The organism is Blautia sp. XA-2221, assembly GCF_028767025.1.
Classification (GTDB): domain Bacteria; phylum Bacillota; class Clostridia; order Lachnospirales; family Lachnospiraceae; genus Blautia_A.
The window spans coordinates 1-115,343 of the sequence record NZ_JAJQXX010000004.1 but is presented as its reverse complement, the minus strand read 5'-3'; the positions used below and the strand labels follow the sequence as shown (position 1 = coordinate 115,343).

The following is a 115,343-nucleotide window of genomic DNA, read 5'->3' as shown; positions in this document are numbered from 1 at the left end:
GAAGTAAAAAATGAGTATATTGAGGATGACGGCACAGTATCTGTGGGAAATTATGATATGGTGCCTCTGATTGATGAATTTGTGAAGCAGCATCCTGATTTTTCCTATCATGGACGAAAAGGTATTCTTGCAATGACAGGATACAACGGCGTTCTGGGTTATCGTACGGATATTGCCTATAAGACAAAAGAGAATCTTCAGGATAATCAGAGGGAATTTCTGGAAAAACATCCTGATTTTGACTACGAAGCAGATGTGGCAGCTGCCAAAAAAGTTGCAGACGCCATGAAAACCAATGGCTGGGAGTTTGCAAGCCATACCTGGGGTCACAAAAATGCAACAGATTCTTCTGCCGAGGAACTGAAGGCGGATAATGAGAGATGGGAAGCCTATGTGGCGCCGATCCTTGGAAAAACAGATACCATTATCTTTGCCTTTGGAGCAGATATCGGCGGCTGGGAGGGATATTCCTCCGATAACCCGAAATTTCAGTATTATAAGAGCAGAGGATATAATTATTACTGTAATGTGGATTCCAGTCAGTATTTTGTACAGCTCTCAGACCAGTACCTGCGTCAGGGAAGAAGAAATCTGGATGGATATCGAATGTATTATAATCCGGAAATGCTCAGTGATCTATTTGACGTATCAGAAGTATGGGATTCTTCCAGACCTACCCCCGTACCTGCAATGTGACAGGATAAATGAACATAAGGCATCAGAAAGGAGCAATTTATGAAGAAAAAAACAGTTTTGGCAATGCTGGTAATGTGTATGGTATTCAGCGCGTCTGCCTGCTCAGATAAGAGCGCAGAAAAACCTGCGGCAGAAAAAACAGAAAGCAGCGCAGAGAAGGCGGATAAAGCAGAAGATAAAACTGAAACTGAAAAGGATAAAAAACAGGAGAAAAAAGCAGAGGTCAGACTTGTGTCTGTCAGCGATATTTCCAAATATATTACTGTAGGCGAATATAAAGGGCTGAAGCTGGAGAACATTGTAGAGCCTGTTTCAGATTCTGAGGTAAATACCGAAATTGAATTCCGGCTTCAGGATAAGGCGGAGGAAGTGAAGGATGGAACGGTCCAGTCCGGAGATCAGGTAAGAGTCAGCTTTACAGGAACCATTGACGGCAAAAGCTTTGAGGGTGGCTCTGAGGAGGACTATGATCTTGTTATCGGAGAAGGTGCAGTAGCAGACGGCTTTGATGAGGGGCTCATTGGAATGAAAGCCGGAGAGACAAAAGAACTGAATCTGACTTTTCCGGAAGATTATTATGACAGTGAGCTTGCGGGCAAGGCAGCTGTGTATCAGGTAACTGTTCAGAGTATCCGCAGAACTCCTGAGCTTACAGATGAGTGGGTTGCTGCAAATACAGACAGCAAGACTGTGGATGAATACAGAGCGGCTGTTCAGAAAGAACTTGAGTCCGGTGTGAATGAAGCTGCTGAGAACCAGCTTTATGCAGATGCATGGAATCAGGTATTTGAAAGCTCTGAGATCATAGAATATCCGGAAGAAGATATTGAAACAGCCATAGAAGCTTATAAAGAACTGAATGGCGAGTATATTGAGCAGGCTCAGATGGATATGAGCGAATTTCTGAGATCACAGGGAATCACAGAAGAAGAATATGAGGAAGCTTGCAGACAGTATGCGGAGGTTAAGGTAAAGCAGAACCTGATCGTTCAGTATATTATGGATGAAGAAAATCTGAGCGTAGACGACAAAGAGGCAGAAGAGCTGGATAAGAAGTTGCTTCAGCAGTATGGTGCGACAGATCTCAGTGAAGTGGTGGATCTTTATGGAGAGAGAGAAGTAAATGAGACACGGGCTCTTCTCAGAGTGGAAAAGTTTATTGTGGATCAGGCTCAGGTGGATCAGAAGGTCGGCGGAGGTGACGAGCTGGCAGAAAATGAAGATGCGGTAACAGAAGAAGGCGCCTATGATACTCAGCCGGAAAAGGCTGAAAAAACTGCAAATGAAGATGTTGCAAATGAGGATGCTGCTTTGGAGAAATAATCAGAAGCAATGTTATTCCTCATGTCGGCTGCTGTCTGTGCAGAATTGTAAACAGGGCAAAGATAGCCGGCATGGCAGCAGGGGGTCAGAAAACTGGATAAATTTAGAAAAGTTTTATAAATATATGGAAAATGCACGGGAAGCGCTATTGTATTTCTGCAAAAAATGCAGTATGATAGACGTGACAAACACAGACAGATTAATATAATAGCAGGTGGGAAACAATGGATAAAAGAGTGTTGCAGGAAAGGATGCGCAAAAAGCAGCAGCAGCTTCGACGCCGCAAAATGATGAAGCTTGGCGGCTATATACTGGCAGTGGTACTGGTTGCAGTATTTATCATAAAAGGCGTGATTCTGCCTATTACAAATAAAATCAGCGGCAAGGATGCTGATAAGCCCGTGCGGGTGGAAGCTGATGCCGGCAAAACGGCAGATGCAGAAAAAACAGAACCCAAAAAAGAAGAAGTAAAAACAGATGGAACAGCGGCGATCAGAATGCCTTTGGCAAGTGTTTCTCATATTACCACAGCATCAGACCTGACATCAGGCTGGCATAAGGACGAAAACGGCAAATGGTATCAGAATACAGACGGTACTTATTATGCCGGCGGAATGCAGGAGATTGACGGACAGACATATTCCTTTGATGATAATGGTTACATACAGACAGGCTGGGTAAGCCAGGGATTTGATGATCTGTATTTTAACGAGGATGGTACCTACAATCCGGAGAAACATAAACCGCGTATTGCCCTGACTTTTGATGATGGCCCCGGAGAATACACAGATCAGCTTCTTGACTGTCTGGAGAAGAACAATGCCCATGCAACGTTCTTTATGCTGGGACAGAATGTGGGAAGCTGGGAATCTACAGTGAAGAGGATGACAGACATCGGCTGTGAGCTTGGAAACCACAGCTGGGATCACCCGGAGGCAACTCTTCAGGGTATTTCTGATGAAGCGGTAATAGAGGAATTTCAGAAAACAGACGAGGCTCTGATGAAAGCCTGCGGACAGAAGTCCACAGTAGCCCGCGCTCCTTATGGCGCAGCAGCTCAGAGAGAGTTCGATCTGGTGCAGAAGCCGTTTTTTATGTGGTCTTTGGATACTCTGGACTGGAAGACATTGAATGTAGAATCAACCGTTGACGCAGTTATGAACGGGGATCTGACAGACGGCTCCATTATATTAATGCATGATATCCATGAGCCTTCTGTACAGGCGGCTCTTCAGATCATTCCTCAGCTGGTGGAAAAAGGCTATAAGCTGATGACCGTCAGCGAGCTGGCAGCGGCAAAGGGTGTGAAACTTCAGAATGCGTCCTATGCAGATTTCTGGGACAGCAGTTTGTCAAAGGGTCTGGTAGCAGGCTATGACGGTCCTCTTCTGAGCGCTGAGGCTGCTTCGGGAAGCGAAGGCGGAGAAGGCAGCGTATCTGACGGAAGCAGTGAGGACAGTTACGATGAAGGAAGCGATATGTCAGATGGAAGCAGTGAAGACGGTTCCGGTGAGGAGTATTCAGACGAAAGTGGAGATGCATCCTATGATGATGAGTATTATGGCGACGGCAGCGACGAAGAATACTATTAATCTATTAATATCGAATGATTTATGAGTTGAAAATTTATAAAGATATCATATGGTTTTATATTGCTGTCTGAAAATTGGATTTTTATTGCGTAACAGATATGAATGTCTGTTACGCATTTTTTATGTGAAAACACAAGGTTGTTCGACAGGAATCGTACAGACAGTAATAAGGTTATTGGCAGAATGTCTGAAACAACACAAAATGCAGTTGAAGAGACTGGGAATCTTGGGTATAATATGGATAGAGGAATTGTAGCATTTTGGGAGGGAAGTTTAGTGGGAAAGTGGTATGAAAACGCAGTGTTTTATCATATGTATCCTATCGGAATGACAGGAGCGCCAAGAAGAAATGAGAGTCAGGAAACTGTTCACAGATTTCAGGATCTGATGAAATGGCTTCCTCATATAAAGAGTCTGGGATGTACGGCAATCTATATTGGGCCGTTATTTGAATCCACATCCCACGGATACGACACAAAAGATTACCGTATGGTGGACAGGCGTCTGGGAGATAACCGGGACTTTAAAAACTTTGTGGAGAAAGCCCACGAAATGGATATCCGTGTTGTGGTGGACGGTGTATTCAACCATACAGGAAGAGAATTTTTTGCTTTTCAGGATATTCAGAAAAACAGAGAACAATCTCAGTACTGCAGCTGGTATAAGGGAATTAATTTTGGGTGGAATTCACCTTATAATGACGGATTTGGCTATGAGGCATGGCGAAACTGTTTTGAGCTGGTAAACCTTAATCTTTGGGAGCCGAAGGTACGGGAGTATCTTCTGGATGTAATAGGATTTTGGATTGACGAGTTTGATATTGACGGGATTCGCCTTGACTGCGCGGACTGTCTGGAATTTTCCTTTATGGAAGAAATGAGACGGTTTACTAATGACAAAAAAGCAGACTTCTGGCTGATGGGAGAGGTGATCCACGGAGATTACAGTCGCTATGTGAAGCCGGAAATGCTGGATTCTGTTACAAATTATGAGCTTCACAAGGGACTTTATTCCGGACATAACGACCACAATTATTTTGAGATCGCTCATACGATCCGGAGAGAGTTTGATGAAAACGGAGGAATCTACAAAGGACTTCGGCTTTATTCTTTTGTGGACAATCATGATGTGGACAGGATCGCTTCCAAGCTCAATGTTCCGGAACATATTTTTACTGTATATACACTTTTATTTACACTTCCGGGAATCCCTTCCATTTATTATGGATCTGAGTGGGGGATACAGGGACGTAAAGAAGGGGGAAATGATGATCCTCTTCGTCCGGCAGTTGATATTGAGGAGGCGCTTCAGCATCCGGATAATCCGCAGCTTCTTGAATGGGTGAAACTTCTTGGCAGGATCCACAGCCAGGAGCCGGCTCTTTCAGACGGAAGATATCAGGAACTTCTTCTCACCAACCGACAGTATGCTTTTGCAAGAATACTGGGAGAAGAAGCTATTGTAGTGGCAGTGAATAATGACGACAGGCCTGCAGAGCTATACATCAGGGAACTGCTGGGAGGAAAGTCCTGGGTAAGTCTTGTTGACGGGCAGGAAGGCAGACCTCAGGATGGCAGTTTCAGAGTAACGCTGGAGCCCGGGGAAAGTCAGATTTATAAATTGAAATAGATACAGGGATTAAGGGAGGTATTTCCGGATGGGAGAGAATATGCATTTTTCAGAGTTAGACCAGTATTTATTTGGTCAGGGAACACACTATGATATTTATAAAAAACTTGGTGCGCATCCTACAACTCAGGGAAGAAAAAAGGGAGTTTATTTTGCGGTATGGGCGCCGAATGCGCAGTCGGTTTCCGTAGTTGGAGATTTTAATAATTGGGATACAGAAGCAGATCCGATGGTGAAAGCAGGTCCCATCGGTGTGTTTGAAGTATTTGTGCCGGGGGCAAAAATTGGAGATCTTTATAAGTTTTTTATTGTGGGAATGCATGGCGAGGAGCTTTATAAGGCAGACCCCTATGGCAATGAAGCAGAACTTCGCCCGGGAACTGCGTCCAGGATTGCGGATATTACAGATTATAAATGGAAAGATTCTACATGGATGAAAAAGCGCATAGAATTTGATGAAAACACAGATGCCATGTCTATTTATGAGGTACATCCGGGTTCCTGGAAAAAACATGCAGTGGAAAATGAGGATGAAAACGGATTTTACAACTATCGTGAGTTTGCTCATGAGCTTGCAAAATATGTAAAAGATATGGGCTACACCCATGTAGAGCTGATGGGAATTGCAGAGCATCCATTTGACGGTTCCTGGGGCTATCAGGTAACCGGCTATTATGCGCCTACTTCACGTTATGGAAGCGCTCAGGATTTTAAATATCTGGTAGATTATCTGCACAGAAACAAAATCGGGGTTATTCTGGACTGGGTTCCGGGACATTTTCCGAAAGATGCCCACGGGCTGGCAAATTTTGACGGAACAGCAGTATACGAACATCAGGATCCGCGACAGGGAGAGCATCCTGACTGGGGAACAAAGATCTACAATTATGGACGTCCGGAAGTAAAGAATTTTCTTATAGCTAATGCGCTTTTCTGGATTGAGGAATGTCATGTGGACGGACTTCGAGTGGATGCAGTTGCGTCCATGCTGTATCTTGATTATGGCAAGCAGGACGGACAGTGGGTTGCAAATAAATACGGGGACAATAAAAATCTGGAAGCCATTGAATTTTTCAAACATCTGAATACAGTTGTGCTGGGAAGAAATCACGGCACAGTGATGATCGCAGAGGAATCAACTGCATGGCCGAAAGTAACAGGCAAGGCAGAGGATGACGGACTTGGATTTTCTCTGAAATGGAACATGGGGTGGATGAATGATTTCCTGGAGTACATGAAGACAGATCCGTATTTCCGTAAATTTAACCACAATAAAATGACATTTTCCATGACCTATGCCTACAGTGAAAAATACATTCTGGTTATTTCGCATGATGAGGTGGTTCATCTGAAATGTTCCATGCTGAACAAAATGCCCGGATATCCGGATGATAAGTTTAAGAACCTGAAGGCTGCCTATGCATTTATGTTCTTTCATCCGGGCAAAAAGCTTCTGTTCATGGGACAGGAGTTTGGACAGCTTCGGGAATGGAGTGAGGAAAGAGAGCTTGACTGGTATCTTCTGGGAGAGGAAAACCACAAAGATCTTCAATCCTTTGTAAAAACACTTCTTCATATGTACAAAAAATATCCGGCTCTGTATAAAGCGGATAATGATCCGGAAGGATTTGAGTGGATCAATGCAGATGACGGAGACAGAAGTATTTTCAGCTTTATGCGAAAATCTCCTACAAAGAGAAACAATCTTCTGTTTGTGGTAAACTTTACGCCTGTGGAGAGAAGCGACTACCGGGTAGGTGTGCCGAAGAAAAAACAGTATAAGCTGATCATGGATGAGAACGGACTTCTGGAAAAACCACAGATTTTCAAAGCGGAAGCCAAAGAGTGCGACAACCGGGAATTTTCTTTTGCATATCCCCTTGCGCCTTATGGAGTAGCGGTATTTACATATTGATGAGTATAAAAAAGCCATCACTGAAGAGAACAGGAATATATTCTTATAAATTGCTCTTTAGGGTGTTATAGAGTGATATTTTGGCAGAAAAACCATTGCATTTTATAAAAAGATGCGTTATACTGTACGCGTCTGAAGAAATAGACAATTACTTATGACGAAGAACCGATAATATAAATCCTGAAAGGAGAATAAAAATGAAAGTATCTAATATTAAAGACGTAGACAAATTTTTTGAAGTAGTAGATAGCTGCACTGGCAAAGTTGAGCTTGTAACAGGTGAGGGAGACAGACTGAATCTGAAATCCAAGCTGTCCCAGTATGTATCTCTGGCAAACATTTTCTCCGGCGGAGAGATTCCGGAGCTGGAAATCGTTGCATACGAGAAAGAAGATATCGACAAGCTGTTAAACTTTATGATCAACGGCTGATATTTTTTAGTAAAAAGCGGGGGCATGACAGAGTCATGTCCCCGTTGTGTGCATATATAAGTGGCTGCGACCAGGGGGTGTTTTGCTTCCTGGTCAAATGTACGTTGAAAACAAAGTAGAAAAGAGGCAAAATCATGACAAAAATTGATATTATTTCAGGTTTTCTCGGAGCTGGAAAAACAACTCTTATTAAAAAACTTCTCAAAGAGGCTTTTCAGGACGAGCAGGTAGTTCTGATCGAAAATGAATTTGGCGAGATCGGTATTGACGGCGGATTTCTGAAAGAGGCGGGAATTGAGATCCGTGAAATGAATTCCGGATGTATCTGCTGCTCTCTTGTAGGAGATTTTGGAGCATCTCTGAAAGAAGTGATCGACAAGTATCATCCGGACAGAATCCTTATTGAGCCGTCAGGCGTAGGAAAGCTTTCTGATGTGATCCGCGCTGTGCAGGATGTTCAGGAAGAAACAGGTCTTGTACTGAACAGTTATACAACAGTGGTAGACGCAAAAAAATGCAAAATGTATATGAGAAACTTTGGCGAGTTCTTTAACAATCAGGTAGAGTATGCAGGCGCCATTATTATGAGCAGAACAGATATTGTGGATGAAGAAAAGGCAATGCAGTCTATGGAGCTTCTTCGCAGTCTGAACAAGAAAGCTGCTATCATTACCACACCTGTTGAAAAACTGGACGGAAAGAAGCTTCTTGAAGTAATGGAAAATCCGGTATCTCTGGAAGAGGAGATGATGGAAGAAGAGGTATGCCCGGAGTGCGGACATGTACATGAGCATCATCACGAGCATGAACATCATCACGACCACGATTGCGGCTGCGGCCACGACCACGACGAGCATGAGCACCACCACGACCATGATTGCGGCTGTGGACACGACCACGACGAGCATGAGCATCATCACGACCACGATTGCGGCTGCGACCACGACGAGCATGAGCACCATCACGACCATGATTGCGGCTGTGGACATGACCATCACGAGCATGAGCACCATCACGACTGCGGATGCGGACATGATCATCACGGTCATCACCACCATCATGCAGATGAGGTATTTACAAGCTGGGGACGTGAGACTGTTAAGAAGTATTCCAGAGAGAATCTTGAAAAAATCCTTGCCACTCTTTCTGAATCTGAAGAGTATGGCGTAATCCTTCGAGCAAAAGGAATGCTTCCGGCTGAAGATGGAACCTGGATCTATTTTGATATGGTTCCGGAAGAAACAGAGATCCGTGAAGGCTCACCGGAATATACAGGCCGCCTTTGCGTTATCGGCTCTAAATTAAATGAGGAAAAACTGGCTGAGATCTTTGGATTATAAGACAGATCAGGAGGAATAAATGAACGAGATTACAGTACCGATTTATCTGATCACAGGTTTTCTGGAAAGTGGTAAAACTTCTTTCCTGAATTTCACCCTGCAGCAGGATTATTTTTATACAGAGGGAACAACTCTTCTGATCCTCTGTGAAGAAGGAGAAGAGGAGTACGATAAGGCTGTTCTGGAAATGAGCAATACTGTAGTGGAGATCATTGAAAAAGAGGAAGATCTTACTACAGACCGTCTTGTTGCCATGAACATTCTGTATCAGCCGGAACGGGTTATCATTGAGTATAACGGTATGTGGCTGGTGAGCAATTTTGAGAAAATGCAGAAGCCGGAGGGCTGGGGTGTAGAGCAGCAGATCACCTGTGTAGACGCCAGTACCTTCCAGATGTATATGGCAAACATGAAATCCATTTTTATGGATATGGTAAGAAACAGCGATATGGTTGTGTTTAACCGCTGCAAAAAAGAAGATCCTCTTCCAACTTACAGAAGAGGGATCAAAGTGGCAAACCAGAGAGCTGAGATTATTTTTGAGGATGAAGAAGGCGAGCTGGATGATATTTTCCAGGATGAAATGCCTTTTGATGTCAATGCGCCTGTGATTGATATTTTACCTGAGGATTACGGAATCTGGTTTGTGGACGCTATGGACCATCCGGAAACTTATGTAAATAAAACTGTGAAGTTTAAGGCAAGGGTAATGAAGCCAAGAGGAATGGGAAGCAAATTTTTTGTTCCGGGCCGTACGGCAATGACCTGCTGTGCAGACGATACAACCTTCCTTGGTTACGTGTGCAAAAGTGCATTTGCACCTAAACTTCAGCAGGGACAATGGGTAGAAGTGACTGCAAAGGTAGGAATTGAGAACCGTATGGAATACCAGGGGGAAGGAATTGTGCTTTACGCAGATTTTGTAGAGCCATGTGACCCTCTGGAAGAAGAAATGGTATATTTTAATTAAGGAGAGCGGTATGTATTTAGTAGTTGGTCTGGGAAATCCAGGAAGGCAGTATGAAGCCACCCGGCACAACATGGGCTTTGATGTGATCGACCGTCTGGTGGAGGAACACGGGATTCCCCAGGGCGGCGTTAAATTCAATGCCATGTATGGAAAGGGAATCATCGGTGGAGAACAGGTGCTTTTGATGAAGCCCCTTTCTTATATGAATTTAAGCGGTGGCCCGGTGCGGGACATGATAAATTATTTTAAAATTGATCCGGAAACAGAGATGATCGTGATTTATGATGATATTGATCTGGAACCGGGACAGTTAAGAATCCGCAAGCAGGGAAGCGCAGGCGGACACAACGGGATCAAAGATCTGATCAAACAGCTTGGAACGCAGAAGTTTGTGCGTATCAAGGTGGGAGTAGGAGCCAAACCTCAGGGCTGGGATCTGGCAGATCATGTACTGGGAAGATTTTCCACACAGGAGCGCAAACTTGTGGATGAGGCTCAGGAAAGAGCATGCAAGGCTGTGGAAATGATCCTTTCCAGAGGAACAGATGCAGCAATGAATGAGTTCAACAAAAAGACGGGGGTCGTATGAAAACATTTTTGCAGCCTCTGCAGAATCTTGCAGAGATGGAACAGATACGGGAACAGGCAAAAGATAACCGTGGCGTCCTGGCTGTCAGCGGCTGTATGGAGTCCCAGAAAGCACATATGATATATGGGCTTTCCGGGCTTTTTCCATATCATCTGATTATTTCCGAGGACGAGCGCAGCGCAAAGCAGATTTATGAGGACTATCGTTTTTATGACAAAAATGTTTATTACTATCCGGCCAGAGATCTTCTGTTTTTTCAGGCAGATATCCATGGAAACCTGCTGATACGGCAGAGGATGCAGGTAATCCGTGCTCTTCTTACCTCAGAAGAGATCACAGTGGTTACAAGTGTGGACGGATGTATGGATTTTCTTGCTCCTTTGGAGGAAATCCAGAAACAGCTTCTTTATTTTCGCAATGACAGCCAGCTTGATATTGATAAATTAAAAACAGCACTTGTAAGTATGGGCTATGAGCGTGCAGGCCAGGTGGAGATGCCAGGACAGTTTTCGGTGAGAGGAGGAATTATTGATATTTATTCCCTGACAGAAGAAAATCCCTGGAGAATCGAGCTGTGGGGAGATGAAATTGACTCAATCCGAAGCTTTGATACCCAGAGCCAGAGATCTCTGGAAAATCTGGAAGAGATCACCATTTATCCGGCGGCGGAGCTTCAGGCGGAAAAAAGCGGTCTGACTTTTACAGATTATTTTGACCGGGAAAAAACAATGATATTTCTGGATGAGCCTAACCGCCTTTCCGAAAATGCAAAGGCAGTGGAGGAAGAATTCCGTCAGAGTTGCCATAACCGACAGGAAAAAGGTCAGCAGAATCTTTCCGAAGGCTGGATGTGCTCCTGGGATGAAGTTTGTCATAAGCTGAATAAATGTAACTGTGTTTCTCTTTCTGCGCTGGAGCCCCAAAAAGCGGGATGGAATATTACGGGAAATCACAATCTCACAGTGAAATCCATGAGCTCCTATCAGAGCAGTTTTGAGCTTCTTGTAAAGGATCTTCAGCAGTACAAAAACAAGGGCTATCAGATTGTTCTTATGTCAGGCTCCCGGACAAGAGCAGAGCGTCTGGCAAAGGATCTTCAGGATCAGGGGCTGAATGCCTTTTATGGACAGGACAGTGAACGTATTCTGAATCCCGGAGAGATCATGGTGGTTTACGGTCATGCCAGAAAGGGCTTCGAGTATCCTCTTGTAAAGTTTGCGGTTATTACAGAAACTGATATTTTCGGCAAAGAGCAGAAGCCGCGTAAAAAAAAGAAAAACTATAACGGTCAGAGGATCCAGGACTTTTCTGAGCTGTCCATCGGGGATTTTGTTGTCCATGAAAAGCACGGACTTGGAATTTATAAGGGAATTGAAAAGGTTGAGGTAGACAGGATCGTAAAGGATTATATCAAGATCGAGTACCGTGGAGGAAGCAACCTTTATATTCTTGCCACTCAGCTGGATGCTCTTCAGAAATATTCCGGGGCAGAGGCTGCAAGAACTCCAAGGCTGAACAAGCTGGGAGGCCAGGAGTGGAAAAAGACAAAATCAAAAGTAAAGGGCGCTGTTCAGAACATTGCAAAGGAGCTGGTGGAGCTTTATGCAGTGCGTCAGGAAAAAGAAGGCTATGTGTGCGGTCCGGATACAGTGTGGCAGAGAGAGTTTGAGGAAATGTTCCCCTATGAGGAGACAGAGGATCAGCTTGCTGCCATTGAGGATACAAAAAAAGACATGGAAAGCACCAAGATCATGGACCGCCTTGTGTGCGGCGACGTAGGCTACGGAAAGACGGAGGTTGCTCTCCGCGCCGCCTTTAAGGCTGTTCAGGAAAGCCGCCAGGTAATTTACCTTGTGCCAACCACGATCCTTGCACAGCAGGTTTATAATACCTTTGTCCAGAGAATGAAAGAGTTTCCGGTAAGAGTGGATCTCCTGTGCCGGTTCCGCACTGCAGCCCAGCAGCAAAAAACGATCAGTGATCTGAAAAAAGGCCAGGTTGACATTATTGTGGGAACTCACAGGGTGCTTTCCAAGGATGTGGAATTTAAGAATCTGGGACTTCTGATCATTGATGAGGAACAGCGCTTTGGCGTAGTTCACAAAGAAAAGATCAAGCAGCTGAAAAAAGATATTGATGTTCTGACTCTGACTGCAACGCCTATTCCACGGACACTTCACATGAGCTTGATCGGAATCCGCGATATGAGTGTTCTGGAAGAACCGCCTATGGATCGTGTGCCTATTCAGACTTATGTGATGGAGTATGATGAGGAAACTGTGAGAGAGGCAGTAAACCGTGAGCTTCGCAGGGGCGGCCAGGTATATTATGTATATAACCGTGTGAACGATATCGCAGAGGTTGCCCTGAGACTGTCCAGGCTTCTGCCTGATGCCAGAGTGGATTTTGCTCATGGGCAGATGAGCGAGAGGGAACTGGAAAATGTTATGTGTGCATTTATCAACGGAGACATTGATGTTCTGGTTTCCACAACAATTATTGAAACAGGTCTTGACATATCCAACGTGAATACAATGATTATTCATGATTCAGACAGATATGGACTTTCCCAGCTTTATCAGCTTCGGGGGCGGATTGGAAGATCAAACAGAACCGCCTATGCTTTTCTTATGTACCGGAAAAATACCATGCTGAAGGAAACGGCGGAAAAAAGACTTTCCGCCATCCGGGAATATACAGATCTGGGAAGCGGATTCAAGATTGCCATGCGGGATCTTGAGCTTCGGGGAGCCGGAAACCTTCTGGGAGCAGAGCAGCACGGACATATGAATGCAGTTGGTTATGATCTTTACTGCAAAATGCTCAGCGAGGCTGTCAAGGAGGCAAAGGGTATTCATACAATGGAGGACTTTGAAACTACCATTGACCTGACAATTGACGCTTTTATCCCGGATACCTATATCAGCAACGAATATCAGAAGCTGGATATTTATAAGAGAATTGCAGGTATTGAAAGTCAGCAGGATTATGACGATATGCTGGAAGAGCTTCTGGATCGTTTCGGAGAAATGCCAAAGGCAGTGCTGAACCTTCTTGCCATTGCAAGAATGAAGGCTCTTGCCCACCGTTCCTATGTAACAGAGATCAAGCAGCTTGGAAACGATATGAGGATCACTCTTTATGAAAAAGCGCATATCGATCCTTCAGGAATCCCGGCTCTTATGCAGAAATACAGAAGAGGCCTTCAGTTTAAGGCAGAGCAGGAGCCGAAATTTATATACACACCTCAGGGAAGACCGCTGGAAGCCCTGACAGATTTTCTGACAGAGCTGAACAGTCTGGTGGAGGAGTAGGGAATCTGTGCAAAATGTGTGAAAAATCATGGAATTTTGTGATTCTCCTTGCCCTCAGGACGAAAAAAGATTATACTTGTAGCAATAAAGTCAGGCTACAATGGAGGAAAATATGAAAGAAAGATCAAAAAAAGCAGCTGTTGTTGCGCTTGCAGGCGTAATGACCATGGGAATGCTTTCCGGCTGTGGTGAAAAGAAAGTAGATGGAACTCAGACAGTTGCTACGGTAAACGGAACTGATATCCCAATGGGAGTATTAAGTATTATGGTTCGTCAGAGTCAGGCTCAGGCAGAAGCAATGTATGCAAGCCTTATGGGCGGACAGCCGGGATATGCGATCTGGGAATCAGAGACAGAGGAGGGAGGAACCTACGGAGAACAGGCTGTAGAGGAATCCCTGAAAGACCTGGAGACTCTGTATATTCTGAAAGAAAAGGCAGCAGATTACAAGGTTGAGGTAACTGAGGAAGATCAGAAAGCCATTGCAGAGGCAGCATCAGAATTTATGAAAGCCAACAGTGAAGAAACGATAGAAACTCTTTCTGTGACAGAAGACCAGATTAAAACCTACCTGGAACTGCGCACTTATCAGATGAGAATGCATGATGCCATTATCGCTGAGGTGGATACGGATATTCCGGATGAAGAAGCTCAGCAGTCTTCTTTCAGTTATGTAAGCATTAATACTGCAGATCTGGAAGAAAAAGATGTTGAGGCCAAAAAGAAAGACGCACAGAAAATCCTTGATGAAATGAAAAAAAATCCGGAAGCTGATTTTGCTGAAACAGTAAAATCTGTCAGTGAGGATTACAGCGTTCTTGAAGGAACTTTTGATACAAATGAGAAGAAAGAGGATAAAGAGGGCGAAGCTGAGCCTGCATCCTCCGGTTATCCGGAAGAGGTTATTTCTGTACTGAGAACTCTTAAAGACGGGGAATTGGCGCAGAATGTAATTGAAACAGACACTGCTTTTTATGTTGTAAGACTGGATAAAGTAAATGATGAGGAAGCTACTGAGAATAAGAAAACATCTATCCTCAATGAGAAACAGAACGAGTTTTATGCAGATACAACCGAAAAATGGTTAAAGGAAGCAGAGGTTACTGTGGACAAGAAGGTTCTTAAAACTCTGGAACTGAAAGATAACCATAAATTTGTGATCGGCACAACTGCGGAACCTACAGAAACACCGGAAGCAACAGAAGCAGCTCCGGAAGAAGCTGCCGAGGAAGAGGTTCTTGAACCTGTAGAAGAGCCGGAAGCAACAACAGAGGAACCAACTTCAGCGCCGGAAAATGATACAGAGAAAGCTGAAGAAGAGGGAACAGAAGAGACTGCAGAGACAACAGTTACTCCTGAGCCAACTGAAGAAGCAGAAAAATAAAACGATTTTATAAAGGGGATACCACAACAGCTGCTTGTGATATCCCCTTTTTCATGGGAAAATTAATGAGATTCAGAGTCTTCTTTAAAGGAAACATGGATACCATTGATCTCCACATCACCTTCCATGGGGATCACAAGACATTTTCTGCCGTCAATGATCTTTGTTTCCACAAGTTCTGCACGGTCAGGATCTACATGGATCACCACATCAGGGGTTTTGATCTCCATACGGCGGGTGTTGGTGATATTGGAAGCCATGAGAGAAGTATTTTCTCCGGCAGTGGCCTCATAGCAGGAATCAAAGGTTTCCAGTTTTTCATCCTCCACACCGCACTCCTCAAAAAGACGTTTCACTTCCGGTTTTGTCAGTACAGCCGGTTCCGGAGCGTCTTTTTGGGTTTCCACCCATTCATTTAATTTTTCATGGATGTTCATGACAGTATCATAAGCGCAGTCGTCACCAAGGGTTTCTTCCACAAGGGCATTAAAGGAATCACGCTGACCTCCTGCAGACAAAGGAGTTACGCAGCCAAAAAGCTCGTCTACAAAGGTACTTCTCAGCTGTTCTGCATTTTTTGAATAATAGAGAAGTCCGTGGATATCTGTACTTCTGTCATTAAATACAGGAAACAGAAAGCCCAGATCCGGCATTTCCACGATCCAGTCGCGGATGCGGTCCTCAATATTATTTGTTTCCGCATTGTAGCAAAGACCTGCCTTGGAAAGCTTTACCGGGCAGATGCTGCAGAGGATATGGTCGTAGATCTCGTCGGAGGCGTCAAACATTTCCATACCGTCAGAGGATTTGCCGGGAATATCGTAAACTGCATGGATCAGTATAATGTAGTAGTTTTCGCCATAATCATAGGACTGGATGATCCTGTCATAAAATTCTTCCAGAAGAGCATTATCCTGAAGCTTGCTTCCCCGCAGCTTCAGCAGAAATTCCTGAGTCCCGCCTTCTTTTTCCTGTTCCAGAGGAAATTCCATATTGATAAGATTTTTGCCTATTGTTCCGGAAAGAGTTTTCTTAAAAATTTCAAAATACTTAAAAGCTTCCTCTTCAGAAAGGGACAGAAAAGCTTCTTTCAGCTCTGTTTTTTTGTTTTTTTCACCATCTACATAACAGCCGCAGATACGGGTAATGGAGCAGCGGTCAGGTGTAAACTGTTTTTTTATTTCGGATATTTCTTTTTTGTTCATAGTTTGGGAATCTCCTTTATATGACAGTATTCAGATTACTGTTTATTCCGTTCACAGCAGTTTCCTGGTCAAAATCCTGTGAACACTAATATATTCAGAACCTTATATCAGACCAGATTTTGTGTTTGTTGAACTGATTTACCGTTCTGTATTATAAAACTTTTCAGAAAATGTAAACAGCCGCTACAGAAATAGAAACGGCTGCAAATACAGTATGATTATAAAGAGCAAAACAGATGTGCTCTGTTCTTTCTAATATAACATACGGGTTTTTCTTCTGCAAGCAAATTACCCTGGCATTTAACTTTTGATTCTCTCACAGTATGAGAGGAAAAACGGCTGCTGTCCGTACAGTATTATTTCCACATTTGTCTGACGCATTGATGCCAAAATCCCGGGAACTCTAAAAAATATGTATATTTTTGACAGCAATACTGTTAAAATAAAGATACCGGAAGACATATTTTCGGGTGTTTTGAGGGAGGAAAATGAAATGAAACGTAAGATACTGGCAGCAGTGTTCTGGGCTGTGGCGGCTACATCAGCATTTACAGGAGCAGAGCTGGTTCAGGCAGCAGAGAAAGCGGAAGAAGCCGCTGTGCAAAAACCGGACATGGAGGGCATAGACACAGAAAACACAAAAATAGGGATTTCCATTTATCAGTTTGACGATACGTTTATGACATTGTATCGGACAGAGCTTGTACGCTATCTGACAGAGGAACTGGGCTTTGATGAAAAAAACATACTGGTGGAAGATGGAAAAAACAATCAGGAGAAGCAGACAAATCAGATTGAAGATTTTATTGCAGATCATGTAGATGTGATGATCCTGAATCTGGTTCATGCCTCTGCGGCTCCCATGATAACAGATCTTTGCAGCGAGTCGGGGACTCCTGTTGTTTACATAAACCGTCAGCCGGATCCCATGGAAATGGAAAGATGGGAGATGGAGGGAATACAGGCAGCTTATATTGGCGCAGACGCAAGGCAGTCCGGTATTTTTCAGGGAGAAGAGATTGCGGCTACAGAGAATAAAGGTGATGTGAATGGCGACGGAGAGGTTTCTTATATTATGCTCCAGGGGGAGCCGGAAAATATTGATACCCAGTACAGAACCGCTTATTCTGTAAAAGCTCTTGAAGATGCAGGAGTGAAGACCAGAGAACTTATGGCTCAGAGAGGCGACTGGAGCCAGTCACAGGGACAGAAGATCATGGAGGAGGCTCTGGATGAGTTTGGAGATGAGATAGAAGTGGTGTTCTGTAATAATGACGCCATGGCGCTTGGGGCGTTGGAGGCGATCCGGGAGGCTGACAGAACTGTGGGAGAGGATATTTATCTGACAGGTGTCGATGCTCTGGAAGAAGCAGTCCAGAGTGTTGTGGACGGAGAATTTACAGGCACGGTGTTTAATGATTATTTCAGTCAGTCCCATGGGGCGGCAGAGCTTGCCGTAAAGTTCCTGAAGGGTGAGGAAACAGAGCCTGTTACTCTGGTTGATTACGTAAAAGTGACACAGGATAATGCAGAAGAAATTCTGGAACTTGTTAATTCACAAAAATAATATAATCAGGCGAAAAAGAGGAGAATATGAAAAAAAATGATACTTTATTGAAACCCGTTGAAAAGGATTCGCTTTATCTTAAAATTTCTGACGCTGTTTACAGTTATATAAAAATGAACAATCTGCAGCCGGATGATAAGCTTCCATCTGAAAGAGATATGGCGGCAATGCTTCAGACAAGCCGCAATTCGGTCAGAGAAGGTCTGCGTATTCTGGAGGACAGAGGGCTTATTTATGTAAAAACAGGAAGCGGAGTTTTTGTAAAAGATCCGTATGGAGAACACAGCGCTATTTCTGTGCGTTTAACAGAATGTACAACAGAAGAGCTTCAGGAGCTTCAGACGATCCTGGATCATCAGGCTGTTCTGAATGCCATCAGCAGAGGAACACCAGAGGAAAAACAGAAACTGGTTTCTATTGCATCAGAACTTATGGAAAAGTATTCCTGTAATATTTACAGTCATACGCTGGATTACAGTTTCCATACAGAGCTTTATGAAATGGGAAGAAACAAAGCCGTACATCAGGTGATCCAGGGAATCCGCGACACGCGTTTTGTACAGCGGGAGAATGCGGATGGCGAAAATGACTCTGTGTGGCTTGCAACGATCCCGCAGCATTTTCATCTGGCAGAAGCAATTTTTAATTCTAACTCCGCGGCGGCTCTGGCTGCTATTGATGAGATTCTGGAGCATGGATTTGCTCTTATCAATAATTCCAGATAGAAAGAGCTGCACAGGAGGATGAACAGAAAGTCCGTTAGCTTTGGATGGGCTCATTTGCCGGAACAGAGTTATGATGTTTCTCAAAAATATTTTATTTCAATTTCTGACAAAGAGCAAAAAACATCCGTTTATAAAAACAGACAGGACCGGAGCTGATATCAGTCCGGATTCCTGTCTGTTTGCTTTATAATTCTTTTCCTGTGAGTTTTACATACTCGTCATAGTTATCTCCGCCCTTTTTAATTTTGGCAATACCAAATCCGGTAAAGCCCCAGATAATGGCAAAAATAACGCCTGTGTAGCAAAGACATGCCCATGGAGCATACTGAGCGGTAGGAACTCCCAGAGTGGAAGTCATGTAAACGCCTGCCAGTGACCAGGGAACAAGAGGTTCCACAACTGTGATACTGTCTTCCAGTGTACGGGAAAGGTTTTTTGTTTCAAGACCGCGTTTAATATATTCTGCCTGGAACAGTCCTCCGATCATCAGGAAGGTAACAGATGCCTCTCCGATGACAGTGATGATGATCACACCCAGAAGAGCAGTAACAGTAATCAGCTGTCCGGTACCATGAATGTGCTTCATGATGTGGCTGAGGATCACATCCAGACATCCGGAAACAGTAAGCGCTCCGATAAACCCAAAAGCACAGAATGCCATCAGCGCTGTGTTCATCATGGAAGTCATACCACCTCTCTGGAGCAGGTTGGGAACTTCCTGGACAATTCCTGCGAGATTCAGAGACGGATCTGTAAACATTTCCATTTTAAATCCGCTTACCATACTGGTTGCGCAGGTCTGGAAGGAAAAATCCTGAACAGTCATTGCGATTACTACTGCCACAGCAGAGGAGATCATCATAACAGGAATGGTAGGCTTCTTTAAAAGGGAACCTGCAACAACAATAACAGGCGGTACAAGCAGCAGAAGGCCTACCGGCATACTCAGGTCAAAAAGCTCTGCCAGAGTAGTGATGATAGAGTCAACCTGTGAAATCTCTCCGCTTCCGGCAAAAGAAATTCCGGCAATCACATAAACTACGCAGCTGATGACAAAACCGGGGATTGTTGTGTAAAACATATGCCCGATGTGCTTGTAAAGGTTTGTTCCGCTGGCAATTGCGGACATATTGGTGCTGTCAGAAAGAGGAGACATTTTATCTCCGAAATAAGCTCCTGCAACGATTGCGCCTGCAACCGCCGGAAGAGGAGCGCCCATGCCGGCTGCCACACTCATGAGAGCTGCGCCTACAGTTCCGGCAGCGCCCCAGGAGGTTCCTGTGCTGACAGAAAGAATTACTGTCACAAGGAAAGAGGTTACAATGATAAATTTCGGGTTAATGATCTGAAGTCCGATATAAACAAGGAACGGAATGGTTCCGCTGACGATCCATGCGCCGATCATCAGACCTACAGTGATCAGAATCATGATAGCAGGAAAAGCCTTTGCCAGCTTATCTACGATCTCGTTTTCCACATCCTTCCAGGTGTATCCCAGAAACAGACATAAAACAATGGTAAAAGCTGCACAGATAAGAAGCAGGATCTTAATGTCTATGCTGAAGATGATCAGCCCCAAAAACAATACTGCAAACATGAATACCAGAGGAAGGAGCGCAAGTCCTAGTCCCGGTGTCTTTTTGGTTTTTTTGTTGATATTTTCTTCCATGATTAAGTCCTTTCAATCAGATTTTATCAAGAGCCTGTGAAAGATCTGCAATGAGATTTTCGGCTCCTTCCAGACCGCAGTGAAGTCTGACAATGCTTCTGCTCAGGTTATGGAAAGCCTGTTCTTCTTCACTCCAGTTATAGGTGTAGGCAATGGCAAGACTTTCAAAGCCGCCCCAGGAACAGCCGCGCTCAAAGATCTTCAGGCTGTCCACAAATCTTGCGGTATCTTCTGCAGAGCCGTCGATTTCAATACTCATCAGACCGCATTCCCCTTTTTGCTGCTTACGTGCAAGTTCATACTGAGGATGAGATTTTAATCCTGTGTAATATACATGTTTTACTTTAGGATGATCCTCCAGGAATTCAGCTACCTTCATAGCAGTTTCATAATGTCTTTGCATTCTCACATCCAGTGTACGCAGACCGCGGATGGCAAGCCATGCTTCCATAGGTCCAAGAACACCTCCGAACCAGTCTCTCTGAACCATGATTTTTTTCATGAACTCGTCGTCTTTGGAGATCAGAACACCGCCGATCAGATCGCTGTGACCGCCGATATATTTTGTCATGGTGTGCATAACAATGTCGATCCCCATATCAAGGGGCTTCTGGAATACCGGTGTGGAATAGGTGTTGTCGATATAGGTTTTGATGCCGTGCGCCCGGGCAAGCTTTGCCACACCTTCAAGATCTACAACTGAAAAAATAAGGGTGGACGGGCTTTCCAGAATGATCAGATCTGTTTCCGGACGAATTGCATCTTCAAAATCTTTCAGATCAGTTCCGTCAACATAAGTTACGCTGATCTCCATTTTTTCTTTCAGAAAATCATTCAGAAGATGCTGTACAGGACCATAGCTTGCTTTCATGCAGATCACATGGCTTCCGGTTTTGCATACTGCGAGGATCGCTGCAGCGCAGGCAGCCATTCCAGCAGAAAAAACAACAGCTCTGGTTCCGTGTTCCAGCGCGGCAAGCTTTTTTTCAAGAATAGTGACAGTTGGATTGGACGCTCTTCCGTAGTAATATTCATCTTTAAAGATGTCTACAGAGAAATAGTCATCCACAGAGTCAAATACATGGAGAGAGTTCATAAAGATGGGGGGTGTTACAGACTTCATGTATTTGGAGGGATCTTCTCCCAGATGGGTCATTGCCAGTAAATCCTGGTTGTCTGTCATTGTGCTTCCTCCTTTGGCGTACTGGTTCATTGGTTGAACCGATTTATAAGTGCATTATAGATTTTAAGTGATTTTTTGTCAATATTTGAAAAAATATATTTTAAATTTTTGTAAAAAAGATACAAAAACGAAGGAGAGAATTTGTGCGTTTTTAAGGTGAAAAAATACAGAAAGAGATTTTTCTGTATTCAAAAATCCGTTTATAAAACAGGATTCCCATGGTATAATATTTTTTATAATGGGGAGGAAATCTTATGGAATTATACAATGTTTTGCTTGTGGATGATGAGGCTGATGTTCTTCAGGCAATGAAGAAAAAAATTGACTGGGAAGCCCTGGGGTTTTGTCTGGCAGGAACAGCAGAAAACGGACAGGAAGCCCTGGAAATGGCAGAGCAGCTTCATATAGACGTAGTTATGACAGACATTAAAATGCCTTACATGGACGGGCTGACTCTGTGCAAAAATCTGAAGCAGAGTTACCGGAATATGAAGGTGATCATTTATTCGGGGTTTGATGATTTTGAGTTTGCCAGGGAGGCTGTTCACCTGGAAGCAGAGGAATATCTTCTGAAACCTATCAGTGCAGGAGATATGGAAGCTGCTTTTTCAAAAGTCCGTAAAAAACTGGATCAGGAGTATGATGAGTACAGAAATCTGAACAGGCTGTCAGAGTATTACCGAAAAAGTCTTCCTGCCATGCGGGAGCAGCTTGTAATGGGGATTCTGGAAGGACGGATTGCCGGAGAACGTGCCAGGACGATGATAGAAACTTATGAAATGCATCTGGATGCGCCTTTTTATGCGGTTTCCACACTGTATATGGATGTGAACTCAAGAGAAGAGTCCCCACAGCTGTTTATGTTATCCCTAAAGGATATGGTTCAGGATTATCTTCATGACAGACTCCGTTTTTTCAGCACTGCTTTTCTGGATCAGGTGATTGTTATTTTTATGTTGGGTGATAAAGAGGAAATCGATCAGGTTCTCTATCATCTGGATCAGATCTGTAAAATGGGATTTCGTGTTCTGAAGTCTGCTGTAACAGCCGCTGTGGGACAGGTCTGCGCAGATACCGATGCTCTGCATACTTCCTATGAAGAGGCAGTAAATGCCATGGAATACAGAAGCATTCTGGGAAGCGGTCAGGTGCTTTATATCAATGATATTGAACCCAGTCCTGAAGAAAATATACCTGTTACAGAATATGAGTTTCAGAATCTGGTCCGTGCAGTTAAACTGGGAAACAGAGATGAGACAAATGCGGCTATTACACAGATTATGGACAGTATCCGGAAAGGACCGATTTCGCCGGGACAGTATCAGCTTTTTTTTATGGAGCTTCTGTCTGAACTTATGAAGATCGGACGGGCATATAAGCTTCATCCAAATCAGATTTTTGGCGAACATGCAGGTTCATGGCAGGAACTTTACCGGATGATTACTGTTGAGGAACTGGAAGGATGGCTTCAGGAAGTGTGTACCGGTCTGCGCCATATGCTGCGACATGAAAGGCGGGATTCCGCGGCGCGGCTGACGGAGAGAGCCAGAGCATATATTGAGGAGCATTATAAAGAAAACGACCTTTCAGCAGACAGTCTGTGTCGCTGTCTGAATGTAAGCGCTGCTTATTTTTCCACAATATTTAAAAGAGAAGTGGGCATGAGCTTTGTAGCATATCTGACGAAAATACGTCTGGAGCATGCTCTGGAACTTCTGCGTACAACAGAGGATAAAACATATATTATTGCGTCCAGAGTGGGCTATATGGAGCCTAATTATTTCAGCTATGTATTTAAAAAACAGTATGGGATCTCTCCGTCGAAATACAGGGCAGAGATGTTTGCGAAAGAGAAAAATACAGATTAAGATTAAAAGAGTTATCGGTTTATGAAGTACATAAAAAATAAATGGAATCAGATCACCGACTATATAAAAAGGCGGGATCTGCAGTTTGTGATCTCAGCTTCTTTTACTTTAGTCGCCCTGATCGGAATGGTATTTATCGGCGTTTTTCTCTATCAGAGCTATGGCAGGGCGGCAAAAGAAATGATGCTGAATGATACCCGGCAGCTTGTGAATCAGGTTGAAATCAATCTGAATAATTATCTCCGGAGCATGATGCGTATTTCTGACGCCATGTACTATAATGTGATCAAAAAGGTAGACATGAGCAAAGATGATATTTCTCAGGAGCTTAACCTTCTTTATGAGGTAAACAAAGACAGTCTGGTAAGCGTTGCCTGTTTTTCAGAAAAAGGTGAACTTCTGGGAGCGGCGCCGGTAGGAAATGTAAAAAACAATGTGGACGTCACACAGCAGAGCTGGTTTACCAGCGCTCAGAATAAAATGGAAAATCTCCATTTTTCAGAGCTTCATGTGCAGAATATTTTTGAAAACAGCAACGGACGTTATTACTGGGTAGTGTCTTTAAGCAGGGGAGTTGAACTTACCACAGAGGGAAAAATGTCCGGTGGAATTCTGCTGGTTGATATGAATTTCAGTGGCATACGTCAGCTTTTTACAGAGATTAACAGCCAGGATATGGGATACGTTTATCTTATTAACAGTGACGGTGAGATCATTTATCATCCGAAACAGAACCTTATTTTTTCCAATATGCTGAAAGAAAACAACAAGGCAGCCAGCCACTATGAGGACGGTGTATATGAAGAAAACTTTCAGGGTGAAGACCGGACAGTTGTGGTAAAAACAGTGGGGTATACCGGTTGGAAAATTGTCAGTGTGACACCTGCAGACAGGCTGTTTCAGGATTTTAACAGAACGGAGATCATGACTGTGATCATTATTATTCTGTCAGTATGCCTGATGATATTTGCCAATCAGTTTGTAGCTGTAAGAATCGTGAAACCTCTGAAAAAACTGGAAAATTCGCTGAAAGCCATTGGGGTGGACCAGAAACCTGAAATTTATATCGGAGGTTCTTCGGAAATCCAGCATCTGGGAAATACCATCCGGTCTATGGTAGATCAGCTTCGGAAACTGACGGATGATATTGTAAAAGAGCAGGAAGAAAAGAGAAAAAGTGAGCTGGATGCTCTTCAGTCCCAGATCAATCCTCATTTTCTTTATAATACGCTGGATTCGATTATGTGGATGATAGAAAGTGAACGTTATCAGGACGCTGTATTTATGGTACATGCTCTAGGGAAACTGTTCCGCATCAGTCTTTCCAGAGGAAGAAATATCATTACAGTCGGGGAAGAACTTCAGCATGCAGGAAGTTATCTGGATATACAGAAGTACAGATACAAGAATAAATTTACTTCTTTTTTTGAGGTTGAAGAAGGCATTGAAAAGTACAGAACAATTAAATTGATCATTCAGCCTCTGATCGAAAATGCGATCTATTATGGAATGGAATATATGGATGGCGAGGGAGAAATTTATATCAGAGCTTATACAAAAGATCAGGATCTTTTTATAGAAGTTGAGGATAATGGTCCGGGAATGCCGGAAGAACAGGTTGCCGGACTTCTGACAGAAAAATCGGAAACCCGAAGCAGAGGATCAGGGATCGGGCTGAAAAATGTGCATCAGCGTATTCAGCTTTATTTTGGAGTTGAGTATGGACTGGAGATTGAAAGTGAACCGGATGAAGGAACAACTGTGCGTATCCATCTTCCGAAAACAGAAGAAGCTTCCGGTATGCAAAAGGAGGACAGACAATGAAAAAGAAAAGGTTTCAGTGGAAAAGTCTGGCGATCCTTCTGGTGGCTGTGATCACTCTGGGAGGTTTGTACTACTATGGGGTTTTTGTCCGAAAAAAGGAGATTCCGTCTGTTTATTCCGTGATTCTTTATCAGGAAACAGAAGATGAGTGGGGAACTCTTATTCAGGGAATCATGCAGGCGGAAAAAGATCTGAAGGTAGATGTAAATTATATTTATCTTTCAGAAAATGATACGGCAGAAGATCAGATAAAGGCAGTGAACAAAGAAATCCGTGAGAAAAGCTCCGGTATTTTAATGGCTGCAGTAAACAGCGAGGGGATTCAGAAAGCCATGGAAAAGATGCTGATCTCCGTTCCGATCATTTTTGTGGAAACAGGAGCAGGAGATTCTTATCCTGTGATCCGTTCGGATGATTATGCTATGGGAAAGGCTCTGGGGGAGGCTGTTCTTCAGGATATGGAACAGACAGGAACATCCGGGAAGGTGACAATCATAACAGAAAATATGGAGCGGGACAGTGTAAGCCTGCGCTATAAAGGAATCAAAGATACGCTGGAGCACGCAGACCAGAATGTCCTGATAAGCAGTCTAAGCGGAGATTTCAGTGCCGGGCTTTTTGAGCAGATCCCTTATCTGATAACGCTGGATAAAAGTACAACGGAACGGGCAGCAGCATTGTGGAAAGAGAGTGGTCAGATCAGGAGAAAAAATGGGGATATCTGTAAAATATACGGGGTAGGAAATACAGCTCAGACGGTAAATGCCCTGGATAATGAAGATATTTCCCTGCTGGTTTATCAGAATGAATTTAATATGGGATATCAGGGGCTGACCTGCCTGGTAAAAAATAAGAAAAAAGAATGGATAGAAAAAAATACCAGCATCAGATACAGAACAGTTACAAAGGAATCTCTGTATGAAGATGAAAATGAACGTTTGCTGTTCTCGGATATCTGATCCGGAGGAGGAAGGGAAAGTGAGCAGAAAGAAAAAGACCTGGATCCTGGCAGGAATGTGTTGTATGGCAGTGATTCTAAGCGGATGTTCAGAACAGAAAAAGACTGCAGAAACACAACCCAGGAGCATAAAAATCGGTGTCAGTGTGTACGATCAATATGATACATTTATGTCAGAAATCATTTCCCAGCTTCAGTCCTATGTCAGAGAAAAAGAAAAGGACTGGGGAATTTCCATTACCCTGGATATTCAGAATGCAGATCATAGTCAGTTTACTCAGAACGATCAGATGGAAGCCTTTATTGAAGAAGGATGTGATCTTGCCTGTATTAATCTGGTTGACAGAACGGATGCCTCTATTATTATTGAAAAAGCAAAAAATAATAACGTTCCGGTAATCTTTTTTAACAGAGAACTTGTGGAAGAAGATCTGGAACGCTGGGACAGACTGTATTATGTAGGCGCAGATGCTTTTGAATCCGGACGGCTTCAGGGAGAAATTCTGGTAGAACAATGCGATCAGGATTTTGCATCAATTGACAGAAATGGAGACGGTATTCTTCAGTATATTATGCTGGAAGGAGAGGCGGGACATAATGATTCCATGGTACGCAGTATGTCGGTGATCAATGAGATTACAGAAAGCGGATACACAGTAGAAAAACTTGCAGATGAGATTGCCAACTGGAACAGAGATCAGGCATCGAATAAAATGACACCGTTTCTTAATTCTTATGGAGCTGAAATAGAAGTGATACTTGCCAATAATGACGATATGGCTCTGGGGGCGGCTGATGCTCTCAAAGCCCGTGGAATGGACAGCCAGTCAGATAACTGGCCTGTGATTCTGGGAGTTGACGGAACAGAAGTTGGTATGAAAGCAGTAGAAAAGGGGGAACTTCTTGGTACTGTTCTGAATGATGCAAGAGGACAGGCACGCGGAATGCTGGAACTGGCAGGCTCTGTTATTCTGAAAAGGGATCTCAGTTCTGAGTATGTACTTCAGGATGGAAAATATATTCGCCTTCCCTATCAGAAAGTAACAGCTGAAAATGTAAGTGAGATACAGAGCCGTCAGTCAGAATAAAGTATATAAAAACCGGGGTCTGAAAGACCCCGGAGAATTAAGAGAAGATGAAAGCATCAGTCTTCAATTGAAATATAGCTGGTGTTTTCTATTTTTTTTGGCGCTTTCTTTGGTACAGAAAGTCTCAGGATGCCGTCCTCATATTTTGCATGGATATCTTCCTGGGAAACATCCTCACCTACAAAGAAGCTTCTGGTCATAGTGCCTGCATAACGCTCTCTGCGGATGTAATTTCCCTCTTTATCCTTATGGTCTTTGTCAAGACCTTTGGCAGCTGATAAGGTAAGATAACCGTCTTTAAGCTGAACTTTGATCTCGTCTTTTTTGAAGCCTGGCAGATCAACATCAAGTTCATAGCTGTCGTCTTTTTCACGGATGTCTGTTTTCATCATGTTCTGAGCATGTTTTCCATATAATGGATTTTTCTTTCCCCAGAAGTTATCATTGAATCCAAAATTCATCCAGTCATCATCAAATAAGTTTTCTCCAAAAATACTAGGCATTAACATAAGTCATCTCTCCTTTTTTTATTATCTATGTTAATATGTTTTATTACGGAACCGGGAGGTTTCAGGAAACTGAAGATTTTGTATCTTTTTATTTCCCTTCCTTTGTTCTAGTTGTAATATAACACTTGTTGTTAGCAGAGTCAAGAGGTGAGTGCTAATTATTTTGTGAAAAATATGTGAACAGATGTAAGACGTTGCAATAGTGGCAGTGTTTATGATACTCTATGAAAAACTATCATAGACGCTGAAAGGAGTTTACATTATGCTTCAGGATGATTACATACTCAGACAGATCCGGGAAATGGTGTGTGCAGTGATGAAAATGCTGTTTCAGGTGGATGCACAGGAACTGACACCTGCGGTTATTGAAGATGAGCAAGAGAGGGCGGAACTTGAAGAGCTGATAGCCTTAATAGAAGAGGGAAAAATAGATGAGGCGGAGAATCAGCTTTATGAAATGACCTGTGATGGAGACAGGAGCAGACTGAAAACAGGACTGCTGTTTTATTACAGCCTGAATGGAAAATCTGATGAGTTTCTGGAGGAGCATAATTTCAGCCGGGAGGAAATCATGACAGGAATCCAGGATCTGGCAGACAGATATGGATTAAGCGGGATTGCGGAAGCTTTCCGTACGGAGATTATGTAACAATATCAGTGGCATAAAATGTCGAAAAATGTAAAAAACTTGCGGTGAATAAAGAAGAATAAACGTTGAAATAAAATATGTGAATATGCTATGATATGGAAATGGAATAACCGTGTTACAGGGTGGATGACCTCTATTCTTACATAGAATGGGGGTGGTGCTGATGAAACATTTTGATTTTAAAGACCTTATGGCTTTTGGAATGTTCATTCTTGCATTACTGACATTCGTTTTTACGTTCTGTCGCTAATGATTTAGAGCATAGAAAAACCACCCTCAGAACTTTGGCGAGTTTAGGGTGGCATTTTCTATGTACACTTTTAAACAGGTCAACCCCTTGTGGGCGGTTATTCCTTTAAACATATTATAGAGCAGAAAATGGAATAATGCAAATGATTTTTAGAAGCCTGGAGACAGAGTAGTATCGTAAATAAACAGCACATGGATTGCCATAACCCGTACAAAACGATATAATACAGACTGTAAAAAATAAATCACAGATAAGGAATTTGATATATGCAGTTTTATATGGCACCTATGGAAGGGATCACCGGATATATTTACCGGAAAGCGTATCATAAATGTTTTGGGAATATGGATCGTTATTTTGCTCCGTTTATTATGAGCAGGCGTCTGAATCAGAAGGAGATCAGGGATATTCTTCCGGAAAATAATGAAGGAATGGAGCTGATCCCTCAGATATTGACGAACCGGGCGGAGGATTTTCTTGCGATTGCAAAGGAAATCAGACAGTATGGATATGATAAGGTAAACCTGAATCTGGGTTGTCCCTCTCCTACAGTCACATCAAGAAACAGAGGCTCCGGTTTTCTGGCGCTTCCCAAGGAACTGGACCGTTTCCTGGAAGAGATTTTTGAGTCCTGTCCAATGACTATTTCCATAAAAACAAGAATTGGAGTGGAGGATGAGGAGGAGTGGCCTCAGATACTGAAAATTTTTGAAAAATATCCATTGGAGGAGCTTATTATACATCCCAGACTGAAAACAGATCAGTATAAGAAGAACACGATTCACTGGGATGCTTTTAAAAAGGCGGAGGAAAGCAGCCGTCATTCTCTTTGTTATAATGGAGATATTGCAAGCAAAGAAGATTATGAGAAGGTTGTGCAGAGTTTTTCCGGTACGGAAAAGATTATGATCGGAAGGGGAATTCTGAGAAAACCGTGGCTGGCAGAGGAAATCCGGAACGAGGATCAAAAAGACAGCAGCCAGTATAAAGAGGAGCTTTTTGAATTTCACGAGGAGCTTTTAAAGGGATATATGGATTATATGTCCGGAGACAGAAATACTTTATATAAAATGAAGGAACTATGGGCATATCTTGGAACTTCATTTACAAATCCGGAACGCTATATGAAAAAAATCCGAAAGTCTCAGCATATCAGTGAATACAGGATCTGGGTTGGAAATCTGTTCCGGGAGCAGGATTTGATTTAAAGCGCCTCATTTCTGTCCTGATCATGGGATGGAAATGAGGCGTTTTATAAAAGAATCTATGCCAAGCTGGTGGGCAGATGAATCCCGTTTTGTTACTGCGTTTGCAGCCTTTTTTACGTTTTTACAGTTCTAGGATCACAGCCTGATAATTCTTTAAATGCAGGATGTTTTCGGAGATATCTGCATCAGGATAATTGTTCAGAAGTACTTTTTTGCACTGACCCGGAAGGGGAACATCCTGAGATTCTGTCTGGAAGTTTCCAAGAATGAGCAGCGTTTTTTCACCCTTTCGGAAATATGCCATCAGGTTATGACGGTCTTCCAAATAGGGGATCAGATCGCCGTAGACAATGGTTTCTTTATAGGCCGGATCTTTGCGTAGAGCAGTCAGTTTTTTATAAAAGGACAGCAGAGAATCAGGATCATTCTGCTGTGATCTTACGTTGATCTCGTGGTAATTTGGATTCACGGAAAGCCATGGGGTACCGGAGGTAAAACCGGCATTTTCCGTGCAGTCCCACTGCATTGGCGTACGTGCATTATCCCGGCTGTAAATGGAAATACATTTCAGAGCTTCTTCTTCGGAACAGCCTGCTTTCAGCGCCACATGGTATTCGTCAATGGTGCTGATATCATCAATCTGATCAATAGAGGAAAACTTCATGTTTTCCATTCCGATCTCCTGTCCCTGATAAATAAAAGGCAGTCCTCTCAGCATAAAATACATGACAGCAAGCATTTTTTTGCTGTAAATGCTTACCTCGCCTTCTGGAATATAATGGCTGACACCTCTTGGTTCGTCATGATTTTCAATTATATTTGAGAGGAATCCAATGTCTCCCACACGTTTTTGAGAGTGGAAACAGCAGTGTTTATAATCATCTGGAGTGATTGTTTTACGGTCGTACCAGCCTTTGCTGCTTGCGCCGAAAACAACAGGAGCAAAGTCAAACATACTGGAGAAGTATCCGTTATCTCCAATAAAATCAGGAAGCTCTTCATCTTTTTCATTAAATACTTCACCGACAGAAAAAGCCTCATGAGGTCCAAAAGTGCGATCCCTCATTTCGCCCAGAAATTCTCCTACGCCCTGGGCTTCTGCAAGCATATTGTCAGTTGAGCAAAGCCCGTCTTCACGGTCGGGAGTATAATCTTTGAAAGGAAGTTTTTTCTTGATATTGATAATGGCGTCAATACGGAAACCGCTCAGACCGCGGTCCAGCCACCAGTTGATATTTCTGTAAACTTCTTCCCGCACTTCAGGATTTTCCCAGTTAAGATCCGGCTGTTTTCTGTGGAAAAGATGCAGGTACTGTTTGTCAGGATGTCCGGGAAGTGTCTCCCATACAGAGCCGCCAAAATAGCTGCGCCAGTTACAGGGAAGCTGTCCTTCTTTTCTGTTCTCAATGTAGAAGAAATTGCTGTATTTTCCATCGGGATCTGCACAGGCTTTTTCAAACCATTCATGTTCGTCAGAGCAGTGATTGACAACAAGATCCAGAAGAATATACATATCTCTCTTTCTGGCTTCATTCAGAAGTCTGTCCATATCATCCAGGGTACCGAAAGCAGGGTGGATATTGTAATAATCTGAAATATCATAACCCTGATCTGCCATGGGGGAAGGGTAGCAGGGAGAAATCCATACAATGTCCACTCCAAGATCTTTCAGATAGTCAAGCTTTGATATAATACCCGGAATATCTCCGATCCCATCGCCATTGGAATCAAAAAAGCTTTTGGGGTAAATCTGATAGGCAACTTTATCGTGCCACCATTTACGTTTCATAATCGTCCTCCTCAGTTAATGTAAATTACTTCCTGCCGAAAGCCGTTGGACCGGTATCGGCTTTATTGTAATATGGGATTTATTATAAAGCCTGAAACAGAAAAATTCATTGGTCATTCTGTCAAAATTCTGCGTTATACAGGGCAAAATCCCATCACCGAATGTGATAGAAAATACATTTTGAGCGGGTTGCTGTGAGGGTCTTGAACAGTGATAATAATCTGAAATAATCCGTCGAAACAGAGGGTTTTCTATTGACAAACCGCGATATTTGTCATAAAGTTTTTTATGACAAACAATAAAGATTATGAAATGAAAAGAGGAAGAGCCAGATGACGTTAAAAGATCTGCCGATCGGAAAGACGGCAACAATACGTTCTGTAGGCGGAGAGGGGGCTCTCAGACAGCATTTCCTGGACATGGGACTGATCCCAAAAGGAGATGTAACTATGGTGAAATATGCGCCAATGGGAGATCCCATGGAACTTCGTATCCACAGTTATGAGCTTACACTTCGTCTTGCTGATGCGGATAAAATTGAAATAGAAAACGTAAGAGATGCAGGAACAAAAAAAGAAGTATCAAAGAAAGAGGACAGCCATTCTATTCCACACCCTGGTCTGGGAGAGGGTGGAAAATATCATTTTAAAAAAACAGAAAATCCTCTTCCGGACAGCGAAATACTTACCTTTGCGTTAGCGGGAAATCAGAACTGCGGAAAGACAACACTGTTTAATCAGCTTACCGGATCCAGCCAGCATGTAGGAAATTTCCCGGGTGTGACTGTGGACAGAAAGGATGGATCTATTCGTGGAAAAAACAATACTCTTGTGACAGATCTGCCCGGAATTTATTCCATGTCTCCGTACTCCAGTGAGGAAATTGTAACAAGAAATTTTGTGCTGAATGAGCATCCAAGAGGAATCATCAATATTGTAGACGCTACAAATATTGAACGTAATCTTTACCTTACCATGCAGCTGATGGAGCTGGATATCCCTATGGTCCTTGCCCTGAATATGATGGATGAGGTCAGAGAAAACGGCGGTTCGATTATTATCAACCGGATGGAGGAAATGCTGGGAATCCCTGTAGTTCCTATTTCCGCAGCAAAAAATGAGGGAATAGATGAGCTGGTAGCCCATGCGGTTCATGTGGCAAAATATCAGGAAAAACCGGAAAAAATAGACTTCTGCGATGCGGATGATGACGGTGGAGCTGTCCACAGATGTCTTCATGCGATCATGCATCTGATCGAAGATCATGCTCAGGATGTGGGGATTCCGGTACGTTTTGCGGCAGCCAAGCTTGCTGAGGGAGATCAGCTGATCCTTGAAAAACTGAAGCTTGACCAGAATGAAAAGGAGATGCTGGAACACATTGTAAAGCAGATGGAAAGCGAACGCGGACTTGACCGTGCAGCGGCAATCGCGCATATGCGTTTTGACTTTATTGAAAAAATCTGCGATGAAACAGTGATCAAGCCCAAAGAGAGTAAGGAACATATCAGGAGTACAAAAATAGACAGGATACTTACTGGAAAATACACGGCAATTCCCTGCTTTGTGGGAATCATGGCACTTGTTTTTTACCTGACCTTTGGAGTGATCGGAGCGTTTCTTTCCAGTATTCTTGATTTGGGGATAGAAACTCTCAGTGGAGCGGTCGATCAGCTTATGACAGCGGCTCATGTAAACAGCGTGCTTCATTCTCTTGTGATGGACGGTATTTTTAATGGTGTGGGAAGCGTGCTGAGTTTTCTTCCTGTTATTGTGACTCTGTTCTTTTTCCTGTCTCTTCTGGAGGACAGCGGATATATGGCAAGAGTTGCATTTGTAATGGATAAGCTGTTACGAAAGATCGGACTTTCAGGACGGAGCATTGTGCCTATGCTGATCGGATTTGGCTGCACCGTACCCGGAGTTATGGCAAGCAGAACCCTTCCCTCAGAACGTGACAGAAGAATGACGATTCTTCTTACTCCATTTATGAGCTGTTCTGCAAAGCTTCCCATTTATGCGTTTTTTGCAGCGGCTTTCTTCCCGGAAAACAGTGCATTGGTCATGATTCTTCTGTATTTTGGCGGCATTGTTATGGGTATTCTTATGGCGCTTCTGCTGCGCCGTACCATGTTCAGCGGAGAGGCAGTTCCCTTTGTTATGGAGCTTCCCAACTACCGTATGCCGGGAGTAAAAAACGTAGGACATTTGCTGTGGGATAAGGCAAAAGACTTTTTACAGAGAGCGTTTACAGTTATTTTTATTGCGACTCTTGTAATCTGGTTTTTACAGACCTTTGATATTCATCTGAATGTTGTAACAGATTCAAAAGACAGTATTCTTGCTATGGTGGCAAGTGTTGCGGCTCCGATTTTCCAGCCTATGGGATTTGGAGACTGGAGGATATCTACTGCTCTGATTACCGGATTTATGGCAAAAGAAAGCGTTGTTTCCACACTTTCTGTTCTTTTTGGAAGTACAGAAGCTCTTCTTGCAGCTATTACGCCTCTGGCAGCAGCAAGTCTTCTGGTATTCTGCCTGCTTTATACACCGTGCGTGGCAGCTATAGCAGCCATAAAGCGAGAACTGGGCGGAAAATGGGCAGCAGGTGTTGTGATCGGACAGTGCGCGATCGCATGGATCGCCGCTTTTGGGGTTTATCTGATAGGAGGAATTTTTGTCTGACAGAAATACAGGCAGGATGATCGCCTGAAATAAAAACAGAATAATTGAAATGCATGACGCTGTGGATAAGATATAAATATTCTGCAGCGTCTTTTATTTTTTTCTTGACAATCCTTAGTTACAGGATTATACTTTGATAATCAAAATATTAAATATTCAAAACAAATAACAACCCAAGCGGAATCGGGATCAGATTCCGAAAAAAAGGAGGGCAGGTCATGACAGGTGTGATTTGCGGAACTGGCGCCTGTGTGCCGGAAAAAGTTCTGGATAATCATAAAATCGCAGAGTTTGTGGACACCAGTGATCAGTGGATACGGGAACGGACCGGGGTACTCAGAAGGCACGTTGCAGAAAAAGAAACCGCAGTGTCTATGGGGACGGAAGCAGCCCGTCAGGCAGTCGAAGAATCAGGAATCAGCTCCGGTGAAGTGGATCTGATCATAGCTGCGACTTCTACGCCGGATCAGATTTTTCCATGCACTGCATGTGAGATACAAAAGGAACTGGGACTTTACCAGGCGGCTGGGTTTGATCTGAATGCGGCATGCAGTGGATTTCTCTTTGCATATCAGACTGCGCAGGCTTATATATCGTCAGGAATCTACAAGAATATTCTTGTTGTAGGAAGTGAAAGGCTGTCACGGATCGTTGACTGGACCGACCGGGGAAGCTGTATCCTTTTTGGAGATGGGGCGGGAGCTGTAATGCTGTGCGCCCGGGAAGGAAAAAGTTATGTTTCTTTTGCCCGGTCAGATGGAAAGGGCGGAGAGGCTCTCACCTGTCCGGCAGTGGAAAATGATCTGAATACAGAACCGCAGACGGAAACATCACGGAATATAACATGGAAATCACAGAGGTATCTTTCTATGGATGGCAGAGAAGTATTTCAGTTTGCTGTCAGAAGTGTTCCGGAGGCAATCTGTCAGGTGCTGGAAAAAAATCACCTTAAGACAGAAGACATTGACTGGTTTGTGCTTCATCAGGCAAACCGCCGGATTGTAGAAGCAGCGGCCAGGAGAATGGGAATGGGAATTGAGAGATTTCCCATGAATCTACAGGAATACGGTAATACTTCCTCGGCAAGTATCCCCATACTTCTCCATGAGATGAACCGAAGCGGAAAGCTGAAAAAAGGTCAGAGGATTGTTCTGGCAGGCTTTGGAGCAGGACTTTCCTGGGGTGCGTCTGTATTGGAATGGGGTATTTAAAAATAAATTCAAAAGTCAAAGACATATCAGAAAAGGAGAATATCATGTTACAGAAAATTATCGAGATCACAGCAGAAACACTTGGAGCAGAGGCAGCAGAAATTACAGAAAATACTTCTTTTACAGAGGATCTTCATGCAGACTCTCTTGATCTTTTTGAGCTGGCAATGGCTCTGGAAGAGGAGTTCGGAGTGGAAATTCCAAGCGAGGATCTGGAAAAAATAACAACAGTAGGCGCTGCGGCTGCATATCTGGAGAAATAGGCATGAAAACAGAAATCACAGAATTATTGGGGATTGAATATCCTGTTGTCCAGGGCGGCATGGCATGGGTGGCAGAGGCTAACCTTGCGGCTGCAGTATCTAATGCGGGAGGGCTTGGCCTGATCGCAGCCGCTGCAGCCCCGGCAGAGTGGGTAAGAGAGCAGATCAAAAAGGTAAGAGAAATGACAGACAGGCCTTTTGGCGTGAATATTATGCTTATGAGCCCGGAAGCTGATCAGGTGGCAAAAGTTATTGTGGAAGAAAAAGTTCCCATTGTTACAACAGGTGCAGGAAGTCCGGAAAAATACATGGCAGACTGGAAAGCAGCCGGGGTGAAGGTGATTCCGGTAGTTGCCTCCACTGCTCTTGCCAGACGTATGGAGCGCTGTGGGGCAGACGCAGTTGTGGCAGAGGGAACAGAAGCAGGAGGCCATATTGGAGAGATCACTACAATGACATTGGTACCTCAGGTAGCAGATGCAGTGTCGATTCCGGTGATCGCTGCAGGGGGTATCGCAGATGGAAGAGGAATGGCAGCAGCCTTTATGCTGGGAGCGGAAGGCGTGCAGGTTGGCACTGCTTTTGCGGCTTCCCGGGAATCTGTGATCCACCAGAATTATAAAGACAGTATTTTAAGGGCAAAGGATATTGATACTCGTGTTACAGGACGCACAACAGGTCATCCGATTCGGGTTTTACGCAATGATATGTCCAGAAGATATCTGGATCTGGAGAAAAGTGGAGCCGGTTTTGAGGCTCTTGAGGCTTTGACTCTTGGAGGTTTAAGAAAAGCGGTTCAGGACGGCGATATCAGAAACGGAAGCCTGATGGCAGGACAGAGCGCCGGTCTTGTAAAGGAAAGTCTTTCCTGCAGGGAGATCATCAGCAGAATGGTTTCCGGAGCGCAGGCTTTAATGAGCAGAGAGTCCTGGCAGGAATAAATATAAAAGGCAGCTGCTTATGGCGCTGTTTTTGTGAACAAAGGAAACAATAACGAGATTTTGCAGTGAATATGCTGAACAGAAACACAATATTTAGGAAATGGAGCGTAACAGTATGAGCAGGATTGCATTTCTTTATCCGGGACAGGGAGCCCAGGAAGTGGGAATGGCAGAAGATTTTTATGAAAAAAGTATAGAGGCAAAGGCTGTTTTTGACAGCGCCTCGGATATCCTGGATTTTGATGTCCGGGAAATCTGTTTTCAGGAAAATGAACTTCTGGACAAAACAGAATATACTCAGGCGGCTATGGTTACAGCCTGTCTTGCTATTACCCGTGAAATAGAAAAAAGAGGACTTTATCCGGAAATGACAGCAGGCTTAAGTCTTGGGGAATACTGTGCGCTTGCGGCAGCAGGCAGCATAAGTGATATGGATGCTGTCCGTACTGTCCGCGCCAGAGGGATTTTTATGGAACATGCGGCGCCGGAAGGAACAGGAGCTATGGCTGCTGTTCTCGGAATGGACGGAGAAGCTGTGGAAAGGATCGTTCATGACCTTGAAGGCGTTTTTATTGCAAATTATAACTGCCCCGGACAGATCGTTATCACTGGAGAGAAGGAAGCAGTGAATCAGTCGGCTGCAGTTCTCAAAGAAGCCGGCGCCAGAAGAGTGCTTCCTTTAAAGGTCAGTGGTCCGTTTCATTCTCCAATGATGGAACCGGCAGGAAAGAAGTTGGAAGAGTTTCTGGAAAAGATTCCGGTGAAGGAACCGGTGATTCCTTATGTGACAAATGTAACAGCGAAAGTGGTTGAGAGCGGGGAATCAATTAAAGACCTTCTGGTAAAACAGGTAAGCTCTTCCGTTCGCTGGGAGCAGGGCATAAGGACAATGATCGCACAGGGAATAGATACCTTTGTGGAGATCGGACCGGGAAAAACCCTTAGTGGATTTATGAAAAAAACAGATAAAAATGTAAAGATGTACCGGATCAGCACCTGGGAAGAAGCAGATGCCGTATGTGGGGAACTGCTGAAACAGCAGAAGGTCGGTACTCCTGAAAGGCATGGAAGCAGTAGTGAGAACATGTGACTTCCGAAGGGAATAGAAGCAGTGGTGAGAATATGTAACTTTCGAAGGAAATAGAAGCAGTGGTGAGAATATGTAACTTTCGAAGGGAATAGAGGCAGTAATGGAATATGTATAGAAGAAACTTGGAACTTTGAGCAACCATACAGAGAAAAGCGCACGGAACAGGTGAGTTTAAAAATATATTTATCCAGGATAATAAAACAGATAGTGGATGATTGCAGGAAAGGGGAAACATGGCGGAGTATACAGAAAAACAGGTGGCTGTAGTAACAGGCGCATCCAGAGGGATTGGAAGAGCAGTTGCTCTGGAGCTGGCAGCAAAAGGAATGCTTGTGATTATTAATTATAATGGTTCAGCTGACCGGGCAGAAAAAGTAAAAAAAGAAATTGAAGAAAACGGCGGCTGTGCGGAAGTCTTACAGTGGAATGTTGCGGATTATAAAGCCTGTGACCAGGCTGTCAGGGATATTGTAAAAAAATACGGAAAAATAAATATTCTTGTAAATAATGCAGGAATCACCAAGGACGGACTCCTTATGGGGATGTCAAGAGAGGACTTTGACAGCGTAGTTGATGTGAATCTGGGAGGAACCTTTAATATGCTGCGTTTTGTTTCCAGACAGATGCTGAGGCAGAAAAGCGGACGGATTGTAAACATGGCATCTGTGGTAGGTATTGCCGGAAATGCAGGACAGGCAAATTATGTGGCATCCAAAGCAGGTGTGATCGGACTTACAAAGACAGCGGCAAGAGAGCTGGCATCCAGAGGAATTACTGTAAATGCAGTTGCTCCGGGATTTATAGAAACAGAAATGACGCAGATTCTTCCTGACACTGTAAAAGAAACTTCAGCAGCGCAGATTCCCCTTGGACATTTTGGAAAGCCTGAGAATGTGGCGAAGACAGTGGCATTTCTTGTATCGGAAGATGCTTCTTACATTACCGGGCAGATCATTCAGGTTGACGGAGGAATGGTAATATGAGCAGTCGGAGAGTAGTAATTACAGGACTGGGAGCAGTAACGCCCACAGGAAACAATGTACAGGAGTTCTGGCAGGGAATCTGTGACGGAAAAGTGGGAATCGGGCCCATCACCAGATTTGATGCTCAGGGATACAAGGTAAAACTTGCCGCTGAGGTAAAAGGCTTTGAAGCTAAAAAATATATGGAGCCGAAACAGGCAAGACGTATGGCTTTGTTTTCCCAGTATGCAGTTGCGGCAGCAAAAGAAGCTTTTGAGGATTCCGGACTTGATATGAAAAAAGAGGATGCTTTCCGGGCAGGGGTTATCATTGGATCCGGAGTTGGCGATCTTCGTCAGGTTGAGCTCTGTTATGACAGGATTACTCAGAAAGGACCCGGCCGGGCGCTTCCTTTGATGGTACCTATGATGATCTCCAATATGGCTGCAGGAAATGTTTCTATTGAGCTGGGACTGAGAGGAAAATGTACAGATGTGGTGACTGCCTGCGCTTCAGGAACCCACAGCATCGGAGATGCTTTTCGGGCGATCCAGTACGGAGATGCAGATATCATGGTGGCAGGAGGGGCAGAAAGCTGTATTTGCCCTACGGGAGTTGCAGGTTTTGATGCTCTGACTGCACTTACAGAAACAGATGATCCTTTTAAAGCCTCGGTTCCCTTTGACAAAAACAGAGACGGATTTGTTCTTGGTGAAGGCGCTGGAATTGTGGTGCTGGAGGAACTGGAGCATGCCAGGGCAAGAGGGGCAAAAATCTATGCGGAAGTAGTTGGTTACGGCGCTACTGCAGACGCATATCACATCACTTCTCCTGCTGAGGACGGAAGCGGAGCCGCAAAAGCAATGAGCCTTGCTATGGAAGAGGCAGGCGTATCTCCGGAAGAAGTGGAATATATTAATGCTCATGGAACAAGCACTCATCATAATGACCTCTTTGAAACAAGAGCCATTCACCTTGCTTTTGGCGCAGCAGCGGAAAAGCTCCTGGTAAATTCTACAAAATCCATGATCGGACATCTGCTGGGAGCTGCCGGAGGAGCAGAGCTTGTTACCTGTGTAAAGGAGCTGCAGGAAGGATTTATACATCAGACAATGGGAACCGAAACACTGGGAGAGGGATGCGACCTGAACTATGTTCTTGGGGCGCCGGTGAAAAAGGAGATCCGTTATGCTATGAGCAATTCTCTGGGATTTGGAGGACATAACGCCACACTGTTGATAAAAAAATTTGATTGAGCAGAAAAGAGGTAATCCTCAAAAGGATACCTGGATGCTCAAAAACAATGAGCGAGAAAGAGGTAAACATGGAATTTAATAATCTTCTTACGTTGATAAAGGCTGTGTCGGATTCTGATCTGACAGAATTCCAGTATGAGGAAAACGGCACTGCCCTCCGTTTTGTCAGAGAACTGCCAAAAACAGAGCTTGTCCTTCCAATGGATGGAAATTATAACGGTGTGGTACAGAACCAGAATGTCGGAAGCGCACCGTTTATTTCAGCACAAAATACAGAAACCCGTCAGACAGAGGAAAATACAATGGGAGGAAGCGGGGAAAATCAGGAAGGAAAACTGATAAAATCTCCTCTTGTAGGTACGTTTTATGCGGCTCCTTCAGAAGACGCGGAGCCCTTTGTGGCAGTGGGAGACGGAGTAAAAAAAGGAAAAACTCTGGGAATCGTGGAAGCTATGAAGCTGATGAATGAAATTGAAAGCGAATATGAGGGAACTGTAACGGAAATTCTGGTGGAAAACGGACAGATGGTAGAGTACGGACAGCCCCTTTTCAGAATAAAATAAGCAGAGGTACAGTATGAAACATTTAGGAATTAAGGAAATTGAAGAGATTCTTCCTCACAGACATCCGTTTCTTCTTGTAGATTATATAGAAGATTATGAGCCGGGAGAGTTTGCAGCAGGATATAAATGCGTGACTTTTCATGAGGATTTTTTCAGGGGACACTTTCCTCAGGAGCCTGTGATGCCGGGAGTGCTGATCGTAGAGGCTCTTGCTCAGACCGGCGCGGTAGCAATTTTAAGCAAAGAAGAAAACAGGGGAAAAACTGCTTATTTCGGCGGAATAAAAAATTGTCGTTTCCGGGGAAAGGTTGCGCCGGGAGATAAGCTGAAGCTTGAAACAAAGATCATTAAATGCAAGGGACCTGTAGGGGTCGGTCATGCAGTTGCAAGTGTGGACGGAAAAGTTGTTGCAGATGCGGAACTGACTTTTATGATCGGGTAGGTGGTAAATATGATAAAAAAAGTGCTGATAGCAAACAGAGGAGAGATTGCAGTGCGGATCATCCGTGCGTGCAGGGAAATGGGAATTGAAACAGTGGCAGTTTATTCAGAAGCTGACCGGGAAGCTCTGCATACACAGCTTGCTGATGAAGCTATCTGTATTGGTCCGGCTCCTTCTTCTCAGAGCTACCTCAGTATGGAAAATATCATAAGTGCGACTATTGTATCAGGTGCGGATGCTGTTCATCCTGGATTTGGATTTTTGTCAGAAAACAGCAGATTTGCAGAGCTGTGCGAGCAGTGTCATATTACTTTTATCGGACCTCCCTCTCATGTGATCGCAAGTCTTGGCAATAAACAGGCTGCAAAAAATACAATGGCTGCAGCCGGGGTTCCTGTGATCCCGGGCAGCGAGAAAGCGATTTATACAGCAGAGGCAGGCTTTGAAGAGGCAGAAAAAATCGGATATCCTGTGATCATCAAGGCTGCTCTTGGCGGCGGCGGAAAAGGAATGAGAACTGCGGATACGCCGGAAGATTTTGCGGAAAGCTTCCGTACAGCTCAAAAAGAAGCTCAGATGGCGTTTGGTGACAATACAATGTATGTGGAGCATTTTGTCAGGAAGCCCAGACATATTGAGTTTCAGATCCTTGCAGACCATAAGGGAAATGTGATACATCTGGGAGAGCGGGACTGTTCCGTTCAGAGAAACCATCAGAAAATGATCGAGGAGTCTCCCTGCGAGATTATTTCAGACAGGCTGCGCAAAAAAATGGGAGAGGCTGCAGTGAAAGCAGCAAAAGCCTGCGGGTATGTAAATGCAGGGACTATTGAATTTTTGCTGGACAGTGACGGAAGCTTTTATTTTATGGAAATGAATACCCGGATTCAGGTAGAACATCCTGTTACAGAATGGGTCACAGGGGTGGATCTTGTAAAAGAGCAGATCCGCATTGCTTCCGGATTGCCTCTTTCTTTCAGGCAAAAAGATATTCATATTACAGGTCATGCTATTGAATGCAGGATCAACGCGGAAAATCCGGAAAAAGGCTTCCGTCCTTCTCCCGGTACCATTACAGATATGTATTTTCCCGGAGGCAAGGGAATCCGGATTGACTCTGCAGTATACAGTGGCTATACAGTTCAGCCCTATTATGATTCTATGATTGCAAAACTGATCGTGTGGGCCAAAAACAGGGATGAGGCGATCCGAAAAATGCAGAGCGCTCTGGGAGAGATTATTATAGAAGGAATTGACACAAATGTAGATTATCAGTATGAAATCCTGAACCATCCGGATTTTCTTACCGGAAATACAGATGTGGAATTTATTGAACGAATGGAAGGCAGAGGTAACGGATCATGAAGCTGGAAAATATGTTCAAAAAAACAAAAAGCCTGTACAGAGAACAGAATGTAAAGCATACCGGCGCTTTGAAACCGGAGGTTCCTCAGGGACTTCTGCGTAAATGTAACAAGTGCGGGGCTGCAATCGTCACTGAAGATGTAAAAAACGGAAACTATATCTGTCCGAAATGCGGTGGATATTTCAGAATCCATGCGTATACAAGAATCCGTATGGTTACAGATGAAGGAAGCTTCGAGGAATGGGATAAAGATCTTGTGGGCGCAAATCCAATGGAATACCGGGGCTACGAGGAAAAACTTTCATCTGTAAGAGAGAAAACGGGACTTCGGGAAGCCGTTGTTACGGGAAAAGGACGCATCAACGGGCAGGAAGCAGTGATCGGTGTGTGTGACGGCCGATTTTTTATGGCAAGTATGGGCTGGGCCGTAGGCGAAAAAATTACAAGAGCCGTGGAGCGGGCAACACGGGAACGCCTTCCGGTGATTCTTTTTGCCTGTTCCGGTGGAGCCAGAATGCAGGAGGGAATTACTTCCCTTATGCAGATGGCAAAGACTTCGGCAGCTCTGAAAAAGCACAGTGATGCAGGACTTCTTTATATTTCTGTTCTTACAGAGCCGACAACAGGAGGTGTGACAGCCAGCTTTGCCATGTTAGGTGATGTGATACTGGCAGAGCCGGGAGCACTGATAGGGTTTGCAGGTCCCAGAGTAATCGAACAGACAATCCGACAGAAGCTCCCAAAAGGATTCCAGAGAGCAGAATTTCTTCTGGAGCATGGATTTGTAGATGAGATCGTGGAGAGGGAAAAACTGAAGAAAACCCTGACAAAGCTTTTGAAAATTCATGATGAAAAGAGGAAGACAGAGAATACAGATCTGTCAGAAATAGATAAGGTAAAGACTGCGAATGACGGGACAGCAGAAGAGCAGCTGTCTGATGATGCCAGCGTAGAGCACAGAGAAAAGGCAGTTTTATCACAGAGGGCATCAGAATTATTCCGTGAGAAAAAACGTTATCAGAACAACAGGACGGAACATACGGCATGGGAACGAGTACAGATTTCCAGAAAACTGGAAAGACCTTCGGGCAGCAGTTATATAAAGTCGTTATTTACGGATTTCATGGAACTGCATGGGGACAGAAAGTATGGCGACGATCCTGCTGTGATCGGTGGAATTGCGAATTTTCATGGAATACCGGTAACAGTGATTGTTCAGGAAAAAGGCTGTGATACAAAGGAAAACATACACAGAAATTTTGGGATGCCTATGCCGGAAGGATATCGGAAAGCTCTGCGTTTGATGAAACAGGCGGAAAAATTTCGGCGTCCGGTGATCTGCTTTGTAGATACTCCGGGAGCCTTCTGTGGTATTGAGGCAGAAGAAAGAGGACAGGGAGCTGCTATTGCAGATAATCTGATGGAACTGGCAGGTCTGACAGTTCCGGTACTTACCATAATCACAGGTGAGGGAGGAAGCGGCGGAGCGCTTGCCCTGGCAGCAGGAGATCAGGTATGGATGCTTGAGAACGCAGTCTACTCCATTCTTTCTCCGGAAGGATTTTCCAGTATTCTGTGGAAAGACAGCACAAAGGCAAAAGAGGCGGCAGAGGTAATGAAACTTACTGCATTGGATCTTCATTCTCAGGGAATTATCGAGAAAGTAATCTATGAGCCGGAAGAATTCACCGAACAGACCTTTTATCAGGTGACTGATATCCTAGATGAGGAAATATCGGATTTTCTGGGAGAATACAGAAACTATTCAGAAGAGATACTTCTGGAAAAGCGATATGAAAGATTCAGGAAGTTCTGACATTTCTCCTGGGGGAGAACAGGGGGAAGTTGCGGCGATATGGAAAGCCGGATTTTATAAAAATATGCAGAGGACAAGACTAAAAAGCAGTTTTATAGCAGGTAAAGCAGATGCCTGTTATAAAGCTGCTTTTTTGAACTGAGATGCAGCTTTATACAGAGTCGGCAGAAGAGTTAAGAAAAGTTAAGAACCTGTTAAGGCATACGGTAAGAAATATATGTTATTTTATAACAAGCTTCTAAGTAAACATTAGAAAATATTTTAGTCAAAGGAGAGATATTAATGAGAAAACACTTATTTAGAACAGGGTTAATGATGACGGCAGATTATTTAGAAAAGGTGTAAAATATACAATGACAGGTGTAGAATGATAGAGCCAAAGATATATTGTCTTTTGTTCTATTATTCTGCAAAGGGGTACTTTATGAAAATAAAATCAATCTTCCATGTTGTGGCTGCGTGGCTCATGCTGGTTCTGACATCGGAATTCAGCCTTACAGTAGCCTATGACATATGCGATACAAATCCCTGGGCGCGTATTGTGTATGTGATATTGAATATTTTCAGTCTGTTAGCTGCTTTTTATTTATATACCAGGTATTTTATGAAAATAAGAATGCAGGATATTCGCTTGGGGAAACCTTTTCCCGAAAGAAAATGGTGCATTACAGCAGTTATCATGCCGTTGGCAATATGTTGCTTTTATCTTCTTTTTGTAAAAGGAACATTTGCTTCACAAAATCTTACACTAAAAGATTTAATAAATGTTCTGACTCTATCTGTTTTATCTCTTGGGATTTTGCCAGCAGTTACAGAGGAAATGGTTTTCAGGGGAATGATTTTGGGTACTTTGCAAAGCTCTTTTGGAAAGAAAACAGCAGTGTTCGTTTCGAGTATCTTATTTGCCTTATATCATTTGGAGTATATTGACAGCTCGGACTGGAAAAAGGTTGTTTTACTGATCGTGTCGGTTGGAATTATTGGCTATGCTCTTTCGCTTGTCACGCTTCAGACCCGTTCTATATGGTCTGCGGTTGTTATACATGGAATGTATAATATCCTGTCAGGGGAGAGCCAGATTCTCCATATTGATATGGAACAGAATTTTCCGGCCATGTGGACCTATACGGTAAGTACACAAAACCCATTACTTACAGGAATTAACGGAGCGGTTGGTTTTACTGCAGCGATTCCTTCCGTAGCCGGATTTATCGCAATTATAATAATGGTAAAATACTATGAGAAAAAGGAAAAGAAAGCAGCATAAAAAGAATAGAAGGAAAAAGATCATCGGGTGTTACGTTTTTCTGATCGTTGTTCTGACAGGGATATTTATAGTTTCAGGAAGAGATGACGGCTTAGTATTGACAGAAATAAAAAGGAATCAGATAATAAACAGTAACGAGTGGAAAGAAATATTTGAACATTCAGAGGATTATCCATCTGCTCTTCTGGAGGATCTGAAACGAAATCCGGAAATGCTGGATTTTGTGTAAATGATCCTTTCAGCTATACGAACAGTTCAAAAAAATGGGATTATGCAACACTTTCTTCTCAATGGCAGCAAATATGGGTGTATGCAGCGTAAAATACGGCACAAGAGGATAAAATGAAAAATCATATTTTAATTGTGGAAGATGATGAAGCGATACGGGAGGGCGTAAGAATCCTGTTGGAGGGAGAAGGCTATATTGTGCAGGAGGCGGAAGATGGATTCCAATGCCTGAAAAAGCTTTCGGCCGAAACAGATCTGATCATACTGGATATAATGATGCCCGGAATTTCCGGTATAAAGACATGTGAAGAAATTCGAAAAATTTCACATGTTCCAGTGTTATTTCTGACGGCTAAAGGACAGGAATCAGATAAACTGATTGGTTTGATGGCCGGAGGGGACGATTATCTTGTAAAACCGTTTTCTTACGCAGAGCTTCTGGCCAGAGTGAAAGCTCTTCTCCGCAGATATTGTATTTACAGTCAGCCACTGAACACAGGGAAAAAAACAGAACAGTGGCTGGAATATGGCAAGCTTAAGTTAAATACACAGTATAATGAAGTTTACCGTGAGGGAGAGGAAATTCATCTCAGAGAAATGGAGTACAGACTGCTTTTGCTGATGATGGAGAATCCGCAGAAGATTTTTTCTGTAAAAAATCTGTATGAAAGCTTATGGGAGGAGCCTTTTCTGTATTCTTCCGGGAATACAGTTATGGTTCATATCAGGAGATTGAGGACAAAAATAGAAGAAGATCCTCAGAAGCCTGAAATGATACAGACTGTGTGGGGAAAGGGGTATCGTTTTGGGTAGAATTTATAAGAACAGCCTGACTGGAAAAATGGTTCGGCGCTTAGTCAGAGGACTACTGGCAGGTTTGTTCGTTATGGGACTTTTGTATTTTGGAGGAAAGGGCTGCCTGCAGCAGTTCTTTTTTAATACAGGCTATATTTATAAAAGAGAAGTCCAAAGAGCAGATGAACTTCAGAGCTATGTGGACAAAAATTGTTTAAAAGCCATAGACTATAAACAGTTAAAAAAATGGGCGCTTCAGAGGAATATTCGTGAATTTACAGTTTCCAGAGATCAATGGCTGCTGTTTGACGTTTCATATGATGGTATTCTCACTCCGGGAAGCAGAGAAATCACTGATTTTTCCTGGAAAATATTTCACAAAATAAAATTTGCGGACGGGAACGCAGATGTTTATCTTTATGAGGGATTTGCAGATAAATATTACGATATTCTGGCAGGAACTTCTATCCTTGTGGGCTTTATTGTGTGCATAGGTATATTTTCATATGAGATGCAGGAGGATTTAAGATATATTCAGTGTCTGAAAAAAGAAGTAGATGTTATCACCAAAGGAAATCTGCAGGAACATATTACAGTAACAGGAAATGATGAGCTGGCTCAGCTGGCAGGAGGACTGGAAATAATGAGACAGACTCTGATACAAAAAGAGCAGTCAGAACAGGAGCTGCGGGCAGCACAGGAAAAACTTGTTCTGGGAATGTCTCATGATCTTCGCACACCTTTAACAGGACTGATGACTTATCTGGAAATTCTCAAAAAGCAGCAGAAGAACAGAAATGTTACCGATGAATATATCCAAAAATCTCTGGATAAAGTAATTCAGATAAGGAATTTGTCAGACCAGATGTTTGAATATTTTTTTGTTAATTCACAGCATAAGGTTGAACTGGAAGAAGCTGAAGACATATTCAGTGCATTTGGAGATTATCTTTCTGAGTTATGTGTTTTGTTAGAAGATGAGGGATTTACGGTGGATACGGAAATGCTTGAATGGAATCCCGCTGCTGTGCGAATAAATACAGATTTATTTGGAAGAATCATGAATAACATTATTTCCAATATCGAAAAGTATGCCGGCAGAAATAAGCCGATCCAGATACAGATTCTTTATGAAGAAAGTCATATTGGCATTTTAATCGGAAATACAACAGATCAGCCAGAGCAGCCGGTACATAAAACGGGAATCGGTTTACAGAACATATCTGTTATGATGGAACATATGCATGGATATGTGGAAGTTTCAGAGAAAGAAAAAGATTATTGTATAATTTTATATTTTCCATCCAGTGATTCTATAGAGAGAAAATCATTCAGCCACAATAAAAACAGTGCAGACCGGTAACATACCAGTCTGCACATTTTTAATGTCTGTAAATTTTAATGTTTTACAGAATATCGTCTCTGTGGATATATCCGGGATGTTCAGCACCAGCCACGATTTCTCTTTCCCGGGTAATCTGAACCCATTTGTCAATGACCTGATTTTCTACATGGACGTCTTCGCCGATAACACTGTTAGCCAGAACGACACAGTTTTTGACAACCGCACCTTTTTTGATCTGGCATCCACGGCCGATAACGGAATTTTCTACAGTTCCCTCAATCAGACAGCCATTGGATACAACAGAATTTTTTACGTCAGCATTATCAAAATACTGTGTAGGACAGGAGTCGTTTGTTCTGGTGTAGATCGGCCATTCCGGATTGAAAAGGTTCAGTGAATTTTTCAGATCGATCAGGGACATATTGGCATCAAAATAGCTCTTGAAATCTGTGATACTTGCAAAATAACCTCTGTGTGCCACTCCGCGGATATCCAGCTCGCTGCAGGATGCATTTACAATTTGCGGAAGTGTGATCATGGAGGACATTTTTTTAGCCTTATGGATCAGTTCCACAAAAAGGTCTTTTTTCATAATGTAGGTATCCATAAAAATATTGCGGTTTTTTGCGCTGCCGCGGTTCTTTTCAATAGATTCCACACCTTTCTGCTTGTTCAGGTTCAGAATATCGCAGTTCAGAAAGGCTTCTTTGGCATTATCAACAGAGTGATACAAAAGGGTGATATCTGCTCCGGAATCAATATGAGTCTGGAGAAGGGTATCATAATTTGCCGCATAGACCATATAGCTTGGAGCAATGATCACATATGGATGATGTACACGTTCGATCATTTCGATGTTTTCCAGATAACCGGCGATATCTGTGTTATAAACATCATTTTCAGAACTGTTCTGTGCAAAAAGAATCTGAAGTTTGCCTTTTTTGGAGTTGATATTATAATGACGGCCGGTTCCCAGATGCTCTACCAGAGAACGAGGTTTCCGTCTTATGTACACCTGGATATGATCAATATCACTGTTGCTCATATTAGAAATCGGAAAGTCAATGACGCGGTAACGTCCGAGAAAAGAAAATGCTGCGATAGGACGGTATTCCTGAAGTCCTTCCACCTTAATATGAGTTCCTGATGATGCGATAATTCCAAAAGCGTTAGCCATCGTATTCTACCCCCTTTACACGTTTGGAAACGAGCTCGATATGCTCGCTGTCTGCATTTCCCACACAGGCGCCGCTGCCGATATTGATATTTTCAGCTACAAGCGCTCTCTGAACAACAGCGTTTTCTTCCACTTCCACACCGGGCATGAGAACACTGTCAATAACCTTTGCGCCTCTGCCTACTTTTGCGCCGGTAAAAAGTACAGAATTTTTTACTTCACCTTCTACAATACAGCCCTGTGTGATAAACGCACGGTTAATCTTTGCGTCCGGACCGATATATTGCGGAAGTGCGGGGATATCCTCGGTATATATTTTCCAGGTAGGATCATTCAGATCCAGTTCATTGTTACTGTCAAGGAGATCCATATTTGCTTCCCAGAGAGAGTCAATAGTTCCCACATCTTTCCAGTAGCCCTGATACTTATAGGCAGCCAGAGTCCTGTTGTCAGCAAGGAGATGCGGAATGATATCTTTGCCGAAATCATGGTGAGAATTAGAATCTTTCATATCTGTAAGAAGCATTTTGCGGAGAAGTTTCCAGTTAAAAATATAAATACCCATGGAAGCAAGGTTGCTCTTTGGATGCTCCGGTTTTTCTTCAAATTCCACAATGCGTCCTTCGCTGTCTGTGTTCATGATTCCGAAGCGGCTTGCTTCTTTCATAGGAACTTCGATCACAGCGATGGTAGCATCTGCATTCATTTCTTTGTGGTAAGCCAACATTTTTGCATAGTTCATTTTGTAAATATGATCTCCGGAAAGGATCAGAACATATTCCGGATCATAGTTATCAATAAAGTCAATATTCTGTGAAATCGCATCTGCAGTTCCGCGGTATACATCCAGATCCGCGTCAGCCTTCTCGCGGGGAGGAAGTACAAATACGCCGCTTTCTCTTGCATCGAGTCCCCAGCGTCCGCCGGCAGCCACATAGCTGTTAAGCAGAACTGATTCATACTGTGTAAGAACACCTACAATATCAATTCCGCTGTTTGCGCAGTTACTTAAAGGGAAATCAACAATGCGGTATTTTCCGCCGTATGAAACTGCGGGTTTGGCTACTTTGTTTGTAAGCTCATGGAGTCTGCTGCCACGTCCGCCAGCTAATATCATCGCTAACATGTTGTTTTGTTTCATAGTGAACCCTCACTTTCCTTTTATATGCTTGTACTTTTTTATTATACATTTTTTATCTGGAAATTGCTACTGGTTTATGTTAAAAAATGCAAGAAAAACGCCAGAAATTTGTTAAAACTGTATTAAATAATGAGATAAATAAAAAATAATATGTGACATATGACAAGAAAAAACATGGTTCGACAGAAAAGGACAGTGAAAGTGTATATGAGGAAATGGGATCAGAAATGCCGAAGTCTGAAGAATCCGCGAATCACTGGACGGAACAGGAGATTTACGTTATAATAACAGGGTTAAAAGGAAAAAATAAAGACAGGATCAGGCATATCCTATACTCCTGATCCAACAGAGAAGATAAGAGGGATCTTTTGTGAAAAAAAGAGATGATTTTAAAAGATTTATTGTGTATTGCCTGGCAAGTATTGCCGTGATCGCTCAGACGGCAGTATTTGCCTATATCTGGTATGATTTTTACAGAGGGTTGATTTTTGAACCTTTCTGGAGAAAGGGCAACTGGGTCCTGATCGCTATTTACGGACTGATCAGCTTTATGTTCTCCAAGTTTTACGGGGGACTGAGGGTAGGATATCTGAAAAAGATAGATGTATTTTATTCCATGACTCTTGCTACTATCTGTACAAATATTATAACCTACCTTCAGATCACACTGATCAACAGATGGTTCCTGGATCCGTTGCCTATGGTGGAAATGACTTTTGTTCAGCTTGCCATCATCATAGCATGGATATGGGGATCCAGATTTATTTATTCCAGACTTTATGGCGCCCGTAAGCTTCTGGTGATCTACGGAGACAGAGATCCGGGAGATCTTATCCAGAAAATGAATTCCCGCAGTGACAAGTATGATGTCAGCGGAAAAGTGCATGTGAATGAGGGGGAAAAGGTCATTCATCAGATGATGCGTGATTATGAAGGCGTGATCATCTGGGATCTTCCGTCAAATATCAGAAACCGTTATCTGAAATACTGTTTTGCTCATTCTATCCGCTGCTATATGAGCCCAAAGATTTCGGATGTGATCCTTATGGGAAGTGAGAGGATCCATCTGTTTGACACTCCTTTGCTGGTGTCGAAGAATATGGGACTTTCCATAGAACAGAGGGTGATGAAGCGTATTCTTGACATTGTTGTATCTGGTATTGGTATTGTGGTTTCCTCTCCGATCATGCTGATTATTGCGCTTTTTGTAAAGCTGTATGACGGAGGCCCTGTATTTTACCGTCAGGATCGTCTGACTCTGGGAGGAAAGGAATTCCGTATCTGTAAATTCCGTAGTATGTGCGTGGATTCAGAGAAAAACGGAGCCCGCCTTGCATCAAAAAATGACAGCCGTATTACTCCGGTGGGACGTATCCTGAGAAATCTCCACCTGGATGAGCTGCCTCAGCTTTTTAATGTATTCATGGGTGATATGTCTTTGGTAGGTCCACGTCCGGAACGGAAAAGCATTATGCACGACTATCAGAAAGAGCTTCCGGAGTTTTATTACCGTCTGAAGGTAAAAGCAGGACTTACAGGATATGCGCAGGTTTATGGAAAATATAACACAACACCTTATGATAAGCTGAAACTTGATCTTTTCTATATCGAAAATTATTCGTTTCTGCTTGATCTGAAACTCCTTCTTATGACAGTAAAGATTTTCTGTCAGAAAGAGGTTTCTGAGGGTGTAAATGATAATCAGACAAATGCTCTGAAAGATTCCGGAGAGATTCTGCCGGAGGAGGACAAAAATGAGTGAACAGACACAAAAAGAGCGGGAAAATGATCTTCGCAGGCTGCAGCTTGTGGAACTGGATATACTGAAGGAATTTCTCCGCATCTGTGATAAATACCATCTGAGATATTATGCGCTTGGGGGAACACTTCTGGGCGCAGTCCGCCATAAGGGATTTATTCCCTGGGATGATGATGTGGATATAGGAATGCCCAGACCGGATTTTTGCAGGTTTGAGCAGATCATACAAAAAGAGCTGCCGGATTACCTGCATTATCTCAGCTATAAAAATACTGCAGATTATCATCATTATGTACCCAGAATAACAGACAGCAGGGTGAAAGTGATCGATGAGTCCGCGTCTGTGGATGCGGAAAAGGATGCCTGGATCGATATCTTTCCCATGGATGGAATGCCCGGAAATAAATATCTGAGAAAGATACACTGTTTCCGGCTTCTGACAGCAAGAGCCCGGGTAAACTATTCGCTTTTTTCTACAAATGTTGATCTGAAAAGGCAGAACCGTCCCTTGCTGGAGCGGATTATGATTGCAGCAGGAAAGATACTTCCGGTAGAAAAGATCTTCCGAACCTCCAGGGAACTGAAAAGGCTGGATCGGCTGATGCAGAAATATGATTATGATGCTTCTCCGTATCTGGTTAATTTTATGGGAATCCATAAGCTGAAAGAGATGTTTCACAAAAAGCATTACGGAAATGGCGCGGATTATATTTTTGAGGATATCAGACTCAGAGGACCGCAGGATTATGATTTTGTTCTGAAACAGATGTATGGTGAATACTGGAATCCTCCGGAAGAAGCAGAAATGAACCATCATAATACAAGGATCAGGGAGTAGTCTTATGGGAAAAGATACAGAAGAAACTTATTCCGTTCTAATGGCGGTTTATGGAAAAGAAAATCCTGTGTATTTTCGACAGAGTATCCAGAGTATGCTGGATCAGACTCTTCCTCTTTCGGATTTTGTGATCGTGTGCGACGGTCCGCTTACACCGGAGCTGGACAAAGTTCTGGAATGGGCCGGCGGAAAGCTTGGGAAAAAACTTCAGTGTATACGTCTGAAGGAAAACAGAGGACTTGGAAATGCTCTGCGTACAGGAGTTCCCAGGTGCAGATGCTCTGTGATCGCCAGAATGGACAGTGATGATATCAGCAGAAAAGACCGCTGTGAGAGACAGTTTCAGATACTGAACCAGGGAGATTACGGCATTGTAAGCGGAACCCTTCAGGAGTTTATAAAGAAGCCGGGGGATCTGGATCGGACGAGAGTGCTTCCCAGAACGCCGGCAGAGATAAGAGAATATGCAAAAAAGAGAAATCCGTTTAATCATCCATGTGTTATGTACAGAAAGTCGGATGTTCTGAAAGCCGGAAACTATCAGGATTTTCCGGGGTTTGAGGATTATTGCTTGTGGATCCGAATGCTCTGCAATGGAGCTCAGGGGTATAATATCCAGGAACCGATTCTTGATATGAGAACCGGGAACGGGATGTATGAAAGGCGAGGAGGTCTGAGGTATCTTGTATGGGCGCTTCGCTTTCAGCGGTTTTTGCTGCACAGGAATTTTATTACAAAGGGAAGATACATAAAAAACTGTGTGATCCGCACAGCAGTAAGTCTGATTCCGGGAGGACTCAGGGAAAAATTTTATGAGATATTTCTTCGAGGAACAAAATAAAATAGAAATGTATAAAAAAGAGGTGTCTGATTTTTCTGTCAGACACCTCTTTTTCGATAAAGGATATTTTTAACTGTTTTCCATAAAATTTACATATTCATCAAGAACTACATCAGGCTCTCCGATTTTTTTAATCTGTCCCTCATGCATCCACATAACGGTATCGCAAAGTTTTCTTAAAGTATCAATACTGTGAGATACAATCACAACAGTCCGGTCTTTATTGGAGATCAGACTTTTCATTTTATTGTAGCTTTTCTTTTTAAATTTCTGATCGCCTACACTGAGAACCTCGTCAATAAGCATAATATCTGTTTCCAGAATGGCTGTAATGGAAAAGGCCAGCTTGGAATACATACCGCTGGAGTAGGTTCTTACAGGTTTGTCAATAAAATCTCCAAGCTCTGCGAAGTCTATAATCTCCTGTTCTTTGGCATGAACCTGCTCTTCTGTAAAGCCCAGAAGCATACCGCAAAGAATAATGTTTTCTCGACCTGTCATTTCTTTCTGAAAGCCAACTCCGATAGAAAGAAGAGAAATGCTGTGACCTTTCAGGTCAATGGTTCCGCTGTCAGGGGAGAAGATGCCTGCCAGAGCATTCAGGGTAGTGGACTTACCGCTTCCGTTTTTGCCGATGATACCCAGAATCTCGCCCTGACGGACATAAAAGGAAATTCCTTTTACTGCAACAAAACGGTCTATGGTGCGGCGTTTAAAATGAAGCAGACTTTTTTTGATAGATGTTTTTTTCAGATTCTGATAACTGATCACAAGGTCAGTTACTTCAATGGCGTGCTGTTCTTCCATATTATATCACCTTTACATAACTGTTTTCGTTTTTGTAGATCTTACGGATACCAATAATGCTGATCACAAGTCCGATCAGAAACCATGCCAGAAGAAGTTTACGGTGCGGAGTCTGACCATAAATCAGACATTCTCGCATGGATGTCAGGAGAAAGGCGATGGGGTTGCCTTTTCCAATATAGGCATTATATGGTGCCGGAAGACGATCCATAATGTTCCAGAAGACACCGGTCAGGTAAAAAATAAGTCTCAGAGCAATGTTCAGTACGTTTCCGAGATCTTCTACAAATACTCCGTAATGCAACAGGAAACAGCCGAAGCCGAATACCAGGACGAATAATGTCAGAAGGATCGGGATACAGTACAGTATGTTCCAGGTAAGAGGAACTCGCCATACCACCAGCATGGCTGCAACAATCCCAAGGGAGATAAACATTTTGAAGCCATTAACTCCCATTTTAATTATAAGAAGAATAAATTTTGGTATATAAACTTTGGAAACAATAGGTTTATTATTTTTTATTACCTTTACACTTTGCATCAGACATCTGTTAAAGAAGTCCCACATGGTAATACCGATAAAGACGAAGATTGCAAAGTACTGTTCGTTAGATTTAAACACATAGCCGAACATAAATACATAAATCAGCATGAAGCAAAGGGGGTCCAGTATCCACCACAGCCAGTTCAGATACGAATTGGCAATTTCGGACTTTAGCTGGGCTCTGGAAGAATACACTGCGTATTTCCAGTATTTCTTCATGTCATCCATGAATCGTTTAAACATAAAATCCGCTCCTGTATTTTAAAAAATATAACTGTGACCCTTTTTACAACAAAAACTGTTAAAAAAGGGCCTGAATCTTACTTATCATACACTAGGAACAGCTGATTGACAAGGGGAAAATACAGATTTGCACAGGATTCACAAATAAATCCTACCTTATAAAATGATATTTTTGTTAAATATAGAAAAACTCCGTGAATTCAAGGAAAAGGCTTGACTTCAATATAGATTTTGTGCTAAACTTGACAAGCGACATGGAAGTTGGGTCTTTTTTTTATGCCCGAAATCGGTGTTATTCTGAGGAACGGGACACTGGAAAGACCATGCAAATGAAAACACTGGAGGTGGAAGTTGTGCGCGTTAAGATTACATTGGCATGTACGGAGTGCAAGCAGCGTAACTACAATATGACCAAGGAGAAAAAGAATCATCCTGAGCGTCTTGAAACTAAGAAATATTGTAAGTTCTGCCATAGACATACTCTGCACAAGGAAACGAAGTAATCACAGAGAATTGTGAGGTTAGACTATGCAAGAGAAAGACAAATCTACTGGCAAAGCTAAGAAAACTCAGAAGAAATCATGGTTTCAGGGACTTAAGTCCGAATTCAACAAGATTGCATGGACGGACAAAGCTACTCTCGCAAAGCAGACAGTAGTTGTCTCAGTAGTCACGATTATTCTGGCTGTGATGATCAGCATTATGGATTCAGCTATTCTGGAAGGTATTAATCTTATAATCAGATAAGGGTAACGGTGATTGTATGTCAGAAGCGAAATGGTATGTTGTTCATACCTATTCCGGGTATGAGAACAAAGTAAAGGCCAACATTGAAAAAACAATTGAAAACAGACACCTGGAGGATCAGATCCTGGAAGTTCGTGTTCCGCTGGAAGAGGTGGTGGAAATGCGAAATGGTGCTGCAAAGCAGGTCCAGAAAAAGATGTTCCCGGGATATGTGCTTCTTAACATGGTCATGAATGATGATACCTGGTATGTTGTCCGCAATACCAGAGGCGTAACCGGTTTTGTAGGTCCGGGTTCCAAACCTGTGCCGCTGACGGAGGAAGAGATGCGTCCACTGGGAATCAAAGAGGAAAACATCCGGGTAGACTTTGCAGAAGGCGATATGGTAGTGGTTACAGGCGGAGCCTGGAAAGATACTGCCGGAGCTGTTACTGCAATTAATACTCAGAAGCAGACAGTAACCATCAATGTTGAATTGTTCGGTCGCGAAACGCCGGTAGAAATAAGTTTCGCAGAAATTAAAAGAGCGTAACACATTCAAGTGGGAGGGAAAAACCCCCGCCAATACCACATAGGAGGTGCCGAAAAATGGCAAAAAAAGTAACAGGTTATATTAAATTACAGATTCCGGCAGGCAAGGCAACCCCAGCACCGCCGGTAGGTCCGGCTCTTGGACAGCACGGTGTAAACATTGTACAGTTTACAAAAGAGTTTAATGCAAGAACAGCAGATCAGGGAGATCTGATTATCCCGGTTGTTATTACTGTTTATGCAGACAGAAGTTTCAGCTTCATAACCAAAACTCCGCCGGCAGCCGTTCTTCTGAAGAAGGCAGCTAACATCAAATCCGGTTCCGGTGTGCCGAACAAGACAAAAGTAGCAAAAGTTACTAAGGCACAGGTTCAGGAAATCGCTGAGATGAAGATGAAAGACTTAAATGCAGCAACTCTTGAAGCAGCTATGAGCATGATTGCAGGTACTGCAAGAAGCATGGGAATCGAAGTTGTAGACTGATTTTCCGTCAGAACTGCGAAATAGAGAAACTACTATATGAAGTGGGAGGGAAATCCCCGCAATTACCACAGGAGGTTATAGAAATGAAACGAGGAAAGAAATACGTGGAAGCTGCGAAAGCAGTAGACCGCGCAACATTATATGATACCGCAGAGGCTATCAGCCTTGTAAAAAAAGCAGCAGTTGCTAAATTCGACGAGACTATCGAAGCTCACATCCGTACAGGCTGCGATGGACGTCATGCAGACCAGCAGATCCGTGGAGCTGTCGTTCTGCCACACGGAACTGGTAAAAAAGTTCGTGTTCTTGTATTTGCAAGAGATGCAAAAGCTGAAGAAGCAAAGGCTGCAGGCGCAGAATTCGTAGGAGCTGAGGATCTGATTCCGAAGATCCAGAACGAAGGATGGCTTGATTTCGACGTTGTTGTTGCTACACCGGATATGATGGGTGTTGTAGGACGTCTTGGTCGTGTACTTGGACCAAAAGGTCTTATGCCAAACCCGAAAGCCGGAACTGTAACTATGGACGTTACAAAAGCGGTTCATGATATTAAAGCAGGTAAGATTGAGTACCGTCTTGACAAAACCAATATCATCCATGTTCCGGTAGGTAAAGCATCCTTTACTGAGGAACAGTTAAGCGACAACTTCCAGACGCTTATTGAAGCTATCGTTAAGGCTCGTCCGAACACTCTGAAAGGTCAGTACCTGAGAAGCGTAACAATCGCTCCTACAATGGGACCTGGTGTGAAGATCAACCCGGCGAAATTAGTTTAATATATGAAAACAGGGGCATTCCTTTCGGGGGATGCTCTTTTGTTTTTGGAGATTATTATGACAAAAAGAAAAACACCTCTTCAGAAAGAACTAATATTGCTTGAAAAACAGGAAAAAAGGTATCTGGAGCATAGGCAGAGTCAGAGTGATTCAAAATTGAATAAATTTCTGGAAGATAAGGTTCCGGATAAACTTCAAAAAACACTGGAAAAAGCTTTTGCCAGTGCGTTTAAGCTTATATTTGTAAAAGGTGTATCGGTTATAGAAAAAACATATAAAAAGCAGGAAATTGAAAAGGATTTTAAGGTACAGGATTATGCCAGTCAGATTAAAAATGACAGAAAATCACTGAGAGCAATAAGGAAAAATGCCGGTAACACAGGCAGGATGAATACACTGGCATCAGGAACAGCAGGCCTGGGAATGGGGCTTATTGGTGTTGGGATTCCGGATATACCTGTATTCACAGGATTTTTGCTGAGAAGTATTTATCAGATTGCGTTAAAGTATGGGTTTTCTTATGAAGAGGAACAGGAAAAAAAGTGGATACTTCTTCTGATACAGGGAGCGGCTTCTTATGGGGAACAACAAAAGACAGCAGATAAAGCAGTTGAGTCCTATATCCAAAATGGATTTTTTGACAGCTGCAATTCTTTGGATGAAATAATTCAGGAAACAGCGCAGATTCTTTCCGGAGAGCTGCTTTATATGAAGTTTCTCCAGGGTATTCCCATTGTGGGAGTGGTAGGAGGAGCCTTTGACTTCAAGTACATGAAAGAGATCACAACCTATGCAGAAATAAAATACCGGAAACGATATTACAGAAATCTGCCGGAATATGATATGATAGAAAATAAATAATTGTAGCTTAGAGAAAAATTCCAGAATTATTTTTTACAATAGAGCAGGAAAGGAAAGAGAGGAATCAGCGTGGAAAAAAGAAGATACAGAAGAAAGAACAGGAGAAAACAGAATTTAAAAAAACTGTTAATGGTTCTGATCATTGTATTTGTTTTCTTTGGTCTGGAGTTGATCGTAGGATGGAGTTCAGGAATTAGTGCGTGGATGCAGGAGTTTCGTAAACCCGTTGTCCGTCAGCTGGATCTGAGTGGGATCAGCAGCCCCTATGCGATTCTGATTCAGGCCAGAAACGGAAAGACAGTAGGCGATCTTAACGGTGAAGAGCAGATGTATCCGGCCTCTCTAACAAAAATGATGACTGCGATTGTTGCCATTGAGGAACTGAAAGATCTGGACCAAGAAATCACGCTGACGCAGGAAATGTTTGCAGGCTTATATGAGCAGGATGCCACTCAGGCAGGATTTCAGCCCGGAGAGACAGTTCGGGCGATCGACCTTCTGTACGGCGTTATGCTTCCCTCAGGCGCAGAGTGCTGTATTGCTCTTTCTTATGCGATTGCCGGTTCTGAGCAGGGCTTTGTGGATTTGATGAATAAAAAAGCAGAAAAGCTTGGAATGGACGGAACTCATTTCTGCGACAGCACAGGACTTCATAACCCGGATCATTATAGTACGGCAAAGGATATGGCGGTTCTTTTACAGTACGCTCTGAAAAATGATACGTTCCGGGAGATTGCAGAGAGTCCCTGGCATTCTACTCCCGGCACCAATATCCACCCGGACGGAATCACCTATTACAGTACCATGTTTAAAAATCTTGCGGATCCGGCTGTAACAGGAGGAAAAATCCTGGGAGGAAAAACTGGTTTTACCAATGCGGCCGGAAGCTGTCTTGCAAGCTTTGCAGAAATTGAGGGCGTGGAATACATCCTGGTAACGGCAGGTGCAATGGATGGTGGAACACCGAATATTACAGATGCAGTGACGGTTTACAATCGTCTGGGAGAGGCGGCTAAGGCTTTGAAATAGCCAGAGAAATTATCGCGACAATAAAAAATAGAATGATAAAGAATATAATCATAAGATTATTGTTTATATTGATGAAATCAAGAAAATTATGTAGAATAAAGATATTTATCTGTGAAATCAGAAGATTAGATTAGAAAAAATTAACAAAAAGATATAGAGGTTTTTGTAGAATATTCCAGATAGACAGACATAATTTTTTCTGTTATTCTTATATATAGAAGTTAGATAGGGGATAATTAATCCAAGGATTGTTACTGAAATAATTTATTATCGTCAGGCAAGACCTTATAGTATATAAAATTAGCTTTATATACTGTAATGGTCTTTTTTTGTTTATTTTCAGTATTTGGGAGAGAAAAAGACTATGGTAATTTATAAGATTTTAAATAATAATCTGATTTTATCAAAAGATAATCAGGGACATGAAGTCATTGTAAAAGGGTGCGGGATTGCTTTTCAGAAGAAAAAGGGACAGCAGATAGATGAAAAACAGATTGAAAAGGTTTTTATTGCAGAGACAGCACAGATTAGTAAAGAAATTCAGGGATATCTAACCTCTATTCCAGAAATATATCTTGACTTTGTGGAGGAGTATGTAAATGAGATAAAAGAAAAAAATGGAATGAATTTGAATGACAGTATTTATTTTTCCTTAAGTGATCACATTATGGGAGCGATTTCTAGGTTAAAACAGGGAATCCGTATTCAGAATATGCTTCTTCTGGACATCAAACTTCTTTATCATAAAGAATATGAAATTGGTTTGGATTTGTTGCAGAAAGTCAATGAAACATTTGAAACAGATCTGGCAATTGATGAAGCTGGATTTTTTGCATTGCATTTTGTGAATTCACAGGACAGTGGAAAAACAGACAGTTACCAGATTTCCATAATCGTACATCAGATTTTGGATGTAGTAGAAAAATATTATGAAAACATAAAATTTCAGGAAGAAAATCTGTATTATCAGAGATTTCTGACACATTTAAAATATTTTGCCCAGAGATTTTTTCATAAGGAACTTCACTATGAAGAAAATTGTGAACTGTTTCAGATTATCAGAGAGCAGTATAAAGAAGCCTATGGATGTGTAAAAATGATTTACCTGATGATGAAAGAAGAGTATGAATACGATATGACAGAAGATGAAATGCTGTATCTGACAATTCATATTCAGAAGATTACAGAGGATCATAAACGGCTACAGTCGATTTAGTGTAAGATTTTTACAGACATCAGATAAGGTGTTAATGGATTGTTACTGGAATGCGTTCGATAAAAACGTATCTTTTCAGGCAAGACCTTTAATCATAAATTTTAATATTTATTATTAAAGGAGGTACTAAAATGAAAAAGGACTATTTAGAAACTGCAGACACGCTAATTGCAGCAATGGGAGGAAAGGACAACATCATCCGTTTATTTCACTGCATGACAAGACTTCGTTTTTATGTAAAAGACAAAACGAAAGTCAATGAAAAGGAGATTTTAAAGCTCTCCGAAGTTTCAGGTGTAAACTGGCACGAGGAACAGTTTCAGGTTATTGCAGGAAATGAAGTAAATGCTGTCTATAAAGCGCTGGAGAACAAAGGTATTCCGACGGACGATACACGGGAAACTGATCCTGTAAACCAAAAAGGGGTTGTTTCCAGGGTTGTTGATGCCATTACCGGTTGTATGACACCTATGATTCCGGCTCTGACAGCAGCAGGAATGATTAAGGTTGTACTTACACTTTTAACAACTTTCCATTTGGTATCTGATACCAGCAGCACTTATCAGGTTATCAGTTTTATAGGTGATGTAACTTTTTACTTTATGCCATTTCTGATTGCGGCAAATGCTGCAAAAATTTTCAGAGTAAATCAGTCGCTGGCATTGTTTATAGCGGGTGTTTATCTGAGTCCTGTATTTGTCAGTATGGTAGCTGGAGATGCGGCAATTACTTTGTTTGGGCTGCCGGTTACAAAGGTAACCTATTCTTATTCTGTAATTCCGGTTATTCTGATGGTATGGATTACACACTACATTGAACTTGTTGTAGATCGTATTACACCGAAGATGGTAAAATTAATTCTCAATCCAACACTGGTTATTCTGATTAGTGCGCCGATCGCCCTGATTGTAGTTGGTCCTATCGGAACAATCATTGGTAATGGACTTGCAGTAGCAATCAACTTTTTATCTGCAAAACTTGGTTTTGTGATCGTTGGCATTCTTGCAGCTCTTTTCCCGTTTATTGTTATGACGGGTATGCATCATGCGCTTACACCAATCGGACTGAATGCAATTGCGACAGGAGGCTCAGATACCCTGATTTTTGTATCTCAGGTTTGCTCTAATCTTGCACAGTCAGGTTCTTCTTTTGCGGTAGCAGTAAAATCAAAAGACAGTAATATGAAACAGCTTGCAAGTGCAGCGGCAGTATCTGCATTAATGGGGATTACGGAACCGGCACTTTATGGTGTCACACTGAAATTGAAACGTCCTGTTGTTGCTGCATCTGTTGCAGCTGGAATTGGCGGTATTGTAGGTGGACTTTTTCAGGTATCCCTGTATATTGCTCAGAATTGTATTATGGCAATTCCGGCATTTATCGGGGATAAAGGGATGAGTAACCTTCTGTATGGAATCATTATGATTATTGTATCGTTTGTTGCTTCCTTTATTCTTACCTTTATTTTGGGATTTGAAGATGTAAAATCAGATAATGAGATAAAGGAAAGCTCAGAGGCACAGGGAACAACAGAAATACAGCAGAGAAATCCTTTAGTAGAAAAAGTTGAACTTTATGCACCTGTAACAGGAACTGTAAAAACACTTGCCAATGTTGCGGACAAAACTTTTGCAGATAAAGTACTTGGAGATGGAGCGGCAATCTTTCCATCAGAAGGAAGAGTTTATGCTCCGGCTGACGGAACCGTTGTAAATATCATGGATACAAAACATGGAATTATGTTCGTAGCAGACAGTGGAGCAGAGATTTTGATCCATATTGGACTAGATACTGTCAATCTTAAAGGTAAATACTTTAAATCTTATGTAACAGACGGTGAAAGAGTAAAGAAGGGAGCGCTTCTTGTTGAGTTTGACCTTGAAGCAATCAAAAAAGAAGGATATGATTTGACTATATCAGTTGTTGTTACTAATATTTCCGATTATATCAAGGCAGTATGTATGGAAAAAGAGGGTAGTGAGATCAGTGCAGGAGAGAAGTTTCTGACAGTCGTATAAACATAAGTACAGATCAGGCAGACAGGAGATATCTGTCTGCCGTTTTAAAGACAGGAGAAAACAGATATGAAAAATTATAATCGTATGCCCGAAAATTTTTTATGGGGCGGAGCAACAGCTGCTAATCAGTATGAAGGAGGATGGAATGAGGGCGGAAAAGGGTTGTCTATTGCAGACATTCTTACGGGAGGAAGCGTCAATAAGGAACGCCGTCTGACACCTCCGGAGCCGTTACCCGAAGAATTTTATCCAAATCATGAAGCAACTGATTTTTATCATTGCTGGAAAGAAGATATTGCTCTGTTTGCTGAGATGGGATTTAAAATATATCGTTTTTCAATTTCATGGTCACGGATCTTTCCAAAAGGAGACGAAGAAACTCCGAATGAAGAGGGACTTAAGTTTTATGATAATGTTATCGATGAATTAAGAAAATATGGAATTGAACCACTTGTAACCATTTCTCATTATGAAAATCCACTTCATCTTTCGCTAGAGTACGGTGGTTGGAAAAATCGTAAACTGATTGATTTTTACCTTAGATTTGCCAGAGTATTATTTGAAAGATATAAAGGAAAAGTAAAGTACTGGCTTACATTTAATGAGATTAATATGCTGACACAGCCGTTTGGCGCAGTTTTCTGTGCAGGGATGCTGGATTCGGAAGATGTATGCCTGCAGAGTCGGTATCAGGCAATGCATCACCAGTTGGTTGCAAGTGCTTTGGCTGTATCTATGGCGCATAAGATTGACAATGAAAATAAGCTGGGGTGTATGCTGGCATATCATAATGGTTATGCTTATACCTGCCATCCAGAAGATGTTTTTTATGCCCAAAGATTTGGACAGATTCATAATTCAATTGCCGGGGATGTTCATGTGAGAGGATATTATCCTGGATTTGCTGCAAGATTTTTTGAAGAAAATGAAATAGAGCTGGAGATTGAACCGGAAGATGCGGGGATACTGAAGAATGGTACGGTAGACTTTGTTTCTATCAGTTATTATTCCAGTAATTGTGTCAGCGTTGTGAAAGAAGGGGAGCTAACTGCTGCCAATGGAGGGGAAAATATTAAGAATCCATATCTTGAAACCTCTGCATGGGGATGGCAAATTGATGCAGTGGGACTCAGATATGTTCTGAATCAGATTTATGACCGCTATCAGATTCCAATCATGATTGTAGAAAATGGTCTGGGAGCCGTGGATGAGCTGACAGAAGATGGAAAGATCCATGATGAATACCGCATTGAATATATGCGTAAGCATATAGAACAGATGAAAGAAGCTATCCATGATGGTGTAGAACTGGTTGGCTATACATGCTGGGGATGTACCGATCTTGTCAGTGCTTCAACCGGAGAATTGAAAAAAAGATATGGTTTAATCTATGTAAATAAAAATGATGATGGAACAGGAAACTTTTCTAGAATTCGTAAAGACTCTTTTTACTGGTACAAAAAGGTAATAGAATCTTGTGGTGAAAAATTATAAAAGAACAATAAAATATCCTGGCCAGGTTACGGAGCCTAAAAGCTCTGTACCTGCCAGGATATTACTATTCTGTGCTGGCAGAATTAAAAACATTATTTTCTCACATGATTTCAGCCGAAAGAAGATCAATAATTTTCGACTTTGCGCTCAAAATAAGCTCTGGGATGGGCACATACCGGACATACTTCAGGAGCTTCATCAGCCATATGAACATATCCGCAGTTGCGGCATTTCCAGCCAAGAGGCGCATCTCCTTTAAATGTTTTATCAGCTTTGTAGGATTCCAGAAGTTTTTTGTATCGGGCTTCGTGAGCTGCCTCTACTCTGGCAACGCCTTCAAATTTTTCAGCCAGCTCTTCAAAGCCTTCTTCTCTGGCTTCCCGTGCCATTCTTGCATACATATCTGTCCATTCAAAGTTTTCGCCCTGAGCGGCATCCTCAAGATTGGTTTCAATATCATGAATTCCGTGAAACTCCTTAAAGCACATTTTGGCGTGTTCTTTTTCCTGATCCGCAGTTTCAAGATAAAGGGCTGCAAGCTGTTCATATCCTGCTTTTTTTGCAGCGGAAGTAAAGAAAGTATATTTGTTTCTTGCCTGTGATTCTCCTGCAAAGGCTTCTATAAGGTTTTTTTCTGTTTTGGTTCCTGCTTTGACATGTGGTTTCCTCCTTGATCACTGAAAATTTAATTGTTTAAAATTACTGTAAATCTTCTTATACCATATCATCCAAAAGATAAGCGTGTCAATATATGTCTGATTTAGGCTGTTTTTTACATAAAAGAAAGCGGAGAGCATATTCTGCTCTCCGCTTCAGAGGTTTATTCTTAGCCGAAGTATCTTTCAAGAAGACCCTGGAATGCTTTTCCATGTCTTGCCTCGTCACGAGCCATCTCATGAACTGTGTCATGGATTGCGTCAAGGTTAGCTGCTTTTGCACGTTTAGCAAGATCAAATTTACCTGCTGTAGCGCCGTTCTCTGCAGCAACACGCATCTCAAGGTTTTTCTTTGTGCTGTCTGTTACAACTTCACCAAGAAGCTCAGCGAATTTTGAAGCGTGCTCTGCCTCTTCATAAGCTGCTTTTTCCCAGTAAAGACCGATTTCCGGATATCCTTCTCTGTGTGCAACTCTTGCCATTGCAAGGTACATACCAACCTCAGAGCACTCGCCCTCAAAGTTTGCACGAAGATCAGCAAGGATATCTTCGCTTACGCCTTTAGCAACGCCTACAACGTGCTCTGCTGCCCAAGTCATGCCTTCTGCCTGTTTTGTAAATTTGTCGGAAGATGCTTTACAGATTGGACATACCTCCGGTGCGTTCTCTCCTTCGTAAACATAACCACATACACTGCATACCCATTTAGCCATAATCGTAATCTCCTTTTCGTAAATAATTATTTTTAATAATAGTAATTGTTACTGTTTTGCTATGTCTATAATCTACCATACTGTTTGCTGAATGTCAAGAGAAATTCTTAATTTTTTTCTTTCTTCATGCAATTTTCACACATTCCAAAGAATCTTGCACTGCAGTCAGTAATTATTCCGTTGAAATGTTCTCCGGCTTTTTTCATAAGCTCCTGTATATCTTCAGTTTCCAGATCAATCACACAGCCGCATTCTGTACACATGAAGTGACAGTGGGGAACCACCCGTCCATCAAAACGGTCGGCGCCGCCAAAGCTGGCAAGTTTTTTGATCTCACCAAGATCAGAAAGCAGAGAAAGATTTCTGTACACAGTTCCCAGACTGATATTTGGATAGATAGATTTCATATTTTCATATACCATATCAGCTGTGGGGTGGTCTGTGCGTGTCATCAGAAATTCCTTGATGGATTCGCGCTGTCTGCTGTATTTTAATGCAGCCATAGACACACTCCTTTCTGCTATAATAACAATAATGGTTATCGATATTGTATAAAATAGGAGTTGATTTGTCAAGTATTTTTGAGAAATAAATAGTTATATTTTGGGATTTTATTTTTTGACCTTTCTCATATGAAAAATATTGTTGTGTCAGTCCATTACGATACATTTTACGGATATAAAAGTATCCCCTTTCATTAGACGTTATTCTGTCTGATAAAAGGGGATTATTTCACCAATGTAGCTTTTGTTATTATATTTTTACTTGTTTTTCAGTGGGTGTATTTATACTGAAAATATTTCCTGTATTTATTTCTGAGTTTTATCGGGCATTAAGGCGAGCCAGATGTTTTACCAGAATCTTACGGATACCAGGATATTCTCCAAGCCCTTTTAAAACAGGTTCGGCTTCATATCCGGTTGATCTAAACTGGCAGTACCAGGAGTCCGGGTCAGCTCCTGCCAGGTCATTTTTTGCATGATCTCCGGCAACGATCATAAAGGGCGCCAGAAAAACTTTAGAAGGGCGGTATACTTTGATCATTTTCAGAAGAGTTTCTATGGAAGGATAGGCTTCTACGGTTCCAATAAAAATATTTGGATATCCTTTATCCTTAAAGGTATAATCCAGAGCTGCATAAATGGAATTGGAAAAGTGAGTAGTTCCATGCCCCATCAGTACGAGAGCCTGATCTTCTTTCAGATAGGAAAACTCATCGGCAATCGCCTGTATCACATCCAGACTGTCCTGCTCACTGGTAAGAAGAGGATCGCCAAAGGAAACAGACTGAAAATATTTCCCGAAGGAAAGAATATCTTCTTTCATCTGATCATTTTCAATACCGTTGATCACATGAGTGGGTTGAACCAGAACATCAGTAATACCATCCCGGTGCATTTTTTCCAGAGCTTCCTGCACGGTATCTATATGAACATGGTCGCGCTCCCACAGCTTTCGGATGATTATTTTGCTGGTCCATGCCCGGTACAGGGGAAATTCAGGAAATGCAGCCTGTATTTCTTTTTCAATAGCAGTGATGGTTGCCTGACAGGTATCGTGATGGCTGGTTCCGAAACTTACAACCAGGATAGCTTTTTTTCTATTTTCAGACACGTTTTTTCTCCTTTTCATAAAACAAAAATAAAAACCTGTGCGGTGGTACCGACAGGCTGTCAGAAGAACAGGGACAGCGGCAGAAACAAAAGGAAACTGCGATGAGCCAATCCGTTTTGACACAGATATATCGTTGGTGATCTGTGTAAACTTCGTGTAAAAGGCAGGTATTCTGTTATTCTGCGTCTGCTGACACCATTTTTCGTTCAATTCCGAGCTAATTTTAGCATATACTATGGTTTTGTCAAGAAAACACAGGACAATATATGAAATTTAAAACAGAAAAATAAACGAACAGATAAAAAGGATATAAGAATTTTCAAAGCTGGTCCGGGCTTTTTTTCTGCCCGGCAGTATGATATACTTGTTCCGAAATAATCATAAGAAATTCTTAATAATTTACCCCTTTTATCTTAAACCCCGTTTGATATTCTTAGTATAACGAATTACAGAGAAAACTGTGATCCGGTGTGAATTTAATTTTGTTTCAGGAGGTACAGAGACGTGGCAGAAATACTGGTTTGTGATGATGACAAAGCGATCGTGGAGGCAATAGAGATCTATCTTTCACAGGAAGGCCATCATATTCTGAAAGCTTACGATGGAGAGGAGGCTCTCCGGACATTGCGGGAGAATCAGGTAGATCTGCTGATCATTGACGTTATGATGCCGAAGCTGGATGGAATCAGGGCAACTCTTAAGATCAGAGAGGAAAACCCGCTTCCGATCATTATTTTATCTGCGAAGTCAGAGGATGCAGATAAAATTCTGGGCCTTAACGTAGGGGCTGACGATTATGTGACAAAGCCCTTTAACCCATTGGAGCTGGTGGCCAGAGTCAGATCTCAGCTCCGCAGATATACTCAGCTTGGCGCTGTATCCCGGAGAAAAGAAAATGTTTATGTAACCGGAGGTCTTACTGTAGATGATGACCGCAAGGAGGTCTGTGTGGACGGTGATCCGGTAAAGCTGACACCTATTGAGTACAGGATCCTTCTTCTTCTGGTAAAAAATCAGGGCAGAGTATTTTCTACCAATCAGATTTATGAAAATATCTGGAATGAAGAGGCGATAGCGGCAGACAATACGGTGGCAGTACACATTCGGCATATCCGTGAAAAGATTGAGATCAATCCAAAGGAACCCCGGTATCTGAAGGTTGTCTGGGGACTGGGTTATAAAGTAGAAAAGCTTTAAGAAATAAAAGGGTATAAGAAAAGAAACATCAGGAAGACGGAAAGGGGTAGTATTATGAAGAAAAAATGGTACAGAAGCAGTGTGGCAAAGGCGGTTGCTCTGGTGGCAGGGATTGCTTCTCTGACTGCGGCAGCTGCAGGAGGAGCGGCATCTGTAGGAATTATGTGTGAGGGCATTCTGCCCTTTGATGAAAAAAATTATCTGGATTCCAGAAGCTTTGAGCAGAGTATGTATGTTTGCAGTTCAGAGCTGCTAGGTGCAATATCAGAAAAAGATTTTCTTCAGCCAGATAAAGGTGACGGAGTTATAGATCTTGGGGAGATCCAGGAAAATAAAAAGCTCACCTATAAAAATACCTCCGGACTGGCATATGAAATCAGTGATCTGATAAAGTGGACAGAGAAAAAGAACTGGGATGTTTCTACAGAGGTTATTCTGGAATGTCTGAAGCCAGACGGCAGTATAGAGTATATGTATTATGATGACTTTGAAAAAAAGGTCACGGAAGGGGATCTGGAGTTCCAGATAGATCCGGAGGAGTACACATCCTATGAAAACAACATGGAATATGCGGAAGCTTATACTGTGGAGGAACAGGGGACAGCAGATATCGTACAGACACGGCAGTTTCTTGACTGGCTGAAAAATAATGAGTTTGCTGACTATGGATATTACGAGGACTCCTATTATGACAGTACAGGAGGAATTGCAGGGGCAGGCGTTACTTCGGTTACAGATGCGGACGGAAAAATCATTTACAGAAACATTTTTAATGTGGAATCAGAGTTTCTGATGAAAGAGTATTTTAAACCGGAAGGCGCAGACAGTATTCTGGAAGTCCTGAACGAAGATCCTCAGTGGCAGGGCAGGATAGGAGATGCATATAACGCTCTCAGAAATGCTCTCACTGAAGTGGATATGGCGAAATCAGCGGAAGCCATGCTTAAGAATAGCTACGGTCAGGGAAAAACCAATCTGAATTATGTTTTTGCAGTACGTCCGGGAGAAGCAGAAGAGAAGCTGGAAACCAATGTGGATACAAAGGACTATGAAGAATTGATCAGACAGGTGAAATCCGGCAAGGAGCCATATGTTATGATAACTTCTTCTGAGGATCAGAGGGATACGAACATAGATCAGATAGATTCCAGAGCCTTCTTTTCCAAATGGCAGCATATGGTGGACAATGTGGGGGTGAATGACGAGGATATCGACTATGTATTTGCCGCCTGGGTGGACAGCAGCTTCCCGGTGCAGGATCTGATGGCAGAGGATGCGGAGAACTTTGCGAAGTATGCGGATGATCTTACTCCTTCTATAGCGGTATGCGGTGCGGGAATCCTGATCTTTCTGATCTGCCTTATCATTCTTACTGCCGGCGCAGGAAGAAATAATGAAAACGAAGAGGTACGGCTGAATTTCTTTGATCGTTGGTATACAGAGATTGGCGCAGTGGCTGTATGTACTGTGTGGGCAGTTCCTGTATTTCTGCTTCTGGGACTTGGAATCAATATAGATTATGTGGATGGACTGAAATTTATTGTGGCTGCAGTGGCTGGTCTGGGAGCCTGGACCGCAGTAATGTTTTTGTTCGGCTGGCTGAGTATGGTACGCCGAATAAAAGCAAAAACTTTCTGGAAAAACAGTATTCTGAGAAAAATTTTTGTTTTACTGATAAAGCTTTTAAAATTATTAAAAAAGCTTTGCCTGAAGTTTGTGAAAGGATGCAGAAGATTTTTTGATTTCTTTGCGGAAAATACAGCCAGCAGGATTAAAACGGCATTGCTGTTCATCGGATTCTGTTTGTTCCAGATTATAATATGGACTGCTATACTTTGTGGCGGCGTGATCCTTATTCCGGTTGCAATTGCAGTAGATATCCTGGGTCTGATTTATTTTCTCAAAAAAGCCAGAGGCCGGGAATTGATCCTGGAGGGTCTGAAACGCATTACAGACGGTGAGCTTCAGTACAAGATTTCCCTTGATAAGCTTACCGGAGAGCAGAGACAGATTGCCGATTATATCAACCGGATCGGAGAGGGACTTGATGCAGCGGTGGAGGAAAGTCTGAAAAACGAAAGAATGAAAACAGAGTTGATCACAAATGTGTCCCACGATATCAAGACGCCTCTTACTTCAATTATCAATTATGTAGATCTTCTGAAAAGAGAAAATCCTCAGGACCCGAAGATCCAGGGGTATCTGGACATCCTGGAGGAAAAATCCCTCAGATTGAAAACTCTTACCGAAGATGTTGTGGAGGCATCCAAGGCAAGCACGGGAAATATTTCACTGGAAATGGCAGATCTGAATTTTGTGGAACTTGTTCATCAGGTAATCGGAGAATTTGAGGAACGGTTCCAGGAAAAAAATCTTTCCATGATGGTACATTTTGATCAGGATGAGGCAATCATTTGCGCAGATGGAAGAAGAATGTGGCGTGTTCTGGAAAATGTTTTTGGAAATGTTGCAAAGTACGCTATGGACAACACAAGGGTTTATGCGGAAGTCAAGGTAAATAAGCCGGATGTTACATTTTCCCTGAAAAATATTTCCGCTCAGCCTTTGAATATTTCCGCTGATGAACTGACAGAGAGGTTTATCAGAGGCGATGTTTCCAGAAATACAGAGGGCAGCGGACTTGGACTTTCCATTGCAAAAAGTCTGACAGAGCTTCAGGGCGGTGAGTTTAAGCTTTATCTGGACGGAGATCTCTTTAAAGTGACAATTACATTTAAAGTAAGAGAAAAATGACATTTTTCGATATGGCTGTGGCAGTGAAAAGAGCCATATAAAAAACAAAAGATAAAAATAGCCCCCGGTATCTGTGATGCCGGAGGCTGTTTTATAATATCAGAATACTTTTACAAGATTGTAGTCGTTGTCTACAAGCAGAAGGTCTGCATACTTGCCGGGGGTGATGGAGCCTACCTGGTCGTAGACCTTAATGCTTTTTGCCGGATTTCTGGTAGCTGCAAAAATAGCTGTGGATTCAGGGATACCGAATTCCATGGCTTTTTTCATGCAGTCAAAAAGGTTTGTTGCAGATCCGGCAATGGTGCCGTTAGACAGAGTTGCCAGACGGTCTTTCATGGTAACTTCCTGGCCGCCCAGCTCATAGGTTCCGTTTTCCATTCCGGTAGCCATCATGGAGTCGCTGATCAGAACTACACGCTCGTCGCCAAACATTTTAAAGGTGGCGCGGACAACGCTTCCGTGGATGTGGAAACCGTCGCAGATCAGTTCTACCATACAGTCATCGCTGTCACATGCAGCTCCGATTACACCAGGATCTCTGTGAGCAAACGGAGGCATGGCATTATAAAGATGAGTCACATGATTTACGCCCAGCTCCATAGCTTTTCTGGCGCAGTCGTAATCTGCTGTGGTATGTCCGATGGAAATCACGACTTCATCCTTAGCAGCCTGAATAAATTCAAAGGCCCGGTCTACATTAGGAGCAAGTGTTACCAGCTTGATCTGGTTTCCGGAAGCTTCGTTGCACTGACGGAAAAAAGATACGTCAGGAACACTGATATACTCAGCAGCCTGAGCGCCTTTTTTGGCAATATCAATGAGTGGGCCTTCCATATTAACGCCGATAATGCGGGCAAGCTTATCATCCGGTTCTACTTTTGTTGCAGTGGCAAAGATATCCATAAGTCTGTCCTTTGCCAGTGTCATGGAAGTAGGACAGTAGGAGGTGATACCGTGCTCTTTTTCATATTTCAGGATCACTTTCAGGCCTTCCGGGTCGGCATCACAGAAATCATGTCCAAAAGCGCCGTGACTGTGAACGTCCACCAGTCCGGGAAGAACTTTTAATCCTTCAGCGTCATATTCGGTTTTGTCAGATACTTCTGTCTCGGAAGCCACCAGTCTGCCATTTTCGATGTACAGATCTTTTTTTGCAAAGCTTCCGTCTTCCTGAAATACAAGTCCGTTTTTAATAATCATAATATTATCTCCTTGATTTTTAAGATGCAGTTATGTTGATGATTCTATTATAAGTCTTTGATAAAATTAATTCAATCTGAAGATTATAAAGAGAAAATAGTTTCAAAGTATATGTATAATAAAAAATGTACGGGAGTTTGACAGTTGAAGAATAAAAAATACTTCTCAGACCTTATAAAACCTGTTTTTATGCTAATTTTTCATTTTATGCGATGGAATTTTTAATAAGGATACAGATGTTTCTTATGAAGTTTTATATATGGAAATTCCAAAATTCTGAGCCATTTTATATTTCAAGATCATATGTAGAAACCAATGGCGCCACTATATACTGCAATATTCGTAAGCCTGGACGGAGAAAATTTATGGTTATTTAATTGTTTTGTATAGAACATTATGCTACCATGAAATCAGTGCTTTTTATGGAGCCGCTTACTTAAGATAAACATTCATAAAACTTTGAGGAATATTATGAATGCAGTAATAAAATCTTAACAGGTGGTGATAAATATGGGCAAAAAGGACACGATCACAAAAGATTACATGAATGATCCCTGTATTTTTGCAGATGCATTTAATTTTTTTGTATATCATGGAAAACAGGTGATTCTTCCGGAGAATCTGCATTCTGTGGATACTACAGAGATTTCTATACCTTATCTGGCAGACGGCAAAAATTATCCTGTACAGAAATTCAGGGATAATTTTAAATGTCTGACAGCCATGCAGGACGAAAGTACCACATATCTTCTTTTGGGAGTAGAGAATCAGTCAGAGATTCATTATGCAATGCCGGTAAAGACCATGATTTATGATTCTCTTCAATATGCATCCCAGGTAGATATGACAGGCAGGAGACACAGACAGCATCTGAACGCATGGGGGAAGCCGGAACGAAAAGCCAGTTCGGGAGAATTTCTTTCAGGATTTTATAAGGATGATAAACTTTTTCCGGTAATCACCCTTGTAATTCATTTTGGACCAGAGGAATGGGATGCTCCAATGGGTCTGCATGATATGATGGAGACTAAAAATCCGGAACTTTTATCCTATATTCCGGATTACAGGATCAATCTGATTTCTCCATATAGTATTCCGGATATAAGCCTGGATCAGTTTCATACCAGTCTCCGGGAAGTGCTTTTATTTATTAAATATTCAAAAGATAAAAACAGGCTTCGTGATATTGTAACTGCAGATCCTCATTTTTGGTCTGTGGACAGGAAGGCGGGGCAGGTTATAAAGATACTGACAGGAAGTGATTTTAAGATCAGAGAAGAGGAGGAAAAAATTGATATGTGTAAGGCTCTTGAGGATCTTAAAGAAGAAGGGCGTGAGGAAGGGCGTCAGGAGGGACGCCAGGATGGTATTAGAAAGATCATCCTGAAAATGCTGGCAAAAAACCAGTATTCTTATGAGGAGATTGCAGAAATAACAGAGGCAACCGTAGAGGAGATCATGGATATTGAAAGGTCAGAAGGCAGACCACAGTAAATGGTTCGGATAAATTTTGGTTTATCTTTTGCAGACCGTGTATTTGTGGGATACTTTCTGCTGAAATCATGAAAATGTAATTTGCTAAATCTAGTTAAATATGCTAGTATTTAAAGAGCAATTCGTACATGTCAGGCATTGGTATATCTGCCTGGCAGAAACGGCAGTTTATCATTTACAAAATACCCCAGGAGGATTTTTTATAATGGAAAAACAGAAGTATTATATTACAACAGCCATTGCTTATACTTCCGGTAAACCTCATATCGGAAATACCTACGAGGCTGTTCTGGCGGATGCCATTGCCCGCTATAAAAGACTGGAAGGCTATGATGTTTTTTTCCAGACAGGAACAGATGAGCATGGTCAGAAAATTGAACTGAAAGCAGCAGAAGCAGGCATTACACCGAAAGAATTTGTTGATAATGTATCCGGTGAGATCAAAAATATCTGGGATCTGATGAACACTTCCTATGACAAATTCATCCGTACAACAGATGAAGACCATGAGAAGCAGGTTCAGAAAATCTTCAAAAAAATGTATGCAAAGGGCGACATTTACAAGGGTCATTATGAGGGAATGTACTGTACTCCCTGCGAGTCTTTCTTTACAGAAAGCCAGCTTGTAGACGGTAAATGTCCTGACTGCGGACGTCCTTGTATTCCGGCTAAAGAAGAGGCATATTTCTTTAAAATGAGCAAATATGCAGACCGTCTTATCGAGCATATCAAGACACATCCGGAGTTTATCCAGCCGGAGTCCCGTAAAAACGAGATGATGAACAACTTCCTTCTTCCGGGACTTCAGGATCTCTGTGTTTCCAGAACTTCTTTTAAATGGGGAATTCCGGTAGATTTTGATCCGAAGCATGTTGTTTATGTATGGCTTGACGCTCTTACAAACTATATCACAGGAATCGGATATGACTGTGACGGCGACAGCACAGAGCAGTTTGGCAAGCTGTGGCCGGCAGACCTTCATCTGATCGGTAAGGATATTATCCGTTTCCATACAATTTACTGGCCGATCTTCCTGATGTCACTGGATCTTCCGCTTCCCAAGCAGGTATTTGGACATCCGTGGCTGTTACAGGGTGATGGCAAAATGAGTAAATCCAAGGGAAATGTGCTTTATGCAGATGAGCTTGTTGATTTCTTTGGCGTAGATGCAGTTCGTTATTTTGTGCTTCATGAGATGCCGTTTGAGAATGACGGTGTGATCACCTGGGAACTGATGGTGGAGCGTCTCAACTCCGAGCTTGCCAATACTCTGGGAAATCTTGTAAATCGTACTATTTCTATGTCCAATAAATATTTTGGCGGCGTAGTGGAAAACAAAAATGTAACAGAACCTGTTGATGACGATATGAAAGCTTTTGTACTGGCAGCGCCGGGTAAGGTTGCGGCCAGGATGGAGAAGCTTCGTGTGGCAGATGCCATGACAGAAGTATTCAGTCTCTTTAAGCGCCTGAACAAATACATTGATGAAACAATGCCGTGGGCTCTTGCAAAGGAAGAGGACAAGCAGGATCGTCTTGCTACTGTTCTTTACAATCTTGTAGAGGGAATTACCATAGGAGCAGCTCTTCTGGAAGCATTTATGCCGGAGACTACAGAACGTATTCTGACTCAGCTCAATGCTGAAAAACGCAGCTTTGAATCTCTGGATACCTTTGGACAGTATCCGTCCGGCAATAAGGTTGTAGAAAAACCGGAAATTCTGTTTGCCCGTCTTGATCTTAAAGAGGTAATGGAAAAGGTTGAAAAGCTTCATCCTCCGGTACAGGAAGAGAAGGAAGAGGAACCGGGAATTGATATTGAGCCAAAAGCAGAGATTACTTTTGAAGACTTTGAGAAACTGCAGTTCCAGGTTGGAGAGATCATTGCCTGCGAGGCAGTAAAAAAATCCAAAAAGCTTCTTTGCTCTCAGGTGAAGATCGGAAGCCAGGTACGCCAGATTGTATCTGGAATCAAAGCTCATTATACACCTGAGGAAATGGTAGGCAAAAAAGTTATGGTAGTTACCAACCTGAAGCCTGCGAAGCTTGCGGGAGTTATGAGCGAGGGAATGATTCTCTGCGCAGAGGATGCAGAAGGAAATCTTGCGCTTATGACACCGGAGAAAAACATGCCGGCAGGAGCAGAAATCTGCTGATAAAAATATTATGATGTAATGGATTGCGGACTCTTCGGAGTCCGTTTTCTATATTGCTCTGCTTGACGTACCTCTTTAAATTTTCTATACTAGAGGAAGTATAAGGAGGATGTATCTATGGGGAAAGAATTCAGCCATTTTGATCATAAAGGTAATGCGGTAATGGTGGACGTTTCCGGTAAGGAACCCACGTTTCGGACAGCTGTGGCTACAGGCTATATTTCTGTAGGAGCAGAAATCATGGCGGCAGTTACAGGCGGTAATGTAAAAAAAGGCGATGTTCTCGGTGTAGCCAGAGTGGCGGGGATTATGGGTGTAAAGCAGACCTCTTCTCTGATTCCCATGTGTCATCCGCTTCCCATTCAGAAGTGTGCAGTTGATTTTGAACTGGATCAGGAAAACAGTTGGATCCACGCTTACTGTACGGTAAAAACAGAGGGCAGAACCGGAGTGGAGATGGAGGCTCTGACAGGAGTACAGACAGCGCTTCTGACAATTTATGATATGTGTAAGGCTATTGATAAACATATGGTAATGTCAGGGATCCACCTTGTAGAAAAAACAGGAGGAAAAAGCGGAGATTTCCGCTTTGAGGACAAATGATAGACCGTTGTGGAAGAACGATAGATTATCTTCGGATTTCGGTGACAGACCGCTGTAATCTCCGCTGTATTTACTGTATGCCGGAAAACGGTGTCAAGCTGGTGGAGCGGAGCCAGATTCTCCAGGAGGAAGAAATCATAAGGATCAGCCGGGTCATGGCAAAGCTTGGGATTACCAGGATCAAGCTTACCGGAGGAGAACCTCTGGTTCATGCCAGGATGCCGGAGCTGGTATGTAAGATCAGGGAGATACCGGGTATCAAAAAAGTAACGCTGACTACCAATGGTACTCTTTTGAAGGCTCAGATGAAGGAGCTGGCAGAAGCGGGGCTGGATGCAGTGAACATCAGTCTGGATACTCTGAACAGAAACTGTTTTCAGAAGATCACAAGAAGAGATCTTTTAAATGAGGCTCTGGAGGGGATTCAGGAGGCTCTGCGATATCCGGGTATTTCCGTGAAGATCAACTGTGTTCCTCTGGGAATAGAGGGACAGGATCTCTGCGAGATTGCAGAGCTTGCCCGGAAATATCCGGTTCATGTGCGTTTTATTGAAATGATGCCAATTGGATGCGGTATGGCATTTAAGGGTATGTCAGAAAAGGAACTGACAGAGCTTTTGGAAAATCGTTTTGGACCTCTTACAGTTTATCGGGGGGAGCCTCTTGGAAACGGGCCGTCCAGATATTATGAGGTAGAGGGCTTTGCAGGAAAATTGGGCTTTATCAGTGCAGTCAGTCATAAGTTCTGTAAAGAATGCAATCGCATCCGTCTGACCTCTCAGGGATATCTGAAAACCTGTCTGCAGTATTCGGCAGGAAAGGATTTAAGAGAGATCATAAGAAACGGCTGTACAGATGAGGAATTGCAGGAAGCGATCCTGGAGGCGCTGGATCAGAAGCCGGACGGACATCAGTTTCTGGAAAAGGCAAAGGCAGACGATACAGAAAAACTCTGTATGTCTCAGATAGGAGGGTAAACATGAAGCGGGCAGCAATCATAACATCAAGTGATTCCGGTTATCGGGGCGAGCGGGAAGATTTAAGCGGACCGGCAATCCGTGAAATTCTGGAAAGAGAAGGCTACCAGGTGGTGGCTATGGATATTCTTCCTGATGACAGAGAAATGCTGAGTAATAAAATGAAAGAAATCGCGGATCAGGGACTGGCGGAGCTGATCCTTACTACAGGCGGCACAGGATTTTCGGAGAGAGATATTATGCCGGAAGCAACCGAGGATATTATTGAGCGGAGGGTTCCGGGAATTCCGGAGGCTATGCGGGCTTACAGTATGACTATTACAAAGAGGGCAATGCTCAGCCGGGCCACAGCAGGAATCCGTAAAAAAACACTTGTCATCAATCTTCCCGGAAGTCCTAAAGCAGTACGGGAAAGCCTGGAATATATTATTGATTCGCTGGAGCATGGGATTGAAATCCTTACGGGAGAAGCATCTGACTGCGCCCGGAAGTAAAATATTTCCGGGCAGAACCCGGGGACCTGAAAGATTTGAAGTGGTTTTACAGGGGAAATGATTATAATAAAGAAGGTAATGAATAATGGGAAAAGTTATAGCAATTTGTATCAGTGAGGAGAAAGGCACACAGAAACACAGTGTACAGGAAGCGGAGTTTATTGAGGACTGGGGAATCAAAGGGGATGCCCATGCCGGAAAGTGGCACAGGCAGGTAAGCCTTCTTTCCTATGATAAGATCGAGGCTTTCCGGGCAAGAGGCGCAGAGGTGCCAGACGGAGCCTTTGGAGAAAATATCATTGTAGAGGGATTTGACTTTGCTTCCATGCCCGTAGGTACAAGATTCCGCTGTAATGACGTAATTTTGGAAATGACTCAGATCGGCAAAAAATGCCATCATGGTTGTGCAATTTTTCAGGCTATGGGAGACTGCATTATGCCAAGAGAGGGCGTATTTACAAAAGTGATTCATGGCGGTGTGATCCGCCCGGGAGACGAGTTTCTGTGTTGTGAAAAGGAACAGGATGAATGAAAACATACAGTATTTTTGAGACGCATGCACATTATGATGATGAGGCTTTTGCAGAGGACAGAAACGCGCTTTTAAGTTCTTTTGAAGAGAATGGGATCGGTACCGTGGTAAATGTTTGCGCTTCTATAGGAGAGTTTGGGCGCACAGTTGCGCTTACAGAAGAATATCCTTTTGTTTACGGCGCAGTCGGGGTGCATCCGGATGATGCGGATAAAATGACCGAGCAGACATTAAATGAAATCCGGGAGCTTTCCCGCAGAGAAAAGATCCTTGCCATTGGTGAGATCGGACTGGATTATTACTGGCATAAAGAAGAGGCAGAGCATAAAATCCAGAAAAAAATGTTCCGCGCTCAGATGGACATTGCCAGAGAAGAGAAGCTTCCGTTTATGATCCACAGCAGAGATGCTGCAAAAGACACTCTTGACATTGTGAAAGAATATATGGATGAAGGCATGTACGGCGGAATCATCCACTGTTTTTCTTATGGGAAAGAAATGGCAGAACAGTACCTGAATATGGGATTATACCTTGGAATCGGAGGTGTAGTGACCTTTAAGAATGGCAAAAAGTTAAAAGAAGTTGTAGAATATGCTCCTATTGAACAGCTTGTTCTGGAAACAGACAGTCCGTATTTAAGCCCTGAACCGAATCGGGGAAAAAGAAACAGTTCTCTGAACCTGCCTTATGTGGCTCAGGCTATTGGAGAGCTGAAAGGTATCTCAGCGGAGGAAGTAATACGCATTACAGGTCAGAATGCAGAGAAGCTTCTTTTCCATCGAACAAAATAGAATAATATATAAAAAACTGCTGTGGAAATTGTTTTGAAAAACAAAATCCGTAGCAGTTTTTTTATGCGTCTAAGCTTCTTATCCTTCATAGTCGGAGTTATAATCACCGGAACCGTCATCATAGCCATCATCTTCAGTTCCTTCAGAGTAATCACCGGAACCATTATCATAGGTATCGGAATCCCCGTCTGAATTGTCGCCGGAATCCTCGTCAGTATCTCCAGAAGAGGTATTATCAGGATTTCCAAGCTGTTCATAATATTGGTCGGAGCTGACAGACCAGGTATCCTCCACATAATTTCCTTTAGAGTCTGTCATGTTCAGCTCGTAGTCAAAAGAAACGTCAAGGAGATTGGTCCTGGTGGAAGGTTCCACATTCATGGACATGATTTCATTAAATTTTTTACGGAGATTATCCAGTGTGAATTCATCGCCGATAATGTCCCGTACACCGTGCTGAGATGCCAGATCTTCGGTGTAGTCTTCCAGCATATACGGACCGAATACGCCCTCATCTTTATTATAATGCATAACCATAGGTTTTACTGTGGCATCCAGAATTTCTACAGTTGTTTTTCCTTTAAGCACAGATTTTTGGATGGTAAAACCGGCCATTCCTTCCAGAAGCTCCGGAAGTTCCTGCTGGGTGGAAACAAAGTTGCCAAGAGAATAAAAAATCAGCATTTCATTTCCATTATCGTCAGACATGCGTCCATATGGCTGAAGCACATGAGGATGACCGCCAATTACAACATCAACGCCCTGTTCCATCAGAAATGCAGCCCACTGTTTCTGGTATTCCGTAGGCATGGTTTCATCTTCTTTTCCCCAGTGGGCAACAAAGATAAGGCAGTCACTGTTTTCCTTTGCTTTCTGGATCATAGAAGCAACTTTACTTTTTTCAAAAATATCGATCATATAATCTTTTCCGTCTACATAATCACCATTGTTGGTTCCGTAGGTGTAGTCAAGAAAAGCAATTTTGATCCCGTTTACTTCCACTGTTTTTACAGTATCTGCATCTTCCTGGCTGGGATGGATGCCAAGTATAGGAGTTTCAGGATAATTGGTTTTCCAGAAATCCAGAGTCTGTTCTATGTAATCAGGGCCATAGTCGTCAATGTGATTGGTGGCTGATTCAATGACGTCAAAGCCGGCTGCCATCAGAGCATCTCCTACTTCTGTAGGTGTGGCAAAGGAGGGGTAGGAGCTGACTGCGCTGTGGTCTGTGGTAAACACGGTTTCCTGATCGACCATAGCAATATCGGCGGCCTGGATCTCATCTTTAACGTTCTCGTAAATATGCTCATAATTCCATGATCCGGACTCATACTGACCGGATTCTATCAGACTTCCATGGTAAAGATTGTCTCCTACTGCAATAACGGTGGCAGTAGATATTTCAGGAGTATTGGCCTTTTTTTCTGCTTCGGCTTTTTTTATGGCAGCTTCTTTTTTGGCAGTATCTGCAGGCTTCTGTATCAGATTATAGTCAAGCTGGCGAAAAAGTATGACCAGAATGACCAGAACTGCCACAGAGCAGAAAAATGCAATCCGGGAATTGCTTTTTTCTCTGAGATTAAGCGGTATATTTTTATTTTTTTTCATGACAGATTCCTTCATATTTATTTCGTATATTTTCTTTTTTATTATAGCAAAAAAAGCGTACTTTTGACAAGTGCAGCTGCAATTACAGAGAAAGTGTCCCCTTTGGTGATGACATTTTAATCGGTATGTTTCAGGATATAACCTGTGAACAGTTGCAAAAAAAGCTTTGTACGGGAACGGGTTTGGGGTATAATAAAGAAAGAACAGGGAAAGGAGGCAGCTATGAATTCTGTTGAAACGGTAAATGACGTTCTGGTGAACTTGTTTAATGAAATTATGGACATTGAGGAGAGAGCTCTGATTACCTCAGAATATAAGGATATTTCTGTAAATGATATGCATGTAATAGAGGCTGTGGGAATCCGGAATCCAAGGAGCATGTCCGCAATAGCGAAGGATCTTTCCGTTACGGTAGGAACTTTGACAATAGCTGTAAATCATCTGGTAAAAAAAGGCTATATCAATCGGGGCAGAAGTGAAGAAGACAGGCGGGTTGTTCTTGTTTCCCTTTCGGAAAAGGGTAAAAAGGCATATCATCATCATCGTATGTTCCACGAACGGATGGTAATGTCAGTTCTGAAGGGACTTGACAGGCAGGAAACAGAAGCTCTGACAAAAGCTCTGAGCCATCTGCAGGATTTTTTCAGAAATTACAGAGATGAATAAAAAGTATATGGGGGCGTTGAACCCCCATAATTACTGTGCCATATATTTATACAGAACCGGAAACGGAACAGGGCCGATTTCCAGGATCTTTCTGTGAAAAAGTTTTAAATCAAAATTTTCTCCAAGTTCTTTTTTCTGCATTTCTCTCAGATCAAGAAAATTCAGATATCCCCAGTAATATTTCAGGTAGTTGGCAGGAGTTTCCACGATATACTGATAGATTTCCTGTATAACATCTGTTTTTTGGATACCAAAAACACGGAGGAACCGGGCTGTCTGGTTTTGATTCCATCCATGTTCATGAATACCGATATCCAGAAGCGAATAAATGCAGAGATTCACACTTCTGTTTAGCCAGTACAGAGAGGAAAGATTTTCCGCATCACTGTCCTTTATTAAATTCTCTGCATAGGAGGGAAGGCAGGATTCCACGTAGGTTGCCCATCCCTCTACATAACCGCCGCATGAGATCAGATAACGGATATCTTCCGGCTGGCAGGAGGCAAAAGAGATTGTCTGATAGAGATGCCCCGGAAAGCCTTCGTGAGCAAGAGTAGAAACCAGTTCCGGTCCGGAGTGACGGCCTGAACGGTTAATATAAATTACATTAGGGACTCCGGTATCTAAAGGCGGTGTCAGATAAAAGGCAGGACTCAGATAATCTTCCATGGATTCATGTACGTAAAGAATCTCATAAGGAGCAGACGGCGGTTTCGGGAAATCTTCAGTGATACACTGGCTGAGTTTTTGAAGGATCTGCTCCGGGTCAGACGAAAAAATTACCGGATTTTGCCGCAGATTCTCAATGAGAGCAGGGTTTTTGTGAAGCAGAAGCTGCATTGCTTTAAAATCTGTGGAAAGCTGTGACAAAAGTCTTTTTTCTATGTCGGCAACAGATGCATAGGATCCCACCTGACTTTTCAGAAGATATTCATAATATTCTTTTCCACCTGGAAAATGGGCAAGTCCACGGCTGGACACTCCTGTTCCGCGAAGTGATTCCAGTTCCTGAATGAGAAGCTGATAGGCGGGAAGAACCTGAGATTTCAGGATTTTTTCGTGAGCAGTCAAAAGCTTTTCCTGATCTTGTGGAGAAAACTTTCCGTAATCTTCCAGTTTCCGGGCAAAAACCTCCAGCATATAGTTGGAATCAGGATCTTTTATAAACGCTTTGCACTGCATGAGAATCCTGTCCAGAGTGGTATCGCTCATAAAAAATCCGGCCTGTGATTTTTGTTTTTCAAACTCCAGGATACTCTGAAAATATGGCTTGACAGAAGAAAGAAGATTCAGGTAATCTGTAATATCCTGATCCTCATAAAATGCGTATTCTGCAAGAAGAACAGGGAGCTGGGCCTGAGTTCCCAGGCTGGGGGAAAGTATTTCTTCCAGAAGCTCGTGTCCTTTGAGGGAACACTGTGTGTGAAAATACAGAAGAAGCATATCAAGAGTGATCTGATTTTCACGGGAAAGTTTATGGGTTGAAAAAGACTTTAATTTTTCCAGATATTTTTCACAGGTTTTGTATGTATCAGACATATCAGTGCTGATATTGCCGAGAACAGGAGCAGGGCGGGAAATTCCTTCTTTTTCCGGATGGGCAAGAGAGTAGTGAAGAGTCAGCATATTTTCGGAAACTTCCTTTTCAAACAGTTCCCTGCAGAAGGCTTCAAATTTTCCGTTTTCAGACCAGACATGGTTGGAAAAATAACCGATCCCCACACCGGAGAGAAGAATAAAGAATAACGAGGCAATGATAAAAAAAGCTTTTTTGTATCTGCGCAGAAATGCAGGCATAGAAATACTCCTGGCAAGAGTGTTTTTACTATCTTATTGGAAAAAATATAAATGTATGCTACACTGAAAAAAAGATTAAAGTAAATAAAATCAGAATAAATACTGGGAAACGGAGGAAGATATCATGTCGGAAATATATGATTTAGCCATATTGGGAGCAGGTCCGGCCGGAATCAGCGCAGCTATTTATGCGGCAAGGGCTCAGCTTCATACATTGTGGCTGGAAAAAAAGTTTGCTCAGGGCGGTCAGATCGTAGACACCTATGAAGTGGATAATTATCCGGGAATGCCCGGGATCAACGGACTGGATCTGGGCGAGGCAATGGCTTCCCATGCGGAAAAATTCGGACTGGCTCCGGTAAGAGAAAATGTAGTATCCATAGAGGTGGAAGAGGGAATTAAGATTATCCGTACCCGCAAGAATGAATACAGGGCAAAAACTCTGATTCTTGCAATGGGAGCCGCTCACAGAACTCTGGATATTCCGGGAGAACAGGAGCTTGGGGGAATGGGAGTTTCTTATTGCGCTACCTGTGACGGGGCTTTTTTCCGGGATCAGACAGTTGCTGTGATCGGAGGGGGAAACGTAGCTGTGGAAGATGCGATCCTTCTTGCCCGAACCTGTAAAAAGGTTTATGTGATCCACAGAAGAGATACGCTTCGGGCAGACAAAATTCTTCAGGAAAAACTGTTTGCCTGTGAAAATGTGGAAGTAATCTGGGATACCATACCTCTTGCCATTGAGGGAGAAAACAAAGTGACTGCCTTGAAGGTTCAGAATAAAAAGACGGGTGAAGAGCAGCAGATTTCTCTGGAGGGAGTTTTTGTTGCTGTTGGAATTATTCCGAATACGGAACTGGTCCGGGGGCTAGTGAAACTGGATGAAGGGGGCTATATTGCTGCCGGAGAAGATTGCGCTGCCAGTGTTCTGGGAATTTTTGCCGCAGGAGATATCCGTACCAAGCAGCTCCGGCAGGTAGTGACTGCCGTGGCAGACGGAGCAAATGCTGTAATCTCAGCAGAACGTTTTTTATAATAACAGAAACAATATGCCGGATACAGGAATGAGTGTCATACGCTCTGTCAGGCAGACTAAATATGTGAAGTAAAGCACTGAAAAACGACCGCACATGATGTGTGGTCGTTTTTTATACAGGGTTCTCAGAGAAATCTGAGAAGCCAAAAGAGAAATGCTATTCTTTGTTTGACGGTCTGTGCTTAGTGATTTTCAAGTATTTTTTTGCAAAAACGCTCAGAATAGGGCATAAAGATCTGAGCAACCGGTCCTACAAGAAAGGCGCAGATAATCGTCCCCAGTCCGAAGGTTCCGCCAAGGAGGAAACCAGCTGCAACAAAAAAGCAGTCAGTCAGAATTCGGACAATGCCAAACACTTTGTGAGTTTTGTCGCTGATCACAATTGCTACCAGGTCATTAGGACCTGTTCCTGCTTCGGATTTGATAACAATAGTCATACCCAGAGCAAGAATAATGCATCCTGCCACAAGGACAAAAATGCGTACGGTCAAAGAGAGGGAGCTGTTGATATAATTTCCAAGTACTGCTGTGAACAAATCAATAATGGGACCGCCCAAAAACATACAGATAATGGTTCCGATCCGCACATAGCTTTTGTCAATAAAAAGCAGCGTAAGTATGATCAGGAAGCAGATCATCATATGGGTGCGTCCGTGGGTCCAGTGAAGCGCATCCGGCCATGGAACGCTTCGGAAAATTCCCTGCACCAGAACATTAAAAGGGTCTGTACCCAGGTTTGCCTGAATAAAAAAGGTTACGCCCAGATGGGCCACAGACAGACCAAAAATAAGAAGAATGATCTGTTTTACTTTTTGAATTGGTGTCATATCAGATAGTTCCTTTGTATTATTTTATAAATATTTTAGCACAGGAAGTTTAAATATAAAAGATGAATTTCCGGAAAGGTGAGAACGAAAGACATTTATATGATTGTACACGTTGTCCATGGAAGCTTGTTTAAAATGCCGTGTAAGCAGAATGGAAATTATTACAATAAGTACCGTGATTATAACAGGTTTTACAGAACGGAAAAAGAAAGAGATATAATAAACGTAAATAATAATTTCGCATAACAGGGGGAAAAGAAGATGAATTATAAAAAAATCACAGCAGTATTTTTGGCACTGGGAATGACAATGATGTGTTTTTCAGGATGTGGACTGACAGAAGAATCCACACCAGCTCCTACAACTGCACCAAGTCCGGCAGCCACAGCAACTGCAGCTCCAAAAGCAACTGCCACGCCAACGCCTAAGGCAACCTCTACACCGAAACCTTCCAATACAGGTTCTCAAAACAGCTCCGGTTCACAGTCCGGAAGCAGCAGTTCCTCACAGACAGGAAATAATTCGGGTAATTCTTCATCAGGAAACGAAGCAGAGGAAGAATATGAAACGCAGTATGTCAGTGGAAATGTAATGACTAATGATGACACATCAATGACGATAGAGACAGGGGCAGACGGCAATTTTTACGAAATGACTTTTGATATCAGCAATGCAGAAGTGGATATTGAGGCGAATGAGGTGGTTGGTGTCAGTAGTCTCAGGACGAGCCTGAATGTAGATGTGGATTATTATGTGAAAGATGGAGTGAATATTGCAACTTATATACATAGTGATGGAATAGAATATTTTTCTCCAAGTTTTTTGTATGAATATGAGCAGCAAATGCAGCAAAATTCTCAGGATTACGATGATTCCTCTGATTATGAGGAGCCCCAGGATAGTGGAGAGGCAGATGATTCCAGAAAAGATTATGTAGATGAGGATGTAAATTCAGAGGAAGATTACTAGGAGATAGAGGTAAAGGAGAAGAGGGGCTGTATTATACAGTTCCATATTGAATGAATAGAAGAAGACATGAGGTTTCTTATAGACAACAAATATTTCTTATAGAAACTTAAATTTGTTTCTTATACTCCGTACAATGGTATAAAAAGGAGACATTGTATGGAGTATAACAGACAGGAAAGTAAACAGTATAATTATCTCATAGGTCAGAAAATCAAAGAAATACGAAATAAAAGAGATTTAAAGCAAGAGTATGTTGCAGAAAAGCTGGGAGTTTCAAACGGACATTACAGTAATATAGAAAATGGGCGTAAGACATGTACGCTTCAGACTCTGATACAGCTGTGTGAAATTTTGGACACGACGCCAAATGAACTTCTCAGCGATTGTATTCCGCTGAATGATAAAGATAAGAAAACATTTATCATAGAAATGCAGAGATCTTTAAGCTCCAATGAACGAGAGTTTCTTTATGCCTTCCAGTCAGTTATGGATAAATATCTGGAGGAAAAGTAATGTTCAGAATCTATGGGATTTCGAAAGTGATCAGGATGGAATAGGGGACAGTCTTATGAGAAAAGAGGCTGTCCCTTTCTATGTGGTTCCTATATGAAAGACTCCTTTTTATTAAAAATAAGAATAAAATTGTAATCATTCCGTAATAAAATTTGACAAAACAGGCATTTCTGTGATAACATACGCAACTGTATGCAGCGCAGAGATGCCTGTTTCTGGTTTTGGGACGGATATCGGGACATTTCTGCTGAAAACAAGGATGAATAAAAAAGGAGATTTCCATGATAAAAAAGATTGCAGCAGTGATGTTAAGTGTTTGTATGAGTATCACAATGGCAGTTGGTGTGCAGGCGGCAGACTTTACCAGCGGAGAGGAAGCGCTTGATGGAATGTTTACCGATGGCGGCGCAGATGATCAGACAGGTGATATCAGTGAAATTGCAAACGATATTGTAGCTCAGGCTGAAGAAAAGGCCCAGGAATACCAGAAACTGAAGGAAGAGGCTGACAGAGCAGCTGCAAAAAAAGCAGCAGAAGAAAAAGCGCGAAAGGCTGAAGAGGAGCGGGTGGCGCACCGTCAGGAGATTGTGGACTTTGCCATGCAGTTTGAGGGAAATCCCTATGTATATGGCGGAACAAGCCTTACCAATGGCGCAGATTGTTCAGGGTTTATGATGTCTGTGTTTAAAGAGTTTGGGTATGAATTGCCAAGAGTGGCTGCGGCTCAGTATGAATCCTCACAGAAAAAAGAAATCAGTGATATCGAGGTAGGGGACCTTGTTTTTTATGGAAGTAATATTTATCATGTAGGCTTGTATATCGGAGATGAAAAAATCATTCATGCCAGCACCTCAGCATCAGGGATAAAAGTCTCTGATTATGATTTTGAAACACCGTCTGGTGTCGGAACTTATCTGAAATAATCGAGGTTTTGGCAAATTGCACAAAGCCTGTCGAAAAATGTGGATTGTATGGATTTTTGTACAAAAGTTATCCACTGTGAGAAAACGTGGAAAACCCTGTAAAATCAAGTTATGCACAAAGTTATCCACATTATCCACATGAATAACATGTGGAATACCTGATTTACATAAAAAGACAAGAAACAGATGTTTTGGTTAATAATGATAAAAATACAAAAAACGACAAAAAACAACAGATTTCTATTGACTTTTTCAATGTGAAAATACATGTAAATATTTTGTGTAAAAGAGTGATTTTGGTGTTTTAAAGAATAATTATCTGACAATATCAAAAAGAGTTTGTGAGTATAAACAAACTTACATCATATAGTATGTGAGCTGTGAGGATATACATCTTATAGTGTTTGTCATATGAAAATAACAAAAAATCCCGGAAGAGAAAGGAAATTCTCTTTCGGGATTTTTTCTGCATTGTGGATAAAGTTTAAAAAAGAATGTTATCCACAGGAATCTGCTGAGGCAGCATTCTGTTTCATTCGTTTGATAACTTTCAGTCGTGTAAATTCTTCTCGCTCTTTTTCTTCCAGAGCATTCTGGATATCCCTGGTAAGTGTCTCGTATTTTGGGATCGTGATATTTTTCAGAGCATTGGCACGTTTTTGAGTTTTTTTGATGTTGGCTGCCAGACGAATGGCTGCATTCTCGATCATAGAGAGTCGAATGGACAGCTCTTTTACCTTTTCAAACTCTGCCTTTGCCTGATCCAGAGACATTTTTGTACTGTAGTAGGCATAAGTCGGTGTATTTGTACTCTGAGCATCATACTCTACCAGCGGGATTTCTGTTCCCATAACGCTTCGGGTTTTGATTCGGATGGAGTTTTCTACAGGAACGGTATAGGAAATCTGCTGAACAAAAGCAATACCGATTTCCATATTTGCTTTCTGGAGAGCCGCATATGCGGTCCGGAAAGTATCGTCGATCTGTGTCTGTATATCTTTCGCCTGATCAATAAGATCCATCATTTCACGGATCAGAATGTTTCTTTTTTTGTCCATCAGCTCAAATCCCTGACGGGAAAGAGCAAGGGAATTTTTGGCAAGTATCAGATTTCCCTTGGTGGGAAAGGTATTTGGATCCAAGAAACCACCTCCCTTTCTTATCTGACGGTTTCTCTGTAATATTTGTTCAGAATCTTAGTATCAATACGATCCAGCTCTTCTTTTGGAAGCAGTCCCAGAAGTTCCCAGCCTTTATCCAGAGTTTCGGTAATGCTGCGGTTTTCGGTTTCTGTCTGTCCTACAAATTCTGCTTCAAAAGCTTTACCGAACACAAGATAGCGTTTATCAAGAGGAGAAAGCTCGTCCTCACCGATAACGGATGCCAGAGCTCTGGCATCTCCTACCTTTGCATAACAGGAGAAAAGCTGGTTGGCTACATCCTGATGGTCTGCACGTGTGAAGCCCTCTCCGATACCGTCCTTCATCAGTCGGGAAAGAGACGGTAACACATTGATAGGCGGGTAAATTGCCTGTCCGTGAAGCTGGCGGTCCAGAACGATCTGTCCCTCTGTGATATATCCGGTAAGGTCAGGAATAGGATGAGTAATATCATCATTGGGCATGGTAAGGATCGGAATCTGTGTTACAGATCCGGTGCCGCCCTGAACGATTCCTGCACGTTCATAAAGTGTTGCAAGTTCGCTGTACAGATAACCTGGGTATCCTTTACGGGACGGAATCTCGCCTTTAGATGAAGAAACCTCTCGCATTGCCTCACAGAAAGAGGTAATGTCAGTAAGGATAACCAGAATGTGCATTCCTTTTTCAAAGGCAAGGTATTCGGCTGCTGTAAGAGCGATTTTTGGTGTCAGAAGACGCTCTACTACAGGATCGTTTGCCAGATTCAGGAACATGACAACATGGTCGGAAGCGCCGCTTTCCTCAAAGGTACGGCGGAAAAATTCAGCTACGTCATATTTTACGCCCATTGCTGCAAATACAATGGCAAAGTTTTCATCGGAGTCGCTTCCCAGAGAAGCCTGCTGTACGATCTGCGCAGCAAGTTTGTCATGGGGAAGACCGTTTCCGGAGAAAATCGGGAGTTTCTGTCCGCGGATCAGTGTTGTCAGACCGTCGATAGCAGAAATACCAGTGTTGATATAGTTTCGCGGGTACTCTCTGGATACTGGATTCAGAGGAAGTCCGTTGATATTCAGCTTTACTTCCGGGGCGATATCGCCCAGTCCGTCAATAGGCTGACCGATACCGTTAAAGGTACGTCCGAGGATTTCCGGAGAAAGTCCGATTTCCATTGGATGTCCGGTCAGTCTTGTATGAGTATTTGTCAGGGACATGCTTTCTGTTCCCTCAAAGACCTGGATAACGGCCTTGTCCTCATAAATTTCTACAATACGGCCGATTTTCTGTGTTCCGTCGTCCATATGAAACTCTACGATTTCTTCATAGGATGCGTTTTTAACCCCTTCCAGAACAACCAGAGGGCCGTTTATCTCGCTTAATCCCAGATATTCGATTGCCATAAACTTTTCCTCCTGTCATCCGTTTTTCTTTAATACGTTTTCATAGAATTCATCAATATCTTTTTTGTACTGGTCAAATTTCTCAAGTTCGTTATTTGGAACGTCATATTTAATAGAAATGATCCGTTCAAAAATATTGTCCTCTTTCAATACGGAAACCGGCATACCACGATTTACAAGGGCGCGGGATTTTTCGTACAGATAAAGGATGATCTCCATCATCTGGAACTGTTTTTCCATTGGAACACAGGTATCCTCGTCATGGAAGGCATTCTGCTGAAGAAAGCCCAGACGGATCACTCTCGCAATTTCAAGAGTCAGTTTCTGATCATCAGGAAGAACATCGCTTCCGATCAGTTTTACGATCTCCATCAGAGAGCTTTCCTGGTTAAGGATCGCCATGATCTGATTTCGGTCTGTAACAAATTTCGGGGACACATGGGTGCGATACCAGGGGGAGAGATCCTCCAGATACTCGCTGTAACTGGTAAGCCAGTGGATTGCCGGGAAGTGACGGGCATAGGCCAGAGATTTATCAAGTCCCCAGAAGCAGCGGACAAAACGTTTGGTATTCTGGGTAACAGGCTCTGAGAAGTCACCGCCCTGAGGAGAAACCGCTCCGATAATAGAAACAGATCCTTCGGTTCCGTTTAAGTTCTGCATCATACCGGCTCTTTCATAAAAGGCAGAAAGCTTAGAGGCAAGATATGCAGGGAAACCTTCCTCTGCAGGCATTTCCTCCAGACGTCCGGACAGTTCACGAAGAGCCTCTGCCCAACGGGAAGTAGAATCCGCCATGATGGCAACGTCATATCCCATATCTCTGTAATATTCTGCCAGAGTGACACCTGTGTAAATAGAAGCTTCACGGGCAGCAACAGGCATGTTGGAGGTATTGGCGATCAGAGTTGTTCTGTCCATCATCAGGTTGCCGGATTTAGGGTCGATCAGCTTGCTGAAATCTTCCAGAACCTGAGTCATTTCGTTTCCACGCTCTCCACAGCCGATATAGATAATGATATCAGCGTCAGACCATTTGGCGATCTGATGCTGCGTCATGGTCTTTCCTGTACCGAATCCGCCCGGAACAGCAGCAGTGCCTCCCTTGGCGATCGGGAAAAGAGTGTCAAGGATACGCTGGCCGGTAACAAGAGGAACACTTGCCGGGAAACGCAGCTGTGTAGGTCTTGGAATACGGATAGGCCATTTCTGTGCAAGCGTCAGATCCTTTGTAGTCCCGTCCGGCAGTTCAATGGTTACAATAGGCTCCAGAATGTTATAGTCGCCGTCCGGAGCTGCTTTGATGACAGTTCCGTCCTGGATAGAAGGGGGAACCATGGATTTATGAAGAATGGAGGCTGTTTCCTGTGTCTCGGCAATGATCGTACCGGGACCCACAACATCCCCCTCCTTAACTGTAATATGAGTGTTCCATTTTTTCTGTGTATCCAAAGAATCTACACTGACACCTCTGGAAATATATTTTCCGGAGGATTTTGCAATTTCCTCCAGAGGACGCTGGATTCCGTCAAAAATATTGTGGATGATTCCAGGCCCCAGAAGAACAGAGATGGCGTCGCCTGTTCCTGTAACGGTTTCACCGGGGCGAAGCCCTGTGGTCTCCTCAAAAACCTGAACGGTGGTCATTCCCTTTTTCAGGCCAATGACTTCTCCTACCAGATTGTCCTTTCCTACATAGACCATCTCGGAGATTTTAAATCCGGGATCGCCCTTCAGATAAATAACCGGGCCGTTGACACCGTAGATAATACCTGTTTTACTCATTCTTCAGCCCTCCGTCAAATTTGAATTCCTTTCGCATGGACTCCAGTCCTTCCAGAAAAGAGTTGTCGATCATGATATTTTTCTGGGGAATAGCAGCGCGGATACCGCCGATAAAATCATCTGAAGAAACAGTAAGCTCCGCTCCTGTTTTCTGTGAAAGAGCCTCGAGCTTACTGCTGTCACCGGAAGATAAAGAAATCTGAATTTCATCCTCGCCGGCAAAGGATTTCACTTCCTGAATCTGTTTACACAGATAATCCATATATTCAGGAGTTTCCATAAAAGCCTGTGCTTTCTGTTTTACTTCTACAAAAAGAGTTTCTTTCAGCTCTTCCTGTTTTCTGGACCAGCCGCGCTTGAGAGTGATCTGCTCTGCGGCCAGAGCCTTGTTGATCTCCCTGCGGACATGCTCGGCTTCGGCCTTTACCTCAGCCTCAGCGCTTTGTCTGCGGGCTGCTTTATGATCTTCCAGCATCTGAGAAAGAGATTCTCTGTGTTCCTGGATCGCCTTTGCGGCATCCTCCTTTGCTTCCTCGACAGAGACCTCATAAAAATGCTGCAACTTTTCATCTATTGTCATGTTTTCACCTGCCTATAATTTCAGTCCGATTGCTTCGTTGACATATGAAGTGATAAAATCCGGTTTACGTCCTGTTCCGTGCCTGTCAGGAATTTCAATGATCAGGGGAGTTTTGTGGTGAAGCCGGACTTCATCAATGATCTCCGGGAATTCCCGTCCAAATTTTTCCGTAAGGAGAATGATCCCGATTTCCTTGTCTGCAATAGTGCGCTCCAGGGCTTCCCGGAGCTCATCACGTTCATGGACAACCACGCCCTCGACACCTGCCAGGCGCATGCCTGTGTAGGTGTCGATGTTGTCGCTGATTAAATACATTTTCATAAAATATGCCTCTTAAAGTTTACCAAGGATCATAAAGGAAATGATCAGTCCGTAAAGGGCGATACCTTCGGCCATAGCTACGAAGATAATAGATTTACCAAAAAGAGAACCGTCTTCGCTGAGGGCTCCAAGCGCAGCGCTTGCGGAGCTGGCAACTGCAATACCGGAACCAAGACCGGAAATACCTGTAACAAGGGCAGCTGCAATATAGCCAAGACCTGTAGCCAGACCGCTGTTGCCTGATGCAGCCTGTACGCTTGATGTGCCTGCAAACATTACCACAGAGGCAACAAGGATTACGCCAAAGAACATAAAGCAGTTTGCTGCAAGTGTGCGTTTATAGCGTTTTTTGTTTTTCTCACCAAGGAAAAAGTAGCTCACAGGTAAGATGATGCTGAGAATCAGTGCGATTGCTGTTACGATTTGAATGATCATTGTCATGGTAATATCCTCCTGAAAATAAAATTATTTTTTACGGGAAAAATCCCGGCTGTTTTTATTAAGCATTTGTTTTCTGTCCTTTTTTCTTAAAAGGAAGGAATTCGCGTCCGTTTCCTGCATAGAAGCGGCTGAAAATCTCGTAATATTCCAGACGAAGAACCTGGATACCAACGATCAGACCCTCCATGGCGCATACAAAAATGTTGCCCAGAACAATAACGATCCAGTTGGGGCTGCCGCCTTCTGTAGCTCCTGCCAGCATCAGAACAACCTCCATCATTGCCGCGTGACTGACGGCGAAGGCTCCGATACGGAGGAAAGAAAGAGTGTTGGACAAGTAGCTTAACAGTACCTCAAAAAGTTCAAAGAAGCTCTGAACAAAGAACATTCCTTTCTGTTCAGGAAGGATCTGTTTCTTTTTCTCTACCAGATTGGTAAGAGGCTCCTTCAGGAACATCAGAACCAGCGGTACGCCAAACATAACTGTCAGAACAGCTGCTGCGGGAAGCTTTTTGCCGGAAACAAGAAGCACTGCGGACAGAGCGATGGAACCATAAAATACAAGTCCGGCAACAGCATTGCTGTCAAACCATGTACGTTCTGTATCATGATTGCGGACAGCATTGATGATATTAAATACCATACAGATCAGGATCAGAAGCATTCCGAATCCGATAGCGATGACAAATACTGCATTCAGTCGTCCCACCAGTGGAACGTCCATCATTGCTTTCATAGGTTTCAGCCATATGGCGTGGAGAACTTCTTCAAATCCAAAGATACTTCCGTACATAAATCCGAAAAAGGTGGAAAAAACTCCGGCGCAGCTGATGATGCCTGCAAGATCCATATGTTTTTTCTTATACAGGAACAGACCGCCAAGAAAAAGGATCAGTCCCTGTCCCACATCTCCGAACATTGCTCCGAAGATCAAAGAGTAGGTAATAGCCACAAACCATGTGGGATCCAGCTCATTATAAGCGGGAAGACCGTACATTTTTACATACATTTCAAAAGGCCGGAACAGCTTCGGGTTATGAAGCTTGGTTGGCGGCGTCTTTTTTGCCGGTGATTCTTCATCTTCCATAAGGCAGAAGATTTTGTCGTCATCTCTGATGTCCTCCTGGAAAGCCAGAGCGTCCTTTTCCGTCATCCAGCCGCACAGGATATAGAAAGGATTTACTTCGTTCCTTGTTCGTGTGCAGGCTGCAAGCTTACGGATATCAAAACTTGAAGAGCAGGCATCAAGGGCGGCTTTTGCAGAAACAATATCCTGGCAGTTATCTTTAAGGAAACTGTCGGAAGCTTTCTGGTTGGCATCCAGGCCTGCGTGGATCTCCTGGTGACGCTGTTCCAGTTTTGAAAATGCTTCTTTGGCAGTACCGGTATAGCAGTCAGGCACAAAGATCTGTTCAAAATGCATGGATGAATAAACTGCGTGTACCTTGTGAGCCTGATGCTTTGGTACAAAATAAACACCGTAAATATACTGCTCATTATCGCTGCATTTGATAAACAGAGTATCCAGGGTATCATAAATGTATTTCTCGAATTTCTGGAAATACTGTTTTTCAATCCGACCGAACCGGTAATGGATATAACTGAAGTTCAGAATTTCAGATACATCATAATTAAGAGTCTGGAAAGGACGGATGATCTTCAGTGAATCCAGTATTTCAGCATGTTCCGCCTTCAGCTGCTGACGGACATCAGCGAGATGACCGGATTCTTTTTGGAGCTTTCGGACCACAGAGACGGCGGTTTCTGTATCCATCTTTTTGGGAGTGATGCTCTCCGGATCTTCCAGTTGTTCATAAAAACTGTTAATGGAAGTAAGAGCTTCACGATAAGGATTGATTTCCAGAAACGGTGACAGATTGGCAACCTCTGTCAGCTCAGAAAGAGCATTTTCCAGATGAATCTCATATTTGGAAAGATAGGTTTCTGTCATTCTGTCAATATCGGCCTTTGGTCCTGTGATGCTCAAAAATTTCATTTTTTCAATCACGATGTTACCTCCGGGGTGTTAATTATTATGAATAAACTGAAGCGCTTCTTCAGGCTGTACACCGTACCGTACACATTCAATAGCAATGGTCAGACGGTTTACTTCATGCTCCTTGTGATACATATAGGAATAGAGCAGAGCCACGGAATAAGGATCCTTCCGAGCCTCTTTTTCCAGAGTATTGCGGAGCATACAGTTATAAAATTCCTCAAGATTATGTGCTGCCAGATGTTCGTATTTTTTGCCATAATAGGTTTTGCGGAATAAAGGTCTTGCTTCTTCAAAAGAAGCGGCTTCCACAAGGGTGTTGATTTCTTCTTTTTTTAATTTGTAATTCATTGGTATCAGCAGAGCGTAGATATCTGCCGGCGCCATATGAAAATACCGTTTGGATCGGAAAATAAACTGCAGATTCAGCATATCGAATTTTTCTCCATATGCATGAGTGATCTGTTTCAGGTCATTTCCGGAAAAGAGTTTTTTGCGGACATTCCAGATGTGTGTAAAATAATACAGGTCAAGAGCCATGCCGTAGTCAAAGAGCAGTGCGCTTTCGTGATTCTGGATCCGAGACAGGGGCTGGTAAAATTCATTGCCCTTTAATGCCGTGATAAATTCTTCCATAGAGGTACAGGCAATCAGCCTGTCAAGGTCCATATTAGAGTGTTTACGGAAAAAATCACGGTACGGAGTCACATCTACAGGATCTGTGTTTCTGTGATCGAACAGGTCTGTCATGATCTCCTTTAGAACACGAATCTCATAGCGCTTGGAATAAAGATCCAGGAATTTGCGCTGTTCCGGATTAGAAAATTGATAGATACGGGAAAAATTGTTAAAAACAGAAGCTTTTAACAGTTTTTCAATCTGTCCTCTGTGGAGGGTGTTTTCATCCAGAGAAGCCCAGGCTTCTTCGTATTCCTTTGTATGCTTCAGGTAAGTGATCACCTGAGGAACACTGGATAACTGAAGAATTTCCTGAAACTGTTTTTCCGTTGTCAGTTTGCTCTGCATGGCGCGGATCTTTGCTGAAATCCCGCTGTAGGAGAGGAGATTTCCCATGCTGTCTTATGCCTCCTTTTTCAGTTTGCAAGAAGCTTCTGGAATAAGTGCTCTGAAAGAGTTTTGTGATGCTGGCTGTAATAGCTGTCCAGCTCACAGAGAGCAGATTCCATATGACTGCGCAGTTCAGAAAGCTCTTCATTTTTTTTCTGTTCCAGACTGCTGCGGAGCTCCTGAATCTTTGTATTGGTCTCCTGTTCCAGAGCAGCGTCAAATTCTTTGCATTTTTCCTCCATTTCTGCGGAAAGAGCGGATTTGGTGCTGTCTGCATCCTCCATAATGCGTTTTGCAGTAAGTTCTATTTCAGATAGCTTATTGAGTATCTGTTCCATATTCAACCTCCTTTTGCTGGCAGGATTCTTACTTTGTGGAACTTTATCCTATGATACACCTTTTGTTTAAAAAATACCATACAAATTTACGGTATTATATGGTAATTATTTTATGACAAGTTGTATAAAGGTCACAAAACATGCATATTGTTGCAAAAGGGACACAGGGAAAATCATAAGATTTTTGTGAAGAGAAAACAGGAATGCTGTTATAATGATACAGACAAAATGCAAGACTGGCAGAGAAAACAGTGAAAACGCAGGAAATGTTTTTGTTGCTGAGTACAGAGAAAACATGTATGATAGGAGAGAATCTTTGATTTATGGTGAAAAAATATTTTTGCATATTGAAGATGCCATTGTGTAGGATTCAGTATTTGTTTATTATAGAAACTGATATAATATATTTTCAGATGAGGAATTTTTTGATATGAAGAGCCTTTACTATACCTGAGAATAAAGCTGTGAAAAAAACCATAATCTGACAGGAAGAAAAATTCAAATAAAATTAACGGAGATTAAAAATAAGACTAAGAGTACAGCATAAAAGGAGGAACTGTATTATGAGACTTAGAAATATACCGGGAGCCAAAGATGCTATTCTGGAAAGCAGATATGTAGTGCAGGAGCCAAAAACACAAAAAGGAAAGTGGAGTCAGTGCTTTTTGAAGGAACAACCTGTGCATATTGAGGTTGGAATGGGAAAAGGCCGTTTTTTGATGGATATGGCAAGACTTCATCCGGATATCAATTATGTAGGAATTGAGATGTATGACAGCGTATTGCTCCGGGCTCTTCAGAAAAGAGAAGAAATGGAGGAAGCAGGAGAAAAGCTGGATAACCTTCTTTTTATGAGAGTAGATGCCCGTGAGCTTCCTGATATTTTTGAAAAAGGAGAGGTACAGAAAATATATCTGAATTTTTCCGATCCGTGGCCAAAGGCACGTCATGCAAAGCGCAGACTCACATCCAGAGAGTTTCTTGCCCGCTATGAGCAAATTCTGATTCCCGATGGCGTGGTAGAATTTAAAACAGACAACAGAGAACTTTTTGAGTTTTCTCTGGAAGAAGTAAAGGAAAAAGGCTGGGAGCTTCTGGCGCATACTTTTGATCTGCATCATCAGGAGGATATGATGGAAGGCAATGTTATGACAGAATATGAAGAAAAGTTTTCTTCCATGGGAAATCCTATCTGCAAACTGGTGATCCGTCAGAAGTAACTGGGAACCCTTTGATTCAGATATACATATATTATATAGAAGAAACACTTCAGAGGACAGAAACAGCTGTCCTCTTTTTTTGACTGAGAGGTTTGTTTAAGCGGAGGATATTATGGCAGCATTGAAAAAGCATGGGAAAATTTATTCAATTATGACACAGTTCAGTTATGATCATCGCAGACTGGACAGTCATCTGACAAAAATTCGTAAAAATGCAGATGAGCTGGCAAAAATGCTGGACTCATTGGATAGAAAAAATGCGGATAAAATGAAAAAGTGATTTTTTAGTGAAAAAAATTAAAAATTATATAAAATAATGCTTGACTTTTGACAAAGTGTTTCGTATAATAAATTTTGCGTTAAGGAAATAAAAAACGCAGGAAAATAAAATAAGCGTCTTTAGCTCAGCTGGCAGAGCACCTGACTCTTAATCAGGGTGTCCAGGGTTCGAACCCCTGAAGACGCATTTAAAGCACTGTTTTTGCGGACAACGTGATTGCCGCGGGGACGGTGTTTTTTCGTTGTGTAAAAATATGGCAGCATCTATTAATGGAGCAATTGAGGAATATAACCTTGTAAATGAATAAGCACAATGACGCAATATAGCTTTATTCCAAAATCCGGGTGTGGTAAAATACACCCGGATATATTTTTATGGAGGACAGAAAAGTGAAAACTACGGAAATTTTTGCCCACAGGGGTGCCAGTGGATATGAGTCAGAAAATACCCTGGAGGCTTTTGCATTGGCAGTGGAACAGGGAGCAGATGGAATTGAACTGGATGTCCAGCTTAGCAGGGATGGTCAGATGGTGATCATACATGACGAAAGTATTGACAGAGTTTGTAATGGGACAGGCTGGGTAAAAGACTATACACTGGAAGAATTGAAAAGATTTCAGGTTAGTACTCCTGAGGGAAAAAAAGGCAGGATTCCCACATTACGAGAAGTTTTGGAACTGGTAAAACCAAGTGGGATTAAAGTGAATATTGAACTGAAAACAGGAATTTTCTGGTATCCGGAACTGGAGCGTATGGTAATAGAAGAGGTAAAGCACCAGGGAATGGAAGACAGGATCATATATTCTTCTTTTAACCATTATAGTATGCAGAAAATCAGAGAACTGGATCCAGGAGCGGAAACTGCTTATCTGTACAGTGATGTGATCCTTAATGTTGCCGATTATGCAAAAAAGACCGGGATCAAAGGGCTTCATCCGGCAATTTATCATATGGTGATGGCGGATTTTCTCAGAGAATATAAAGAAAGTGGATTGAAGATCCGTGTGTGGACAGTAAATGAAACAGAGCATATGGAGAAACTATTCCATGCAGGGGTGGATGCAATTATTACCAACTATCCGGACAGAGCAGTGAAGATCAGAAACAAATTCCTGAAAAAACACAGTTGATTTTAACCGGAAAAAGAGCATATAGCAGGTGATATGCTGAATATCCATGCGGCGATCTACATGGTAAGCGGCAAAAGGCAGAGAGGCTTGGATTTTTAAAATACATGACGATACAGGAGGAAGGAAATGAGCAGGATTAGAATTATCAAGAAAAATGATGAATACAGTCAGGAGTATGAAGTGGGAGACATCTTTGAAACAGAGGGAACCTGGTATGGGGGCGTTCATATTTCCGGCAGGACCGGAGTACCGGTATCTCTGGACAAAGAGGAGTACGCAGAACTTGATTCGGAGCCGGAGGCTCTTGTAATAACAGAAGAAGCAGCCAGAAGGGATATTCGCCCGGGAGATATTGTCCGTCATTTTAAAAGAGAATGGGTAAATGAGAATACTTCAGAGTATCTTTATAAAGTGCTTGCTTTTGCGGATCATACAGAAACAGGAGAAAAGTTTGTGGTTTATCAGGCTCTGTATGCTCCCTTTAAAACCTGCGCAAGACCTTTTGAAATGTTTATGAGCGAAGTGGACAGGGACAAGTATCCGGATGTAAAACAGAAGTGGAGATTTGAAAAAGTGGAGGAGAATTTCTAAATCTCAAATAATTACTGGTTTCCATTAACGCTTTAATGTGATATAATGACTTAAATTATTTTATAGGAGGGGAAATCAGTGAAAGAAAGAGAAACTTTTGGCTCACGACTTGGGTTTATTCTGGTGTCTGCTGGATGTGCCATAGGTCTGGGGAACGTTTGGAAATTTCCATATATGACAGGAAAATACGGTGGGGCGGCGTTTGTTCTCCTTTACCTTGTTTTTCTTATAGTTCTGGGACTTCCTATTCTTGTCAGCGAATTTGCAGTAGGACGTGCCAGCAGAAAAAGTACGGCGAAGGCTTTTCACGAACTGGAACCGGAAGGTTCTAATTTCCATAAGTACAGCTATATGGGGATGATCGGAAATTATGTTCTGATGATGTTTTATACCATGGTAGCCGGATGGACGTTGTACTATGGCTATGTAATGGCAACCGGAAAGCTTCAGGGAGCGGATTCTGCACAGGTAACAGAATTTTTCGGGAACTTCCAGAAATCCACAGGAACCATGATCTTTTGGATGGTTCTTGCAGTGTTTCTGGCATTTGGGATCTGTTCTCTTGGGCTTCAGAACGGAGTTGAGAGAATTACAAAAATCATGATGCTCTGCCTGTTGGCACTGATTGTTGTGCTTGCAGTTCATTCTGCTACTCTGGACGGGGCCATGGAAGGTATCAAATTTTATCTGATTCCGAATTTTGAGAATATGAAAGAAGCCGGAATCGGAAATGTAATATTCGGAGCCATGTCTCAGGCGTTTTTCACTTTGAGTATTGGAATCGGAGCAATGGAGATCTTTGGAAGCTATATGAAAAAGGATCTGACACTGGCAGGAGAGAGTCTTAGCATTCTTGTACTGGATACTTTTGTTGCGCTGATGGCAGGCATGATCATTATCCCTGCATGTTTTGCGTTTAATGTAGAACCGGGTGCGGGTCCGGGGCTTGTATTTATCACACTTCCCAATGTATTTAATCAGATGATGGGAGGAAGGCTCTGGGGCGCATTGTTCTTCCTTTTTATGGCATGCGCGGCTCTGTCTACAGTAGTTGCCGTATTTGAAAATATTTTGTCTTTTGCCATTGATCTGTGGGGCTGGAGCCGTAAGAAAGCAGTAATGGTAAATATTGTGCTTGTTATTCTTCTTTCCCTGCCGGCAATCCTTGGCTTTGGACCCTGGTCCGGAATACAGATTTTAGGCGAAGGAACAAACATTATGGATCTGGAAGATTTTATTGTATCTAATAATATTCTGCCTCTTGGTTCTGTACTGTTTGTACTTTTCTGCGCATCAAAGAGAGGCTGGGGCTGGAAGAACTTTTTAAAAGAAGCAAACACAGGAAAGGGTGTAAAATTCCCGGCAGGTATCCGTATGTATATGTTGTGGGTGATTCCTGTAGTGGTTTCTGTAATTTATCTGAAAGGCTACTATGATATGTTTAAGCCAAAAGGAATGGAATATCTTGTTCCGGGGATGATCATTGGCGTGGCAATGCTTGCGCTGGTTGTGTGGATCGCTTTTGGGCATAACAAAAGTAAAAAAGACAGGAGCTGACGGATATGATAGCGGAAAAAATGATTCCTTTTGTTCAGAATAATTCTGCGATCCGTACCATGTTTGAGGAGGGAAACCGTCTGAAAAAGCAGTACGGAGCGGATAAAGTATATGATTTCAGTCTGGGAAATCCCAGTGTTCCTGCGCCTGACTGCGTTCGGGAAGCCATTGTTGACCTGGCAAACAACGAGGATCCTGTAATTCTCCACGGGTATATGAATAACGCGGGATTTGAGGATGTGCGTGAAACGATTGCACAGTCCCTGAATCGTCGTTTTGGGACAGATTTTTCTGCAAAAAACCTGATCATGACAGTGGGAGCTGCAAGTGGACTGAATGTGATCCTGAAAACCGTTCTGAATCCCGGAGAGGAAGTTGTTGTTTTTGCACCATATTTTCTGGAATACGGTGCATATGTAAAAAATTATGACGGAAAGCTTGTGGAAATCTCTCCGGATACAGAAACCTTTCAGCCAGATCTTCAAGAATTGGAAAGAAAAATCACTGTAAACACAAGGGCTGTTATTGTAAATAGTCCTCACAATCCCACAGGCGTTATTTATTCGGAAGATACAATTAAAGCTCTGGCAGCGATTCTGGATAAAAAACAAAAAGAATATGGCAGTGTGATTTATCTGATTTCAGACGAGCCATACCGTGAGCTTGCCTATGACGGTGCGGAGGTTCCATATCTTACAAAATACTACAAAAATACAGTAGTAGGTTATTCTTACAGCAAATCCCTGTCCCTTCCGGGAGAGAGGATCGGTTATCTTGTGATCCCGGATGCTCTTGAGGACAGTGAAACGGTAATTGCAGCAGCAGGTATTGCAAATCGTATTCTGGGAAGTGTCAATGCGCCTTCTCTGATGCAGAAGGTGATCGCCCGCTGTGTGGATGCGGAAGTGGATGTGGCTGCCTATGACAAAAATCGTCAGGCTCTCTATCACGGTCTTACTGCCTGCGGTTTTCAGTGTATCAAACCGCAGGGAGCCTTTTATCTTTTTGTGAAGTCACCGGTTCCTGATGAAAGGGAATTTTGTGAGGCGGGAAAAAAGTATAATATTCTTATGGTTCCGGGAAGTTCCTTTGCCTGCCCCGGATATGTGAGACTGGCCTATTGTGTTTCCTATGAGACGATCATCAATTCTCTTCCGGAATTTAAAAAGCTGGCAGCAGAGTTTTCTCTTACAGGAGAAAAATAAAGCCGGAGAGAAGCCGGTTCTTTTCAGGCTTTGCTGTTTTATGACGGCAAAAGTCAAAAATAATAATGTAAATACGAGAACAGGATTCTTTTCCATAAAACAGGAAGGAATCCTGTTTAAATTTTATCAATCTTTTTCCGTATAGCCAGCATTTTCTGATCCAGCGCGCGAATGACCGCAGCGCACTGCTGAAGTTCCTCGTCAATAAACTGTGTTTCTTTTTGTTTTCGTTTATAGCGGAGCTGATGATCCAGATTTGCCCAGTAATCCATGGCGGCAGTGCGGAGTTGAAGTTCTATTTTTATCCACTGGATATCTTCCTGAAAGGGAATTGCTGTTTCCAGAATCAGATGAAGACTCTGGTAGCCGGAGGCTTTGGGCTCCTGTATGTAGTCCTTGATTTTCAGGATTCGGATGTCTTTTTGCTTTTTGAGCAGTCCGGCAACCTGGTAGATATCATCTACATAAGCACACACCGCTCTTACCCCGATCAGGTCGTTTATTTTTTCAAGGGCAATATTAAAATTCAGTTCAAGCCCTTTTTTCTGCATTTTTTTATATACGCTGTCATATTCTTTCAGCCGTCCGGTTTTCATCTGAATGACATTGCGCTGATACTTCATGGTAAGGATTGCGTTGATAATATCAAGTTTTGTCAGCATAAGGCTGATAGCGCACTTTCCTTTTGTGCGAAATGTTTCGTCCGTCAGATCACGCTTGAGCTGCTCTTTCTTTTTCAATTTCTGCTGTTCTTCCTCAATCTGTGTATAAATAAATTTCCAATGGTCTCTTACTGCAATACAACTGTTCATTACTTTATACTCCTTATAATAAATAGAAAAAAAGATTAAGTTAATTCAGGGTAAAATATATCTGAAAGTCTGAAAGGCTGTCAGAATAACTGTTTACAGTGGATATTAGCCAGAAAAACAGTCCCCATCAACTAAGATATGTTCCTGTTTGGAAAAATATGACAGAAATATTTTTGTGTATGTTGTATAAAAAACAGGATTTGAAGCTTCTGTTTTTTGAATGTTTTTTTGCAAACATAAAGATTGACAAATGATTAACAAACAAATATAATAGAACCATCGAGTTTGACAAATATTTAACGTTAATCAATTAACATAATTATTTGACGCTCTATCAAAAGAAAGTAACAATATAAGAATATAAATGGATTAACAAGGAGGATTTCAAATGGCAAAGACAGAAACCCACATCCCGGCTGTGATCGACACTGCAGAAGCACTGGAAGCAAAAATGGCTGCGATGAAAGAAGCACAGAAACTTTTCGCCACTTACACACAGGAGCAGGTAGACAAAATCTTTAAGGCTGCGGCTACCGCTGCTGACAAAGCACGTATTCCCCTTGCAAAAATGGCTGTTGAAGAAACTGGCATGGGTATTGTGGAAGATAAGGTTATTAAGAACCATTACGCAGCAGAGTATATTTACAATGCTTACAAAAACACAAAAACCTGTGGCGTGATCGAAGAGGACACTGTTTACGGAATCAAAAAAATTGCGGAGCCCATCGGTCTGGTAGCTGCAGTTATCCCGACAACAAATCCTACTTCTACAGCGATTTTTAAAACACTGATCGCATTAAAAACAAGAAATGCAATTATCATCAGTCCACATCCGAGGGCAAAAGGCTGTACCATTGCAGCAGCAAAGCTTGTTCTTGAAGCAGCAGTAAAGGCCGGCGCACCGGAAGGTATTATCGGATGGATCGATGTTCCAAGCCTTGAGCTTACTAACCTGGTTATGAAGGAAGCGGATATTATTCTGGCAACAGGTGGTCCCGGAATGGTGAAAGCTGCATATTCTTCCGGAAAACCGGCTCTTGGAGTTGGCGCCGGAAATACCCCGGTTATCATTGATGACACAGCAGATGTGCGTCTGGCAGTAAACTCCATTATCCATTCAAAAACTTTTGATAATGGTATGATCTGCGCTTCCGAGCAGTCTGTTACTGTACTGGAAAGCGTATATAAAGCAGTGAAAGAAGAATTTCTTTACAGAGGCTGCTACTTCCTGAAAAAGGATGAACTTGACAAGGTAAGAAAAACTATTCTTATTAACGGCGCGCTGAATGCAAAGATCGTAGGTCAGAAAGCTGCCACAATTGCAGAAATGGCAGGTGTGACTGTTCCGGCAGAAACAAAGATCCTTATTGGAGAGGTTGAGTCTGTGGATATCAGTGAAGAATTTGCTCACGAAAAACTTTCACCGGTACTTGCCATGTACAAGGCAAAAACCTTTGACGAGGCTCTTGCAAAGGCTGAACAGTTGGTAGCTGACGGCGGATACGGACATACTTCTTCTCTTTACATCAATGTAAACGAGAAAGAAAAAATGGCAAAACATGCGGCTGCCATGAAAACCTGCCGTATTTTAATTAATACACCATCTTCTCAGGGTGGAATCGGAGATCTTTATAACTTTAAGCTTGTTCCTTCCCTTACTCTGGGATGCGGATCCTGGGGTGGCAACTCTGTTTCTGAAAACGTTGGAGTGAAGCATCTGATCAATATTAAAACTGTTGCAGAGAGGAGAGAGAACATGCTCTGGATGAGAACACCGGAAAAGGTTTACTTCAAAAAAGGCTGTATGCCGGTTGCCCTTGATGAACTGGGAACTGTTATGGGCAAAAAACGTTGTTTTATTGTAACTGACTCTTTCCTTTACAAAAACGGATACACAAAGGCTATTGAGGATAAACTGGATCAGATGGGCATTGTTCATACCTGCTTCTCTGATGTAGAGCCGGATCCGTCTCTTGCATCTGCAAAAGCCGGAGCTGCAGCAATGCGCGCTTTTGAACCGGACTGCATTATTGCTCTCGGCGGCGGTTCTGCAATGGATGCCGGTAAGGTTATGTGGGTTCTTTATGAGAATCCGGACGCTGATTTTGATGATATGGCAATGGATTTCATGGATATCCGCAAGAGAATCTATACTTTCCCTAAAATGGGTAAAAAAGCTTATTTTGTGGCAATTCCAACATCTTCCGGTACAGGTTCCGAGGTAACTCCGTTTGCTATTATCACAGACAAAGAGACAGGAATCAAATGGCCGCTGGCAGATTATGAACTGATGCCGAATATGGCTATTGTTGATACAGACAACATGATGAGCGCACCGAAAGGTCTTACCTGCGCTTCCGGTATTGACGTTATGACTCATGCAATTGAGGCATATGTTTCCGTAATGGCTTCTGATTATACAGACAGCCTTGCGCTGAAAGCGATCAAACTGGTATTTGATTACCTTCCGAGAGCTTACAAAGACGGAAATGACGTGGAAGCCAGAGATCACATGGCAAATGCTTCCTGTATGGCAGGTATGGCTTTTGCAAACGCTTTCCTTGGTGTAAACCACTCCCTTGCTCATAAGCTTGGCGCATTCCATCATATTCCACACGGAATTGCAAATGCTCTGGTTCTTACAGATGTAATGCGTTATAATAGTGCTGAGGTACCTACAAAGATGGGAACATTCCCTCAGTATCAGTACCCGCATACACTTGCACGTTACGCAGAAATCGGACGTTTCGTAGGTCTTACCGGCAAAAACGATCAGGAAGTATTTGAAAAACTTCTTGAGAAGCTGGAAGAGCTGAAGAAGATTATTGAGATCAAGCCAACCATCAAAGATTATGGTGTAGATGAAAAATATTTCCTGGACACTCTGGATGAGATGACTGAGCAGGCATTCAATGACCAGTGTACAGGAGCAAACCCGAGATATCCGCTGATGGCTGAGCTGAAGGAAATCTACCTGAAAGCATACTACGGAAAAGAGTCCAAATAAGAAAAGGGAGGGTATTTACCATGAAGTTGAAAGACAAAAAGGTATTTTTGACACGTCCATACAAAGTTGTTTACAAAGACGGAGACCGTATTATCAAGGTATTTACCAGAGAGCATGGTAAGGCGAACGTTTTTAATGAAGCTCTTTGCCAGGCTCGCGTAGAGGAAAGCGGTCTGGATATCCCGAAGGTTTTAGAAGTAACCGAGATTGACGGTGAATGGGCGATAGTGATCGAATATACAGAAGGAAAAACTCTGGAACAGCTGATGAATGAAAATCCGGAAAAACTTGAGGAATACATGGAGAAATTTGTAGATCTTCAGCTTTCCATGCATGAGAAAAAAGCTCCGCGTCTTACACTTCAGAAGGACAAATTTGCCCGCAAGATTGAGAGCATGAAAGATAAACTGGATGCTACTGTCCGCTACGAACTGCTGACAAGACTGGACTCTATGCCAGATCACACCAAGCTCTGCCATGGCGATTTTAACCCAAGCAATGTGATCGTTGCAGAAGATGGAACCATGAAGATCGTAGACTGGTCCCATGCAACTCAGGGAAATGCCAGCGGCGACGCAGCCATTACTTATCTGGAGTTTGCTTTGAAAGATGAAAAAATGGCTGATCTGTATCTGAAACTTTTCTGCAGGAAAAGCGATACCGCAAAGCAGTATGTACAGAAATGGCTTCCCATTGCAGCGGCAGCGCAGCTTACCAAAGGTGTAAAAGAGGAAGAAGAGTTCCTGCTTCGTTGGACAGATATCATTGATTTCCAGTAAATTGCAAACAAAAAATCATTTAAAACAAATCCCTTTATTATTTATAAAATCCCCGAGCCGACTGTGTCGGTTTCGGGGATTTCTTTTGCCTGGACAAGATTTTATTTTGTAAAAAATGCAACACAAGATGAAAAAATACGTCTAATATAATATATGGGAGTAGATGAACAGGAGGCGACTATGGAAGATACAGATATCATTGAGTTATTTTTAAACAGATCTGAAGAAGCAATTCGTCAGACAGATATAAAATATTCAAAACTCTGCTTTGGAATCGCATGGAATATTTTGTTGAATAAAGAAGATTCAGAAGAATGTGTAAACGATACCTGGCTCATAACATGGAATGAGATTCCACCTAAAATTCCGAAAATGCTATCCGCATTTGTTGGAAGAATAACTCGAAATCAGGCAATCGACTGTTTACGGAGGAAAAATGCGTTTAAAAGAGTGGATACTCATATGGCAGATATTAATGGTGAACTGGAACGTCTGGAAGAAACGGTACAATATTCTCTGGAACATAATATAAAACGTCAGGAGATTTTAGACATTCTGGATGAATTTCTAAAAGGACTAAAAGAAGAGGACAGAGATATTTTTGTGCGGCGTTATTGGTATATGGATGATATTAAAGAGATTTCCAGAAGACATTCTGTTTCGGAAAGTAAGGTGAAATCCAGCCTGTTTCGAAGCAGAAAAAAATTATGGAAAAAGGCAGGTGATCTGTTATGAAATATAATTATATATTTTTGGAGTTATTTGGGGACATTGATGAAAAATTTATTTATGAGGCTTCTCGTCCATGGAAAAAACATGTAGTTATAAAATACAGGTTATTAAAGATTGCTGTAGCGGGATTTATAGTAGTATTTTTGGTAACAGGTCTTTTTATGCATCAGGAAGAGGTAAAAGCAGCATGGAAACAGTTTACCTGGTGGATTGGAACAGCATTGGGTGTTATTGAGGATGTCGGCAGTTATACAGATATTATAGGGAAGACTGTAACCAGAAATGGAATTTCTCTTACCATACAAGAAGTAGCTATAGATAAGAATAACTTATGGGTGGCGTTTTCGGAAACTTCTGATTCAGTCGAAACAGAGGCGCCAGTTTTGCTGACAGATGTGTTTGTTAATGGGAAAGCACTGCAATTAAGTGAAAGTTATCCGGTGCCGCTGGAAAAACAGGATATATGGGGAGAAGTTTCTGGCTATCATATGGAAGATGATGTTATTAGGAACGGAGAGGCAGCGGTAAAAATAAGTATACATGCAGCTTCACCGGAAGAACTACAAAAAACAGATGAACTTCCGAAGTCAGATGAATTTGTTTTTGAATTTAAAACAGATTTAAAAGAACTGGAGGCAAATACTGAAATAATTAATGTAGATCAACAGATTAAAATAAATGAAAATCAAAATTTAACTGTTTCTCAAATCCGGCTAAATGATTTTACAAGTACGATTTCAGGAAAGATGACAGATTTAGGAGAATATGATGAATATTACTTAATTGGAGAAGATAATCTGGGCAATTCTGTTTGTTATAGACTTGCAGATTATAATAAACCAGAAATATTGTTTCAACAGGATCGGTCTTTCCCGCGCTATACGCGTATTTCCAAAAAAGCGGAATCACTGACACTCCGGTTATATGTTAATAAATATGAAAATAAAGATATTGTCAACAAATACTTTGATACAACAGGAGAAGAAGGCATATATGGAGAAGGAACAGGACATGTGTATGAGGAAGATGTAGATTTAACACAGATATATTGTCCATTAGGCAATAAAATAGAAATAAAAATTCGATAACAATTGAAAATCCCAAATAACATAATCAGAATAAAAAGCGCGACAAAATCATTGCCTGAATGACTTTGCCGCGTCTTTTTATAGGGTAGATAAATCAGTTCTTTTTAAATGCCGCACGTTTTCTTTCTCTTGGATCAAGAATTCTTTTGCGGATGCGAAGGCTTGTAGGAGTTACCTCCAGAAGCTCGTCACGGTCGATAAATTCAATGGCCTGCTCAAGGCTTAATACCTTGGGTGGTGTCAGTTTCAAAGCCTCGTCAGCGGAAGAGGAACGGGTATTAGTCAGATGTTTGGTCTTGCATACGTTCAGCTCAATATCTTCGGCTTTACCGTTCTGTCCGATTACCATACCGCTGTAAACTTTTGCGCCCGGTCCAATGAAAAGGACGCCTCGTTCCTGAGCGGAGAAAAGTCCGTAGGTTACGGCCTCGCCAGCCTCAAATGCGATCAGGGAGCCCTGTTTACGATACTGGAAATCTCCTTTGTACGGAGAGTAGCCGTCAAACATGGTGTTCAGGATTCCGGTTCCTTTTGTGGAAGTCATAAATTCACTGCGGAAACCGATCAGTCCGCGGGATGGAATATGGAATTCCAGACGGACAGAACCGTCACTTGCAGTGCTCATTCCCTGAAGCTCACCTTTACGCTCGCTGAGTTTCTGAATTACAGTACCGGAAAATTCCTCCGGAACATCTACATAAGCAATTTCCATTGGTTCCATTTTTTTGCCGCGCTCATCAAAATGATAAAGGACTTCAGGCTTGCTGACGGCAAATTCATAGCCTTCACGGCGCATATTTTCAATCAGAACAGAAAGATGAAGCTCACCGCGTCCGGATACCTTAAAGCATTCTGTTGATTCAGTATCTTCAACACGAAGACTTACGTCAGTGTTCAACTCTCTGTAAAGACGGTCACGGAGATGACGGGAAGTAATATATTTTCCTTCCTGTCCTGCAAGAGGGCTGTCATTAACCAGGAAATTCATGGAAATAGTAGGCTCGGAAATTTTCTGGAAAGGAATGGATTCCGGATTTTCACCGCCGCACAGGGTATCGCCGATATGGATGTCTGCAATACCGGAAACAGCTACGATGGATCCGATAGAAGCCTCTTTGACTTCAATCTTGTTCAAACCGTCAAATTCATAAAGCTTGCTGATCTTTACTTTCTGGCGTTTGTCCAGATCATGGTGGTTCAGGAGAGTAAGCTCCTGATTTACAGCAATCTTGCCGTTTTCTACTTTTCCGACACCAATTCGTCCTACATATTCATTGTAGTCGATGGTGCTGATCAGAACCTGTGTATCTGCATCCGGATCCCCTTCCGGAGCAGGAATATATTTAAGAATAGTTTCAAAGAGAGGAGCCATATTTTCCGGTGTATCGGAAAGGTCGAGAACCGCATGTCCGGCTTTTGCGGATGCATAAAGGAACGGACAGTCAAGCTGCTCATCAGAAGCTTCCAGATCCATGAGAAGTTCAAGCACTTCATCAATTACTTCATCAGGACGAGCTTCCGGACGGTCGATCTTGTTAATGCAGACGATTACATGAAGGTTAAGCTCCAGCGCTTTTTTAAGAACAAATTTTGTCTGAGGCATAGCTCCCTCAAAGGCATCGACAAGAAGAATTACGCCATCTACCATTTTCAGTACACGTTCTACTTCTCCGCCGAAATCAGCATGTCCGGGAGTGTCGATAATATTGATTTTTACGCCTTTATAATGGACAGCAGTGTTTTTGGACAAAATAGTGATACCACGCTCACGCTCAATATCATTAGAGTCCATGACACGCTCCTGCACTTCCTGATTTTCGCGGAAAACACCGCTTTGTTTCAGAAGCTGATCCACCAGAGTGGTTTTGCCATGGTCTACATGGGCGATAATGGCAACATTGCGTACATCTTCGCGTTTGGTCTTCATAAAATTTGAAATCCTTTCTTTTTTCTTCTATATTAATGTGTTTTTTATTCATGGTACGACTTTTCAGTTTACCACATTTCTCGCAGATTACAAGGTATTCAAAAAAATTTTTTAAGATTTTGGTTCTAAACTTGCGGGTGTGTACATAGGCTAATATAGACAAAATACCCAAAGAGGAAGGAGAACTATATTATGGCAGACAAAATTATTGAAAACAATCAGGTATCAATCATGGGGAAAATTGATACGGGCTTTACCTTCAGTCATCAGGTGTTTGGAGAGGGATTTTATGTGATGGATCTGATCGTAAAGAGACTCAGTGATTCAGAGGACAGGATCCCGGTCATGGTATCCGAAAGGCTTCTGGATGTAACGCAGGATTACGTGGGGGAATATATAGAAATCCACGGCCAGTTCCGGTCTTATAACCGCCACGAGGAAAAACACAACCGTCTGGTGCTTTCTGTTTTTGCAAGAGAGGTAAGATTTGTGGAGGAAGAGGATGACTCTGTTCCTGTAAATCAAATCTTTCTGGACGGATATATCTGTAAACCGCCGGTTTACCGTAAAACACCGCTGGGAAGAGAAATCGCAGATCTTCTGATGGCTGTAAACCGTCCTTATGGAAAATCTGATTACATACCCTGTATCTGCTGGGGAAGAAACGCCCGGTATGCTTCGGCTTTTGCCGTTGGGGGACATGTTCTGATCTGGGGACGTATCCAGAGCCGGGAATATGTAAAAAAACTGGGTGAGAACCAGGCAGAAAAGCGTATTGCCTACGAGGTTTCAGTAAGCAAACTGGAATACATGGAGTAGGAGTCAGGACATACATTGCCTCATTCAGGCGTCTGTATTACTTCTGTACATAAGCGGACAAATGAATGGGGCAGGTATATAGGCCGGTCTGTGATCAGGAGGGGCTGTGGGAATAAAAATGTGAGAATATATGGCTGCACAAAACCCCTGACGAATTCATATATTGATCGACAGGGGCTTTGTTCATCTTTTATTCAGTTGGAAATTCAGGCCTGTTTTACAGCTGTTTTTTTAAATATGCGGAAAACTCCCGTCTGTTCAATCAGTCTGGTAATAGTGAAAAAGATAAAGGAGTCAATGGGCCACATGATCAGATTTTTTACTGTACGTGCAGGCAGAATTGCAAGAAAACCTTTTCCGTACAGCATATCAAGCCACAGTGTACTCAGAATTACATTGACAACAAGAACAACTACCAGCTTGGCCATCAGAACTCTTTTCAGCGTCAGCTTTTTACGGTAATAAAAGCATCCGTAAATAAAAGCTGCAAGTATTGCATTAAATGTAAAGCCAAAGAAAAAAGCTCCGTCAGGTCTCATGAAATATTTTACAATATCAAGAATTCCTGCAAATAATCCTCCGGTAACAGGACCAAACAGATAATCCACAATCTGGTTGGGGATTCCGGAAAATCCAATTTTGATATACGGACCAAGATTAATGGATGCCACTGAATTCAGGATCAGTGCAAGTGCCGCAAACATTGCGCACATGGCAAGTGCAGGCACACTCTTCAGCTCTTTGGCTGAGGAAAGAAACATATTTTTGTTTTTTTCCATAAAAAAATTACCTCCCTTCGCAGATATCTGACTACAATAGGAGATAACCAAAAATATTTACCCTCTGTTGCAGCGAGATGCAATCCATATACCGCAAGATTACTCTTTTCGTCCTTCCGGCAACTCTCTATCCGGATGGCACTTTACGCATATGAATCTACTCTGCATGTTTTTTATGAGGCTATTATATACTGTTTTGTTATAATATGCAATAAAAAAAGTGATATTTTGGAAGGTTTTTCGTCTTAATATACAAAGAGACGAGCGCAAAAATATATTATAAAGTGCAGGCGAAGATGCGTCTTAAAAAGTTTGATAATATAGGGACAGATAGAACGATTATCCGTTATGACCGGTTGGTACAGATGCGTCTTAAAAAATTTGATAATGTAGGGACAGATAGAATGATTATTCGGTATGGCTGGTTGGTACAGATGCGTCTAAAAAATCCGATAATGCAGGGAGGGGATTTTGACTGCGGCAGACAGTTTGGACAGGTTATTTTTACTGACGGACAGAAAACAGAACGGAGGATTGCTAGCGGATTGTTGTTTACATGGCGCTGTACCGGGAAGTGTTTTGGGCGCATACAAGCAAAAATTCCGGGATATACAAGCCAAAATGTTATTGTTGAAGATTGCTTTAAACGGACTCTGAATTGCTGGCGCAGGACGGAAAAGCTTGCAATTTCAAGTGAACTGAGGTAAGATAAGGACATTGAAAAAGATGCAGTTTCATCAATATTAAGAGGAATTGTCATGAAAAAAGAATTAACAGAAGTATACTGCGGAAGCGCAAAGGGAAAGACTACACTGGCTCTGGGGCACAGTCTTCGTGCTGCTGCTGAGGGAAAGAGCGTTATTATCATTCAGTTTCTGAAAGGAAAAGAAACACGTTCTGTTGATTTTCTGGAGCAGTTGGATGATCTGGATATCAAGATCTTCCGATTTGAAAAAAGAGATTGCTGCTATGATGATCTGAGTGATGAAGAAAAGGCAGAAGAACGTTCCAATATTTTAAACGGATTGAATTTTGCCAGAAAAGTAGTTGTAACACAGGAATGTGATTTTCTTTTGCTGGACGAGATTCTTGGTGTAATGGAACAGGGAATTGTTTCCGTAGAAACAGTTGCAGACATTCTCAGGCAGAAAGACGAAAGTATGCAGATTGTTATGACCGGTTCGAATCTGCCGGAAGAATTGAGGCCCTATGTGGATACAGTGATAAGACTCACTGAGGATATGGCTGAAAATGATTCAGAGCAACAGTAAAATCCGTGATTCGGGAAAACTGTGATTTGCATAATATAGTACAGAAGAATAAAAGGAGGAACTTATATGGCAATTTTTAAGGGCGCAGGCGTTGCTATTATAACCCCGATGCATGAAGACGGGAGTGTAAATTATGAAAAACTGGAGGAGATTCTGGAGTTTCAGATCGCTAACAGTACAGATGCCATTATTATCTGTGGAACAACCGGTGAATCATCTACAATGACTCACGGAGAACATCTGAAAACAATTAAGTTTACAGTGGATAAGGTGGCAAAACGTGTTCCCGTGATTGCAGGTACAGGTTCCAACTGTACAGAAACTGCGATTATGATGTCCAAGGAGGCGGCTTCCTATGGCGTAGATGCGCTTCTGGTTGTAACTCCTTATTATAACAAAGCCACACAGAAAGGTCTGATCGCTCATTATACAGCGATTGCCAATGCGGTTCCGGAAACACCGATCATCATGTACAATGTGCCAAGTCGTACCGGTTGTAATCTTCAGCCTGCTACGGTAGCTGCACTTGTAAAAAATGTAAAAAATATCGTTGGAATTAAGGCTGCCAGCGGAGATCTTTCTCAGATTGCAAAAATGATGTCTCTTGCAGGAGAGGATCTGGAACTTTATTCCGGCAATGACGATCAGATTCTTCCAATCCTGTCTCTTGGCGGACTTGGCGTTATTTCCGTTCTGTCAAACGTTGCGCCGAAGCAGACTCATGATATTGTTATGAAGTTTATGGAAGGTGATACCAGAGAGGCGGCAAGACTTCAGCTTGAAGCTATTCCGCTGGTCAATGCGCTTTTCTGTGAAGTGAATCCGATTCCGGTTAAAACAGCTATGAACATGATGGGTATGGAGGTAGGACCTCTTCGTATGCCGCTTTGTGAAATGGAAGAGAGTAATAAAGAAATCCTTGCGAAAGCAATGAAAGATTACGGTATTAAACTTGCATAAATAAAAACGGAGCTGGATTAAATTCAGACGCCTGTTTTTGGCAGGTAACAGAACAGATATATGTAAAGTAGTATCTGGATGTGTGCAGATATGCGCACAGAGGAGGTAAGTTTGAAACAAAGAGGTAGTGGGTAGAAAAAAATAAATTGCATAGCAAACAAGCCATCTTTCGGTGGCTTTTCAA

General features: G+C 42.4%; 102 protein-coding genes, 1 tRNA gene, 1 pseudogene and 1 riboswitch (1 of these 105 running past the window's edge). Of the genes and pseudogenes, 75 read left to right on the top strand and 29 right to left on the bottom strand.

All coding sequences use genetic code 11. From position 1 onward, the window contains the following. The 11 genes from LU279_RS05045 to LU279_RS04995 form a co-directional block, all read left to right on the top strand. Positions 1–696, top strand: the 3' portion of a protein-coding gene (locus LU279_RS05045; protein WP_274421471.1) for a polysaccharide deacetylase family protein. The gene continues 660 nt to the left of window position 1, outside the view; the window shows 696 of its 1,356 coding nt (coding positions 661–1,356); the start codon falls outside the window, past its left edge; it ends in the stop codon at positions 694–696. 39 nt (positions 697–735) lie between these two features. Further along, a complete protein-coding gene (tig, locus tag LU279_RS05040) occupies positions 736–2,019 on the top strand; it encodes a trigger factor (RefSeq protein WP_274421470.1) in 1,284 nt (427 codons plus the stop codon). A 224-nt stretch (positions 2,020–2,243) separates the two neighbouring features. After that, entirely contained in the window at positions 2,244–3,611 is a 1,368-nt protein-coding gene (locus LU279_RS05035; protein ID WP_274421469.1) for a polysaccharide deacetylase family protein, read from the top strand. A gap of 276 nt (positions 3,612–3,887) precedes the next feature. Further along, entirely contained in the window at positions 3,888–5,240 is a 1,353-nt protein-coding gene (locus LU279_RS05030; RefSeq protein ID WP_274421468.1) for an alpha-amylase family glycosyl hydrolase, read from the top strand. 28 nt (positions 5,241–5,268) lie between these two features. Beyond that, positions 5,269–7,155, top strand: coding sequence for a 1,4-alpha-glucan branching protein GlgB (gene glgB / locus LU279_RS05025; protein WP_274421467.1), 1,887 nt, complete (start codon positions 5,269–5,271; stop codon positions 7,153–7,155). Positions 7,156–7,352: 197 nt separating this feature from the next. After that, entirely contained in the window at positions 7,353–7,586 is a 234-nt protein-coding gene (locus LU279_RS05020; RefSeq protein ID WP_177296925.1) for a polya polymerase, read from the top strand. A gap of 134 nt (positions 7,587–7,720) precedes the next feature. After that, complete coding sequence (locus LU279_RS05015) at positions 7,721–8,926, top strand: CobW family GTP-binding protein (protein WP_274421466.1); 1,206 nt, start codon at positions 7,721–7,723, stop codon at positions 8,924–8,926. A gap of 19 nt (positions 8,927–8,945) precedes the next feature. Beyond that, positions 8,946–9,896 carry a TIGR03943 family putative permease subunit gene (locus tag LU279_RS05010; protein ID WP_274421465.1) on the top strand — a complete coding sequence of 317 codons (951 nt, stop codon included), beginning with the start codon at positions 8,946–8,948 and terminating at the stop codon, positions 9,894–9,896. A gap of 10 nt (positions 9,897–9,906) precedes the next feature. After that, complete coding sequence (pth, locus tag LU279_RS05005) at positions 9,907–10,485, top strand: aminoacyl-tRNA hydrolase (protein ID WP_274421464.1); 579 nt, start codon at positions 9,907–9,909, stop codon at positions 10,483–10,485. After that, positions 10,482–13,799 carry a transcription-repair coupling factor gene (gene mfd, locus LU279_RS05000; RefSeq protein WP_274421463.1) on the top strand — a complete coding sequence of 1,106 codons (3,318 nt, stop codon included), beginning with the start codon at positions 10,482–10,484 and terminating at the stop codon, positions 13,797–13,799. The genes pth and mfd overlap by 4 nt, the downstream gene beginning before the upstream one ends. A gap of 112 nt (positions 13,800–13,911) precedes the next feature. Continuing rightward, on the top strand, positions 13,912–15,183 hold the full coding sequence (locus LU279_RS04995) for an FKBP-type peptidylprolyl isomerase (protein WP_274421462.1): 1,272 nt from the start codon (positions 13,912–13,914) through the stop codon (positions 15,181–15,183). Positions 15,184–15,245: 62 nt separating this feature from the next. Here LU279_RS04995 and LU279_RS04990 read toward each other — a convergent pair whose 3' ends face one another. Then, positions 15,246–16,388, bottom strand: a complete 1,143-nt coding sequence (locus LU279_RS04990; RefSeq protein ID WP_274421461.1) for a DUF4317 domain-containing protein — start codon at positions 16,386–16,388, stop codon at positions 15,246–15,248. A gap of 493 nt (positions 16,389–16,881) precedes the next feature. Here LU279_RS04990 and LU279_RS04985 point away from each other — a divergent pair, with 493 nt between their 5' ends. Together LU279_RS04985 and LU279_RS04980 are read left to right on the top strand one after the other, a co-directional pair. Further along, complete coding sequence (locus LU279_RS04985; protein WP_274421460.1) at positions 16,882–17,955, top strand: substrate-binding domain-containing protein; 1,074 nt, start codon at positions 16,882–16,884, stop codon at positions 17,953–17,955. A gap of 26 nt (positions 17,956–17,981) precedes the next feature. Continuing rightward, positions 17,982–18,680 (top strand): FadR/GntR family transcriptional regulator, encoded by a 699-nt coding sequence (locus LU279_RS04980; protein WP_274421459.1) that lies wholly within the window; start codon positions 17,982–17,984, stop codon positions 18,678–18,680. A gap of 184 nt (positions 18,681–18,864) precedes the next feature. Here the strand turns inward: LU279_RS04980 and nhaC are convergent, their stop codons facing one another. Further along, positions 18,865–20,349, bottom strand: coding sequence for a Na+/H+ antiporter NhaC (gene nhaC, locus LU279_RS04975; RefSeq protein WP_274421458.1), 1,485 nt, complete (start codon positions 20,347–20,349; stop codon positions 18,865–18,867). Between the two features lie 16 nt (positions 20,350–20,365). Then, positions 20,366–21,532, bottom strand: coding sequence for a trans-sulfuration enzyme family protein (locus LU279_RS04970; protein WP_274421457.1), 1,167 nt, complete (start codon positions 21,530–21,532; stop codon positions 20,366–20,368). Positions 21,533–21,786: 254 nt separating this feature from the next. Between LU279_RS04970 and LU279_RS04965 the strand changes: the two genes are divergently transcribed. Genes LU279_RS04965 through LU279_RS04950 form a run of 4 tightly spaced genes read left to right on the top strand, consistent with a single transcriptional unit; the run spans position 21,787 to position 27,270 of the window. Continuing rightward, positions 21,787–23,400: a response regulator gene (locus LU279_RS04965; protein WP_274421456.1), complete on the top strand. Its 1,614-nt coding sequence runs from the start codon at positions 21,787–21,789 to the stop codon at positions 23,398–23,400. A gap of 21 nt (positions 23,401–23,421) precedes the next feature. Further along, on the top strand, positions 23,422–25,224 hold the full coding sequence (locus tag LU279_RS04960) for a sensor histidine kinase (RefSeq protein ID WP_274421455.1): 1,803 nt from the start codon (positions 23,422–23,424) through the stop codon (positions 25,222–25,224). Continuing rightward, a complete protein-coding gene (locus LU279_RS04955; protein WP_274421454.1) occupies positions 25,221–26,183 on the top strand; it encodes a sugar ABC transporter substrate-binding protein in 963 nt (320 codons plus the stop codon). The genes LU279_RS04960 and LU279_RS04955 overlap by 4 nt, the downstream gene beginning before the upstream one ends. A gap of 19 nt (positions 26,184–26,202) precedes the next feature. Beyond that, complete coding sequence (locus LU279_RS04950; protein ID WP_274421453.1) at positions 26,203–27,270, top strand: galactose ABC transporter substrate-binding protein; 1,068 nt, start codon at positions 26,203–26,205, stop codon at positions 27,268–27,270. 56 nt (positions 27,271–27,326) lie between these two features. Here LU279_RS04950 and LU279_RS04945 read toward each other — a convergent pair whose 3' ends face one another. Next, positions 27,327–27,779: an Hsp20/alpha crystallin family protein gene (locus LU279_RS04945; RefSeq protein WP_274421452.1), complete on the bottom strand. Its 453-nt coding sequence runs from the start codon at positions 27,777–27,779 to the stop codon at positions 27,327–27,329. Positions 27,780–28,041: 262 nt separating this feature from the next. On the opposite strand from LU279_RS04945, the gene LU279_RS04940 reads away from it, so the two are divergent. Together LU279_RS04940 and LU279_RS04935 are read left to right on the top strand one after the other, a co-directional pair. Then, on the top strand, positions 28,042–28,428 hold the full coding sequence (locus LU279_RS04940; protein ID WP_274421451.1) for a DUF6483 family protein: 387 nt from the start codon (positions 28,042–28,044) through the stop codon (positions 28,426–28,428). A gap of 516 nt (positions 28,429–28,944) precedes the next feature. Further along, the gene (locus LU279_RS04935; protein ID WP_274421450.1) at positions 28,945–29,886 is read left to right on the top strand and encodes a tRNA dihydrouridine synthase; all 942 of its coding nucleotides are present in this window, start codon (positions 28,945–28,947) and stop codon (positions 29,884–29,886) included. Positions 29,887–30,007: 121 nt separating this feature from the next. On the opposite strand, the gene LU279_RS04930 is transcribed toward LU279_RS04935, so the two are convergent. Further along, positions 30,008–31,675: an alpha-glucosidase gene (locus LU279_RS04930; RefSeq protein ID WP_274421449.1), complete on the bottom strand. Its 1,668-nt coding sequence runs from the start codon at positions 31,673–31,675 to the stop codon at positions 30,008–30,010. A 332-nt stretch (positions 31,676–32,007) separates the two neighbouring features. Here LU279_RS04930 and feoB point away from each other — a divergent pair, with 332 nt between their 5' ends. The 14 genes from feoB (at position 32,008) to LU279_RS04860 (ending at position 47,922) form a co-directional block, all read left to right on the top strand. Then, on the top strand, positions 32,008–34,359 hold the full coding sequence (feoB, locus tag LU279_RS04925; RefSeq protein WP_274421448.1) for a ferrous iron transport protein B: 2,352 nt from the start codon (positions 32,008–32,010) through the stop codon (positions 34,357–34,359). A gap of 218 nt (positions 34,360–34,577) precedes the next feature. Next, the gene (locus tag LU279_RS04920; protein WP_274421447.1) at positions 34,578–35,570 is read left to right on the top strand and encodes a beta-ketoacyl-ACP synthase III; all 993 of its coding nucleotides are present in this window, start codon (positions 34,578–34,580) and stop codon (positions 35,568–35,570) included. Between the two features lie 44 nt (positions 35,571–35,614). Continuing rightward, entirely contained in the window at positions 35,615–35,833 is a 219-nt protein-coding gene (gene acpP, locus LU279_RS04915) for an acyl carrier protein (RefSeq protein WP_274421446.1), read from the top strand. Between the two features lie 2 nt (positions 35,834–35,835). Beyond that, positions 35,836–36,774, top strand: a complete 939-nt coding sequence (gene fabK, locus LU279_RS04910; RefSeq protein ID WP_274421445.1) for an enoyl-[acyl-carrier-protein] reductase FabK — start codon at positions 35,836–35,838, stop codon at positions 36,772–36,774. 115 nt (positions 36,775–36,889) lie between these two features. After that, positions 36,890–37,864, top strand: coding sequence for an ACP S-malonyltransferase (gene fabD / locus LU279_RS04905; protein ID WP_274421444.1), 975 nt, complete (start codon positions 36,890–36,892; stop codon positions 37,862–37,864). 233 nt (positions 37,865–38,097) lie between these two features. Further along, on the top strand, positions 38,098–38,847 hold the full coding sequence (gene fabG, locus LU279_RS04900) for a 3-oxoacyl-[acyl-carrier-protein] reductase (RefSeq protein ID WP_274421443.1): 750 nt from the start codon (positions 38,098–38,100) through the stop codon (positions 38,845–38,847). Then, positions 38,844–40,082: a beta-ketoacyl-ACP synthase II gene (fabF, locus tag LU279_RS04895; protein WP_274421442.1), complete on the top strand. Its 1,239-nt coding sequence runs from the start codon at positions 38,844–38,846 to the stop codon at positions 40,080–40,082. Before fabG ends, fabF begins: the two co-directional genes overlap by 4 nt. Before the next feature lie 68 nt (positions 40,083–40,150). Beyond that, on the top strand, positions 40,151–40,645 hold the full coding sequence (gene accB, locus LU279_RS04890; RefSeq protein WP_274421441.1) for an acetyl-CoA carboxylase biotin carboxyl carrier protein: 495 nt from the start codon (positions 40,151–40,153) through the stop codon (positions 40,643–40,645). Positions 40,646–40,658: 13 nt separating this feature from the next. Further along, entirely contained in the window at positions 40,659–41,087 is a 429-nt protein-coding gene (gene fabZ, locus LU279_RS04885) for a 3-hydroxyacyl-ACP dehydratase FabZ (RefSeq protein WP_274421440.1), read from the top strand. A gap of 9 nt (positions 41,088–41,096) precedes the next feature. Then, complete coding sequence (locus tag LU279_RS04880) at positions 41,097–42,452, top strand: acetyl-CoA carboxylase biotin carboxylase subunit (protein WP_274421439.1); 1,356 nt, start codon at positions 41,097–41,099, stop codon at positions 42,450–42,452. Further along, positions 42,449–44,269 (top strand): acetyl-CoA carboxylase carboxyltransferase subunit alpha, encoded by a 1,821-nt coding sequence (locus LU279_RS04875; protein ID WP_274421438.1) that lies wholly within the window; start codon positions 42,449–42,451, stop codon positions 44,267–44,269. The genes LU279_RS04880 and LU279_RS04875 overlap by 4 nt, the downstream gene beginning before the upstream one ends. A gap of 424 nt (positions 44,270–44,693) precedes the next feature. Beyond that, complete coding sequence (locus LU279_RS04870; protein WP_274421437.1) at positions 44,694–45,536, top strand: CPBP family intramembrane glutamic endopeptidase; 843 nt, start codon at positions 44,694–44,696, stop codon at positions 45,534–45,536. A 342-nt stretch (positions 45,537–45,878) separates the two neighbouring features. After that, positions 45,879–46,577 (top strand): response regulator transcription factor, encoded by a 699-nt coding sequence (locus tag LU279_RS04865; RefSeq protein ID WP_274421436.1) that lies wholly within the window; start codon positions 45,879–45,881, stop codon positions 46,575–46,577. Further along, on the top strand, positions 46,570–47,922 hold the full coding sequence (locus LU279_RS04860) for a HAMP domain-containing sensor histidine kinase (RefSeq protein WP_274421435.1): 1,353 nt from the start codon (positions 46,570–46,572) through the stop codon (positions 47,920–47,922). Before LU279_RS04865 ends, LU279_RS04860 begins: the two co-directional genes overlap by 8 nt. Before the next feature lie 43 nt (positions 47,923–47,965). Here the strand turns inward: LU279_RS04860 and glgD are convergent, their stop codons facing one another. Continuing rightward, the gene (gene glgD / locus LU279_RS04855; RefSeq protein ID WP_274421434.1) at positions 47,966–49,081 is read right to left on the bottom strand and encodes a glucose-1-phosphate adenylyltransferase subunit GlgD; all 1,116 of its coding nucleotides are present in this window, start codon (positions 49,079–49,081) and stop codon (positions 47,966–47,968) included. Beyond that, positions 49,074–50,222 (bottom strand): glucose-1-phosphate adenylyltransferase, encoded by a 1,149-nt coding sequence (locus LU279_RS04850; protein ID WP_274421433.1) that lies wholly within the window; start codon positions 50,220–50,222, stop codon positions 49,074–49,076. The genes glgD and LU279_RS04850 overlap by 8 nt, the downstream gene beginning before the upstream one ends. Positions 50,223–50,592: 370 nt before the next feature. Between LU279_RS04850 and LU279_RS04845 the strand changes: the two genes are divergently transcribed. Genes LU279_RS04845 through LU279_RS04835 form a run of 3 tightly spaced genes read left to right on the top strand, consistent with a single transcriptional unit; the run spans position 50,593 to position 53,660 of the window. Further along, positions 50,593–51,984 carry an exopolysaccharide biosynthesis polyprenyl glycosylphosphotransferase gene (locus tag LU279_RS04845; protein WP_274421432.1) on the top strand — a complete coding sequence of 464 codons (1,392 nt, stop codon included), beginning with the start codon at positions 50,593–50,595 and terminating at the stop codon, positions 51,982–51,984. Further along, a complete protein-coding gene (locus tag LU279_RS04840; RefSeq protein WP_274421431.1) occupies positions 51,977–52,819 on the top strand; it encodes a LicD family protein in 843 nt (280 codons plus the stop codon). Before LU279_RS04845 ends, LU279_RS04840 begins: the two co-directional genes overlap by 8 nt. Before the next feature lie 4 nt (positions 52,820–52,823). Continuing rightward, positions 52,824–53,660, top strand: coding sequence for a glycosyltransferase (locus LU279_RS04835; RefSeq protein WP_274421430.1), 837 nt, complete (start codon positions 52,824–52,826; stop codon positions 53,658–53,660). Between the two features lie 69 nt (positions 53,661–53,729). Here the strand turns inward: LU279_RS04835 and LU279_RS04830 are convergent, their stop codons facing one another. Together LU279_RS04830 and LU279_RS04825 are read right to left on the bottom strand one after the other, a co-directional pair. Further along, positions 53,730–54,467 (bottom strand): ABC transporter ATP-binding protein, encoded by a 738-nt coding sequence (locus LU279_RS04830; protein ID WP_274421429.1) that lies wholly within the window; start codon positions 54,465–54,467, stop codon positions 53,730–53,732. Position 54,468: 1 nt separating this feature from the next. Further along, complete coding sequence (locus LU279_RS04825) at positions 54,469–55,254, bottom strand: ABC transporter permease (RefSeq protein ID WP_274421428.1); 786 nt, start codon at positions 55,252–55,254, stop codon at positions 54,469–54,471. 353 nt (positions 55,255–55,607) lie between these two features. Here LU279_RS04825 and rpmG point away from each other — a divergent pair, with 353 nt between their 5' ends. From rpmG to LU279_RS04775, 10 genes are all read left to right on the top strand, one after another. Continuing rightward, positions 55,608–55,757 carry a 50S ribosomal protein L33 gene (gene rpmG / locus LU279_RS04820; protein WP_138270457.1) on the top strand — a complete coding sequence of 50 codons (150 nt, stop codon included), beginning with the start codon at positions 55,608–55,610 and terminating at the stop codon, positions 55,755–55,757. A 25-nt stretch (positions 55,758–55,782) separates the two neighbouring features. After that, positions 55,783–56,001, top strand: a complete 219-nt coding sequence (gene secE, locus LU279_RS04815; protein WP_274421427.1) for a preprotein translocase subunit SecE — start codon at positions 55,783–55,785, stop codon at positions 55,999–56,001. Between the two features lie 16 nt (positions 56,002–56,017). Next, the gene (gene nusG / locus LU279_RS04810; protein ID WP_274421426.1) at positions 56,018–56,533 is read left to right on the top strand and encodes a transcription termination/antitermination protein NusG; all 516 of its coding nucleotides are present in this window, start codon (positions 56,018–56,020) and stop codon (positions 56,531–56,533) included. Positions 56,534–56,589: 56 nt separating this feature from the next. Then, on the top strand, positions 56,590–57,015 hold the full coding sequence (gene rplK / locus LU279_RS04805) for a 50S ribosomal protein L11 (RefSeq protein WP_022068058.1): 426 nt from the start codon (positions 56,590–56,592) through the stop codon (positions 57,013–57,015). A gap of 83 nt (positions 57,016–57,098) precedes the next feature. Continuing rightward, complete coding sequence (gene rplA, locus LU279_RS04800; RefSeq protein ID WP_022068059.1) at positions 57,099–57,791, top strand: 50S ribosomal protein L1; 693 nt, start codon at positions 57,099–57,101, stop codon at positions 57,789–57,791. A 57-nt stretch (positions 57,792–57,848) separates the two neighbouring features. Then, positions 57,849–58,652 carry an EcsC family protein gene (locus LU279_RS04795; RefSeq protein WP_274421425.1) on the top strand — a complete coding sequence of 268 codons (804 nt, stop codon included), beginning with the start codon at positions 57,849–57,851 and terminating at the stop codon, positions 58,650–58,652. Positions 58,653–58,721: 69 nt separating this feature from the next. Then, complete coding sequence (locus LU279_RS04790; protein ID WP_274421424.1) at positions 58,722–59,681, top strand: D-alanyl-D-alanine carboxypeptidase family protein; 960 nt, start codon at positions 58,722–58,724, stop codon at positions 59,679–59,681. 364 nt (positions 59,682–60,045) lie between these two features. After that, on the top strand, positions 60,046–60,897 hold the full coding sequence (locus tag LU279_RS04785; RefSeq protein WP_274421423.1) for a PRD domain-containing protein: 852 nt from the start codon (positions 60,046–60,048) through the stop codon (positions 60,895–60,897). A 131-nt stretch (positions 60,898–61,028) separates the two neighbouring features. After that, positions 61,029–62,915, top strand: a complete 1,887-nt coding sequence (locus LU279_RS04780) for a beta-glucoside-specific PTS transporter subunit IIABC (RefSeq protein ID WP_274421422.1) — start codon at positions 61,029–61,031, stop codon at positions 62,913–62,915. A gap of 66 nt (positions 62,916–62,981) precedes the next feature. Then, positions 62,982–64,409 carry a glycoside hydrolase family 1 protein gene (locus LU279_RS04775; RefSeq protein ID WP_274421421.1) on the top strand — a complete coding sequence of 476 codons (1,428 nt, stop codon included), beginning with the start codon at positions 62,982–62,984 and terminating at the stop codon, positions 64,407–64,409. A 125-nt stretch (positions 64,410–64,534) separates the two neighbouring features. Here LU279_RS04775 and rbr read toward each other — a convergent pair. The 4 genes and pseudogenes from rbr to LU279_RS04755 all read right to left on the bottom strand — a co-directional run. Continuing rightward, positions 64,535–65,059, bottom strand: a pseudogene (rbr, locus tag LU279_RS04770) (rubrerythrin); the annotation flags it as partial. A 176-nt stretch (positions 65,060–65,235) separates the two neighbouring features. Continuing rightward, complete coding sequence (locus LU279_RS04765) at positions 65,236–65,778, bottom strand: NADH peroxidase (protein WP_274421420.1); 543 nt, start codon at positions 65,776–65,778, stop codon at positions 65,236–65,238. Positions 65,779–65,885: 107 nt separating this feature from the next. Further along, positions 65,886–66,281 carry a Fur family transcriptional regulator gene (locus tag LU279_RS04760; protein ID WP_274421419.1) on the bottom strand — a complete coding sequence of 132 codons (396 nt, stop codon included), beginning with the start codon at positions 66,279–66,281 and terminating at the stop codon, positions 65,886–65,888. A 319-nt stretch (positions 66,282–66,600) separates the two neighbouring features. Next, entirely contained in the window at positions 66,601–67,392 is a 792-nt protein-coding gene (locus LU279_RS04755) for a sirohydrochlorin cobaltochelatase (protein WP_274421418.1), read from the bottom strand. 504 nt (positions 67,393–67,896) lie between these two features. Between LU279_RS04755 and LU279_RS04750 the strand changes: the two genes are divergently transcribed. Further along, positions 67,897–68,589, top strand: coding sequence for a response regulator transcription factor (locus LU279_RS04750; RefSeq protein WP_274421417.1), 693 nt, complete (start codon positions 67,897–67,899; stop codon positions 68,587–68,589). Between the two features lie 54 nt (positions 68,590–68,643). Next, the gene (locus tag LU279_RS04745) at positions 68,644–71,343 is read left to right on the top strand and encodes a sensor histidine kinase (RefSeq protein WP_274421416.1); all 2,700 of its coding nucleotides are present in this window, start codon (positions 68,644–68,646) and stop codon (positions 71,341–71,343) included. Positions 71,344–71,442: 99 nt separating this feature from the next. On the opposite strand, the gene nagA is transcribed toward LU279_RS04745, so the two are convergent. Next, positions 71,443–72,546, bottom strand: a complete 1,104-nt coding sequence (gene nagA, locus LU279_RS04740; protein WP_274421414.1) for an N-acetylglucosamine-6-phosphate deacetylase — start codon at positions 72,544–72,546, stop codon at positions 71,443–71,445. Positions 72,547–73,056: 510 nt separating this feature from the next. On the opposite strand from nagA, the gene LU279_RS04735 reads away from it, so the two are divergent. The 7 genes from LU279_RS04735 (at position 73,057) to LU279_RS04705 (ending at position 79,592) form a co-directional block, all read left to right on the top strand. Next, a complete protein-coding gene (locus LU279_RS04735; protein ID WP_274421413.1) occupies positions 73,057–74,040 on the top strand; it encodes an Rpn family recombination-promoting nuclease/putative transposase in 984 nt (327 codons plus the stop codon). A 205-nt stretch (positions 74,041–74,245) separates the two neighbouring features. Next, complete coding sequence (gene metG / locus LU279_RS04730) at positions 74,246–76,195, top strand: methionine--tRNA ligase (protein WP_274421412.1); 1,950 nt, start codon at positions 74,246–74,248, stop codon at positions 76,193–76,195. 117 nt (positions 76,196–76,312) lie between these two features. Next, the gene (gene moaC / locus LU279_RS04725; protein WP_274421411.1) at positions 76,313–76,798 is read left to right on the top strand and encodes a cyclic pyranopterin monophosphate synthase MoaC; all 486 of its coding nucleotides are present in this window, start codon (positions 76,313–76,315) and stop codon (positions 76,796–76,798) included. Continuing rightward, on the top strand, positions 76,795–77,775 hold the full coding sequence (gene moaA, locus LU279_RS04720) for a GTP 3',8-cyclase MoaA (RefSeq protein WP_274421410.1): 981 nt from the start codon (positions 76,795–76,797) through the stop codon (positions 77,773–77,775). The genes moaC and moaA overlap by 4 nt, the downstream gene beginning before the upstream one ends. A gap of 2 nt (positions 77,776–77,777) precedes the next feature. Then, the gene (locus tag LU279_RS04715) at positions 77,778–78,269 is read left to right on the top strand and encodes a MogA/MoaB family molybdenum cofactor biosynthesis protein (RefSeq protein WP_274421409.1); all 492 of its coding nucleotides are present in this window, start codon (positions 77,778–77,780) and stop codon (positions 78,267–78,269) included. Positions 78,270–78,354: 85 nt separating this feature from the next. Then, positions 78,355–78,801, top strand: a complete 447-nt coding sequence (locus tag LU279_RS04710; protein WP_274421408.1) for an MOSC domain-containing protein — start codon at positions 78,355–78,357, stop codon at positions 78,799–78,801. Continuing rightward, positions 78,798–79,592: a TatD family hydrolase gene (locus LU279_RS04705; RefSeq protein ID WP_274421407.1), complete on the top strand. Its 795-nt coding sequence runs from the start codon at positions 78,798–78,800 to the stop codon at positions 79,590–79,592. Before LU279_RS04710 ends, LU279_RS04705 begins: the two co-directional genes overlap by 4 nt. A 78-nt stretch (positions 79,593–79,670) precedes the next feature. Here LU279_RS04705 and LU279_RS04700 read toward each other — a convergent pair whose 3' ends face one another. Beyond that, positions 79,671–81,200: a CapA family protein gene (locus LU279_RS04700; RefSeq protein ID WP_274421406.1), complete on the bottom strand. Its 1,530-nt coding sequence runs from the start codon at positions 81,198–81,200 to the stop codon at positions 79,671–79,673. Between the two features lie 222 nt (positions 81,201–81,422). Here LU279_RS04700 and LU279_RS04695 point away from each other — a divergent pair, with 222 nt between their 5' ends. Further along, positions 81,423–81,866, top strand: a complete 444-nt coding sequence (locus tag LU279_RS04695) for a MarR family winged helix-turn-helix transcriptional regulator (protein WP_274421405.1) — start codon at positions 81,423–81,425, stop codon at positions 81,864–81,866. A gap of 30 nt (positions 81,867–81,896) precedes the next feature. Here the strand turns inward: LU279_RS04695 and LU279_RS04690 are convergent, their stop codons facing one another. Next, complete coding sequence (locus tag LU279_RS04690; protein WP_274421404.1) at positions 81,897–83,663, bottom strand: DUF885 domain-containing protein; 1,767 nt, start codon at positions 83,661–83,663, stop codon at positions 81,897–81,899. 124 nt (positions 83,664–83,787) lie between these two features. Here LU279_RS04690 and trxB point away from each other — a divergent pair, with 124 nt between their 5' ends. Continuing rightward, entirely contained in the window at positions 83,788–84,699 is a 912-nt protein-coding gene (gene trxB / locus LU279_RS04685) for a thioredoxin-disulfide reductase (protein WP_274421403.1), read from the top strand. 182 nt (positions 84,700–84,881) lie between these two features. Here trxB and LU279_RS04680 read toward each other — a convergent pair whose 3' ends face one another. After that, complete coding sequence (locus LU279_RS04680; RefSeq protein WP_274421402.1) at positions 84,882–85,526, bottom strand: YczE/YyaS/YitT family protein; 645 nt, start codon at positions 85,524–85,526, stop codon at positions 84,882–84,884. Positions 85,527–85,787: 261 nt separating this feature from the next. Here LU279_RS04680 and LU279_RS04675 point away from each other — a divergent pair, with 261 nt between their 5' ends. From LU279_RS04675 to LU279_RS04665, 3 genes are all read left to right on the top strand, one after another. After that, positions 85,788–86,495 carry a hypothetical protein gene (locus LU279_RS04675; RefSeq protein ID WP_274421401.1) on the top strand — a complete coding sequence of 236 codons (708 nt, stop codon included), beginning with the start codon at positions 85,788–85,790 and terminating at the stop codon, positions 86,493–86,495. Positions 86,496–86,651: 156 nt separating this feature from the next. Then, entirely contained in the window at positions 86,652–87,008 is a 357-nt protein-coding gene (locus LU279_RS04670) for a helix-turn-helix domain-containing protein (RefSeq protein WP_274421400.1), read from the top strand. 281 nt (positions 87,009–87,289) lie between these two features. Then, positions 87,290–87,931, top strand: coding sequence for a C40 family peptidase (locus LU279_RS04665; RefSeq protein WP_274421399.1), 642 nt, complete (start codon positions 87,290–87,292; stop codon positions 87,929–87,931). Positions 87,932–88,428: 497 nt separating this feature from the next. On the opposite strand, the gene LU279_RS04660 is transcribed toward LU279_RS04665, so the two are convergent. The 9 genes from LU279_RS04660 to LU279_RS04620 are packed head-to-tail and all read right to left on the bottom strand — an operon-like array spanning position 88,429 to position 97,002. Beyond that, positions 88,429–89,073 (bottom strand): V-type ATP synthase subunit D, encoded by a 645-nt coding sequence (locus LU279_RS04660; protein ID WP_274421398.1) that lies wholly within the window; start codon positions 89,071–89,073, stop codon positions 88,429–88,431. Between the two features lie 17 nt (positions 89,074–89,090). Further along, a complete protein-coding gene (locus LU279_RS04655; RefSeq protein ID WP_022068827.1) occupies positions 89,091–90,473 on the bottom strand; it encodes a V-type ATP synthase subunit B in 1,383 nt (460 codons plus the stop codon). Positions 90,474–90,488: 15 nt separating this feature from the next. Continuing rightward, positions 90,489–92,258 carry a V-type ATP synthase subunit A gene (locus LU279_RS04650; protein ID WP_274421397.1) on the bottom strand — a complete coding sequence of 590 codons (1,770 nt, stop codon included), beginning with the start codon at positions 92,256–92,258 and terminating at the stop codon, positions 90,489–90,491. Beyond that, on the bottom strand, positions 92,251–92,838 hold the full coding sequence (locus LU279_RS04645) for a V-type ATP synthase subunit E (RefSeq protein ID WP_147599512.1): 588 nt from the start codon (positions 92,836–92,838) through the stop codon (positions 92,251–92,253). The genes LU279_RS04650 and LU279_RS04645 overlap by 8 nt, the downstream gene beginning before the upstream one ends. A gap of 12 nt (positions 92,839–92,850) precedes the next feature. Continuing rightward, positions 92,851–93,159: a V-type ATP synthase subunit F gene (locus LU279_RS04640; protein WP_022068824.1), complete on the bottom strand. Its 309-nt coding sequence runs from the start codon at positions 93,157–93,159 to the stop codon at positions 92,851–92,853. Positions 93,160–93,171: 12 nt separating this feature from the next. After that, on the bottom strand, positions 93,172–93,600 hold the full coding sequence (locus LU279_RS04635) for an ATP synthase subunit C (protein ID WP_022068823.1): 429 nt from the start codon (positions 93,598–93,600) through the stop codon (positions 93,172–93,174). Positions 93,601–93,658: 58 nt separating this feature from the next. Then, entirely contained in the window at positions 93,659–95,608 is a 1,950-nt protein-coding gene (locus tag LU279_RS04630) for a V-type ATP synthase subunit I (protein WP_274421396.1), read from the bottom strand. An 18-nt stretch (positions 95,609–95,626) separates the two neighbouring features. Continuing rightward, the gene (locus LU279_RS04625; RefSeq protein ID WP_274421395.1) at positions 95,627–96,670 is read right to left on the bottom strand and encodes a V0D/AC39 family V-type ATPase subunit; all 1,044 of its coding nucleotides are present in this window, start codon (positions 96,668–96,670) and stop codon (positions 95,627–95,629) included. Between the two features lie 20 nt (positions 96,671–96,690). Beyond that, the gene (locus LU279_RS04620; protein ID WP_274421394.1) at positions 96,691–97,002 is read right to left on the bottom strand and encodes a hypothetical protein; all 312 of its coding nucleotides are present in this window, start codon (positions 97,000–97,002) and stop codon (positions 96,691–96,693) included. Between the two features lie 563 nt (positions 97,003–97,565). Here LU279_RS04620 and trmB point away from each other — a divergent pair. From trmB to LU279_RS04585, 7 genes are all read left to right on the top strand, one after another. Next, positions 97,566–98,222 (top strand): tRNA (guanosine(46)-N7)-methyltransferase TrmB, encoded by a 657-nt coding sequence (trmB, locus tag LU279_RS04615; protein ID WP_274421393.1) that lies wholly within the window; start codon positions 97,566–97,568, stop codon positions 98,220–98,222. Between the two features lie 112 nt (positions 98,223–98,334). Beyond that, positions 98,335–98,502 (top strand): hypothetical protein, encoded by a 168-nt coding sequence (locus LU279_RS04610; RefSeq protein ID WP_274421392.1) that lies wholly within the window; start codon positions 98,335–98,337, stop codon positions 98,500–98,502. A 113-nt stretch (positions 98,503–98,615) separates the two neighbouring features. Continuing rightward, positions 98,616–98,688, top strand: a tRNA-Lys gene (locus tag LU279_RS04605). 188 nt (positions 98,689–98,876) lie between these two features. Next, entirely contained in the window at positions 98,877–99,632 is a 756-nt protein-coding gene (locus tag LU279_RS04600) for a glycerophosphodiester phosphodiesterase (RefSeq protein WP_442870143.1), read from the top strand. A 126-nt stretch (positions 99,633–99,758) separates the two neighbouring features. Next, positions 99,759–100,223, top strand: a complete 465-nt coding sequence (locus LU279_RS04595) for a DUF1653 domain-containing protein (protein WP_274421390.1) — start codon at positions 99,759–99,761, stop codon at positions 100,221–100,223. 78 nt (positions 100,224–100,301) lie between these two features. Next, on the top strand, positions 100,302–101,780 hold the full coding sequence (locus LU279_RS04590) for a sodium-dependent transporter (protein WP_274421389.1): 1,479 nt from the start codon (positions 100,302–100,304) through the stop codon (positions 101,778–101,780). Between the two features lie 5 nt (positions 101,781–101,785). Then, positions 101,786–102,985 carry a pyridoxal phosphate-dependent aminotransferase gene (locus tag LU279_RS04585; RefSeq protein ID WP_274421388.1) on the top strand — a complete coding sequence of 400 codons (1,200 nt, stop codon included), beginning with the start codon at positions 101,786–101,788 and terminating at the stop codon, positions 102,983–102,985. 116 nt (positions 102,986–103,101) lie between these two features. Here the strand turns inward: LU279_RS04585 and LU279_RS04580 are convergent, their stop codons facing one another. After that, positions 103,102–103,797, bottom strand: a complete 696-nt coding sequence (locus LU279_RS04580; RefSeq protein ID WP_274421387.1) for a GTP pyrophosphokinase — start codon at positions 103,795–103,797, stop codon at positions 103,102–103,104. Positions 103,798–104,185: 388 nt separating this feature from the next. On the opposite strand from LU279_RS04580, the gene adhE reads away from it, so the two are divergent. From adhE to LU279_RS04560, 4 genes are all read left to right on the top strand, one after another. Further along, a complete protein-coding gene (adhE, locus tag LU279_RS04575) occupies positions 104,186–106,804 on the top strand; it encodes a bifunctional acetaldehyde-CoA/alcohol dehydrogenase (RefSeq protein ID WP_274421386.1) in 2,619 nt (872 codons plus the stop codon). A 20-nt stretch (positions 106,805–106,824) separates the two neighbouring features. Further along, positions 106,825–107,583 (top strand): aminoglycoside phosphotransferase family protein, encoded by a 759-nt coding sequence (locus LU279_RS04570; RefSeq protein ID WP_274421385.1) that lies wholly within the window; start codon positions 106,825–106,827, stop codon positions 107,581–107,583. Between the two features lie 180 nt (positions 107,584–107,763). Continuing rightward, complete coding sequence (locus LU279_RS04565; protein WP_274421384.1) at positions 107,764–108,318, top strand: RNA polymerase sigma factor; 555 nt, start codon at positions 107,764–107,766, stop codon at positions 108,316–108,318. Continuing rightward, positions 108,315–109,403: a DUF4179 domain-containing protein gene (locus tag LU279_RS04560; protein ID WP_274421383.1), complete on the top strand. Its 1,089-nt coding sequence runs from the start codon at positions 108,315–108,317 to the stop codon at positions 109,401–109,403. Before LU279_RS04565 ends, LU279_RS04560 begins: the two co-directional genes overlap by 4 nt. Before the next feature lie 94 nt (positions 109,404–109,497). On the opposite strand, the gene typA is transcribed toward LU279_RS04560, so the two are convergent. Further along, positions 109,498–111,330 (bottom strand): translational GTPase TypA, encoded by a 1,833-nt coding sequence (typA, locus tag LU279_RS04555; protein WP_274421382.1) that lies wholly within the window; start codon positions 111,328–111,330, stop codon positions 109,498–109,500. A gap of 192 nt (positions 111,331–111,522) precedes the next feature. On the opposite strand from typA, the gene LU279_RS04550 reads away from it, so the two are divergent. Then, complete coding sequence (locus tag LU279_RS04550; RefSeq protein WP_022068797.1) at positions 111,523–112,149, top strand: single-stranded DNA-binding protein; 627 nt, start codon at positions 111,523–111,525, stop codon at positions 112,147–112,149. A 206-nt stretch (positions 112,150–112,355) separates the two neighbouring features. On the opposite strand, the gene LU279_RS04545 is transcribed toward LU279_RS04550, so the two are convergent. After that, positions 112,356–112,928 (bottom strand): folate family ECF transporter S component, encoded by a 573-nt coding sequence (locus tag LU279_RS04545; protein ID WP_274421381.1) that lies wholly within the window; start codon positions 112,926–112,928, stop codon positions 112,356–112,358. A gap of 68 nt (positions 112,929–112,996) precedes the next feature. Then, positions 112,997–113,095: riboswitch (THF riboswitch) on the bottom strand. Between the two features lie 129 nt (positions 113,096–113,224). Between LU279_RS04545 and LU279_RS04540 the strand changes: the two genes are divergently transcribed. From LU279_RS04540 to dapA, 3 genes are all read left to right on the top strand, one after another. Beyond that, positions 113,225–113,635, top strand: coding sequence for a hypothetical protein (locus LU279_RS04540; protein WP_274421380.1), 411 nt, complete (start codon positions 113,225–113,227; stop codon positions 113,633–113,635). A 51-nt stretch (positions 113,636–113,686) separates the two neighbouring features. After that, positions 113,687–114,199 (top strand): cob(I)yrinic acid a,c-diamide adenosyltransferase, encoded by a 513-nt coding sequence (locus LU279_RS04535; RefSeq protein ID WP_274421379.1) that lies wholly within the window; start codon positions 113,687–113,689, stop codon positions 114,197–114,199. A gap of 66 nt (positions 114,200–114,265) precedes the next feature. Continuing rightward, positions 114,266–115,159, top strand: a complete 894-nt coding sequence (gene dapA, locus LU279_RS04530) for a 4-hydroxy-tetrahydrodipicolinate synthase (protein WP_274421378.1) — start codon at positions 114,266–114,268, stop codon at positions 115,157–115,159. The last annotated feature ends 184 nt before the right edge of the window (positions 115,160–115,343 follow it).

Bases quoted from the DNA above. Each gene is read 5' to 3' on its own strand.
- LU279_RS04550 (WP_022068797.1), top strand. From the start codon at position 111,523: ATGGCAGACAAAATTATTGAAAACAATCAGGTATCAATCATGGGGAAA.
- LU279_RS04965 (WP_274421456.1), top strand. From the start codon at position 21,787: ATGGAATTATACAATGTTTTGCTTGTGGATGATGAGGCTGATGTTCTT.
- feoB (WP_274421448.1), top strand. From the start codon at position 32,008: ATGACGTTAAAAGATCTGCCGATCGGAAAGACGGCAACAATACGTTCT.
- LU279_RS04715 (WP_274421409.1), top strand. From the start codon at position 77,778: ATGAAGCGGGCAGCAATCATAACATCAAGTGATTCCGGTTATCGGGGC.
- tig (WP_274421470.1), top strand. From the start codon at position 736: ATGAAGAAAAAAACAGTTTTGGCAATGCTGGTAATGTGTATGGTATTC.
- pth (WP_274421464.1), top strand. From the start codon at position 9,907: ATGTATTTAGTAGTTGGTCTGGGAAATCCAGGAAGGCAGTATGAAGCC.
- LU279_RS04850 (WP_274421433.1), bottom strand. From the start codon at position 50,222: ATGAAACAAAACAACATGTTAGCGATGATATTAGCTGGCGGACGTGGC.
- LU279_RS04665 (WP_274421399.1), top strand. From the start codon at position 87,290: ATGATAAAAAAGATTGCAGCAGTGATGTTAAGTGTTTGTATGAGTATC.
- LU279_RS04780 (WP_274421422.1), top strand. From the start codon at position 61,029: ATGAAAAAGGACTATTTAGAAACTGCAGACACGCTAATTGCAGCAATG.
- dapA (WP_274421378.1), top strand. From the start codon at position 114,266: ATGGCAATTTTTAAGGGCGCAGGCGTTGCTATTATAACCCCGATGCAT.
- glgB (WP_274421467.1), top strand. From the start codon at position 5,269: ATGGGAGAGAATATGCATTTTTCAGAGTTAGACCAGTATTTATTTGGT.
- typA (WP_274421382.1), bottom strand. From the start codon at position 111,330: ATGAAGACCAAACGCGAAGATGTACGCAATGTTGCCATTATCGCCCAT.
- fabG (WP_274421443.1), top strand. From the start codon at position 38,098: ATGGCGGAGTATACAGAAAAACAGGTGGCTGTAGTAACAGGCGCATCC.
- LU279_RS04625 (WP_274421395.1), bottom strand. From the start codon at position 96,670: ATGGGAAATCTCCTCTCCTACAGCGGGATTTCAGCAAAGATCCGCGCC.
- LU279_RS05015 (WP_274421466.1), top strand. From the start codon at position 7,721: ATGACAAAAATTGATATTATTTCAGGTTTTCTCGGAGCTGGAAAAACA.
- LU279_RS05020 (WP_177296925.1), top strand. From the start codon at position 7,353: ATGAAAGTATCTAATATTAAAGACGTAGACAAATTTTTTGAAGTAGTA.
- LU279_RS04935 (WP_274421450.1), top strand. From the start codon at position 28,945: ATGCAGTTTTATATGGCACCTATGGAAGGGATCACCGGATATATTTAC.
- LU279_RS04830 (WP_274421429.1), bottom strand. From the start codon at position 54,467: ATGGAAGAACAGCACGCCATTGAAGTAACTGACCTTGTGATCAGTTAT.
- LU279_RS04875 (WP_274421438.1), top strand. From the start codon at position 42,449: ATGAAGCTGGAAAATATGTTCAAAAAAACAAAAAGCCTGTACAGAGAA.
- LU279_RS04990 (WP_274421461.1), bottom strand. From the start codon at position 16,388: ATGAACAAAAAAGAAATATCCGAAATAAAAAAACAGTTTACACCTGAC.
- nusG (WP_274421426.1), top strand. From the start codon at position 56,018: ATGTCAGAAGCGAAATGGTATGTTGTTCATACCTATTCCGGGTATGAG.
- LU279_RS04580 (WP_274421387.1), bottom strand. From the start codon at position 103,797: ATGAACAGTTGTATTGCAGTAAGAGACCATTGGAAATTTATTTATACA.
- LU279_RS04835 (WP_274421430.1), top strand. From the start codon at position 52,824: ATGGGAAAAGATACAGAAGAAACTTATTCCGTTCTAATGGCGGTTTAT.
- LU279_RS04775 (WP_274421421.1), top strand. From the start codon at position 62,982: ATGAAAAATTATAATCGTATGCCCGAAAATTTTTTATGGGGCGGAGCA.
- LU279_RS04545 (WP_274421381.1), bottom strand. From the start codon at position 112,928: ATGGAAAAAAACAAAAATATGTTTCTTTCCTCAGCCAAAGAGCTGAAG.
- LU279_RS04995 (WP_274421462.1), top strand. From the start codon at position 13,912: ATGAAAGAAAGATCAAAAAAAGCAGCTGTTGTTGCGCTTGCAGGCGTA.
- LU279_RS04655 (WP_022068827.1), bottom strand. From the start codon at position 90,473: ATGGCAATCGAATATCTGGGATTAAGCGAGATAAACGGCCCTCTGGTT.
- LU279_RS04865 (WP_274421436.1), top strand. From the start codon at position 45,879: ATGAAAAATCATATTTTAATTGTGGAAGATGATGAAGCGATACGGGAG.
- LU279_RS04670 (WP_274421400.1), top strand. From the start codon at position 86,652: ATGGAGTATAACAGACAGGAAAGTAAACAGTATAATTATCTCATAGGT.
- LU279_RS04705 (WP_274421407.1), top strand. From the start codon at position 78,798: ATGAAAACATACAGTATTTTTGAGACGCATGCACATTATGATGATGAG.
- LU279_RS04825 (WP_274421428.1), bottom strand. From the start codon at position 55,254: ATGTTTAAACGATTCATGGATGACATGAAGAAATACTGGAAATACGCA.
- LU279_RS04795 (WP_274421425.1), top strand. From the start codon at position 57,849: ATGACAAAAAGAAAAACACCTCTTCAGAAAGAACTAATATTGCTTGAA.
- LU279_RS04600 (WP_442870143.1), top strand. From the start codon at position 98,877: ATGGAGGACAGAAAAGTGAAAACTACGGAAATTTTTGCCCACAGGGGT.
- acpP (WP_274421446.1), top strand. From the start codon at position 35,615: ATGTTACAGAAAATTATCGAGATCACAGCAGAAACACTTGGAGCAGAG.
- LU279_RS04680 (WP_274421402.1), bottom strand. From the start codon at position 85,526: ATGACACCAATTCAAAAAGTAAAACAGATCATTCTTCTTATTTTTGGT.
- LU279_RS04930 (WP_274421449.1), bottom strand. From the start codon at position 31,675: ATGAAACGTAAATGGTGGCACGATAAAGTTGCCTATCAGATTTACCCC.
- LU279_RS04650 (WP_274421397.1), bottom strand. From the start codon at position 92,258: ATGAGTAAAACAGGTATTATCTACGGTGTCAACGGCCCGGTTATTTAT.
- LU279_RS04870 (WP_274421437.1), top strand. From the start codon at position 44,694: ATGAAAATAAAATCAATCTTCCATGTTGTGGCTGCGTGGCTCATGCTG.
- fabF (WP_274421442.1), top strand. From the start codon at position 38,844: ATGAGCAGTCGGAGAGTAGTAATTACAGGACTGGGAGCAGTAACGCCC.
- LU279_RS04920 (WP_274421447.1), top strand. From the start codon at position 34,578: ATGACAGGTGTGATTTGCGGAACTGGCGCCTGTGTGCCGGAAAAAGTT.
- LU279_RS04565 (WP_274421384.1), top strand. From the start codon at position 107,764: ATGGAAGATACAGATATCATTGAGTTATTTTTAAACAGATCTGAAGAA.
- LU279_RS05035 (WP_274421469.1), top strand. From the start codon at position 2,244: ATGGATAAAAGAGTGTTGCAGGAAAGGATGCGCAAAAAGCAGCAGCAG.
- fabD (WP_274421444.1), top strand. From the start codon at position 36,890: ATGAGCAGGATTGCATTTCTTTATCCGGGACAGGGAGCCCAGGAAGTG.
- secE (WP_274421427.1), top strand. From the start codon at position 55,783: ATGCAAGAGAAAGACAAATCTACTGGCAAAGCTAAGAAAACTCAGAAG.
- rplK (WP_022068058.1), top strand. From the start codon at position 56,590: ATGGCAAAAAAAGTAACAGGTTATATTAAATTACAGATTCCGGCAGGC.
- adhE (WP_274421386.1), top strand. From the start codon at position 104,186: ATGGCAAAGACAGAAACCCACATCCCGGCTGTGATCGACACTGCAGAA.
- LU279_RS04760 (WP_274421419.1), bottom strand. From the start codon at position 66,281: ATGGCTGCATTAAAATACAGCAGACAGCGCGAATCCATCAAGGAATTT.
- moaA (WP_274421410.1), top strand. From the start codon at position 76,795: ATGATAGACCGTTGTGGAAGAACGATAGATTATCTTCGGATTTCGGTG.
- LU279_RS04560 (WP_274421383.1), top strand. From the start codon at position 108,315: ATGAAATATAATTATATATTTTTGGAGTTATTTGGGGACATTGATGAA.
- LU279_RS04640 (WP_022068824.1), bottom strand. From the start codon at position 93,159: ATGAAAATGTATTTAATCAGCGACAACATCGACACCTACACAGGCATG.
- LU279_RS04540 (WP_274421380.1), top strand. From the start codon at position 113,225: ATGCGTCTTAAAAAGTTTGATAATATAGGGACAGATAGAACGATTATC.
- LU279_RS04710 (WP_274421408.1), top strand. From the start codon at position 78,355: ATGGGAAAAGTTATAGCAATTTGTATCAGTGAGGAGAAAGGCACACAG.
- LU279_RS04955 (WP_274421454.1), top strand. From the start codon at position 25,221: ATGAAAAAGAAAAGGTTTCAGTGGAAAAGTCTGGCGATCCTTCTGGTG.
- LU279_RS04585 (WP_274421388.1), top strand. From the start codon at position 101,786: ATGATAGCGGAAAAAATGATTCCTTTTGTTCAGAATAATTCTGCGATC.
- LU279_RS04985 (WP_274421460.1), top strand. From the start codon at position 16,882: ATGAAACGTAAGATACTGGCAGCAGTGTTCTGGGCTGTGGCGGCTACA.
- mfd (WP_274421463.1), top strand. From the start codon at position 10,482: ATGAAAACATTTTTGCAGCCTCTGCAGAATCTTGCAGAGATGGAACAG.
- LU279_RS04535 (WP_274421379.1), top strand. From the start codon at position 113,687: ATGAAAAAAGAATTAACAGAAGTATACTGCGGAAGCGCAAAGGGAAAG.
- LU279_RS04980 (WP_274421459.1), top strand. From the start codon at position 17,982: ATGAAAAAAAATGATACTTTATTGAAACCCGTTGAAAAGGATTCGCTT.
- LU279_RS04675 (WP_274421401.1), top strand. From the start codon at position 85,788: ATGAATTATAAAAAAATCACAGCAGTATTTTTGGCACTGGGAATGACA.
- LU279_RS04735 (WP_274421413.1), top strand. From the start codon at position 73,057: ATGGGCAAAAAGGACACGATCACAAAAGATTACATGAATGATCCCTGT.
- LU279_RS04745 (WP_274421416.1), top strand. From the start codon at position 68,644: ATGAAGAAAAAATGGTACAGAAGCAGTGTGGCAAAGGCGGTTGCTCTG.
- LU279_RS04785 (WP_274421423.1), top strand. From the start codon at position 60,046: ATGGTAATTTATAAGATTTTAAATAATAATCTGATTTTATCAAAAGAT.
- accB (WP_274421441.1), top strand. From the start codon at position 40,151: ATGGAATTTAATAATCTTCTTACGTTGATAAAGGCTGTGTCGGATTCT.
- LU279_RS04970 (WP_274421457.1), bottom strand. From the start codon at position 21,532: ATGACAGACAACCAGGATTTACTGGCAATGACCCATCTGGGAGAAGAT.
- nagA (WP_274421414.1), bottom strand. From the start codon at position 72,546: ATGATTATTAAAAACGGACTTGTATTTCAGGAAGACGGAAGCTTTGCA.
- rplA (WP_022068059.1), top strand. From the start codon at position 57,099: ATGAAACGAGGAAAGAAATACGTGGAAGCTGCGAAAGCAGTAGACCGC.
- LU279_RS05010 (WP_274421465.1), top strand. From the start codon at position 8,946: ATGAACGAGATTACAGTACCGATTTATCTGATCACAGGTTTTCTGGAA.
- LU279_RS04690 (WP_274421404.1), bottom strand. From the start codon at position 83,663: ATGCCTGCATTTCTGCGCAGATACAAAAAAGCTTTTTTTATCATTGCC.
- LU279_RS04840 (WP_274421431.1), top strand. From the start codon at position 51,977: ATGAGTGAACAGACACAAAAAGAGCGGGAAAATGATCTTCGCAGGCTG.
- LU279_RS04945 (WP_274421452.1), bottom strand. From the start codon at position 27,779: ATGTTAATGCCTAGTATTTTTGGAGAAAACTTATTTGATGATGACTGG.
- moaC (WP_274421411.1), top strand. From the start codon at position 76,313: ATGGGGAAAGAATTCAGCCATTTTGATCATAAAGGTAATGCGGTAATG.
- fabK (WP_274421445.1), top strand. From the start codon at position 35,836: ATGAAAACAGAAATCACAGAATTATTGGGGATTGAATATCCTGTTGTC.
- LU279_RS04620 (WP_274421394.1), bottom strand. From the start codon at position 97,002: ATGGAACAGATACTCAATAAGCTATCTGAAATAGAACTTACTGCAAAA.
- LU279_RS04700 (WP_274421406.1), bottom strand. From the start codon at position 81,200: ATGAAAAAAAATAAAAATATACCGCTTAATCTCAGAGAAAAAAGCAAT.
- LU279_RS04570 (WP_274421385.1), top strand. From the start codon at position 106,825: ATGAAGTTGAAAGACAAAAAGGTATTTTTGACACGTCCATACAAAGTT.
- trmB (WP_274421393.1), top strand. From the start codon at position 97,566: ATGAGACTTAGAAATATACCGGGAGCCAAAGATGCTATTCTGGAAAGC.
- LU279_RS04940 (WP_274421451.1), top strand. From the start codon at position 28,042: ATGCTTCAGGATGATTACATACTCAGACAGATCCGGGAAATGGTGTGT.
- glgD (WP_274421434.1), bottom strand. From the start codon at position 49,081: ATGGCTAACGCTTTTGGAATTATCGCATCATCAGGAACTCATATTAAG.
- LU279_RS04880 (WP_274421439.1), top strand. From the start codon at position 41,097: ATGATAAAAAAAGTGCTGATAGCAAACAGAGGAGAGATTGCAGTGCGG.
- LU279_RS04595 (WP_274421390.1), top strand. From the start codon at position 99,759: ATGAGCAGGATTAGAATTATCAAGAAAAATGATGAATACAGTCAGGAG.
- LU279_RS04960 (WP_274421455.1), top strand. From the start codon at position 23,422: ATGAAGTACATAAAAAATAAATGGAATCAGATCACCGACTATATAAAA.
- LU279_RS04695 (WP_274421405.1), top strand. From the start codon at position 81,423: ATGAATTCTGTTGAAACGGTAAATGACGTTCTGGTGAACTTGTTTAAT.
- LU279_RS04635 (WP_022068823.1), bottom strand. From the start codon at position 93,600: ATGACAATGATCATTCAAATCGTAACAGCAATCGCACTGATTCTCAGC.
- LU279_RS04765 (WP_274421420.1), bottom strand. From the start codon at position 65,778: ATGGCTAAATGGGTATGCAGTGTATGTGGTTATGTTTACGAAGGAGAG.
- metG (WP_274421412.1), top strand. From the start codon at position 74,246: ATGGAAAAACAGAAGTATTATATTACAACAGCCATTGCTTATACTTCC.
- LU279_RS04610 (WP_274421392.1), top strand. From the start codon at position 98,335: ATGGCAGCATTGAAAAAGCATGGGAAAATTTATTCAATTATGACACAG.
- nhaC (WP_274421458.1), bottom strand. From the start codon at position 20,349: ATGGAAGAAAATATCAACAAAAAAACCAAAAAGACACCGGGACTAGGA.
- trxB (WP_274421403.1), top strand. From the start codon at position 83,788: ATGTCGGAAATATATGATTTAGCCATATTGGGAGCAGGTCCGGCCGGA.
- LU279_RS04645 (WP_147599512.1), bottom strand. From the start codon at position 92,838: ATGACAATAGATGAAAAGTTGCAGCATTTTTATGAGGTCTCTGTCGAG.
- fabZ (WP_274421440.1), top strand. From the start codon at position 40,659: ATGAAACATTTAGGAATTAAGGAAATTGAAGAGATTCTTCCTCACAGA.